General features: G+C 66.1%; 128 protein-coding genes and 3 pseudogenes (1 of these 131 cut by a window edge). 90 read left to right on the top strand and 41 right to left on the bottom strand.

Translation table 11 applies throughout. From position 1 onward, the window contains the following. From AB0H71_RS29185 to trmD, 9 genes are all read left to right on the top strand, one after another. On the top strand, positions 1–1488 hold the 3' portion of the coding sequence (locus tag AB0H71_RS29185) for a [protein-PII] uridylyltransferase (RefSeq protein WP_357027418.1). It extends 933 nt beyond the left edge of the window; 1488 of the gene's 2421 nt are visible here — the last part of the coding sequence; its start codon lies off the left edge, out of view; the stop codon is at positions 1486–1488. 114 nt (positions 1489–1602) lie between these two features. Next, a complete protein-coding gene (locus AB0H71_RS29180) occupies positions 1603–1875 on the top strand; it encodes a hypothetical protein (RefSeq protein WP_357027175.1) in 273 nt (90 codons plus the stop codon). Positions 1876–1974: 99 nt separating this feature from the next. Then, entirely contained in the window at positions 1975–3525 is a 1551-nt protein-coding gene (gene ffh / locus AB0H71_RS29175; RefSeq protein ID WP_357027173.1) for a signal recognition particle protein, read from the top strand. 137 nt (positions 3526–3662) lie between these two features. Further along, positions 3663–4757 carry an amidohydrolase family protein gene (locus tag AB0H71_RS29170; protein ID WP_357027171.1) on the top strand — a complete coding sequence of 365 codons (1095 nt, stop codon included), beginning with the start codon at positions 3663–3665 and terminating at the stop codon, positions 4755–4757. Between the two features lie 58 nt (positions 4758–4815). Further along, the gene (locus tag AB0H71_RS29165; RefSeq protein ID WP_357027169.1) at positions 4816–5373 is read left to right on the top strand and encodes a dihydrofolate reductase family protein; all 558 of its coding nucleotides are present in this window, start codon (positions 4816–4818) and stop codon (positions 5371–5373) included. A gap of 212 nt (positions 5374–5585) precedes the next feature. Next, a complete protein-coding gene (gene rpsP, locus AB0H71_RS29160; RefSeq protein WP_357027167.1) occupies positions 5586–6017 on the top strand; it encodes a 30S ribosomal protein S16 in 432 nt (143 codons plus the stop codon). After that, a complete protein-coding gene (locus AB0H71_RS29155) occupies positions 6017–6259 on the top strand; it encodes an RNA-binding protein (RefSeq protein WP_233019760.1) in 243 nt (80 codons plus the stop codon). The genes rpsP and AB0H71_RS29155 overlap by 1 nt, the downstream gene beginning before the upstream one ends. Beyond that, positions 6260–6784, top strand: coding sequence for a ribosome maturation factor RimM (rimM, locus tag AB0H71_RS29150; protein ID WP_357027165.1), 525 nt, complete (start codon positions 6260–6262; stop codon positions 6782–6784). A gap of 7 nt (positions 6785–6791) precedes the next feature. Then, on the top strand, positions 6792–7496 hold the full coding sequence (gene trmD, locus AB0H71_RS29145) for a tRNA (guanosine(37)-N1)-methyltransferase TrmD (protein ID WP_357027163.1): 705 nt from the start codon (positions 6792–6794) through the stop codon (positions 7494–7496). Positions 7497–7509: 13 nt separating this feature from the next. Here trmD and AB0H71_RS29140 read toward each other — a convergent pair whose 3' ends face one another. Together AB0H71_RS29140 and AB0H71_RS29135 are read right to left on the bottom strand one after the other, a co-directional pair. Further along, positions 7510–8670: a PQQ-binding-like beta-propeller repeat protein gene (locus AB0H71_RS29140; RefSeq protein ID WP_357027162.1), complete on the bottom strand. Its 1161-nt coding sequence runs from the start codon at positions 8668–8670 to the stop codon at positions 7510–7512. Between the two features lie 61 nt (positions 8671–8731). Continuing rightward, a complete protein-coding gene (locus tag AB0H71_RS29135; RefSeq protein WP_357027160.1) occupies positions 8732–9592 on the bottom strand; it encodes a LuxR C-terminal-related transcriptional regulator in 861 nt (286 codons plus the stop codon). Positions 9593–9690: 98 nt separating this feature from the next. On the opposite strand from AB0H71_RS29135, the gene AB0H71_RS29130 reads away from it, so the two are divergent. From AB0H71_RS29130 to AB0H71_RS29080, 11 genes and pseudogenes are all read left to right on the top strand, one after another. Continuing rightward, on the top strand, positions 9691–11328 hold the full coding sequence (locus AB0H71_RS29130) for an AMP-binding protein (protein WP_357027158.1): 1638 nt from the start codon (positions 9691–9693) through the stop codon (positions 11326–11328). Further along, the gene (locus tag AB0H71_RS29125) at positions 11325–12950 is read left to right on the top strand and encodes an AMP-binding protein (RefSeq protein ID WP_357027156.1); all 1626 of its coding nucleotides are present in this window, start codon (positions 11325–11327) and stop codon (positions 12948–12950) included. The genes AB0H71_RS29130 and AB0H71_RS29125 overlap by 4 nt, the downstream gene beginning before the upstream one ends. Positions 12951–12996: 46 nt before the next feature. Beyond that, complete coding sequence (locus AB0H71_RS29120; RefSeq protein WP_357027416.1) at positions 12997–15378, top strand: Tex family protein; 2382 nt, start codon at positions 12997–12999, stop codon at positions 15376–15378. 18 nt (positions 15379–15396) lie between these two features. Further along, positions 15397–16263: a hypothetical protein gene (locus AB0H71_RS29115; protein WP_357027154.1), complete on the top strand. Its 867-nt coding sequence runs from the start codon at positions 15397–15399 to the stop codon at positions 16261–16263. A gap of 159 nt (positions 16264–16422) precedes the next feature. Continuing rightward, entirely contained in the window at positions 16423–16764 is a 342-nt protein-coding gene (gene rplS, locus AB0H71_RS29110) for a 50S ribosomal protein L19 (protein ID WP_357027152.1), read from the top strand. 154 nt (positions 16765–16918) lie between these two features. Beyond that, positions 16919–17671: a signal peptidase I gene (gene lepB / locus AB0H71_RS29105; RefSeq protein WP_357027414.1), complete on the top strand. Its 753-nt coding sequence runs from the start codon at positions 16919–16921 to the stop codon at positions 17669–17671. 40 nt (positions 17672–17711) lie between these two features. Continuing rightward, positions 17712–18446, top strand: a complete 735-nt coding sequence (locus tag AB0H71_RS29100; protein ID WP_357027150.1) for a ribonuclease HII — start codon at positions 17712–17714, stop codon at positions 18444–18446. Between the two features lie 46 nt (positions 18447–18492). Continuing rightward, positions 18493–18798 (top strand): DUF2469 domain-containing protein, encoded by a 306-nt coding sequence (locus AB0H71_RS29095; protein WP_011210678.1) that lies wholly within the window; start codon positions 18493–18495, stop codon positions 18796–18798. Positions 18799–18964: 166 nt separating this feature from the next. Beyond that, the gene (locus AB0H71_RS29090; RefSeq protein WP_357027412.1) at positions 18965–19339 is read left to right on the top strand and encodes a YraN family protein; all 375 of its coding nucleotides are present in this window, start codon (positions 18965–18967) and stop codon (positions 19337–19339) included. After that, a pseudogene (locus AB0H71_RS29085) lies at positions 19339–20253 on the top strand (ATP-binding protein); the annotation flags it as partial. The gene AB0H71_RS29090 and the pseudogene AB0H71_RS29085, both read left to right, overlap by 1 nt. A gap of 355 nt (positions 20254–20608) precedes the next feature. Continuing rightward, positions 20609–20908 carry a hypothetical protein gene (locus AB0H71_RS29080; RefSeq protein WP_357027148.1) on the top strand — a complete coding sequence of 100 codons (300 nt, stop codon included), beginning with the start codon at positions 20609–20611 and terminating at the stop codon, positions 20906–20908. Positions 20909–21005: 97 nt separating this feature from the next. Here AB0H71_RS29080 and AB0H71_RS29075 read toward each other — a convergent pair whose 3' ends face one another. The 6 genes from AB0H71_RS29075 to AB0H71_RS29050 form a co-directional block, all read right to left on the bottom strand. Continuing rightward, positions 21006–21866 carry a TIGR02391 family protein gene (locus AB0H71_RS29075; RefSeq protein ID WP_357027146.1) on the bottom strand — a complete coding sequence of 287 codons (861 nt, stop codon included), beginning with the start codon at positions 21864–21866 and terminating at the stop codon, positions 21006–21008. A gap of 154 nt (positions 21867–22020) precedes the next feature. Continuing rightward, entirely contained in the window at positions 22021–22515 is a 495-nt protein-coding gene (locus AB0H71_RS29070; RefSeq protein WP_357027144.1) for a DUF3846 domain-containing protein, read from the bottom strand. Positions 22516–22711: 196 nt separating this feature from the next. Continuing rightward, positions 22712–22876, bottom strand: coding sequence for a hypothetical protein (locus AB0H71_RS29065; protein WP_357027142.1), 165 nt, complete (start codon positions 22874–22876; stop codon positions 22712–22714). After that, positions 22873–23253 carry a YopX family protein gene (locus tag AB0H71_RS29060; protein WP_357027140.1) on the bottom strand — a complete coding sequence of 127 codons (381 nt, stop codon included), beginning with the start codon at positions 23251–23253 and terminating at the stop codon, positions 22873–22875. Before AB0H71_RS29060 ends, AB0H71_RS29065 begins: the two co-directional genes overlap by 4 nt. Positions 23254–23491: 238 nt before the next feature. Beyond that, the gene (locus AB0H71_RS29055; protein ID WP_357027138.1) at positions 23492–23806 is read right to left on the bottom strand and encodes a hypothetical protein; all 315 of its coding nucleotides are present in this window, start codon (positions 23804–23806) and stop codon (positions 23492–23494) included. Then, the gene (locus AB0H71_RS29050) at positions 23803–24135 is read right to left on the bottom strand and encodes a hypothetical protein (protein WP_357027136.1); all 333 of its coding nucleotides are present in this window, start codon (positions 24133–24135) and stop codon (positions 23803–23805) included. Before AB0H71_RS29050 ends, AB0H71_RS29055 begins: the two co-directional genes overlap by 4 nt. A gap of 32 nt (positions 24136–24167) precedes the next feature. Between AB0H71_RS29050 and AB0H71_RS29045 the strand changes: the two genes are divergently transcribed. After that, positions 24168–24527, top strand: coding sequence for a hypothetical protein (locus AB0H71_RS29045; RefSeq protein ID WP_357027135.1), 360 nt, complete (start codon positions 24168–24170; stop codon positions 24525–24527). A gap of 5 nt (positions 24528–24532) precedes the next feature. Here AB0H71_RS29045 and AB0H71_RS29040 read toward each other — a convergent pair whose 3' ends face one another. From AB0H71_RS29040 to AB0H71_RS29015, 6 genes are all read right to left on the bottom strand, one after another. After that, on the bottom strand, positions 24533–24805 hold the full coding sequence (locus AB0H71_RS29040; RefSeq protein WP_357027133.1) for a hypothetical protein: 273 nt from the start codon (positions 24803–24805) through the stop codon (positions 24533–24535). Then, positions 24784–25113: a hypothetical protein gene (locus AB0H71_RS29035; protein ID WP_357027131.1), complete on the bottom strand. Its 330-nt coding sequence runs from the start codon at positions 25111–25113 to the stop codon at positions 24784–24786. Before AB0H71_RS29035 ends, AB0H71_RS29040 begins: the two co-directional genes overlap by 22 nt. 24 nt (positions 25114–25137) lie before the next feature. Continuing rightward, complete coding sequence (locus tag AB0H71_RS29030; RefSeq protein WP_357027129.1) at positions 25138–25404, bottom strand: hypothetical protein; 267 nt, start codon at positions 25402–25404, stop codon at positions 25138–25140. A 228-nt stretch (positions 25405–25632) separates the two neighbouring features. Next, positions 25633–25992: a hypothetical protein gene (locus AB0H71_RS29025; protein ID WP_357027127.1), complete on the bottom strand. Its 360-nt coding sequence runs from the start codon at positions 25990–25992 to the stop codon at positions 25633–25635. Between the two features lie 112 nt (positions 25993–26104). Beyond that, entirely contained in the window at positions 26105–26959 is an 855-nt protein-coding gene (locus AB0H71_RS29020) for an ERF family protein (RefSeq protein ID WP_357027125.1), read from the bottom strand. Then, a complete protein-coding gene (locus AB0H71_RS29015) occupies positions 26907–27338 on the bottom strand; it encodes a hypothetical protein (RefSeq protein WP_357027123.1) in 432 nt (143 codons plus the stop codon). Before AB0H71_RS29015 ends, AB0H71_RS29020 begins: the two co-directional genes overlap by 53 nt. A 290-nt stretch (positions 27339–27628) precedes the next feature. Here AB0H71_RS29015 and AB0H71_RS29010 point away from each other — a divergent pair, with 290 nt between their 5' ends. Beyond that, on the top strand, positions 27629–28354 hold the full coding sequence (locus tag AB0H71_RS29010) for a replication-relaxation family protein (RefSeq protein WP_357027121.1): 726 nt from the start codon (positions 27629–27631) through the stop codon (positions 28352–28354). Positions 28355–28653: 299 nt separating this feature from the next. Next, a complete protein-coding gene (locus AB0H71_RS29005) occupies positions 28654–29079 on the top strand; it encodes a YopX family protein (RefSeq protein WP_357027119.1) in 426 nt (141 codons plus the stop codon). Positions 29080–32019: 2940 nt separating this feature from the next. Here the strand turns inward: AB0H71_RS29005 and AB0H71_RS29000 are convergent. Continuing rightward, positions 32020–32205 (bottom strand): hypothetical protein, encoded by a 186-nt coding sequence (locus tag AB0H71_RS29000; RefSeq protein WP_357027117.1) that lies wholly within the window; start codon positions 32203–32205, stop codon positions 32020–32022. 468 nt (positions 32206–32673) lie between these two features. Between AB0H71_RS29000 and AB0H71_RS28995 the strand changes: the two genes are divergently transcribed. Together AB0H71_RS28995 and AB0H71_RS28990 are read left to right on the top strand one after the other, a co-directional pair. Then, complete coding sequence (locus AB0H71_RS28995; RefSeq protein WP_357027115.1) at positions 32674–33555, top strand: helix-turn-helix transcriptional regulator; 882 nt, start codon at positions 32674–32676, stop codon at positions 33553–33555. Then, positions 33552–33758, top strand: a complete 207-nt coding sequence (locus AB0H71_RS28990; protein ID WP_357027113.1) for a DUF397 domain-containing protein — start codon at positions 33552–33554, stop codon at positions 33756–33758. The genes AB0H71_RS28995 and AB0H71_RS28990 overlap by 4 nt, the downstream gene beginning before the upstream one ends. A 186-nt stretch (positions 33759–33944) precedes the next feature. On the opposite strand, the gene AB0H71_RS28985 is transcribed toward AB0H71_RS28990, so the two are convergent. Beyond that, positions 33945–34151 carry a hypothetical protein gene (locus AB0H71_RS28985; RefSeq protein ID WP_357027111.1) on the bottom strand — a complete coding sequence of 69 codons (207 nt, stop codon included), beginning with the start codon at positions 34149–34151 and terminating at the stop codon, positions 33945–33947. A 949-nt stretch (positions 34152–35100) separates the two neighbouring features. On the opposite strand from AB0H71_RS28985, the gene AB0H71_RS28980 reads away from it, so the two are divergent. The 34 genes from AB0H71_RS28980 (at position 35101) to AB0H71_RS28815 (ending at position 62258) form a co-directional block, all read left to right on the top strand. Then, the gene (locus tag AB0H71_RS28980; RefSeq protein WP_357027109.1) at positions 35101–35316 is read left to right on the top strand and encodes a hypothetical protein; all 216 of its coding nucleotides are present in this window, start codon (positions 35101–35103) and stop codon (positions 35314–35316) included. Continuing rightward, positions 35313–35708: a hypothetical protein gene (locus AB0H71_RS28975; RefSeq protein WP_357027107.1), complete on the top strand. Its 396-nt coding sequence runs from the start codon at positions 35313–35315 to the stop codon at positions 35706–35708. Before AB0H71_RS28980 ends, AB0H71_RS28975 begins: the two co-directional genes overlap by 4 nt. After that, entirely contained in the window at positions 35705–35890 is a 186-nt protein-coding gene (locus AB0H71_RS28970; RefSeq protein WP_357027105.1) for a hypothetical protein, read from the top strand. The genes AB0H71_RS28975 and AB0H71_RS28970 overlap by 4 nt, the downstream gene beginning before the upstream one ends. Then, on the top strand, positions 35887–36096 hold the full coding sequence (locus AB0H71_RS28965) for a hypothetical protein (protein ID WP_357027104.1): 210 nt from the start codon (positions 35887–35889) through the stop codon (positions 36094–36096). Before AB0H71_RS28970 ends, AB0H71_RS28965 begins: the two co-directional genes overlap by 4 nt. After that, complete coding sequence (locus AB0H71_RS28960) at positions 36093–36503, top strand: hypothetical protein (protein WP_357027102.1); 411 nt, start codon at positions 36093–36095, stop codon at positions 36501–36503. The genes AB0H71_RS28965 and AB0H71_RS28960 overlap by 4 nt, the downstream gene beginning before the upstream one ends. An 82-nt stretch (positions 36504–36585) precedes the next feature. Continuing rightward, on the top strand, positions 36586–36807 hold the full coding sequence (locus tag AB0H71_RS28955; protein ID WP_357027100.1) for a hypothetical protein: 222 nt from the start codon (positions 36586–36588) through the stop codon (positions 36805–36807). A 256-nt stretch (positions 36808–37063) separates the two neighbouring features. Continuing rightward, positions 37064–37249 carry a helix-turn-helix transcriptional regulator gene (locus AB0H71_RS28950; RefSeq protein ID WP_357027098.1) on the top strand — a complete coding sequence of 62 codons (186 nt, stop codon included), beginning with the start codon at positions 37064–37066 and terminating at the stop codon, positions 37247–37249. A gap of 842 nt (positions 37250–38091) precedes the next feature. Further along, entirely contained in the window at positions 38092–38940 is an 849-nt protein-coding gene (locus tag AB0H71_RS28945; RefSeq protein WP_357027096.1) for a hypothetical protein, read from the top strand. Between the two features lie 56 nt (positions 38941–38996). Further along, complete coding sequence (locus tag AB0H71_RS28940) at positions 38997–39638, top strand: hypothetical protein (RefSeq protein WP_357027095.1); 642 nt, start codon at positions 38997–38999, stop codon at positions 39636–39638. 843 nt (positions 39639–40481) lie between these two features. After that, positions 40482–41003, top strand: coding sequence for a terminase small subunit (locus AB0H71_RS28935; protein ID WP_357027093.1), 522 nt, complete (start codon positions 40482–40484; stop codon positions 41001–41003). Between the two features lie 92 nt (positions 41004–41095). Then, the gene (locus AB0H71_RS28930; protein ID WP_357027091.1) at positions 41096–42409 is read left to right on the top strand and encodes a PBSX family phage terminase large subunit; all 1314 of its coding nucleotides are present in this window, start codon (positions 41096–41098) and stop codon (positions 42407–42409) included. Between the two features lie 16 nt (positions 42410–42425). After that, on the top strand, positions 42426–43820 hold the full coding sequence (locus tag AB0H71_RS28925; RefSeq protein WP_357027089.1) for a DUF935 family protein: 1395 nt from the start codon (positions 42426–42428) through the stop codon (positions 43818–43820). Next, positions 43786–44574, top strand: coding sequence for a phage minor head protein (locus AB0H71_RS28920; protein ID WP_357027087.1), 789 nt, complete (start codon positions 43786–43788; stop codon positions 44572–44574). Before AB0H71_RS28925 ends, AB0H71_RS28920 begins: the two co-directional genes overlap by 35 nt. 34 nt (positions 44575–44608) lie before the next feature. Further along, positions 44609–45772: a phage protease gene (locus tag AB0H71_RS28915; protein ID WP_357027085.1), complete on the top strand. Its 1164-nt coding sequence runs from the start codon at positions 44609–44611 to the stop codon at positions 45770–45772. Positions 45773–45783: 11 nt separating this feature from the next. Continuing rightward, positions 45784–46173: a capsid cement protein gene (locus AB0H71_RS28910; RefSeq protein ID WP_357027083.1), complete on the top strand. Its 390-nt coding sequence runs from the start codon at positions 45784–45786 to the stop codon at positions 46171–46173. Between the two features lie 27 nt (positions 46174–46200). Further along, the gene (locus AB0H71_RS28905) at positions 46201–47097 is read left to right on the top strand and encodes a Mu-like prophage major head subunit gpT family protein (RefSeq protein WP_357027081.1); all 897 of its coding nucleotides are present in this window, start codon (positions 46201–46203) and stop codon (positions 47095–47097) included. Positions 47098–47108: 11 nt separating this feature from the next. Further along, positions 47109–47522, top strand: coding sequence for a hypothetical protein (locus AB0H71_RS28900; protein ID WP_357027079.1), 414 nt, complete (start codon positions 47109–47111; stop codon positions 47520–47522). 92 nt (positions 47523–47614) lie between these two features. Further along, complete coding sequence (locus AB0H71_RS28895; protein ID WP_357027077.1) at positions 47615–49738, top strand: glycosyl hydrolase family 28-related protein; 2124 nt, start codon at positions 47615–47617, stop codon at positions 49736–49738. Positions 49739–49881: 143 nt separating this feature from the next. Continuing rightward, positions 49882–50781, top strand: a complete 900-nt coding sequence (locus tag AB0H71_RS28890; protein ID WP_357027075.1) for a phage protein Gp36 family protein — start codon at positions 49882–49884, stop codon at positions 50779–50781. Then, positions 50781–51254: a hypothetical protein gene (locus AB0H71_RS28885; RefSeq protein ID WP_357027073.1), complete on the top strand. Its 474-nt coding sequence runs from the start codon at positions 50781–50783 to the stop codon at positions 51252–51254. Before AB0H71_RS28890 ends, AB0H71_RS28885 begins: the two co-directional genes overlap by 1 nt. Beyond that, positions 51251–51745 (top strand): hypothetical protein, encoded by a 495-nt coding sequence (locus tag AB0H71_RS28880; protein WP_357027071.1) that lies wholly within the window; start codon positions 51251–51253, stop codon positions 51743–51745. Before AB0H71_RS28885 ends, AB0H71_RS28880 begins: the two co-directional genes overlap by 4 nt. A gap of 32 nt (positions 51746–51777) precedes the next feature. Continuing rightward, positions 51778–51975, top strand: coding sequence for a hypothetical protein (locus AB0H71_RS28875; protein WP_357027069.1), 198 nt, complete (start codon positions 51778–51780; stop codon positions 51973–51975). After that, positions 51956–53131: a hypothetical protein gene (locus AB0H71_RS28870; RefSeq protein WP_357027067.1), complete on the top strand. Its 1176-nt coding sequence runs from the start codon at positions 51956–51958 to the stop codon at positions 53129–53131. The genes AB0H71_RS28875 and AB0H71_RS28870 overlap by 20 nt, the downstream gene beginning before the upstream one ends. A 7-nt stretch (positions 53132–53138) precedes the next feature. Continuing rightward, positions 53139–53480 carry a hypothetical protein gene (locus AB0H71_RS28865; protein WP_357027065.1) on the top strand — a complete coding sequence of 114 codons (342 nt, stop codon included), beginning with the start codon at positions 53139–53141 and terminating at the stop codon, positions 53478–53480. 195 nt (positions 53481–53675) lie between these two features. Beyond that, positions 53676–56021 carry a phage tail tape measure protein gene (locus AB0H71_RS28860; RefSeq protein ID WP_357027063.1) on the top strand — a complete coding sequence of 782 codons (2346 nt, stop codon included), beginning with the start codon at positions 53676–53678 and terminating at the stop codon, positions 56019–56021. Beyond that, positions 56018–56878, top strand: a complete 861-nt coding sequence (locus tag AB0H71_RS28855) for a hypothetical protein (protein ID WP_357027061.1) — start codon at positions 56018–56020, stop codon at positions 56876–56878. Before AB0H71_RS28860 ends, AB0H71_RS28855 begins: the two co-directional genes overlap by 4 nt. Positions 56879–56880: 2 nt before the next feature. Next, a complete protein-coding gene (locus AB0H71_RS28850; RefSeq protein ID WP_357027059.1) occupies positions 56881–57978 on the top strand; it encodes a hypothetical protein in 1098 nt (365 codons plus the stop codon). After that, positions 57975–58490 (top strand): hypothetical protein, encoded by a 516-nt coding sequence (locus tag AB0H71_RS28845; protein WP_357027057.1) that lies wholly within the window; start codon positions 57975–57977, stop codon positions 58488–58490. The genes AB0H71_RS28850 and AB0H71_RS28845 overlap by 4 nt, the downstream gene beginning before the upstream one ends. 7 nt (positions 58491–58497) lie before the next feature. Then, positions 58498–58710 (top strand): hypothetical protein, encoded by a 213-nt coding sequence (locus AB0H71_RS28840; protein WP_357027055.1) that lies wholly within the window; start codon positions 58498–58500, stop codon positions 58708–58710. Positions 58711–58712: 2 nt separating this feature from the next. Continuing rightward, a complete protein-coding gene (locus AB0H71_RS28835) occupies positions 58713–59906 on the top strand; it encodes a hypothetical protein (RefSeq protein WP_357027053.1) in 1194 nt (397 codons plus the stop codon). A 2-nt stretch (positions 59907–59908) separates the two neighbouring features. After that, positions 59909–60301 (top strand): hypothetical protein, encoded by a 393-nt coding sequence (locus tag AB0H71_RS28830; RefSeq protein ID WP_357027051.1) that lies wholly within the window; start codon positions 59909–59911, stop codon positions 60299–60301. Next, entirely contained in the window at positions 60298–60786 is a 489-nt protein-coding gene (locus AB0H71_RS28825) for a hypothetical protein (protein ID WP_357027050.1), read from the top strand. Before AB0H71_RS28830 ends, AB0H71_RS28825 begins: the two co-directional genes overlap by 4 nt. Beyond that, positions 60783–61571, top strand: coding sequence for a M15 family metallopeptidase (locus tag AB0H71_RS28820; protein ID WP_357027048.1), 789 nt, complete (start codon positions 60783–60785; stop codon positions 61569–61571). Before AB0H71_RS28825 ends, AB0H71_RS28820 begins: the two co-directional genes overlap by 4 nt. A 297-nt stretch (positions 61572–61868) precedes the next feature. Next, positions 61869–62258: an Lsr2 family protein gene (locus AB0H71_RS28815; protein ID WP_357027046.1), complete on the top strand. Its 390-nt coding sequence runs from the start codon at positions 61869–61871 to the stop codon at positions 62256–62258. A gap of 178 nt (positions 62259–62436) precedes the next feature. On the opposite strand, the gene AB0H71_RS28810 is transcribed toward AB0H71_RS28815, so the two are convergent. The 5 genes from AB0H71_RS28810 to AB0H71_RS28790 form a co-directional block, all read right to left on the bottom strand. Next, on the bottom strand, positions 62437–62736 hold the full coding sequence (locus AB0H71_RS28810) for a hypothetical protein (RefSeq protein WP_357027044.1): 300 nt from the start codon (positions 62734–62736) through the stop codon (positions 62437–62439). Positions 62737–62740: 4 nt separating this feature from the next. Then, on the bottom strand, positions 62741–64954 hold the full coding sequence (locus AB0H71_RS28805) for a TraM recognition domain-containing protein (protein ID WP_357027042.1): 2214 nt from the start codon (positions 64952–64954) through the stop codon (positions 62741–62743). 98 nt (positions 64955–65052) lie between these two features. Next, positions 65053–65235 (bottom strand): hypothetical protein, encoded by a 183-nt coding sequence (locus tag AB0H71_RS28800; RefSeq protein ID WP_357027040.1) that lies wholly within the window; start codon positions 65233–65235, stop codon positions 65053–65055. Beyond that, positions 65232–65453 (bottom strand): hypothetical protein, encoded by a 222-nt coding sequence (locus AB0H71_RS28795; RefSeq protein ID WP_357027038.1) that lies wholly within the window; start codon positions 65451–65453, stop codon positions 65232–65234. The genes AB0H71_RS28800 and AB0H71_RS28795 overlap by 4 nt, the downstream gene beginning before the upstream one ends. A 9-nt stretch (positions 65454–65462) precedes the next feature. After that, positions 65463–65795 (bottom strand): hypothetical protein, encoded by a 333-nt coding sequence (locus AB0H71_RS28790; RefSeq protein ID WP_357027036.1) that lies wholly within the window; start codon positions 65793–65795, stop codon positions 65463–65465. 125 nt (positions 65796–65920) lie between these two features. On the opposite strand from AB0H71_RS28790, the gene AB0H71_RS28785 reads away from it, so the two are divergent. After that, positions 65921–66802 carry a hypothetical protein gene (locus tag AB0H71_RS28785; RefSeq protein ID WP_357027034.1) on the top strand — a complete coding sequence of 294 codons (882 nt, stop codon included), beginning with the start codon at positions 65921–65923 and terminating at the stop codon, positions 66800–66802. Positions 66803–66883: 81 nt separating this feature from the next. Here AB0H71_RS28785 and AB0H71_RS28780 read toward each other — a convergent pair whose 3' ends face one another. Further along, positions 66884–68356: a recombinase family protein gene (locus tag AB0H71_RS28780; protein ID WP_357027032.1), complete on the bottom strand. Its 1473-nt coding sequence runs from the start codon at positions 68354–68356 to the stop codon at positions 66884–66886. Positions 68357–68402: 46 nt separating this feature from the next. On the opposite strand from AB0H71_RS28780, the pseudogene AB0H71_RS28775 reads away from it, so the two are divergent. The 5 genes and pseudogenes from AB0H71_RS28775 to AB0H71_RS28755 all read left to right on the top strand — a co-directional run. Further along, positions 68403–69002: pseudogene (locus tag AB0H71_RS28775) on the top strand (ATP-binding protein); the annotation flags it as partial. Then, positions 68999–69943: a DNA-processing protein DprA gene (gene dprA, locus AB0H71_RS28770; protein WP_357027031.1), complete on the top strand. Its 945-nt coding sequence runs from the start codon at positions 68999–69001 to the stop codon at positions 69941–69943. The pseudogene AB0H71_RS28775 and the gene dprA, both read left to right, overlap by 4 nt. 379 nt (positions 69944–70322) lie before the next feature. Continuing rightward, complete coding sequence (locus AB0H71_RS28765) at positions 70323–71246, top strand: tyrosine recombinase XerC (protein ID WP_357027029.1); 924 nt, start codon at positions 70323–70325, stop codon at positions 71244–71246. A 325-nt stretch (positions 71247–71571) separates the two neighbouring features. Continuing rightward, positions 71572–71922, top strand: coding sequence for a DUF202 domain-containing protein (locus tag AB0H71_RS28760; protein ID WP_357027027.1), 351 nt, complete (start codon positions 71572–71574; stop codon positions 71920–71922). Further along, complete coding sequence (locus AB0H71_RS28755) at positions 71919–72245, top strand: DUF202 domain-containing protein (protein WP_357027025.1); 327 nt, start codon at positions 71919–71921, stop codon at positions 72243–72245. Before AB0H71_RS28760 ends, AB0H71_RS28755 begins: the two co-directional genes overlap by 4 nt. Before the next feature lie 6 nt (positions 72246–72251). Here AB0H71_RS28755 and AB0H71_RS28750 read toward each other — a convergent pair whose 3' ends face one another. Together AB0H71_RS28750 and AB0H71_RS28745 are read right to left on the bottom strand one after the other, a co-directional pair. Next, entirely contained in the window at positions 72252–72770 is a 519-nt protein-coding gene (locus AB0H71_RS28750; protein ID WP_357027023.1) for a DUF1990 domain-containing protein, read from the bottom strand. Positions 72771–72809: 39 nt separating this feature from the next. Beyond that, positions 72810–73427 (bottom strand): M23 family metallopeptidase, encoded by a 618-nt coding sequence (locus AB0H71_RS28745; RefSeq protein ID WP_357027021.1) that lies wholly within the window; start codon positions 73425–73427, stop codon positions 72810–72812. A 361-nt stretch (positions 73428–73788) separates the two neighbouring features. Between AB0H71_RS28745 and rpsB the strand changes: the two genes are divergently transcribed. The 5 genes from rpsB (at position 73789) to AB0H71_RS28720 (ending at position 78128) form a co-directional block, all read left to right on the top strand. Next, positions 73789–74646 carry a 30S ribosomal protein S2 gene (gene rpsB, locus AB0H71_RS28740; protein WP_357027019.1) on the top strand — a complete coding sequence of 286 codons (858 nt, stop codon included), beginning with the start codon at positions 73789–73791 and terminating at the stop codon, positions 74644–74646. Between the two features lie 104 nt (positions 74647–74750). Continuing rightward, a complete protein-coding gene (gene tsf, locus AB0H71_RS28735) occupies positions 74751–75578 on the top strand; it encodes a translation elongation factor Ts (protein ID WP_357027017.1) in 828 nt (275 codons plus the stop codon). A 195-nt stretch (positions 75579–75773) separates the two neighbouring features. Continuing rightward, entirely contained in the window at positions 75774–76502 is a 729-nt protein-coding gene (gene pyrH / locus AB0H71_RS28730; RefSeq protein ID WP_357027015.1) for a UMP kinase, read from the top strand. Between the two features lie 64 nt (positions 76503–76566). After that, positions 76567–77124 (top strand): ribosome recycling factor, encoded by a 558-nt coding sequence (gene frr / locus AB0H71_RS28725; RefSeq protein WP_357027013.1) that lies wholly within the window; start codon positions 76567–76569, stop codon positions 77122–77124. Positions 77125–77165: 41 nt separating this feature from the next. Then, on the top strand, positions 77166–78128 hold the full coding sequence (locus AB0H71_RS28720) for a phosphatidate cytidylyltransferase (protein ID WP_357027011.1): 963 nt from the start codon (positions 77166–77168) through the stop codon (positions 78126–78128). 4 nt (positions 78129–78132) lie between these two features. On the opposite strand, the gene AB0H71_RS28715 is transcribed toward AB0H71_RS28720, so the two are convergent. Next, a complete protein-coding gene (locus tag AB0H71_RS28715; protein ID WP_357027009.1) occupies positions 78133–78498 on the bottom strand; it encodes a lipopolysaccharide assembly protein LapA domain-containing protein in 366 nt (121 codons plus the stop codon). A 57-nt stretch (positions 78499–78555) separates the two neighbouring features. Here AB0H71_RS28715 and rlmN point away from each other — a divergent pair, with 57 nt between their 5' ends. Beyond that, positions 78556–79665: a 23S rRNA (adenine(2503)-C(2))-methyltransferase RlmN gene (gene rlmN / locus AB0H71_RS28710; RefSeq protein WP_357027007.1), complete on the top strand. Its 1110-nt coding sequence runs from the start codon at positions 78556–78558 to the stop codon at positions 79663–79665. Here rlmN and AB0H71_RS28705 read toward each other — a convergent pair. Then, entirely contained in the window at positions 79662–80072 is a 411-nt protein-coding gene (locus tag AB0H71_RS28705; protein WP_357027005.1) for a DUF5997 family protein, read from the bottom strand. The two genes, rlmN and AB0H71_RS28705, sit on opposite strands and share 4 nt — an antisense overlap. A gap of 35 nt (positions 80073–80107) precedes the next feature. Between AB0H71_RS28705 and AB0H71_RS28700 the strand changes: the two genes are divergently transcribed. After that, entirely contained in the window at positions 80108–81028 is a 921-nt protein-coding gene (locus AB0H71_RS28700; RefSeq protein WP_357027003.1) for a LysR substrate-binding domain-containing protein, read from the top strand. Between the two features lie 112 nt (positions 81029–81140). Here AB0H71_RS28700 and AB0H71_RS28695 read toward each other — a convergent pair whose 3' ends face one another. After that, positions 81141–81410 carry a DUF2631 domain-containing protein gene (locus tag AB0H71_RS28695; RefSeq protein WP_357027001.1) on the bottom strand — a complete coding sequence of 90 codons (270 nt, stop codon included), beginning with the start codon at positions 81408–81410 and terminating at the stop codon, positions 81141–81143. A 90-nt stretch (positions 81411–81500) separates the two neighbouring features. Between AB0H71_RS28695 and dxr the strand changes: the two genes are divergently transcribed. From dxr to AB0H71_RS28670, 5 genes are all read left to right on the top strand, one after another. Then, positions 81501–82649 carry a 1-deoxy-D-xylulose-5-phosphate reductoisomerase gene (gene dxr / locus AB0H71_RS28690; RefSeq protein ID WP_357026999.1) on the top strand — a complete coding sequence of 383 codons (1149 nt, stop codon included), beginning with the start codon at positions 81501–81503 and terminating at the stop codon, positions 82647–82649. Positions 82650–82739: 90 nt separating this feature from the next. Next, positions 82740–83942: a site-2 protease family protein gene (locus tag AB0H71_RS28685; protein WP_357026997.1), complete on the top strand. Its 1203-nt coding sequence runs from the start codon at positions 82740–82742 to the stop codon at positions 83940–83942. A gap of 124 nt (positions 83943–84066) precedes the next feature. After that, positions 84067–85197 carry a flavodoxin-dependent (E)-4-hydroxy-3-methylbut-2-enyl-diphosphate synthase gene (gene ispG, locus AB0H71_RS28680; RefSeq protein WP_357026995.1) on the top strand — a complete coding sequence of 377 codons (1131 nt, stop codon included), beginning with the start codon at positions 84067–84069 and terminating at the stop codon, positions 85195–85197. 60 nt (positions 85198–85257) lie between these two features. Beyond that, the gene (locus AB0H71_RS28675) at positions 85258–86112 is read left to right on the top strand and encodes a GNAT family N-acetyltransferase (RefSeq protein WP_357026993.1); all 855 of its coding nucleotides are present in this window, start codon (positions 85258–85260) and stop codon (positions 86110–86112) included. A 73-nt stretch (positions 86113–86185) separates the two neighbouring features. Next, on the top strand, positions 86186–87967 hold the full coding sequence (locus AB0H71_RS28670) for a penicillin-binding transpeptidase domain-containing protein (protein WP_357027410.1): 1782 nt from the start codon (positions 86186–86188) through the stop codon (positions 87965–87967). On the opposite strand, the gene AB0H71_RS28665 is transcribed toward AB0H71_RS28670, so the two are convergent. Next, entirely contained in the window at positions 87961–88488 is a 528-nt protein-coding gene (locus AB0H71_RS28665) for a peroxynitrite isomerase (protein ID WP_357026991.1), read from the bottom strand. The two genes, AB0H71_RS28670 and AB0H71_RS28665, sit on opposite strands and share 7 nt — an antisense overlap. Beyond that, entirely contained in the window at positions 88485–88682 is a 198-nt protein-coding gene (locus AB0H71_RS28660) for a hypothetical protein (RefSeq protein ID WP_357026989.1), read from the bottom strand. Before AB0H71_RS28660 ends, AB0H71_RS28665 begins: the two co-directional genes overlap by 4 nt. Before the next feature lie 184 nt (positions 88683–88866). On the opposite strand from AB0H71_RS28660, the gene AB0H71_RS28655 reads away from it, so the two are divergent. Both AB0H71_RS28655 and AB0H71_RS28650 read left to right on the top strand, forming a co-directional pair. Further along, positions 88867–89733 (top strand): helix-turn-helix transcriptional regulator, encoded by an 867-nt coding sequence (locus AB0H71_RS28655; RefSeq protein WP_357026987.1) that lies wholly within the window; start codon positions 88867–88869, stop codon positions 89731–89733. After that, positions 89730–89903, top strand: a complete 174-nt coding sequence (locus AB0H71_RS28650; RefSeq protein WP_357026985.1) for a DUF397 domain-containing protein — start codon at positions 89730–89732, stop codon at positions 89901–89903. The genes AB0H71_RS28655 and AB0H71_RS28650 overlap by 4 nt, the downstream gene beginning before the upstream one ends. Here the strand turns inward: AB0H71_RS28650 and AB0H71_RS28645 are convergent. Next, positions 89896–91260, bottom strand: a complete 1365-nt coding sequence (locus tag AB0H71_RS28645) for an amino acid permease (protein WP_357026983.1) — start codon at positions 91258–91260, stop codon at positions 89896–89898. The genes AB0H71_RS28650 and AB0H71_RS28645 overlap by 8 nt on opposite strands. 57 nt (positions 91261–91317) lie before the next feature. Continuing rightward, positions 91318–92190: a helix-turn-helix transcriptional regulator gene (locus AB0H71_RS28640; RefSeq protein WP_357026981.1), complete on the bottom strand. Its 873-nt coding sequence runs from the start codon at positions 92188–92190 to the stop codon at positions 91318–91320. 172 nt (positions 92191–92362) lie between these two features. Here AB0H71_RS28640 and AB0H71_RS28635 point away from each other — a divergent pair, with 172 nt between their 5' ends. Further along, positions 92363–93244 (top strand): PLP-dependent aminotransferase family protein, encoded by an 882-nt coding sequence (locus AB0H71_RS28635; RefSeq protein ID WP_357026980.1) that lies wholly within the window; start codon positions 92363–92365, stop codon positions 93242–93244. A gap of 37 nt (positions 93245–93281) precedes the next feature. Here AB0H71_RS28635 and AB0H71_RS28630 read toward each other — a convergent pair whose 3' ends face one another. Further along, the gene (locus AB0H71_RS28630; protein WP_357026978.1) at positions 93282–94313 is read right to left on the bottom strand and encodes a hypothetical protein; all 1032 of its coding nucleotides are present in this window, start codon (positions 94311–94313) and stop codon (positions 93282–93284) included. Next, on the bottom strand, positions 94310–95329 hold the full coding sequence (locus AB0H71_RS28625) for a helix-turn-helix transcriptional regulator (RefSeq protein WP_357026976.1): 1020 nt from the start codon (positions 95327–95329) through the stop codon (positions 94310–94312). The genes AB0H71_RS28630 and AB0H71_RS28625 overlap by 4 nt, the downstream gene beginning before the upstream one ends. A gap of 483 nt (positions 95330–95812) precedes the next feature. Here AB0H71_RS28625 and AB0H71_RS28620 point away from each other — a divergent pair, with 483 nt between their 5' ends. Together AB0H71_RS28620 and AB0H71_RS28615 are read left to right on the top strand one after the other, a co-directional pair. Further along, positions 95813–96145 carry a hypothetical protein gene (locus AB0H71_RS28620; RefSeq protein WP_357026975.1) on the top strand — a complete coding sequence of 111 codons (333 nt, stop codon included), beginning with the start codon at positions 95813–95815 and terminating at the stop codon, positions 96143–96145. 16 nt (positions 96146–96161) lie between these two features. Continuing rightward, positions 96162–97085 carry an LLM class F420-dependent oxidoreductase gene (locus AB0H71_RS28615; RefSeq protein ID WP_357026973.1) on the top strand — a complete coding sequence of 308 codons (924 nt, stop codon included), beginning with the start codon at positions 96162–96164 and terminating at the stop codon, positions 97083–97085. On the opposite strand, the gene AB0H71_RS28610 is transcribed toward AB0H71_RS28615, so the two are convergent. Beyond that, a complete protein-coding gene (locus AB0H71_RS28610; protein ID WP_357026971.1) occupies positions 97070–97732 on the bottom strand; it encodes a hypothetical protein in 663 nt (220 codons plus the stop codon). The two genes, AB0H71_RS28615 and AB0H71_RS28610, sit on opposite strands and share 16 nt — an antisense overlap. A 101-nt stretch (positions 97733–97833) precedes the next feature. Between AB0H71_RS28610 and AB0H71_RS28605 the strand changes: the two genes are divergently transcribed. The 4 genes from AB0H71_RS28605 to AB0H71_RS28590 all read left to right on the top strand — a co-directional run bounded on the left by AB0H71_RS28605 (position 97834) and on the right by AB0H71_RS28590 (position 101026). After that, positions 97834–98427, top strand: coding sequence for a TetR family transcriptional regulator (locus tag AB0H71_RS28605; RefSeq protein ID WP_357026969.1), 594 nt, complete (start codon positions 97834–97836; stop codon positions 98425–98427). 97 nt (positions 98428–98524) lie between these two features. Further along, the gene (locus tag AB0H71_RS28600; protein WP_357026967.1) at positions 98525–99511 is read left to right on the top strand and encodes a TauD/TfdA family dioxygenase; all 987 of its coding nucleotides are present in this window, start codon (positions 98525–98527) and stop codon (positions 99509–99511) included. A 36-nt stretch (positions 99512–99547) separates the two neighbouring features. Further along, positions 99548–100531 (top strand): glycine betaine ABC transporter substrate-binding protein, encoded by a 984-nt coding sequence (locus tag AB0H71_RS28595; RefSeq protein ID WP_357026965.1) that lies wholly within the window; start codon positions 99548–99550, stop codon positions 100529–100531. Between the two features lie 45 nt (positions 100532–100576). Next, entirely contained in the window at positions 100577–101026 is a 450-nt protein-coding gene (locus AB0H71_RS28590; protein ID WP_357026963.1) for an SRPBCC family protein, read from the top strand. A gap of 39 nt (positions 101027–101065) precedes the next feature. Here AB0H71_RS28590 and AB0H71_RS28585 read toward each other — a convergent pair whose 3' ends face one another. Then, positions 101066–101965: a serine hydrolase gene (locus AB0H71_RS28585; RefSeq protein ID WP_357026961.1), complete on the bottom strand. Its 900-nt coding sequence runs from the start codon at positions 101963–101965 to the stop codon at positions 101066–101068. Further along, entirely contained in the window at positions 101962–102834 is an 873-nt protein-coding gene (locus tag AB0H71_RS28580; protein ID WP_357026959.1) for a LysR family transcriptional regulator, read from the bottom strand. Before AB0H71_RS28580 ends, AB0H71_RS28585 begins: the two co-directional genes overlap by 4 nt. A gap of 330 nt (positions 102835–103164) precedes the next feature. Between AB0H71_RS28580 and bla the strand changes: the two genes are divergently transcribed. From bla to AB0H71_RS28565, 3 genes are all read left to right on the top strand, one after another. Then, entirely contained in the window at positions 103165–104064 is a 900-nt protein-coding gene (gene bla, locus AB0H71_RS28575) for a class A beta-lactamase (RefSeq protein ID WP_357026957.1), read from the top strand. Between the two features lie 81 nt (positions 104065–104145). Then, the gene (locus AB0H71_RS28570) at positions 104146–105018 is read left to right on the top strand and encodes a TIGR03619 family F420-dependent LLM class oxidoreductase (RefSeq protein ID WP_357026955.1); all 873 of its coding nucleotides are present in this window, start codon (positions 104146–104148) and stop codon (positions 105016–105018) included. 441 nt (positions 105019–105459) lie between these two features. After that, positions 105460–105903 carry a DUF4254 domain-containing protein gene (locus AB0H71_RS28565; RefSeq protein WP_357026953.1) on the top strand — a complete coding sequence of 148 codons (444 nt, stop codon included), beginning with the start codon at positions 105460–105462 and terminating at the stop codon, positions 105901–105903. Positions 105904–106036: 133 nt separating this feature from the next. Here AB0H71_RS28565 and AB0H71_RS28560 read toward each other — a convergent pair whose 3' ends face one another. The 5 genes from AB0H71_RS28560 to AB0H71_RS28540 form a co-directional block, all read right to left on the bottom strand. After that, complete coding sequence (locus tag AB0H71_RS28560; RefSeq protein WP_357026951.1) at positions 106037–107128, bottom strand: FAD-dependent oxidoreductase; 1092 nt, start codon at positions 107126–107128, stop codon at positions 106037–106039. A 95-nt stretch (positions 107129–107223) separates the two neighbouring features. Continuing rightward, entirely contained in the window at positions 107224–107994 is a 771-nt protein-coding gene (locus tag AB0H71_RS28555; protein WP_357026949.1) for an SDR family oxidoreductase, read from the bottom strand. Between the two features lie 75 nt (positions 107995–108069). Further along, a complete protein-coding gene (locus AB0H71_RS28550) occupies positions 108070–108564 on the bottom strand; it encodes a DUF4254 domain-containing protein (RefSeq protein ID WP_357026947.1) in 495 nt (164 codons plus the stop codon). A gap of 94 nt (positions 108565–108658) precedes the next feature. After that, a complete protein-coding gene (locus AB0H71_RS28545) occupies positions 108659–109276 on the bottom strand; it encodes a hypothetical protein (protein ID WP_357026945.1) in 618 nt (205 codons plus the stop codon). Positions 109277–109394: 118 nt separating this feature from the next. Next, the gene (locus AB0H71_RS28540; RefSeq protein WP_357026943.1) at positions 109395–109631 is read right to left on the bottom strand and encodes a hypothetical protein; all 237 of its coding nucleotides are present in this window, start codon (positions 109629–109631) and stop codon (positions 109395–109397) included. A gap of 605 nt (positions 109632–110236) precedes the next feature. Between AB0H71_RS28540 and AB0H71_RS28535 the strand changes: the two are divergent. Then, positions 110237–110545 (top strand): annotated as a pseudogene (locus AB0H71_RS28535) (alkane 1-monooxygenase); the annotation flags it as partial.

Genomic DNA, 110545 nt, shown 5'->3' with positions numbered 1-110545 from the left:
CGGATGCCGGTGCGCCGCCCGATCGATGAGGGCGTGGTCGAGCACGCGGGCGAGGTGGTGCTCGCCCGCGACGCCAGGCCGCAGCGCGACCCCGGGCTGATCCTGCGGGTGGCCGCGGCCTCCGCCATCACCGGGCTGCCGATGTCGGCCACCACGCTGAACCGGCTCTCCGAGGACGCGCCGGAGCTGCGCGAGCCCTGGCCCAAGGACGCGCTGAACGACCTGCTCGTGCTGCTCGGCGCGGGCCGCAATGCCATCGGCGTGATCGAGGCACTCGACCGCACCGGGCTCTGGGGCAGGCTGCTGCCGGAGTGGGGCGCGGTGCGCGACCTGCCGCCGCGGGACGCCATCCACACCTGGACCGTGGACCGGCACCTCATGGAGACCGTCGCCTACGCCGGCGCGGGCAGCACCAGGGTGGCCAGGCCGGACCTGCTCGCGCTCGGCGCGCTGCTGCACGACATCGGCAAGGGCAGGGCGGGCGACCACAGCGTCGTCGGCGCCGAGCTGGCCACGCACATCGGGCGCAGGCTCGGGCTCTGGCCGTCGGATGTGCGGACGCTCAGCGCGATCGTCCGGTACCACCTGCTGCTGCCGGACACCGCGACCCGCCGCGACCTGGCCGACCCGGCCACCGTGGAGCACGTGGTGACGGCGCTGGACGGCGACGTCCAGCTGCTGGAGCTGCTGCACACCCTGGCCGAGGCGGATTCCCTGGCCACCGGCCCCGGCGTCTGGGGCGACTGGAAGGCCTCGCTCATCGGCGACCTGGTGCGGCGCTGCCGGACCGTCATGCGCGGCGACGACCTGCCCGCGCCGGAGCCCATCGCCCCCGAGCTGCTGGCCAAGGCCGCGGCCGGCGGGGTGCACGTGGAGCTCCAGCCCGGCGACGGCAAGCACACCTACACCGTCACCGTGATCGCCCCCGACGCGCCGGGGCTGCTCTCGGACGCCGCCGGGGTGCTCGCGCTGCACTCGCTGCGGGTGCTCTCCGCCGCGCTCGGGGTCGAGCAGGCATCCGCCGTCGACACCTTCGTGGTGACCCCGCGCTTCGGCACCCCGCCGGACGCCGGGCTGCTGCGCCAGGAGCTCATCCGCGCCATGGCGGGCGATCTCGACCCGGGCGCGGTGCTGGCCAAGCGCGAGCGCGATGCCGACGGCCCCGGCCGCGGCCCGTACGCGCAGGCCCAGCCCCGGGTGATCTGGTCGGAGGCGTCGGCGCCGGGCCGGGTGATCCTGGAGCTGCGCGCCGAGGACCGGCTGGGGCTGCTCACCCGGCTTGCGGCGGTCTTCGCCGACGCCGCGGCCTCGGTGCGCTGGGCCAAGGTGGTGACCATGGGGTCGGCGGTCGTCGACACCTTCTGCCTCGACCTCGGCGCCGGGGACTCCGCGGAGCGCAGGGCCGCGCTGGAGCGGAGCGTGCTGGCGGTGGTGCCGCAGCCGGCCCCGAAGAAGCCGGAGGAGGCGGGGGATTCGGCTGTCGGCTGATCGTCCGACGTGATTCGGCTACCGCATCGAATGTGACGCAGATTACTATCGGGTGACCGGAAACGTCGATGAGAGGTGGGTCCGTTGGCGCTGGAGGTGGTATCCGCGTCGCTGATGACCAGCGACGAGACCAGGCACATCGCTCGCTGCGTCGGCAATGGGAACTGGGTGGTGTCCTGGCTGCCGGGCCGCACCCTCAGCGCCCCGCAGGCCGTCACCGCCATGACCATCGCCTCGGCGGTGGCGACCGGCGGCGCCGGCGGCGCGGGCGAACTCGACGCGGCCGCCGCCGAACTCGGCCTCACCGGCCGCGAGGCGGTGTTCCTCGTCGCGGTGGAGAACCACGACTACGCCAGCCAGCGGCCGCGCCCGCGGCCGCGGCGCTGAGCCCGCGGCGGTCGACTTCCCGACCGCCGCGTGGCGCGCGGCGTCAGCCGATTACCCTGGACGGGAAATGTCGTCCCCCCGAGTCCAGGAGCGCGATCGGTGTTCGAATCACTGTCCGACCGGCTGACAGGTGCCCTCAAGGATCTGCGTGGCAAGGGGCGTCTGTCACCGGCCGACATCGACGCCACCGCGCGCGAGATCCGGCTGGCGCTGCTGGAGGCCGACGTCGCGCTGCCGGTGGTGCGCGGCTTCATCGCCCGGATCAAGGAGCGCGCCAACGGCGCCGAGGTCTCGGCGGCGCTGAACCCGGCGCAGCAGGTCGTCAAGATCGTCAACGAGGAACTCGTCGGCATCCTCGGCGGCGAGACCCGCAGGCTCACCTTCGCCAAGAACCCGCCCACCGTGATCATGCTGGCCGGCCTGCAGGGCGCCGGTAAGACCACGCTCGCGGGCAAGCTCGCGAAATGGCTGCGCGGCCAGGGCCACCAGCCGCTGCTCGTCGCCTGCGACCTGCAGCGCCCCGGCGCGGTCACCCAGCTCCAGGTGGTCGGCGAGCGCGCTGGCGTCCCGGTCTTCGCGCCGCACCCGGGCACCGGCCTCGGCGGGGAGAACCAGCTCGGCGTCTCGGCCGCCGACCCGGTGCGGGTCGCCGAGTCCGGCATCGCCGAGGCCAAGGCCAAGCAGTACGACGTGGTCATCGTCGACACCGCGGGCCGGCTCGGTATCGACGCCGAACTGATGCAGCAGGCCACCGGCATCCGCGATGCCGTGCAGCCGGACGAGGTGCTCTTCGTCCTCGACGCCATGATCGGCCAGGACGCGGTGAGCACCGCCGAGGCGTTCCGCGACGGCGTCGGCTTCACCGGCGTCGTGCTGACCAAGCTGGACGGTGACGCCCGCGGTGGCGCCGCGCTCTCGGTCCGGAATGTCACCGGCGCGCCGATCATGTTCGCCTCCACCGGCGAGAAGCTGGAGGACTTCGACGTCTTCCACCCCGACCGGATGGCCAGCCGCATCCTCGGCATGGGCGATGTGCTCACCCTCATCGAGCAGGCCGAGCAGGTCTACGACCAGCGGCAGGCCGAGGAGGCGGCCCGCAAGATCGGCAGCGGCGAACTCACGCTCGAGGACTTCCTGGAGCAGATGCTCGCCATCCGCAAGATGGGGCCGATCGGAAACCTGCTCGGCATGCTCCCCGGCGCCGGCCAGATGAAGGATGCGCTCGCCGCGGTCGACGACAAGCAGCTCGACCGGGTACAGGCCATCATCCGCGGCATGACCCCGGCCGAGCGGGCCGAACCGAAGATCATCAACGCCTCCCGCAGGCTGCGCATCGCCAACGGCTCCGGCGTCCAGGTCTCCGATGTGAACCAGCTGGTCGACCGGTTCTTCGAGGCCAGGAAGATGATGGCGGCCATGGGCAGGCAGATGGGCATGCCCGGCGCCAACCGGCGGAACAACCGCAAGGGGAAGAAGGGCAAGAAGGGCGGCCGCGGGCCGACCCCGCCCAAGGTGCGCGGCGGGTTCCCCGGCATGCCCGGGTTGCCTCCCGGCATGCCGGATATTTCCAACATGCCCGCCGGGCTCGACCAGTTGCCGCCCGGGCTGGAGGGTTTCGACATCTCGAAGCTGAAGTTCCCCAAGCAGTAACCGATTCCGGGCTGGGAGCCCGCACATATGGCTGCGCGCCACGGGTCCTGGGGCAGTCTCGGGGCGAGATGGCCTGTGGCGGCGCAGGCCGTGAGACAGTCCAAGGGCAGGACGGTCCGGGGCGAAGGAGGTCGGTGGTGCATCTGCGGGGCGTGGTTCTGCCCGAGGCCGAGGTGCGCGATATCTGGGTGCAGGAGGGGCGGGTCACCTATGACCCCGTGCCCGGCGCTGAGACGTTCGCGCGCGACGGCTGGATCGTGCCGGGGCTGGTGGACGCGCACTGCCACGTCGGCATCCGGTACGGCGGCGGCCACGAGGATCGGGACGGCGCCGTCGAGCAGGCCGTCACCGAGCGGGAGGCCGGCGCGCTGCTGCTGCGCGACGCCGGGTCGCCGATCGACACCCGGTTCGTGGACGACCACGCGGAGCTGCCGCGGATCATCAGGGCGGGCAGGCACATCGCCCGCCCCAAGCGCTACATCCGGGAGCTCGGCATCGAGCTGGACGACGAGCGCGACCTGCCGGAGATCGTGGCCGAGCAGGCTCGCCTCGGCGACGGCTGGGTGAAGATCGTCGGCGACTGGATCGATCGGGCCGTCGGCGATCTGCGCCCGCTCTGGAGCGACGCGGTGCTGAAGGAGGCGATCGACGCCGCGCACGCCAACGGCGCCAGGGTCACCGCGCACGTCTTCGGCGAGGACGCGCTGCCCGGGCTGATCAATGCCGGGATCGACTGCCTGGAGCACGGCACCGGCCTCACCGACGACACCATCGCGCTCATGGTCGAGCACGGCACCGCGCTGGTGCCGACGCTGGTCAATATCGACACCTTCCCCGGCATCGCCGACGGCGCCGGCAAGTTCCCGGTCTACGCCGCGCACATGCGCGACCTGCACCGCCGGGTGCGCGACACCGTCGGCCGCGCGCACGAGGCCGGGGTGCCGATCTACGCGGGCACCGACGCGGGCGGCTCCATCCGGCACGGCCGGATCGCCGACGAGATCGCCGCGCTCACCGGCGCCGGGCTCTCCGCGCACGACGCGCTCGGCGCCGCCTCCTGGGACGCCCGCCGCTGGCTCGGCCGCCCGGTCCTGGAGGAGGGCGCCCCCGCCGACTTCGTCCTCTACGACCGCGACCCGCGCACCGACCCGGCCGCGCTGACCTCGCCCTCCGCGGTGATCCTGCGCGGTATCGCGTACCCGCGGCGCGACCCGGTCACCGCGCACCGCTGAATTCCGGGTCGCCGCGTCGTCGCTATCGGTAGCAGCGCCATCGATCGGAAGGAAAGCCGTGCGCGAACTCGTCGTGACCCAGAACATCACCGTCGACGGAGTGATCGAAGCCGCCGACTGGTTCTCGGTAGCGGGCACCGACCCCGAAGCCACCGCCGACCTGGATGCCGCCCTGCGCGACCAGGCCGCCGCCTCGGACGCGGTGCTCTTCGGCCGGACCACCTTCGAGCAGATGCGCGGCTTCTGGCCCGCGCGGACCGACGACACCACCGGCGTCACCGAGCACCTGAACACCGTCACCAAGTACGTCGTCTCCCGGACCCTCACCGAGCCGGGCTGGGCCAACTCGGAGATCCTCTCCGGCCCGCTCACCGAGGAGATCGCGCGCATCAAGGCGCGGCCGGGCCGCGACATCGTGACCACCGGCAGCATCCGGCTCTGCCACGCGCTCATCGCCGCGGACCTGGTGGACGAGTACCGGCTCTTCGTCTACCCGGTGGTGGTGGGAACCGGCGCCCGGCTCTTCGCGGACGCCACCGGGGTGCCGCCGCTGTGGCTGGCCGAATCGCGAGCCTTCCGCTCCGGCGTGGTGCTGCTGCGCTACCGGCGGGGCTGACCGAGCCGATTTCGGCCGCGCCGCACCCGTCTGGCACAATGATCCACCGTCCTTCTGGACGCGTGTCAGCCCGTCTCCGGTTCCGTACCGCGCGGCGGTCACACACTTCGAGCGCGAAACCGGACCCGCAGACCGTGCGGGGTCGCTGAATCGCGCAGTGACCATTCGGCCGCCCCCGCGGCGGCCACCACCGAAAGGCAGAACTCACAGCCATGGCTGTTCGCATCAAGCTCACCCGCCTGGGCAAGATCCGCAACCCGCAGTACCGCGTGGTCGTCGCCGACGCCCGCACCCGCCGCGACGGCCGGGCCATCGAGTCGATCGGCAAGTACCACCCGAAGGAAGAGCCCTCGCTGATCGAGATCGACGCGGAGCGGGTGGCGTACTGGCTCGGCGTCGGCGCCCAGCCCACCGAGCCCGTGCAGCGGCTGCTGGAGATCACCGGCGACTGGCAGAAGTTCAAGGGCCTGCCCGGCACCGAGGGCACCCTGAAGGTCAAGGCCGCCAAGCCGAGCAAGCTCGACCTCTTCAACGCCGCGCTGGCCGCCGCCGACGGCGAGCCGTCCGGCGAGGCCACGACGCCGAAGAAGAAGGCGAAGAAGGCCGACGACGCTGCGGCCGAGTCGACCGAAGCCGCCGAGTAATGAGCGTGGTCGTCGCCGATGCCGTCGAGCACCTGGTGCGCGGCATCGTCGCCAACCCCGACGACGTCCGGGTCGAGCTGATCACCGGCAGGCGCGGCCGCACCGTCGAGGTGCACGTCCACCCGGACGACCTGGGCAAGGTCATCGGCCGCGGCGGCCGCACCGCCACCGCGCTGCGCACGCTGGTCGCCGGGATCGGCGGCCGCGGCATCCGGGTCGACGTGGTCGACACCGACGCCTAGATGGAACTCGTCGTCGGACGGGTCGCCAAGTCGCACGGTGTGCGCGGCGAACTCGTCGTCGAGATCCGCACCGACGATCCCGGCTCCCGGTTCGCCCCCGGCGCCGTCCTGCTCGGACGGCCGCCGCGGGCGCGCACCGGGGGCACGCGGTTCACCGTGGAGTCGGCCCGCGAGCACTCGGGCCGGCTTCTCGTGCGTCTGCGCGAGGTGGACGGCCGGGACGCGGCGGACGCGCTGCGCGGCACGCTGTTCCTGGTGGACAGCGCCGACCTGCCGCCGAGCGAGGACCCGGACGAGTTCTACGACCACGAACTCGAGGGGCTCGCGGTGCGGCTCACCGACGGCACCGCCGTCGGCACCGTCACCGAGGTGCTGCACTCGGCCGCGGGCGAGCTGCTCTCGGTGCGCGCCGAGGACGGCAGGGAGCTCCTGGTGCCGTTCGTCACCGCCATCGTGCCGACCGTCTCGGTGGCCGAGGGTGTCGTGGTGATCGACCCGCCCGAGGGGTTGCTCGACCCGGAATGAGGCCGTCGTGAAACTGGATGTGCTCACGATCTTCCCCGAGTACCTGGAGCCGCTGCGCGCCGCGCTGCTCGGCAAGGCCGTCGAGCGCGGGCTGATCTCGATCGGCGTGCACGATCTGCGGCACTGGACGCACGATGTGCACCGGTCGGTGGACGACTCGCCGTACGGCGGCGGTCCCGGCATGGTCATGAAGCCCTCCGTGTGGGGTGTCGCGCTGGACGAGGTCTGCCCGGACGACGCGCTGCTGGTGGTGCCCACCCCGGCCGGGGTGCCGTTCACCCAGGCCACCGCGGAGCGCTGGGCGGCCGAGCGACACCTGGTCTTCGCCTGCGGCCGGTACGAGGGCATCGATCAGCGGGTCTTCGATGATGCCGCGCGCCGGGTGCGGGTCGAGGAGGTGAGCATCGGTGACTACGTGCTCATCGGCGGCGAAGCCGCGGTCCTGGTGATGGTCGAGGCGGTGGTCCGGCTGCTGCCCGGCGTGCTCGGCAACCAGCAGTCGCACCGCGAGGATTCCTTCTCCGACGGCCTGCTCGAGGGCCCGAGCTACACCCGCCCCGTGGTCTGGCGCGACCTCGAGGTGCCGCCGATCCTGCTCTCCGGCGACCACGCCAAGATCGCGGCGTGGCGGCACGAGCAGGCGCTGGAGCGCACCCGCGCCCGCAGGCCGGACCTGCTGCCCGGCGACGACGGCGTCCCCGACCCGGCCTGACCGGCCCGACCGCTCAGCCGGAGGGAATCACCGCGGCGCGGCCGTCCGCACCGGGTACCAGCACGCCCCACGGCGCGGCGTGCAGCCGCGCGGTCTGCGCGACCGGCATGGTGAGCAGCGGTTCCTCCCCGCGCGCCGTCGGCTCCGGCCCCGCGACATGGGTGCGCTCGCCGGTGCGCACGTCGTAGGCGAGCAGTGACCCGTCGTCGCGCCCGCCGCTGCGCGGCCGCAGCGTCGCCAGCAGCACACCGTCCGGCGACCCGACGTTCAGCAGCACCTCCTCGTCGGCGGCGAGCGGCGCCGTCCAGCGCACCCCGCCGTCCGGCTCGACGAACCGCATCTCGGTGTTCTTCGCGAGGGTGGTGCTGTCCATGATCAGCGCGGTACCGCCGGGCCGGGCGAAGCGGTAGCGGGACTGCTCGCCGACCGGCTGACGGCCGAGCTCGTCGCCGCCGCGCAGGGCGAGGAACACCCGCTCGCCGCCGGACTTCACGGTCAGGGTGTCGGGCGAATCGACCACGAAGGTATCGGTGCCGCTGAGCGTCCGGTGCCACAGCTCGGCCCCGGTCAGGCGGTCGAACGCGGCGACGGCGAGGTCGAGCCCGGCGCCGTCCGCGGCGAGGCGGGTGGGGCAGCGCAGCAGCGCGACCTCCCGCGTCAGCAGGACGGAGACGGTGTCCTCGGTGAACGGCGCCGCGCAGCTCCACCGCGCCGGATCGGCGCTCCAGCGCAGCCGGTTCGTCGCGGGATCGCGGAGCACGACCCGGCCCTCCTCGACGCCGCTCTCCCCCCACGTGTCGGCGGCGGTGCTCCACAGCTCCGCCCCGGTGTCGGCGGCGTAGGCGACATAGCCGGGGGAGTCCTGCCAGTGCACCAGCAGCACGTCGTGGAACAGCACCGGCGTGGTGCGCTGCGGATCCGGCGTACTCCCGGCCCGCCGGATCGTCCACCGCTGCTCGCCCCCCGGACTCCACCCGAGGATCGCGTCCCCGCGCACGGTGTAGATGCCGGACTCCGTCACCCCCGCGTCGCCGAAGGCGCCGAGCTCGACGGTGCGTATCCCGGACAGCTCCAGCCCGCCCGGCGGCCGGGACGCCGCGGTGCCCCCGCAGCCTGCCAGCAGCAGTACCAGCCCGAACGCCGCCAGCGCCCGGAGCGCGCGATTCCACCCCATGCCGAACTCCTCCCCCGAAGTGTTGTCGGCGAGGATCATCGCACGGGGTACCGACAGGGTTCTACGGCAGCAGCCGGGCCCGTCTGGCCTTGGCAACCGCCTCCACCCTGGTGTGCGCGTCCAGCTTGCTCATGGCGCTGCGCAGGTAGCTCTTGACCGTCTCTGCGCCGAGCGAGAGCCGCGCCGCGACCTCCTGATTGGTGCAGCCGAGCGCGATCTGGGCGAGCACGTCGAGTTCGCGGCGGGAGAGCGGGGGCGCGTCCACCGCGGGCGCGCCCGCGAGCATGCGGGTGATCCGGCCGCCGACGGTGTCGAGCCGGGCGCGCAGCTCGGGGTCGGGGACGGCGCCCGCGATCTCCCTGAGCTCGGCGTGGATGTCGCGCAGCTCCGCGCCGTCCGCGCCGGCGGGCGCCGGTTCGGCGAGCCGGAGCAGCCGCACCCGCCGGTCCACCTCGTCGCGCACGGTGATCTCGCGGGCGAGCCGCCGCGCCGCGCCGATCATCAGCTCGGCGGTGCGGCCGCCGAGCGGGGAGCCGCCGCGGTTCGCGGCGTAGAGCACCGCGCGGGATTGCCGGTCCACCAGCACCGGCACCGCGAGCACCGAGCGGATGCCCTCGCCGAGTACGGGCCGGTCGTAGTCGTGCGTGATGGAAGAGGCGCTGCGGTAGTCGGCCACCGAGGCGGGGGCGCCGGTGTCCATCACCTGCCCGCCCAGGCCGGACATGCGCAGCACGGTGAGCCCGCGCAGCGCGTTCGTCGTGGTGCCGACGAACTCCGAGAGCAGCAGGGTGTCGCGCGCGATCTCGCCGCCGAATGCCACCGGCACCCCGGATTCCCCGGCCACCAGCCGCAGGGCCGCGCGCAGCGCGTCGCCGTCGCGCGGGCGGAGCAGGTGCTCGCCCGAGGCGCGCTCGCGGTTCATAGCGGGTCACCCCTTTTCGGGGGTAGTGCGGGACGTGACGTGTCCCACATTCTAGGCGGACTCCGGCGTGCGGCCGGAGCCGCACCAGGGAGGACCACATGACGACCGCGCTCGACAGCGACCCGGACCAGCGGGTGCGCACCCTGCTGGCGACCTACGACGGCCCGGCCGCCACCGCGGCGGTGCTGCTCTGCGACCGGCACCCGGCCGACCGGGTCGCGGTCACCGTCGTCGAGTCCGATCTGCGCCACACCGACCTCACCTACGGCGAGCTGCGCGAGCGCTCCGAGCGGTTCGCCGCCGCGCTGGCCGAGCTCGGCGTCGGCCCCGGCGACCGGGTCGCCACGCTGATGGCCAAGTCGGCCGACCTGGTGGTGGCGCTGCTCGGCATCTGGCGGCGCGGCGCGGTGCACGTGCCGCTCTTCACCGCCTTCGCCCCGCCCGCCATCGCCTTCCGGCTCACCGCGAGCGCGGCGCGCTGGGTGATCGCCGACGCCGACCAGGCCGCCAAGCTGCGCCCCGGCGACGACATCCCGGCCGACGCGCCGTGGGGCGTGATCGTCGCGGGCGGCGAGCAGCCCGGCGCGCTGCGCTTCGAGGAGCTGCTCGCGCGGCACGCCGCCGACGACCCGCGGGCCGCCGCGGTGACCGTCGGCGGCGACGGCGCGCTGGTGCAGCTCTTCACCAGCGGCACCACCGGGACCCCGAAGGGCGTGCCGATCCCGCTGCGCGCGCTCGCCTCGTTCCACGCGTACCAGGAGTTCGCGCTCGACGTCCGGCCGGACGACGTCTTCTGGAACGGCGCCGATCCGGGCTGGGCGTACGGGCTGTACTACGCGATCCTGGCGCCGCTGGCGTCCGGCATCCGCACCCTGCTGCTGCACGCGCCCTTCTCGCCCGCGCTCACCTGGCAGGTGCTGGAGCGCTTCGGCGTCACCAATTTCGCGGCCGCGCCCACCGTCTACCGGGCGCTGCGCACGGAGCCGGCGCCGGAGGGGATCACGCTGCGCCGCGCCTCCTCGGCGGGCGAGCCGCTCACCCCCGAGGTGGTGGCGTGGTCGGCCCGGACGCTCGGCGTCCCGGTCCGCGACCACTACGGCCAGACCGAGCACGGCATGGTCATCTGCAATGCCTGGCACGAGGCGCTGGACGCGACGGTCCCGCTCGGCTCGATGGGCAGGCAGCTGCCCGGCTGGCACTGCGCGGTCCTCGCCGACGACGCCGACACCGAGGCGCCCACCGGCGAGCTGGGCCGGGTCGCCATCGACACCGAGAACAGCCCGCTGCTCTGGTTCACCGGCTACCTGGACGCCCCCGAGCGCACCGCGCAGCGCTTCACCGCCGACGGCCGCTGGTACCTCACCGGCGACGCCGGGTCCAGGGACGCCGACGGCTTCTTCCGCTTCTCCGCCAGGGACGACGACGTGATCATCATGGCCGGGTACCGGATCGGCCCGTTCGAGGTGGAGAGCGTGCTGCTGCTGCACCCGGGGGTCGCCGAGGCCGCGGTGGTCGGCATGCCGGACGAGCTGCGCGGCGAGGTGCTGGAGGCCTTCGTCGTGCTCCGGCCGGGCGCCACCGGCGAGGCCGAGCTCGCCGCCGAGCTGCAGCAGCTGGTCAAGCAGAAGTTCGCCGCGCACGCCTACCCGCGCCGGGTGCACTTCGTGGACGCGCTGCCCAAGACCCCCAGCGGCAAGGTGCAGCGCTACCTGCTGCGCGGCGGCGGTACCCGATGACCGCCCCCGCCTACGACAGCGGCCTCGCCGACACCCCGCTGCTCGGCGACACCATCGGCGGCAACCTGGACCGCGTCGCCGCCGCGCACCCGGAGCGGGAGGCCCTGGTCGACCTCCCCTCCGGCCGCCGCTGGAGCTACCGCGACCTGGTCGCCGCGGTGGACGGCATCGCCACCGGGCTGCTCGAACACGGCGTCCGCACCGGCGACCGGGTCGGGATCTGGGCGCCGAACTGCGCGGAGTGGTTCCTGGTGCAGTACGCCACCGCGAAGATCGGCGCGATCCTGGTGAACATCAACCCGGCCTACCGCACGTCGGAGCTGGAGTTCGTGCTCCGCCAGGCCGGCGTCGGGGTGCTGGTGACGGCCGGGTCCTTCAAGACCTCGGACTACGTCGCCATGATCGGCGAGGTGCGCCCCGCGCTGCCGGAGCTGGCTTCGGTGCTGGTCATCGGCGCGCCGGAGTGGGAAGCGCTGGCGGCCACCGCACCGGACGCCGCCCGGCTGGCCGCGGTCGCCGCGGAGCTCTCCGCCGACGACCCGATCAATATCCAGTACACCTCCGGCACCACCGGGTTCCCCAAGGGCGCCACGCTCAGCCACCACAACATCCTGAACAACGGCTGGTTCGTCGGCGAGCTCTGCGGCTACACCGAGCGGGACCGGATCTGCGTGCCGGTGCCCTTCTACCACTGCTTCGGCATGGTGATGGGCAATCTGGCGAGCACCACGCACGGCGCCGCGGTCGTCATCCCGGCGCCGTCCTTCGACCCGGAGGCCAGCCTGGCCGCGGTCGCCGCCGAGCGCTGCACCGCGCTCTACGGCGTGCCGACCATGTTCATCGCCATGCTGGCGGCGCTCGACGCCGGCGCCGAGCACGACCTCTCCACGCTGCGCACCGGCATCATGGCGGGCTCGCCCTGCCCGGTCGAGGTGATGAAGCGGGTCATCGACCGGATGAACATGGCGGAGGTCTCGATCTGCTACGGCATGACCGAGACGTCGCCGGTCTCCACCCAGACCCGCCGGGACGACGGCCTGGACCGGCGCACCGCGACGGTCGGCCGGGTCGGGCCGCACCTGGAGGTCAAGATCGTCGACCCGGCCACCGGGCGGACGCTGCCGCGCGGCGAGCCCGGCGAGCTCTGCACCCGCGGCTACTCGGTGATGCTCGGCTACTGGGGCGAACCGGAGAAGACCGCCGAGGCCGTCGACGCGGCGCGCTGGATGCACACCGGCGATATCGCCGTCATGGACGACGCCGGGTACCTCGCGGTGACCGGCCGGATCAAGGACATGGTGATCCGCGGCGGCGAGAACATCTACCCGCGCGAGATCGAGGAGTTCCTCTACGCCCACCCGGACGTGCTCGACGCCCAGGTGATCGGGGTCCCGGACGCCACCTACGGCGAGGAGCTGATGGCCTGGATCCGGCTGCGCCCCGGCGCGGCCGCGCTCGACGCCGATACGTTGCGCGCGTTCTGCACCGGCAAGCTGGCGCACTACAAGATCCCGCGGTACGTGCACCTGGTCGAGGAGTTCCCGATGACCGTCACCGGCAAGGTGCGCAAGGCCGAAATGCGCGAGCTGGCACGGGAACTGCTCGCCCGCCCGGACGCCTGACCCGTCGCGTCGGTGGTCGCCGGTAGGGTGGCGCCTCGTGACGACAGTGCCCGAGAGTTCCGCTCCGCCCCGCACCGGTGTGCCCAGCGTCGACCACCGTCTCGCCGAGGAGCTCGGCGTCCGGGAGAGCCAGGTGCGCGCCGCCGTCGAGCTCCTGGACGGCGGCGCTACCGTGCCCTTCGTCGCCCGGTACCGCAAGGAGGTCACCGAGGGGCTGGACGACGCGCAGCTGCGCACGCTCGAAGAGCGGCTGCACTACCTGCGCGAGCTGGACGAGCGCCGCGCCGCCGTCGTGGAATCCATTCGCGGCCAGGGCAAACTCGACGACGAGCTGCACCGGCAGCTGCTGCTCGCCGACACCAAGGCCAGGGTGGAGGACATCTACCTCCCGTACAAGCCGAAGCGGCGCACCAAGGCGCAGATCGCGCGCGAGGCCGGGCACGAGCCGGTCGCCGACGCCCTGATCGGCGACCCGGCCACCGACCCGGCGGGCTACACCGCCGAGCAGCTCGACGGCGCCCGCGCCATCCTGGTCGAGCGCTTCGCCGAGGACGCCGACCTGGTCGGCGAGCTGCGCGAACTCATGTGGAAGCGCGGCCGGGTCAGCGCGACCGTGCGCCCCGGCAAGGAGGAGGCCGGCGCCAAGTTCGCCGACTACTTCGAGTTCGCCGAGGCCTTCGCCTCGCTGCCCTCGCACCGCATTCTCGCGCTGCTCCGCGGCGAGAAGGAAGAGATCCTCGCGCTCGAGCTGGAGCCGGATGCCGAGGAGCCGGAGCCGGGCGAGCGCACCGTCTTCGAGGGCCGCATCGCCACCCGCTTCGGCATCGCCGATCGCGGCAGGCCCGCCGACGGCTGGCTGCTCGACACCGTGCGCTGGGCCTGGCGCACCAAACTCAAGGTCAGCCTGGGCATCGACACCAGAATGCGGCTGCGGCAGGCCGCCGAGAAGGACGCGGTCGACATCTTCGCCGCCAACCTGCGCGATCTGCTGCTCGCCGCCCCCGCGGGCACCCGCACCACCATGGGGCTGGACCCCGGGTACCGCACCGGCGTCAAGGTGGCGGTGGTGGACGCGACCGGCAAGGCGGTCGCCACCGAGGTCATCTACCCGCACAAGCCGCAGGGGCAGACCGAGAAGTCGCTGGCCGTGCTGGCCGCGCTGGTCGCCCGGTTCGGGGTCGAGCTGATCGCGATCGGCAACGGCACCGCCTCCCGCGAGACCGACGCGCTGGCCACCGAGCTCATCGCCCGGATCCCGGAGAACAAGCCGACCAAGATCGTGGTCTCGGAGGCGGGCGCCTCGGTCTACTCCGCCTCGGCCTACGCCTCGCAGGAGCTGCCGGACATGGACGTCTCGCTGCGCGGGGCCGTCTCCATCGCGCGCAGGCTGCAGGATCCGCTGGCCGAGCTGGTGAAGATCGATCCCAAGTCGATCGGGGTCGGGCAGTACCAGCACGACGTCTCCGAGACGCTGCTGGCCCGCTCGCTCGGCGCGGTGGTCGAGGACGCGGTGAACGCGGTCGGCGTCGACGTGAACACCGCCTCGGTCCCGCTGCTCTCCCGGGTCTCCGGGATCAGCGGCGCGGTGGCCGAGAGCATCGTCGCGCACCGCGACCGGAACGGCCCGTTCCACAGCCGCACCGCGCTCAAGGAGGTGCCGCGGCTCGGCCCGAAGGCCTTCGAGCAGTGCGCGGGCTTCCTTCGCATCCGCGGCGGCGCGGACCCGCTCGACACCTCCGCCGTGCACCCCGAGGCATACCCGGTGGTCCGGCGCATCCTGGACTCCACCGGCAGCGGCATCGCCGAGGTCATCGGCAACCCGGCCGTGCTGCGCGCGCTGAATCCGGTCGACTTCACCGACGAGCGCTTCGGCGTCCCGACCGTCACCGACATCATCGCCGAGCTGGAGAAGCCGGGCCGCGACCCGCGCCCGGAGTTCAAGACCGCCGAGTTCGCCGCGGGCGTGGAGAAGGTCGCCGACCTGCAGCCGGGCATGGTGCTGGAGGGCGTGGTCACCAATGTCGCCGCCTTCGGCGCCTTCGTCGACGTCGGGGTGCACCAGGACGGGCTGGTCCACGTCTCGGCCATGTCCAAGAACTTCGTCGACGATCCGCGCAGCGTGGTCAAGTCCGGCGATGTGGTGAAGGTCAAGGTGCTCGAGGTCGACGTGGCCAGGCAGCGCATCGGCCTCTCGCTCCGGCTGGACGACGAACCGGGCAAACCGGCCGGGCGCGAGGAGCGCGGCGGCCGGGGTGATCGCCCCCGGGGTGGCGGCAAGCCCAGGCAGAATGGACAGGGCAGGCCGCAGGGCGACGGGCGCGGACAGGGCGGCAGGCAGAACCAGGGCCAGAACCAGCAGCAGCGCCGTCCCGCTCCGGCGAACGGCGCCATGGCCGACGCCCTGCGGCGGGCGGGGTTCGGCAAGTAGACCGGGAGGAGCGCGGTGTTGCGGCGGTGGCTCGAGCAGGACGTGATCGCCCAGGGCCGGTTGCCGCTGCTGTGTTTCCTGCTCGGCTTCATCGTCGGGTTCGTGCTCATCCGGTTCAGCGTGCGGATGATCCGGGCGAAGGTGCGCTGGTGGCCGGGGAATCTCAGGGCCGGTGACACGCACATCCACCACATGGTGTTCGGCGTGATCCTGGTGCTGGCCTCCGGTATCGGCATGATCGCCACCTCGGAGACGGCGAGCCGCTCCACCGCGGCGCTGCTCGCCGCCGCCTTCGGGGTGGGCGCGGCGCTGGTGCTGGACGAATTCGCGCTCATCTTCTACCTGCGCGACGTGTACTGGGAGAAGCAGGGCCGCACCTCGGTGGACGCGGTCTTCGTCGCGATCGCCGTCACCGGGCTGCTGCTGCTCGGCTTCCACCCGCTGTGGCTGCTGGAGATCAACGACTTCCGGGCCGACCCGGGCACCGCCGTCCGGGTGGTGGTCGCGGTCTTCGCGCTGGTCAACCTGGTGCTCGCGGCCATCGTGATCGCCAAGGGCAAGATCTGGACCGGGCTCTTCGGCATGTTCTTCCTGCCGCTGCTCGTGGTCGGCGCGCTGCGGCTGAGCAGGCCGGGGGCGCCCTGGGCGCGGTGGCGCTACGCGGACCGGCGGCGCAAGCTGATGATCCGCGCCATCGTCCGCGAGCGGCGCTACCGGCGTCCGGTGATCCGGGCCAAGATCTTCGTGCAGGATCTCGTCGCCGGGAAACCGGACGTCGACCACGTGCGGCACGCCGCCGAGGCCGAGCTGGCCCGCAAGGTGGTGCCCGCGCCCGCCGCGCCGCACCGGCACCTCCACCCCCGCGAGCCCGCTGAGACGAGCTGAACGCCCCCGATTTCAGCGCGGACCAGCTCGTCTGGCACACTGTTCGGGTTGCCCCGGGCCGTTCCCCGGCTCCGGCATCCCTTGTACCGAGCATGAACCGGCCGAGCACGCGAGTGCCGCCAGGGTCCTCTGTTCCACCATGAACCGTTAAGGACGAAAATGAACACCCTTGACTTCGTCGACGAGAAGTCGCTGCGCAGCGACATCCCGGCCTTCCGCCCGGGCGACACGCTGAACGTGCACGTGAAGGTCATCGAGGGCTCCAAGGAGCGCATCCAGGTCTTCAAGGGCGTCGTGATCCGCAGGCAGGGCGGCGGCATCCGCGAGACCTTCACCGTGCGCAAGGTGTCGTTCGGTGTCGGCGTGGAGCGCACCTTCCCGGTGCACAGCCCCAATATCGACCACATCGACGTGGTCACCCGCGGCGATGTCCGCCGGGCCAAGCTGTACTACCTGCGCGACCTGCGCGGCAAGGCCGCCAAGATCAAGGAGAAGCGCTGAGCTTCCCCGCCGGGGCGCCTTCCCGCGCCCCGCGCTGAAATCCCCTTCGGCCCGGTACCCGATGCTCATCCGGTACCGGGCCGAAGTGCGTGCGGGGTACTCGAGTTGGACGGCTAGTCTGTTCGGCGTGGCAGACGAGAGCGGTTCGGTGGGCGTGTCCGGAGCGGGCGAGGGCGGGTCGGGGGAGGGCGGCCGCGCGGCGCGGCGGAAGCGGCAGCAGCGCAAGCAGCGGCCGTTCTGGCAGGAGCTGCCGGTCCTGATCGTCATCGCGGCCGTGATCGCGGCGCTCATGGTCTCCTTCGTCGGGCGGCCGTACGTCATCCCGTCGCAGTCGATGGATCCCACGCTCGCCATCGGCGACCGCATCTACGTGCAGAAGATCAGCTACTACACCGCCGACCCGGAGCCCGGCGACGTCGTCGTCTTCGTCGGCCCGCCGAGCTGGAACACCAACTACCGGTCGATCCGCTCGGACAATGCGATGGTGCGCGGCGTGCAGAATTTCTTTTCCTGGTTCGGCCTGGTCCCGCCGGACGAGAACGACCTGGTGAAGCGGGTGATCGCGGTCGGCGGCCAGACCGTGCAGTGCTGTGACGCGCAGGGCAGGGTCACCGTGGACGGCAAGCCGCTGGACGAGCCGTACGTCAAGGACGACTTCCCGTGGCGCCAGGGCCAGGCCAATGCAGTCTACCCGGCGGGCCGGGTGTTCGGGCCGGTCACGGTGCCGGAGGGGCACCTGTGGGTGATGGGCGACAACCGCAACGAGTCGGCCGATTCGCGCGCGCACGTCGGCGACGAGCTGCAGGGCACGGTGCCGGTGGACAATGTGCGCGGCAAGACCGTCTTCAAGATCTGGCCGCCCGGCCGGATGGGCCCGGTCCGCGCGGAGGATCCGCAGGCCGAGTGAGCCGGCGGGCCGAAATGTCGGTGCCCGCAGCATAATCGACATGGTGCAGAGTTCAGTGATCCGATCCGGGAAGTGGCCGCCGCGCGTCGTCATGCGCCCGGCCGGCGGGCTGCGCACGCTGGAGGCCGCGCTGATCCGCAGCGGCCTGGGCCCGGTGGCCGGGGTCGACGAGGCGGGGCGCGGCCCCTGCGCGGGCCCGCTGGTGGTCGCCGCCTGCCTCCTGCCGCCGAAGGCGTACGACCGGCTGGCCGGGCTCGACGACTCCAAGAAGCTCACCGAGGCGGCCCGCGAGGAGCTGTACCCGGTGATCACCCGGCTCGCGCTGAGCTGGACGGTGGTCACCGTACCCGCCTGGGAGGTTGACGTCATCGGCATCCACGTCGCCAATATCGAGGGCATGCGCCGGGCCGTCGCCGGGCTGGCGCACACCCCCGGGTACGTGCTCACCGACGGCTTCCGGGTCCCCGGCATCCCGGTGCCGTCGCTGCCGGTGATCGGTGGCGACGCGGCCGCCGCCTGCATCGCCGCCGCCAGCATCCTGGCCAAGGTCACCCGCGACCGGATGATGACCGGGCTGGAGGACCGCTTCCCCGGCTATGGCTTCGCCGCGCACAAGGGCTACAACACCCCCGAGCACCTCGAGGCGCTGCGCCGCCTCGGGCCGTGCAGTGAACACCGGCAGAGCTGGAAAAACGTACGCGAGCTGGGCGGACAGCAGTCTTCGATGGCCTCGGAGGGCCTCCGGATGGCTGCCGCGCCCGCGCATGCGCGATGATTAGCGCCGACAACGCACTGCGGCGAGAAGGAGGACGTCCCACCCGATGAGTGCCGAGGACCTCGAGAAGTACGAAACCGAGATGGAGCTCTCGCTGTACCGCGAGTACAAGGACATCGTCGGTCAGTTCTCGTACGTGGTGGAGACGGAGCGGCGCTTCTACCTGGCCAATTCGGTCGAGCTACGGCCGCAGAACGCCGATGGCGAGGTGTACTTCGAGGTGCGGATGAGCGACGCCTGGGTCTGGGACATGTACCGTCCCGCGCGCTTCGTCAAACACGTCCGGGTGATCACGTTCAAGGACGTGAACATCGAGGAGCTGGAGAAACCCGACCTGCGGCTGCCCGAGTAGCGCGCGGTTCTCCACAGCCCCGCGCCGATCCACAGGGATTCTGTTTCCCCAGGTCGGCGCGGTAGGCAGCGCCGCGGGTCCCGTCAGGCTTGCCGACGTGACCAACGAAACCCTGGCAGCTGACAGCCCGCTCTCCCCGCACTCGCTGGCGGCCATCGCGGCCGAGGTGCCGCGCCCGGCCAACGGCGCCGATCGCCGCACCCTCGGCGCGTACGGCGAAGAACTCGCCGCCCGCTACCTGGAGACCGCGGGCATGGAGATCCTGGCCCGCAACTGGCGCTGCCGCTACGGCGAACTCGACCTGATCGCGCGCACGCCGGAGCTCACCGCCTTCGTCGAGGTGAAGACCCGCTCCGGCCTCGGCTTCGGCGTGCCCGCCGAGGCGGTCACCTTCGCCAAGCGGCAGCGCATCCGGCGCCTCGCCCTGCTCTGGCTGGCCGAGCAGGAGCGGCCGTGGCGGCGGCTCCGCTTCGACGTGGTGTCGGTGCTGCTGCAGCGCGGCCACCAGCCCGTCGTCGACCACCTGCAGTCGGTGTTCTGATGGCACTCGGACGCGCGCACTCCGTCGCCGTCGCCGGGGTGGACGGCCAGCTGGTCGAGGTGGAGGCCGATATCGGCCAGGGGCTGCCCTCGGTGCACCTGGTCGGCCTGCCCGACGCCGCGCTCCAGGAATCCCGCGACCGCATCCGCGCCGCCGTCACCAACTCCGGCGAGAAGTGGCCGGACGGCCGCGTCATCCTGGCGCTCTCCCCGGCCACCCTGCCCAAGCTCGGCAGCGTCTACGACCTGGCGCTCGCCATCGCCGTGCTGCACGCCGGCGGCAGCATCCCCGGCGACCGGCTGGCCAAGACCGTGCTGCTCGGCGAGCTCGCCCTCGACGGCCGGGTGCGCCCCGTGCGCGGCATCCTGCCCGCCGTCCTCGCCGCCCGGGTCGCCGGCGTGCCCACCGTGGTGGTGCCGGAGCCCGCCCTCGGCGAGGCCGGGCTGGTCGACGGCATCGAGATCCTCGGCGCCCGCGACCTGCGCGCCCTGCTCGCCTGGCTGCGCGGCGACGGCGTGCTCGCGGAACCCGACGGCACCCGCCCCGGCCAGGTGCTCCCCGGCGGCGACCTCGGCGAGGTGACCGGCCAGCAGGAGGCCAGGCACGCCCTGGAGGTGGCCGCCGCCGGCGGGCACCACCTGCTGCTCACCGGGCCGCCCGGCATCGGCAAGACCATGCTGGCCCAGCGCCTCCCCGGCCTGCTGCCCCCGCTCACCGACTCCGAGGCGCTGGAGGTCACCGCCATCCACTCGCTCGCGGGCGACCTCGCCGGTGACCGGCCCCTGCTCACCACCCCGCCCTTCGTCGCCCCGCACCACTCCACCTCGGTGACCGCCATGATCGGCGGCGGCTCCGGCATGGCCCGCCCCGGCGCCGTCTCGCGGGCCCATCGCGGGGTCTTGTTCCTCGATGAGTCTGTCAATGCCTAAGCACGCCACACGGACACAGACCAGGATACCGGGTCGAAAGGCGCTCAGCGGGCTGCTCAGGGGGTGTTTCGGGGCTGCTGAGGCTGAAGGAGGTGGGCGACACCGGCGAGTGCCGCAGGGTCGCGCACGCGGAGCGGTACGCCGCTGGCAGCGGTGGAACGGCGGACATATGCGCCAAGGTCGAACGCTGGCAGCGGGGACTTCAATCGGGATTTCTTACTTTTCATCTACCTCTATTGTAGCAAGGTTTGTATTTACTTCGAAGATCATCTGTGCCATTAATAGCTACTGGCGATGGCTGACGGGTCATCGCTTCGACCAATTCCTAGGAGTGGTTTTAATGGGTTATCAGGTTGTTCATCAGCGCACGAGTGATCTCACTGGGGAGATCATCCCGGACAACGAGGTCGTCACCGTCGCGTTGAGGAGCCAGGGGAAGGTGTTCGACGCAACCGCCGCCGAACTCTCGGGCCTGAAGCTCCTCAGCAACGTCGTCGAGCTGGAGTACCGCTACCCGGATAAGGAGCCGGAGTCGGTCTTCTGCACGGAGGCCGAACTGGCGAAGCTGATCCCGGCCGACAAGATGGAGAAGTTCGACGCGCTGAAGGGCCGCCGCACCGGCTACTCGCCTCGCGCGTAGCCACCCCTCACCCACCGTCCCTGTCCCTACTACCGCCCCGCTCCACCTTGAGGCTTCAGTCTCGGTGGAGCGGGGCTTCTTCATTTGGTAGATGAACTTAGGCGGACTGAGCTTGCCCCCCGGCCTCGTCTGCCTCTTCAAGCCCGCAAGTGTCGACCCAGCGGGTGAGCAGGCTCAGCGTGGCGAGACGTTCCAGCGCTTCCTGCTCGCTGTACTCGCTGTTGCCCTGGCCGTGCGTCGCATCGTTCCGAACTGTCATCTGTACACCTGCGGCGAACTTCAGCAGGCCGCTATTCATGTTCTTAACGGACTTGTGCGTCTCTGGATCTCCCGGCCACCGAAGGCGCGGCTTGTTCACCTGTGGAGGAGCAGGGGCGAACGCCTGCTCCCACATCCCTGTGCCGTCTACATCGAAACGGCTCGTCAGGTTGCGCCCGTGGTGCTCTACTGCATCGCATGCCGCCGCAACAGCCTTGCGGTACTCGCCAATGCTCCACAACTTCCCGGCTGCACCCCAGACCAGAGGATGCAGCTGAGTAGGACCGATGGCTGGTTGAATCCGGGCTTCAGCGCGTTCGATCATCGCCTGAAGCCGTCCGAGAACGTGCTCGACGCAATCAAGAACGTGGTGAGGGCGAACGATTGGCTTCGGGTCAGTCATGAAGCGCCAGTTGATGATTGGATCGAGCGGAAAGTTGACGCCCTGGACTGAGACACGCGCACTGGCAAGGTCGGTAGCCTCGCTAGCCTTACCCGCTGCTTCGCCTACCTTGCGACGCGCTTCTTCCAGGGCGGCCGGGTCTACGTCATCCTTGGGGAAGATGGCAGGCATCAGCCCCTGGGCGAAGAACGGGTCGGTCTCGGTATGCAACTCCAGGAACTCAAGCAGTCGTTCGCGGAACTCAATGACTGCCGTACGGACGCTCCGGAGGTACTCAGGGGTGTAGTTGTCAGCCACGGGAAGTTGGCCTTTCATGTCGTAGGTTCCGCGCAGGCCATGAAGAGCGTAGCGACAATCACTGACACCTTCCGAGGGGTTTTGGAGCGGTCCAACCTGCACCCGGACATGAAGATGCCCGGCGCTCCCGCGCCGGGACTTGTTCTCCGTTGACTCAGGCCGCGATCACGCGTATCGCCTCCACCAGCGCCCACCGACTCGCCAGGTTCAGCCCGTACTCGGCCGCTGACCAGTAGGTGGTGAACCGCATCAGGTTGCCGTGCCAGGTCTCCTCGTTGATCGCGCGCACCTCCACCTTGAAGTGGTTGGTTTTCGTGATCAGCTCGGCGAGCTCGGCCGGCACCGTGGTCGTGCGCCCGACATCATCCGGCTGCCCCGTGATTAACACGTTGCCGCGGATCGGGATGGTCCGGCAGTAGATGTCGAGGTTGGACCAGGAGAGAAGCGACGCGCGGCGGTTCGGTTCGAGGTCTTGGATCAACCCCTCCTCGTTGCACCACAGCGTCGCACCCACCTGCGGGAGGTCGAGCACCTGAACCCAGCCGTCGACAACCCGCTGAATGTAGGTGACATCTCCCTGGTCGAACTCCACCAGCTTGACCGGCTCGTCCTTCGCCGAAGGAACGATGATGCCGGAAATCTTGCTCACAACAGACCCCTAAGTCGTGGGATTTATCTGGCCTCGAGCGAGACCAGAACACGGCCCACGAGCCGGGGATCAGCGGCGCCTACGGCGTGCGATCAGGTTGAGCAGCAACGCCACTTGCAGCCGCCGGAGCTGAGGTGCCAGTCTTTCAAGCTGCCGCTGAGCCACACCAGCAAGGAACTCCGGTGGATCGGACCACTCAAAGCCGACTACTAGGCGATGTCCAGCTCGCATGGTGCTCTCCGGCGTGAATCAGCCCGTGAATGTTGACGATGATGAAGGTGCCCAGCACGGCGAAGAAGATGATGCCAAGCGCAACGCCGATGGCTTGGAGGATCGGAGCGAGGTAGTCCCAGTACTTCATGAGGCCGCCCCCAGAAGCTCGGGATTCTCGGAGGTGTCGCCGACGACTTCGATCGCCTTGATGTCCACGCCGTTGATACTTCGGAGCTGCTTATACCCGCACTCCCTTGCGTCCCAAGCGACCACGAATGCCTTAGAGGACAAGCCGCTCGGCCTCGCCCTGCGTATGCGTTCCCCCTCATAAATATCCACCCCGTTGATGTCTTTAAGTCCGATGTACTGCTCCCGCCGAGCGCCCTTGGCTGTGAAGAGGCCGTGGTTGTCGAGGTTCCACGGCCCGTTGTTGCCGCCCCTCCAGTGCCACCGGTTATCGAAGAATGCCTCGTAGCCGAGCAGCGTGCCGTCTGCGGCGCGGACTCTGAACTTGATGTCTCTCATGTAACGATCTCCTGTGGAAAACTCCACGATTATGCCGAACCATATTGCCGCTTGCGGGAAAATGGTTCCTGATGTTCTAGTAGCGAGTCACACCACGAACCGGGCTGTAGTGCAAGTGATTTCGGGTCTTGCGATCGTCGCGGATCGTGGTCTGGCTAGCTTTCAAGCTTCCGACCTCTGTCAGGTGCCGAAACAGAGCGTCGTAAAAGGTAGCTTGTGTGAAGTGCGGGAAGGCGCACTATGCGCTTAGCAGTAGTTCAGCTGCACCCTCGGGATCGCTGCTCCAACTCGATCTCTCGTCCTGATGCCGCATGAAGTACGCGTAGCAGGCGCCAAATCCTTCGTCTACCAGATTCTCGTACTGCTCGCGGTGGTCGCCGTTTAGTATGAAGTACTTGCCGTCTTTGCAGAGCGCAGTCTCCGCCCCACCGTTGTCGGCTGCGAAGGCTGGTATGAATGGTGCAATCTCGCCTGAGTTGTACGAGACGTAGAAGTCGTCAAGTTCAAGCTGCACGTTCCGGTGATATCTAATCCAAGCTTTGCGTGTGATCATGCCGCCTGTTCCTCGCTCTTGTTCAGGGCTGCTGCCAGGCTCTGGGCAAACGCAAACGGCATATCGGCTATCTCGGCATCGTGGCGCGCGTAGGCGCTGAGTTCTGACAGCTCCTTCTTAAGAATCGCTGTGAAGCAGCGAACGGAGCATACGTCGAAGGATTCGTAGGACTCACAACTATCGTTTCCCCATCCTTGGTGTGATCGGCTGAAGCGGTACCAGGTGTCTTTATATGTACTGTATTCGTGCTCCACCTTGTCGCAGAAGTCGCATTTGTAGGCCACAGTCTCATCTCTTAAGACTTGCTTCTTCTCTTTCAACTCACTCATCTGAACCTCTTTCTTATATACTGTTAACTTGTATGCCCCGCCCTCTTGGCTTCGATCGAGACGAACTCCGCGCCGCCTGGCAATCAGGTAACTTCCAGACCGCCGATGCCGTGATGGACTTCCTTGGGATTGACCAGCGCTACCGCCGATCGGTCCAGGACAACATCAGGCGGGAGTTCGGCCCACGCCCGCGGCGACCGGAGAAGCGCGGCGATTGGCTGCGTGAGGCGGTGCTCAACTGGATGCAGGCGAGCGGGTTAGACCTGCGCTACTGCTACCAGTGCAACCGGCGCTTTGGCCATGAGCCGTATCTCCGGACGCTGCGGCACGAGGGCCGGTTGGAGGATGTGGTGGTCGTCTGCAATAGGTGTAAGAGGGTGGGGGATAAATAGGTGCGTTACCAGCCGTTGCCGTCGCCGTCGCCGTCGCCGTCGCCGTAGCCGTCGCCGTTGCCGTTGCCGTCGCCGTAGCCGTTGCCGTCGCCGTCGCCGTTGCCGTCGCCGTAGCCGTTGCCGTCGCCGTCGCCGTTGCCGTCGCCGTCGCCGTAGCCGTTGCCGTCGCCGTCGCCGTAGCCGTAGCCGTTGCCGTTGCCGTCGCCGTAGCCGTTCCGGCCAGCGGTTGATTGGGAGTTCTCTCCGAGGGAGGGAACTAGACCAACTCTGATGTCCACAGCTCTTCCTTAGCGTTCAACGTGGCAACAATCGTCAAACGGTGGAACTCTACGCGCCCTACCTTATCGAGCTTGGTATTCGTCTTCTTTCCTTCAAGGGCTAGCTCGCCTAGTCCGTTGGTGGTTCCCCACCTGCGGATGACGTAGGCGTTATCGAGGGCGCAGCTGTCTCCGTCTTCGGAGTAGCGGCCGATGAACACCCAGCCCCTTTGCAGGATCACGATCTTTATGTTCGAGTTCTTTGGCTCCTCTGAGCCCTTGGGGACGTACTCGACGCCGTCCAGAGTGATTGATTTTGATTTGGCCATATGCCTCCTTTGATTGGTTAGTTGTTATGCAGCGGTCTTCTTGCGGCGGCTCGCTGCCTTGAACGCCCGGTACTCCTCCTTGATATCCACGATGTTCACCTGCACCTCCGAGCCGTCTGGCTTGTTGAAGTAGATGATCGGGAATGCCGAGGCAGCCTTGGGCTTGAGCCCGCGATCGAGCATGTACCACTGGACAGCCTTGAGATCCTGCGCCTTCAGGCTGCCGTCGGCGTTGCGCTTGATCTTCAGGCGTTCCGCCACCTCGTTGATATCGAAGAGGGTGCCTTCCATCTACGCAGCCTTCCTCCGTCGACTGACCGTCCCGCCCCTCATTCCGGCACACTGCGCCTTATGGTGCTTGCCGGGGATGACGGCGCACTCGCAGGGAGTCATCGCGGCGAAGCCGCCTGTTGTCCCGTTGCGTCCACCTTTCGCTCCGATCCGCGCGTAGAAGTCCTTGCCGTAGCGCTTCTTGTTCGTCTTGGCAGCGAGCTGCCCACCTCTACGGGTGCCGGCCATCTATTCGAACCTTTCACCTACCCGCGACGGCAGGCGACTCACTGTGCGCTTGGCGACGTAGCGCCCAAGAGGGCCGGAGGTTAGCGACTGGTAGAAGATGCGGAAGTCGCGGGCAACCCTCTCAAGCTGATGCTTCTCGAGAGTCAGCTTGTCGTTATCGCTCTCGTAATCGGCACACTTCTGTCTTAGGCGAGCGACGTCGGCCTCCAGCTTCTTGATCCGCGCATCGGCGGCAGAAAGGAGATCCTTCTCCAGCTGCTCCGCCGTAGCCTCATCGGTCGGGTTATCGGCAGCCGGTGCCTTGGCGCGGCGGTTGGCGCTGAGCGGCCTCTTAGGAGCTGGTAGGGGCGCCGGGTTCATCGCTCGATCCGCGGACGCCTGGCGGGTGCGCTTCGCGGAGGTAGTTGGTTTAGTCTTCTTAGTTGGCGTATTCGCCATGTTGGTCTCCGGTGCTGAGCACCGCGTTACTGTTTTATGCAGACGGTTCAGGAGCCGTGATACTGGGGTCGTACCAGTCTTCGGGTAGCCTCCTGCCGCCGTTCTCGATCTCGCTCACGACGACGGAAAGATCCCGGAGCTGATCCTCGTTGCAGATCTTCAGGCTTGCCCGGCCGGTCTGCGATTGAACGAGTTCCTTAATCCGCTCGTCCGGTAAGCCGAGGCCGCGTAGTCGCTCGCTGAGGTCGAGGATTGTCTGATCCTTCGCTGAGGCACCCGTTCCGGTTGCGGTCGGTGTCTCTGCCGGACTATCGGCGGTGAATACCTTCACGCTCTTCGCCTCACCGCGGACCTTGGCAGCTCGCTGCGACACAATCTCGTGGAGGTTGTTGATCGCTAGCGTTGCCTGATCTTCGGACTTCAGCGAGTTGATGCGGAGTTCCACGTCGGCAGGCGGAAACTTCAGATCGTGGCAGAGCTGCTTGATCTCGGCTAGCTGCTCCTCGGTCGGCTTCGTACGCCGGTTCGAGGCACGGTTGCCGTCGTCGTCATCTTCACCGACTAGCCCGAGGATGGACATGACGCCGTAACGCCGTGCGTAGGTGATCGCGGAGCCTTCCGCCTGTGAGTTGTTCTGCGCCACCCTGAGCTTCTGCTCGGCCTGGATGGACGCTCCTGACTCGTGGGTGAGGATGGTAATCAGGTAGGTGGCATCATCACGTGACACTGGCCATTGGGTGAAAGCCATACCCTGCGCCGTCACCAGCTCTAGTGCAGTGGGCATCACCTCTTCAAGAGGCACATACGTGTTGCTGAAGTGAGAGTTCTTCGCGCTCTTAACGAGCGGCTCTACCTTCTTCTGAATCTCTACCAGCGCCTTCGCGATCACCGGAGGGATCGGGGAGGGTTCGCCGACTCCCATCCGTACCGTGGCCGGCGGGGCTGGCTGCGACAAGACCGGGGCGTCGTCGGGCTTCTCTGGTGAAGCGGACGAAGTCTCGGATGTCTCGGTACTTGGTTCCTTTGCCATCTTTGAAATCTTTCTGAAGCTGCTTGTATCGCCTCCTTATGTTGACGTGTAGCTGGATATCCGGGTTCATCCAGGCGTTGTGGTTGAGTACCGCTATCGTGACGCGCTTTCTTGAGCGCGGGTCAACGGTCGTGAACTCTTCCAGTGCCAGAAGCAAGATGGGATCTATGCTGAGGCTCTTCTGGCTGTATCCAGCTCCGTAGCCTCTGTCGGGCATGATGTAGTTGTAGTCATTCATTCCATAATCTCGGTTAGTGCACTCCTTGTCTATTGGTTGGTATCCGCAGTGTGTACCGATGAGCTGTCCGACCTACATTTTGTGTCGCGCTGGGTACTGCCGTTAGTATGAGCTTTATTGCACAAAAATGCAATGACTTTTTATCACAATCCTGTGGAAAACTACTCGCGCTTAAACTGCTATGTGCGTCGCTATGTGCCTACCATGTGCCTGGCCCCACCAATCCACATGCCTTGACCAGGGGAAACAACCTGCTGGTCGCGCGGCCTGAACCGTCATATGATTGGTCCATGATTATTTCGCCCCGCGACGACCGAATCCTGCGGCAAGTCCTGCGCTTCGGCCAACTAGGCGCGGGGCATATTAGAGAACTCGAGTTTTATGGCCTGAAGAGCGACACATCCGCCGATAACGTACTGAAGCGCTTAGTGGGCAACGGTCTGCTGGCGCGGGTCGAGCGCCGATCCTTCGGTGGCTACCGTGGCGGATCGGGGCAGTACATCTACCAGCTCGGGGTGAAGGGCTATCGCTACCTCGACAGGATGGACGCCCGCCACAACTACCGCGTGCAGAAGCGCCACATGCTCGGCCTGGCCGATGTATACGTGAGCATGGTCAGGGCGTCGCGTACGGGCGAGCTGGAGATCAAGACGGCGCTGGTCGAAGAAGAGGCCACCATCGACGTAGACGGCGTGACGGTGATCCCCGACCTGTACGCCCGGCTATGGGTGGCGGCGAGGCAGCGTGCGATCCAGCTCTACATTGAGGTCGACATGGGCAGCTCCGCGGATCAATCGAGTGAAAGCCCGGATAAGATCCGAGATAAGTTGAAGCGCTACTACTACGCCTCTACGCACTGGGACGAGCCGACCTTCCCGCTGGTGCTGTTCTTGGCTATCGACGCCGAGCGGGCGTCTACGCTACGTCACATCATCAGTAAGGCGCCGGAGCATGTACGCCCGCTCTTCCGGGTCGAAACAATGGAGAGTTTTCCACAGTTACTGTGGTCGGAGTGAAAGAAAGTCATTGCATTTTCATGCAAGAAGCGCATAATAGAAGTAGGAGATAACTTTAACTGGGGGAATCTAAATGAAGTTTGTAGACACAACGTCGGGGCAGATCCTTGATCTACGGGTGTATCGCCCGCGACGAACCAAGACCAGGCGCAAAGCCTTGAGGACCAGCCCGGCGTTTGAAGCCGCATGGCTCGCGCTCGCGGCGCTGATACTGCTATCTGTAACAATTGCTAAGGGCTAAGCCCAGGAGATAACTAGATATGAGAGAGATTAAATATAGAGCGTGGGATGGCAAACAGATGGTTTACGACGGTGACCACTGGAACGGTCATACTCGACAGAGTAACGTCCCATCGCTCGTATACCCAGTGTCGGTTACAAATAAAGGCATCCACTGGTGCAAGAAGCTCGGTCCGGCCAAGGACGGTGACATCGTTCGCGACGAAGCCGGCAACGAGGGCTACACTAACTGGGAGATTGACCGTGTGGCGCGTGACGTTGAGCTGATGCAGTATGTCGGCCTGAAAGACAAGAACGGCCGCGAGATTTACGAGAGTGATATAATCCGGGTTCCTGATTATGCTAGGAACTTCACGACATCAGTCGAGTATTCTGAATTTTATGTTGGCTTCAAGCCCTTTGCGGAGATTAGTCGCACGATGTACGACAGCATCGAGGTCATCGGCAACATCTACGAGAACCCTGCGCTGCTGCAATCAAGCTAATAGCCTCGGTACACCACTACGCCCGCCACGACGATCTGTGGCGGGCGTAGTGCGTTCTGAGGGCGGGGCGCGGGGTTAGCGCCCGCCGGGTTGAGCGCCAGGAGCGTCAGTGATGGGGCTCTGCGGAGACTTGCGAGCCTGCTCCGCGATCTCGTTGAGCTTGCACTGCTTAGCGCTCTCACCTTCATACGTGAGGACGATAGCCGGATGCTTGGACTGTGTGTCGATCACGTCAGCCTGCTGTTGAGCGCAATCGGAGACAGACACAGTCTCTTGTTTCGGCTTTGCATCTTCTTTGTCCTTATTGGACGTCGCCCAGGCAAATGAGCCGGTAATAGCAGTAGATACTATGAGTGCTGTAGCGCCGATTCCGGCCACTAGCACCGTCCTGTCTCTAGCCGCCGGTTGTGGTGTCTGTGGGGTATGTGCAGCAATTGGCTGAGCAACTCTAGCCGCGACTGTTCTCCCGCTTGGGGTGCGAAGGATTTCTTCAACCCGACGGCGGACCTCGTCGCGCACCATGACTTCGAGGTAGTCTTCAGTCACGGTATCCCCTCTGATTACTAAGAGGGGATACTTCGGTCAGTGCAGATTGAGATTGCTCGCCCTCGGGTAAAGGAAGGGGACTATCTCTGTACTTTAGCCAAGCGGAGAATTGCCGCATGAAGGTTCGCTCCACCATGTACTGATAAATCGAATAGACGGAGAAGAGAAGTGCGGCCACTAGCTGAGCCGCTAGAGCCGAAAATAGGATTGGCGACGTACTGACTGTCGACCAGAGGTAGACTATAAGGCCCGCGATAATCCAGGCGGCGATAGTGCCGATGTTCGCGAAAAGATAGAAGAACCTCAGACGCCTCGTGTGTCGTAGGGTTTCCGCGCTCAGATCTCTAGCGGCTTGGATTCCCTCCTCCTGTGTCGAGGTAACCGCAATCACGGCGTTCGAGTTCGGGTTGATAGGGCTATGCCGATTGGGGAGATTGAAGTTGGGGTCGATGACGAGCCAACCCCGCTCGTCCTCACTACGCAGAAGGACGGCAACCGGCGCGCTATCGTCCCGTGCACGCCACCGGCGATGACGTAAGTGCCTTAGGTAGGTAGTCATGCCCGGCAGCATACCGGGAACTACACCGGGATTAGGTAATATGCGCCAACTGCAACGCCGCCCCAAGGTGGAGGCGGCGCTCAATCTGCGGATACAGACATGGAGTTGTTGTCGTGTGAGCTTGTCGACAGCTCGCTACCATTATGGCACGATGATCGTATTGTTGGAAGATGGATAGTGTGCTTTAATGAGAAATAGCCGAACAGCTAAGTCCGACAACTCGGCTCAGTAGGTTGTATTGAAAAGTTAAAGGCCGCCCCAAGGCGACCAGGTGTTTGTTTTAGCTTTGCTAAGTCCGACACCTTGATTATAACTAATCTAGCTTTCTAATACAATACCTCGTGGGGAGCTGAAGACCGTCCCGGCGCAGAAGCGAGTATAAAAAAGAGAAGCGATGAACGGCTCAACGTTTTAGGATATCGTAAATCCTGCTTTATACTGATGGTAAGGATAAAACCGCACGATCTTTCACAACTCGGTCTGATTCGTAGGCACTGAGACGGTGTTCACACGAAGCACCCAAGCGCCCCGATCCCGGTTCTCCGGCGGAGGCAAGCGTATGTAAAAAACGTGTGGAGATAGCGCGAGGCCGCTCGTCGCCGTCTCAGTGCCTACGAAGTTCATGCAGCGACACAGCCGCGCAGATAGCGAAAACCTAACCTTGTGAAAGGATTCGTTTTTATATACTGACTACTCTATCTGCGTAGCCGTGCCGCTGCCGAGAACCTGAATACGTAAGTAGAGATGAGGATGAAGTATCCCGGTTGATGGCCTCTCCTTGGTCGGAGACACTGCCCAATGATCATGGGTGAAACCTAGGCTATCCATCCTCTTCCCTGCTCGCGTAGCAGGACGATTACACAAGCGTCCAGGGGGAACATCACGATCCGGGAGTATCCCGGCGCCTCTGGCTTGTGTATTCGGGATTACCTAAGAGGGCAGCCAAAAGAGTGATCTGCGGCATAGTGAGGCTTTCGAGCCGATCCCGCGGCGAGGCCATGCTTATGTAATCACAGCTGGTAGAGCACATCCCGCTTAGGATGGACACAGCTTTGCGGGATGCTACCAGCCTGTGTCGCTGCATGAACATTGAAGGTAGACAGCTCGGTAGCGTCGCCGGGTTGGATAGAGGTTGCAAGAACGACCGCAACCACCGAGCCGCCTGCCTTCAACAGACATCATCACCCGAGACAACTCGTGCACAAACTGCACTAGTTGTGGATAAAGGGGAGTTGGTACTCAAGCTATGCCTGATACGCCAGCCGATCCGACCCACTCAGGTAATGCTTCAGTACTAAACTCCCCGCGTAGCCACGTAAGAAAAAGAGGGAGTACTTAGAATGTCTGGTCTTCTATCTCCACTCATGATATAACCAAGATGCGGGTGCCAAACCGCGCAAAGAGCCACCCTCTGCCCGAAGGTGGCTCTTGTCTTAATCAAGGTCTTATGCTTAACTAAATGCAACTACATACCACGTGATGCGTAAGTAGATGCACCTTATACCCCCTATTCTAACTTATGTTAGGTGAAGAGGCGTCCCGCCGACATGTATCTACCCTCCACTGTCGGCAAATACACGGGGCGTCTTTTTGCGTTGGGGGTCAGGTCAAGTCTTGCCAGCGCCGTACCGCACTGGCCAGCTGGTACCGCGAGGCGTCATGTTCCCGGACAACGGGAAGGATATCGGTGCGCTCAAGATCGACGTCACGTGACACGGTGTCGACGTGCCCCGCCGCATGCCGGCCAGGATGATGATCTCGCCACCCGACGTGATGGATGAGCCACCAGAGGGCGGCGCAGATCCCAAGCACCCCGATGCCTACCAGCCACCACATCACGGCTCCCACAGCGAAGCGCAGGGGATGAGGGGCAGCCCCGCGGTGACGCGGTCGTCGACGGTGATCACGGCATCGGGCACCCAGTCTTGGAGGATGCCTTCAATCTGTACCGCGGCTGTCTCGCTGATGCGGTAGTCAAAGACCGGCCCGCGGTCGTAACTGATACGGATGTGCCTATCCACGCCTTCATCACTCCCAGTCGCCCGAGGCGGGTTCGGAGAGGTGGGCCAGAGCGGCAACCTCAAGGACGCAGGTGTCGCCTGGCGGGTGCCTGTGCCAGCCGATGATTAGTTCGGCCTCGGCGCGCGTTAAAGACTCCGGATCATATTTGCAATCCAGCCATCGCTTATCTAAAGCGACCATGCCGCCCCTGCCCCTCTGCGTCGTTTGCGGGAGGTCAGCCGATCCCTGCGAAGGGGAAGCGGTATCCAAGGAATCGGCCGACCCAGGGGCTAGTAGACAGGTTGGACGTCCCGCGAGACACTACTAATGGACCATCCACGGATATTCGTCCATCGTTCCTGCAAACCATCCACGGTTAGGGTAAGAATGGCTGCCAGCGACAAAGGTGTCTAACCCTGTATTACCAGGTAGAGGCATCCGGAAAACCCCGAATATGCCATCCAGAAAACAGAGAGAATCCCACCCACATGCCGAGACCAAAGAAGCCGCCGACCACGATTCCGCGCCGCCAGCTCGGCCGCTATCTACGCGACCTTCGCCAGGAAGCGGGGCTATCCATCCAGAACGCCTCCCGGCTGATCGAGCGCGGTGCGGGCACGTTGCAGCGCCTGGAGAAGGGCGAGGCCGGGCGGATTCGTCAGCTGGACATCCAAGCGCTATGCCAGGTCTACGACGCGCAGGACAAGCTTCCGGGGCTTCTGGAGCTCGCGAAGGTGGCCGCGTCGGACGACGGCGACGGACTGTGGTGGTACGAGTACGGCGATACGATCCGAGCGGACTTCGAGTTGTACGTCAGCCTGGAGTCTTCGGCCGCCAAGCTGACGGTCTACCGACCGGACATCATCAGTGGACTGTTCCAAACCCCGGCGTACGCAAGGGCTTTGGACGCTACCTACTACCCGGACGATTCCGAGGATGAGCTGTCGCAGCGGGTAGGCATCCGGCTCAACCGGCAGCGGATCATCACCAGGAAGCGTGGACCGGTGCAAGTTGACCTGCTCCTGGAGGAGAACGTGCTCCGGCGGGTGGTGGGCAACCCGGCCGTCATGGCGGCGCAGCTCTACCACCTGGCCGACCTTCCGGTGAACGTCACGATCAGCCTGCTGCCCTTCACGGCGGGATACCCACTCGGTGTGGCGACCGGTCCGTTCACCGTGCTGGAGTTCGACCCATCGACGGGGGAGCGGTCGACGGTGTACGTCGAGGGGTACCGGGGAAACATGTACTACGACCTCCCCGACGCGATCACCCAGTACTCGGACTCCTTCAACCGGCTGAAGGCGGTAGCGTTGGGGACAGCAGACAGCAAGCAAGCGCTGCGGCGCATAGCAAGGGAGTACGAGCAATGATGGCAGACCTGTCCGGCGCCGAGTGGTTCAAGAGCAGCCACAGCGGCGGTGGCAACGACTGTGTTGAGGTCGCGCACCTGGACGGTGGCCTGGTCGGTGTACGCGACTCCAAGAACGCCGCCGGACCGGCCCTAATCTTCACGCCGGGCGAGTGGGATGCGTTCCTCGCTGGCGCGCAGGGAGGCGAGTTCGACCGGCCTTAGAATGGTCATACTTAGAAAGAGGGTCGCTCATTTTTGCTGAGCGACCCTCTTTCGGTATGCAGACTGCTTACAAGCTCTTGAACAGTACCTATTGCGCTTCCCGCCCTTATAGGGGAAATAGTTGACGCATGCGGCGCACAGTAGAAACAGCTGAGGAAGTGTCGATTTAGAAGAGAGTCCCACGGCCTACTTGGCTTCCCGAGATAACTGAGCGGCGCGATGGACAACCTTGAATTTCATATAGTTCTCATCAGTGGGAGATTCGCTACAAATCTGAGCTGCCCGCTCGGCCATTCTATCTAGTTCATCATATGAAATGTACTTGGCGAGCACCTTTGCCTCGTTTTCAAGTATCTTCGCCGCTTCGATCTCGTTCACTGCTTCGTATGCCATTTGAATGTTCCCCGTTTATCTTTATGTTGCTATTATGCGCTACATTAGTAACTAATACAATACTCTTTTTTGTAAAGCTGCTAAAATCTGTGGATAACTCATACCTTTGCCGCTTGGGTTAGTGGGAGGAGAGTTCGACCTGCCTTGATCTGACCTACCAACGAACCCCCGGCCAAGACTGGTCGGGGGTTCGCTTGAGGCCGGACTCTACACACGGCTGCGGCATGGGCAAAGTTCTCCACAAGCCGACCTCTGGCCAGAGATAAAAGCGTGAGCGATATGCCCAAAAAGGCATTGCATTTTGATTAGAAGCTTGCTAATAATAGGAGCATAACCAATAGGGTTAGATATTAACAATTCAGGTCATCGAACCGCTCATGATAGCAAGTGGCGGAATAGGTAGACGCTAGCTGAAGTTAACAGCGATGAGCGTGCGTTCCGAGAGGGCGCACGGGGCACTCTCCCACGGTCCTGAATGGCTCGCGGTTGCAGGGTCGACTATTCGAGTACCAAAGTGATAGCCACAACTAAACCGGGGACACTGGCTGGCGCCCCATCTCGACAAATCCCTGCCTTGCTATCAGCAGTGGTTCGATGACCCACAAGAGCCGTAGCGCTCGGGGGAATACCAACATGAGTAAACAGTCATCAACCACATCAGTCGCACGTAGGGCGAGCGTACAAGCCAAGGAAGCTGAAGCTAAGCGGGGTGTCCTTGCTCGGCTAAGGGGCTGGACTGGCCGGCACCGCTCCGTGATCCTCGGGCTCATGTTGGTACTGCTGTGCGGTTACGTCGGCGGCGTCGTCCACGGCTGGTTTATCCATGTGGACGCTATGGCTCAGGCGAAGGCCAACACGATAAGCGTCGAGGTAGTGAACAAATTTAACAAGTAAGTGCTGTCGGTCGCGGGGTGTGCGAGACTCCGCGACCGCTGCGAGGAGAGAGACAGTGAGTAAAGACTACGACCCAACTAAAGATTCATACGAGATCGCTCGACGCGCCAAGGTGATCGTGCGCGCGTTCAACCCGGAGGCCCCAACGGTGAGCCTGCAAACGGTAATAAGAGTCTCTGTGTCCGTCGGCGATGGTAGTCCTGATGCGCCACAGGGGCGCAAGGACTTCTATTACACCGAGGATGGTGAGCTGATCGGGGAGCGGTCATGATGGAAGATAAAGAACTATTCGATCTGTGTAAGCAGGTGTATGAGAAGACTGGGTGGGAAACCGAACGTTTTTACTGGAGCGATACGCGCAACCCAGAGAAGTATATACCAGCCCTTCGAGAGTTGAGAGTAATCGACTATAAACCGCTATGGCTGCATGGTAAGGATAACGATGACAACCACGTTGTGCCCCTCTACACATCAGACTACATTCAACCCAAACTGCCACCCTACTACTTCGTGGTTAAGGGCTTATCCGGGAATCGCTGGTATCCGGCCAAGATGGATCTTGAGGGCCCGCCGCTTCTCTACCCAGAGCTAGGTTCAGATACTCCACTGAAAGCATTCCTGAAGTTGACGCTGACGCTCCATGAGGAAGGAGAACTCGAATGAGCGTTCTCTTCAATGTCGATAAGGCCAACCACTGGCTCCTAACGCTCGTTGCCTCACCGCTCCTGGCGGTAGCGCTGGTGCTGCTGCTCGCCTTCGTGCTCGTCGGGTCGGTGGCGGTCATGATCGGTCGGCGACCGATCTTTGATGCGCTGTATTGGTCGGTGAAGAGGGTTAGCTTATGAGCGAACACCTCGACCAACCCGCGCTCATTACCCGCGCCGAGATCCTTGAGGTACAGGACACCGAGCAGCTGCTAGACCTGCGCCGCCACATGGCCGCGGTGGCGCTCAATGCTCTCGACACTTACTACGCAATCACAGACGTGCTTGTCGCTGAGGGGGTGGAGGGGAAGAGCCGACGGAAGCGGGTCACGGAGTTGGAGACGTGAGTGTGACGGATACATCTATGCAAACCGATCCTTGTGTCATGGGATCAGACGGCAACTGTCAGCACGTAAAGATGGCACGCGTGGCAACTGCCTTCTCTATTGACGGCAAGGAGCATGAATCATATCGAACTGTAGCGCAGGTGCCTAGCAATGGCGAACATTACGTAGCCGCCACGAAGGTATTGAATTCAATAGATACATCTATACAACAGGACAAAGAGCTATGCACCTGGTGTCGTCGAGTAATGGTTGACAATACCTACTGTGACCGATGCGGCAAAGCATGTCATGAGGGCTGCACCAACGGCTACCCATTCGAGACTATGGACGGCCTTGATTACGAAATCATCTGTAAACGTTGTGACTATGAATATGAGAAAAAGAAGTTGGAGGAGCTTCCATCATGACTCCCACCCGCACCTACAACGACACCCTAGGCGGTGACTGGCTGCCTGACACTAACGGTAATGACTTTTTGGAGGAGGGAGTATGACAGCTAAATTTAGAGAGCTAAGAATCCGTTTCAAAATGATTGTAAACATCATCCGCGGTAGACCTGTCGTGTACAGGGTGGCAATCAGCGCAGAGAGAGGTATTCATGGCATTGGTGGCAGGTCGCTCTGGAACGCCATTATTAACGAAGTAGAGATCGATTTGAAAGGCATGATGGTTGGTATTTCTATTGAGGAACGTCCGAAGGGGGATTTATGACAGCTATAGAGGAAGAGGAGCTACGGGAGAAGCTTCAAAAACTTAGTGGGTCAGGGGCACATGCTTGCTACTGTCCTCGCTCAACTGATGGCGGTTGTACCTGTGCCCTGAAAGATGAGTATATCGAGGAGGTTATTGCCGCCCTCACCCAACAGCACGAGCGGGCGATAGCAGAAGCCGAAAGCTTCAGCTATGAACTGGGCTATAGAGCGGCAGTCACTGAACTGAGTCAGCAACAATCTAATGGAGGGGAAGTATGAGCAAACTATCCGAGATACTTGGCCTCTATATGCGGGTGAATCAGGTCAGCTTCCGTGGTATGGCGAAAGAAATTGGTATACCTGTCACGACACTCAACCGAATCGTGACAGGTGTTTCTGAGCCCTCAGCGCACAACCTAGTGAAGATTCTTGATTGGTTGTTAAAGGAGGAGCCATCATGACCAACCTTACATCCCCCACCAACATGTTAAGTAAAAGGAGATTTAGAGATGAAATGGCTCAGACGCAGAATTGAAGCTTACGTGGTTATCACAGAGATAGACCAAGAATATAATATACAGGGAAAGGTTAGGGCGTGGAGTCGACTCGGCTATAGGTTGCATGGCGGCATGAATGTGGCGATAGCAACCGTTCGCCCGAAAGATCGTGAGCCATACGACGGCATCGTATATTCACAAGCAATGGTTCAGTACAGGTGGGTTTGGGATGAATAACACAGAGCCAGTACCAACCATCCGGAAAAACCGGACTGTTCAAGACAGTGTATCTGACGCTGAGCCAGTACCAATCCAGTTCATCAATCGGGCACCCGAAGACGAGGAGTGGACGGCATACATTGAAAACCTCAACAAATGGACACCGGCAGATAAGCAGCTACGCCACATCCTCCAGTACGCCCGCAGCGGTCGGCACTATCCGGCAGATATGCACATCGACCTTATCGAACAATACTGTCGGCGTATATGCGCTAGTGAGCGACTGGACGAGTTGCGTCGAGTGACGATTGATGGCCGTAATCCACCACTAAATAGCCAGTACCTAAGAACGCGGCTTCGCGAGCTACAAACCCAATTAGAAGGAGAAACCCATGAGCCTAGTGATCCAGGGTCGTAGGCCGAGTCCCCCTGAACCCATAGGAGATGAAGCAACAATCATCTGCTATAACTGCGGTCACCGCTGGAACGTGGAGATGGACTACAACCTCGCTTCCTACGGCACGGTCGACTGTCCGGAGTGCAAAGCAACTAATGAAATCGGAGATTAGGAACCCCAAAGGTAGGTGATGGAGAGACGTAAACGATCCGCAGAGCGTCGTGACGACGTCGTAGAGCAGATAGATTGGATTATGTGGGCCGAAGAGGCTCTGAAGATGCCGGGCGGCATGAACGGCACGTACAGCCGCTTCAGGACGCTCAGCTACATGAACCAGCTCCGCCTTGCCATGCAGGGCGTTTTCGAGCCGGTCAACACGTACAAGGGCTGGGCAGAGCTTGATACGCCGCGTCAGGTGATGAAGGGCGCCAAGGCGCGAGCCATCCTCCGGCCGATCATGGTGAAGAACCGCCTGGTCGAGCAGGAAGACGACGACGATCGCCTACTGCGCTTCAAGCTGGTTCGCTGCATGTTCCCCGTCTCCGAGACCGAGGGACCGGAGCTGCCACCGTGGACGCCGCCGGAGTGGAGTCCGGAGCAGGCGCTGGGAGCGCTCGGAGTGCGCGAGATTCCCTTTGAAGGCTTCAATGCGAACCGTCAGGGATACAGCGTCGGCAAGGAGCTGGCGATCAACCCGGTAGCCCGCTACCCGGCGAAGACCTTGATGCACGAACTCATGCACATCCAGCTTGGTCACACGGCCGACGACTTCGAGGACTACAGGGAGCACCGCGGCACGTGCGAGGGGCAGGCCGAGCTTGGCGCGTACCTGCTGATGAACGAGTTGAACGCCCTCGACAAGATGGACCCGGCCGAGAGCCGGGGGTACATCCAGACGTGGCTCGGCGACGGCGAGCTGAAGGACGACGCCATCCGGGACGTGTTCAAGGCGGTTGATTCGATCCTGAAGGCTGGGTGGGTCCGAGAGGATGAGCCCGCCGAGGTTGAAGCGCAGCGAAAGATACGTACCGGTAGTTAGGTTTACGAGGCTTTCAAATTGGGCGCGGGGATAGCTGCTCGATTACGATGCGCGCCATGATGGGATGGATCGATGCCCACCCGTGGGTGGTGGGCACGCTTACGTTGGTGGCCATTGCCATCGCTCTGGTCGGCTTACGCCAGGCTAAGAAGAATCAGAAGACGAAGACGCTCGACTACACTGTAGAAAGCGACGTCAACTTCGTCTCTAGTCACGCACCGGATCTTCAGGGCATCGAGATTCACTTCCAGCATCGTCAGCTCCAAAGGCCACGATTTGTCACTATCAAATTCGTTAATACGGGTAACACCGAGATTGAAGCATCCGACTTCGCAGACCCGATTCGGGTAAAGCATGGGGACGAGTACAAGGTGCTAGAATGCGAGGTTGTATCCGAACCTGCCCCAGGAACGCTCAAGCAAGTCGTGGATGTTGCTGCGGGATCGAAATATAGTCAGATAACCCCGAAGTTTCTCAATGCGGGCGAATCCTTCACCATCCGCCACCTTTACGATGGTCAAGAGAAACTTGAGGTTGAGTGCCGATTCAAAGGGCAGACGAGACCTGTGCGACGCCTGGCTAACAAGATAGATTTCGGTGGGCGTGATCCGCGATCGGCAGCAATCGGAGACGCTGCCCGCTTGCTTCTGAGCGTAGTATTGCTGCTGCTGCTCGCGCTTCAGTTGTTCGGCACATAAACGTCGTGGTAGCAACTTCTTCTGTCGGGCTGGCTCTTAACGTTTTGGCGATGTAGGGGGCGGGGGATAGTGGATTGGCTCAGTCAGAACACCTGGATTTTCGGGGTGATAGTTGGCCTAGCGTCACTGGTCGTTAGCACATCTATCGCGTTGTATACATTTCGAAAGAATCAGGTTACTAAAATCATCGATATCAGCTACCTGACGGACATTGACCTTTTGGCAACGGACACTTCGACGCTCAATGACTTGTCCGTACAGTTTCGTGGTGAAAAATTGGAACAGCCGCGACTGATCTCGGTCGGGTTCATCAACGCTGGAACTGAGGCTCTCGATTCGGATGACTTCAAATCGCCCATTTTCCTGCACTTCGAGATTGGGACTAATGCTAGAATCATTGACTCTAGTCTCGTTGGCGAGAAGTCGGGAATTGTTTCGCGTGTGGAGCGAGGCGGCAGTCCGCCGGGTCTCAGAATATGGATTCGCCTTATAAACCCAGGTGAGAAGTTTACTGTCCAGTTGTTGTGTGACGGAGTTGGAGAGCTATGGTATGGCTGCCGCTTCAAAGGACAGACTCGGCCCCCTCGGATAGTTCGCAGACAGGGGTGAGATCCGTATTCGCCCGTTTCGGAGCAAACACCTTGTGCTGCCGCGCGTACTCGCTCAACGTCAGCTCCCGAGCCGCGGGCGTCGTAGGACTCGGCGTCTGATCAATGTCGATCCGTCGGTCAAGTAGCGGTTCCTGCTGCGCGGTGATGCCCATATACCCGACATTATGCGCCAGGCGTCGCAGCTCTACAATACTCTTTTCTTTTTCGTAGAGGTGTGCATAAATAGTGGCATATGGCAGATGGCACTAACAAAGAAGAGAAGGATAAGGGCGGGCGGCCTCTGAAGTTCGAGTCTGTTGCCGATCTGAAGTCTCGGATCAATGCCTACTTCAACCGGTGCGATCCTCACACGGAGATGCGCCGCATCATCGACGGTCATGATCGCGAAGGCAACGCTCTGTACAAGGATGCTGAGGTGCTAACCGAAGCTGTCCCTTACACGATCACCGGCCTGGCTCGAGCACTCGGTACCAGTCGCGAAACCCTGCTCGACTACGAGAGCGGCAAGTACGACGAGAAGGCTAGTGACTTCGATGCGTCGGGAGAAAAGTTTTCTGACGCTATAAAGGATGCGAAGCTCCGCGTGCAGGAGAAGGTTGAGGAGATGTCTCTGCTTGGCGCTGGCTCAGGCACTATCTTCTGGCTCAAGAACAACGCTGGTTGGAAAGATAAGCAAGAGCTGGATCATACCTCCGGTGGGCAGCCTTTCGCTCCTGTCGTGAGGATCATCGATGAGCGGCAGAAGACCGAATGATTATCTCATCCATGAGATAACGTCTGCGGTTCTTGCGATCGGGGGATGTCAAAATCCCGGCCTGGTACAAATCGGTGCCGGAGCCCAACGTCATGGCTGATATAAAGCCCCCCGAGATCCTGATACCGAGTGAGTACGCTCGGCTGCTCGACCGGGATTGGCGCGAGGCAATCGTTGAGGGTGGTCGCTACTCGCTGAAGTCCCACACCATCGGCCGCATCTGCCTGATCCGAGCCCTCACCGAGAAGACCCGCATCCTCTGTGGGCGCGAGTTCCAAAACTCCATCTCCGAATCCGTCCACCAGCTGCTCGCCGACCTCATCGAGTACTACGGCCTGGACATGTTCGTGGTCACCAGGGACAGCATCTCCAACCCGCAGAACGGCTCGGACTTCATCTTCAAGGGCGTCCGGCACAACACGCAGTCGATCAAATCCATTGAGGGCGTTGACATCTTCTGGGGCGAGGAGAGCCAGACCTTCACCCGCGAGTCCATCGACATCATCACGCCGACCATCCGCAAGCCCGGCTCGCAGATCATCTGGACGATGAACCGGCTGCTGGAGCTGGACCCGATCTACGAGCGCCTGGTGGTCAACCAGATGCCAAACACCCTGCACATCAACGCGAACTACGACGTGGCCGAGAAATACGGCTGGCTGCCTGCGGAGATCAAGACGGAGATCGAGTTCGACCGGATCAACAACCCGGCCGTCTATACCCACAAGTGGCTCGGACAGCCGCTCTCGCAGCTCGACAACGCCATCCTGGGGCGCGAGGGCATCATGGCTGCCATGCAGCGCCAGGTGGACGACGAGGGCGCGGAGGAGATCGGAGCTGACATTGCTCGCTTCGGCGACGACCGGATCGTCTTTTACAAGCGCAAGGGGCTGCGCGTGCTTGAGAAGCGCGTCTACTCGAAGCTGCGCACCACGGAGGTCTGCGACCGCCTGGAGGAGTTCGCCGGCTACGACAAGAACGTCCTGATCAAGGTCGACGACACCGGCGTGGGCGGGGGAGTGACGGACGAGATGATCGCCCGCGGCTACCGGGTCATGCCGATCAACTTCGGCGCCAAGGCCAACGACCCAGACAAGTACCCGAACGTGATCAGCGAGGCTTGGTTCTACCTGGCGACGATACTGCCGCAGATCCAGCTCAGCCCGGAGAACCGGATTGATACCGACCTTCTGATGGAGCTCTCCGGCCGCCTCTGGAAGATGGATTCAAAGGGTCGCCGCGGCGTCGAGAGCAAGGACGACTACAAAAAGCGGGGCAACCGATCGCCCGACCTTGCCGATGCGCTGATCCTCTGCTTCTTCAACCTCGACCTTCAGTCGGTGGTGTACGAGACAGATGAGAGCGACGAAGATCTGAATGACGGATTGCTAGACGAAGTGTTTTAACTTATATTGAAGATAAATGGCTAAGAAGGTCGATCTCACTAAAAGGCGCGGCGCAACTGGAACCACCATCTCTAGTGGTGTGATTATCGGCGAAGATTACAACCCGAAATTGCGAGACAATCAGGCTATACGAGTGTGGGACGAGATGTCGAACGATGCCACCGTTAACGCCGCTCTCGACGTGATTAAAGAGCCCCTGAAAGGAGCCGATTACGAAATTGATCCCGCCTCGGAGGATAAGCGCGATGAGGAGATTGCGGAGTTCGCGCGGGAGTGCTTATTCGAGATCGTAGGCTGGGACCAATTTATGGACGAAGCGCTCACCTACCTTGAGTACGGGCATGACGTTCACGAGATGATCTTCGAGCCACGCGATGTGCTCGGCGTCCGTCGCGTCGCGCTGGTGGGCCTGGAGTATCGGAAGCAAACCACCATCACCCGATGGGCGATGAATGACATGGTGACTCCAGGCATCAGCCAGACCACCGGCGACGGCAAGTCATACGAGATACCGGCCGAGAAGCTGGTCCGCTTTACGTACCGGCAGCGCGGTGACAACTACGTCGGCAAGTCGCTGCTCCGTCCCGCGTATAAGCACTGGTTCATGAAGGATCTGCTCTACCGGTACGACATGCTAGCCAATCAGAAGCAGGCGGTCGGCGTCCTCGATGTGACTGTACCTAAGAACGCAACGGAGAAAGATCGAGCGGCTATCAGGAAGGCGGCTCGCAACGTGCGTGCCGATCCCGAGTCCTACATTGAGCACCCCGAAGAGTACGTCCTTCAATTCCTCGATATGAAGGCCAACACGCACCGCAGCGTTGAGCCGTCCATCAACCATCATGACCGTCAGATCATGAAGAACGTCCTAGCACAGTTCCTGGAAATCGGAGCCGCTGGCAGCTCCGGAACTCGCAATGTCGGCCAGGATCAGGGGCGCATCCTGGAGAAGAAGATCAAGAATATCGCAAAGTCGATCGTATACGTGATCCAGAACTCGGTCATCAAGACCCTTGTCGATCTGAACTTCACCAATGTGAAGAATTATCCAAAGCTCCGAGTGTCAAACATCAGCGACGAAGACATCACGATCCTCAGCGATGCGGTGTCCAAGTTTGTGACCGCAGGGGTTATCCACCCCCGCGGCGAGGATGAGAAGACCACTCGCAAGATGATCGGCTGGCCTGAGCTGTCGCAGGAGGAGCTTGACGAGATCGACTACACGAAAGGCATTGCGCCAGAGGATGACCCGTCCTCCGGCGACGGCGCGGCGAGCAGCAAGGCCGACCCAACGGCGGTCGCCGTAGCCGATGTGAAGGCAGGCGCCGCGCTGAAGGCCGCACGCGAGCTGAAGTCGGCACTCAACGAGAAACTGTATGGCACAACTGGACTCAAGGACCAAGCTGCGTAGTGCCCACAGGGCCCTCACCGAAGGCATCCGGGCGAGCGAGGACTGGCACGATGAGTACCGCCGGGATAAGGAGACCTTCAAGCGGCTGCTCCGGCTGGAGGCTCGGCTAGAGCTTGACGTCGCCGACTACCTGAGAGACTTCTCCCTCCGGGCGCCGGCCTACGTTGACTGGACCCACTACGGAGCGCTCGTCGCTGCCGGGAGCCCGCTGTTCAACAAGGACGCCGCGGCCTGGGCCGATGAGCGGCTCGACTTCGAGCGAGCCGTGATCGACGCCATCACCTCGCTGATCGCCCTCGGAGGCAACGCGGCCGAGCTCAAGTACGGCATCAATCTCGGGTTCACACCCCTGTCGCAATCGGTTCTGGAAGCCGCTCGGACGCAAGTCGCCCGGCTGGTAGCGGGCGTCACCGAAACGTCACGTGACATGATCCGCACCGCCATTGGGCAGTCGATCGACCTGGGGGAGTCGTCGGACCTGGCGATCACTCGGGTGCAGGCAGTGATCAACAATCCCGTACGAGCCGAGATGATCGCGCAGACCGAGAGCGTGAATGCGTACCAGCAGGGAATCTACAACTTCGCCACGGAGACTCAAGCGAAGACGAAGACCTGGGACACCATCTCTGGTGCCTGTGCCGTGTGCGCGCCGCTCCACGGCCAGACGGTGGATAGAGACGACACCTTCAGCAACGGAATCAAGTTTCCCTCAGCGCATCCGCGATGCAGGTGCAGCGTGATCTATAACTATTGACTTTTACCGAGGGCTGCAAGATATTGAAGATTAGATGAGTGAAGCGCTTGCCAATAAATCTATAGTCACCTATCAAAAGATAGCGATGAACGGCAATGAATTGCCGAAGACTATGGAGGTGGCTCGAGCGGGTAGCTGGAAGACTCCGAGGCATGGCGACTTCGATTTGACCTTGCAAGACTTGGATGAAGCCGTCGACAACTTCAACGCTGGTGTGCATCGAGTGCAGGGGATCGAGCCGTTAGCGGGGACGCTCGATCATCTCGGAGGGAACTCGCCTGCCGCCTACCGCATCACGGGTCTCAAGCGTGTTGAGGATTCCCTCATAGCGGATATCGCCTGGACGAAGTTGGGCGAAGAGAAGATTGAACGGGACGAGTACAGGTATGTGTCGTTCGAGTTCAACCCGCGAACTATGCCGTATATCAACCCCGAAGATCGTGACGACATTAGGACAAACGTCCTGACGGGCGGCACGCTCACGAACGATCCACTATTTAAGAAACTGAAGCCTGTGTTGGCGTCTGCCCGGACAGGTCGAGGTGATAACCATAAAGGAGAAGAGTCTATGGATTTGGCGGCAATACGCGCTAAGCAAGTGAAAGATCTGACCGAGGAAGAAAGGAAGTTTCTCAGTGATCATAAAGCGGATCTGACCGAGGAAGAGCGCAAAGCGTTTGGCCTTGAGGATGCCGAGACTGAAGAGCAGAAAAAATCTCGCGAGGAGGCCGAGGCGAAAGCTGCCGCTGACGAAGCTGCGAGGAAAGCGGCCGAGGAAGCAGAGGCCAAGAAGAATTTGGAAGCCTCCGCTGGCATCAAGGGGACAGTCACTATCACTCAAGAAGAGCTCGAACAACTGAAGGCTGGCGCTGCGGCTGGTGTTGCAGCCAAGACGGAACTACTCCGAACTCAACTGGCTGCATCGGTTAAGACTCACGTCGACCGCGGCGCTATCAAGTCGGACATGGCTGTCGAAGCGGTCGAGATCCTGATGGCTTCGAGCGAAGCGCAGCGTACTCGCATAGGGAAATTCCTGGAGTCGTTGAACGGCAATAGTTTGCTTGCCGGCGCTCGTGGAAGTGGAGCGGATGCTAAAGAAGACTTCTCGCTAACTGAAGCCGAGAAGCAATACGCCGAGGCGTTTGGCCTGAAGGCTGAAGATATTGAAGCGCATAAAAAGGCGAAGGCCGGAAACTAGGAAAGGATTTTATGGCAGATATAACCACCAAACGTGATGATGCTCGACAAGAGGGCATACTTATCGACGTGAAGCTTGCAGCGAGCGTTATTCTCTATGCGGGCACGCTTGTCAGCGCTAACAGCTCCGGTCTTGCTAAGAAGGGTAGCGATACCTCGGGTGAGATTCTCCTAGGCGTTGCGATGGAAACCGTCGACTCCACTAAGAAATCTTATATCCGCGTCTGGCGCGAGGGAGTATTTGACTTCGACTGTAGCGGCGCTGATCAGACATGGGTCGGTCAGAACGTCTACATCGTCGACAATCACACGGTCGCGCTAGCTGCGACTACTACTAACGATGTTCTCGTTGGTCGTGTTATTGGGTTCAACTCCGCAACCAGCGTAAGGATTAAAATTTAAGGTCGGTACAGGAAGGAAAACTGAATAATGACCGTTATATCAAACGATATTCTGCAAGGGCTCGACAACACTATCAACGTCGCCTGGCAGAATCGCTTCAAGGACACTCCAACCGCCGATCTCTGGAAGCAGATCGCGCAACCCGTCAACAGTCAGCATGCGAGTGAGAACTATGCCTGGTTAGGTGCCGTACCTGGCCTCCGTGAATTCAAGTCTGAGCGTGTCCCCGGCACACTTTCTGGCTACAGCTACTCGATCACCAACAAGAAGTACGAGTCAACGCTGGACGTCGATCGCGATATCATCGAGGACGACAACACTGGCCAGATCATGCAGGCAGTGAATACTCTGGCAACAAAAGCCGCGAAGGCGTACACCAAGGGCGTCACCGCTGCATTCCTCGCTGGATTTAGCACCGCCATTTTCGACGGCAGCAACTTCTTCGATGCCGGGCACAGCCTCGGTAGCAACTACGAGGGCACGAGCAAAGACATCACCGGCGCGAACGTCGACGCGATGGAGCTTAAGCTGGCTGGCCAGAAAGACGACCGCGGCGACTACCTCGGCTACAGCGGTACTCACCTCATCGTTGGTCCTGCGCTCAAGGCTGCCGCACTGAACTTCGTGAATGCCCGCACTATCGTGAGCGGGGGCGCAGCAGTGGATAACCCGTACTACAAGCGGTACGAAGTCGTTGTTCTGCCTGACCTCGGGATCACAGATAAGCACTGGGCGCTCGCCGATCTCAACGAAGGGCTGCTGCCTTTTGTTGTTCAGATCCGTACAGCTATCACCCTGGTGTCTAAGACCGACCTCAATAGTGACCGTGCGTTCGACAAGGATATCTTCACTTGGGGTACTCGCGCCCGGCATGCGTTCGGCTACGGCAATCACCAACTAATCGTCGGCGCTGTTGCGTCATAGGAGGGCCTAGTATGACGACTTATCGAGTGAACATAGTGAAAGCCTTCCCTGAAGGGATCAATGCCCGTTCCCGCTTCCGATCAGGCATCGAGGTGCTCGCTGACGGCGGGTATGAAGGAGAGCTGACTCCAGAGCAGCTGAAGGCGATCAAGGCGGACGAATACCTTGAAGTAGTCCCGGCGACCGAGGCCGCCGCCTCGGCTGGCGACGTCAAGACAGACGCGCTACTCGCTGAGGCTAAAGAAGAAGCGAAGGCTATCGTCGCCCAGGCCAAGCAGAAAGCCAGTGCTATTGTCCGTGACGCGGAAGCTGAAGCGAAGGACAAGGTCAAGGCTGCCGAGGTGGAAGCCAAAGAGATCACGAACGCGGCCAAGGAAGCTGCTAAGACTCCGCCCGTCCAGAACGGCAACCAGGCGAACAAGTAGCGCTCACATCCACCACAGCACGCAGGACACCCGAGCGGGTGTCCTTTCGTATATCTAGGCAGATTCATCGGGTTGTGCTTAATTAGAAGTAGATGGAATTTGATAACCACCGCAATCTCGCCGTAGCAACCGTTGCCTCCGCACCGGAGCCGGCCACGAGTGGTCAAACGCTCACCTTGCAGACAGATGAGGGCACGCTCTTCGACGAGCGGATGCCGGTGACGATCTGCCCGCCGAACGTGCTGCCTACCGACGCCAACGCCGAGATCGGCTACCTCACCGCGGTTGATGGCGACGAGCTGACCTTCGACCGGGCGCAGGAGGGATCGGAGGCGAAGGCAATCCGCGTGGGGTGGAAGGTGTATGGCTCGATCACTGCCAAGACTTTCGAGGATATCGAGCAGACTGTAATGAATGCGGTTGCAGCGCTTGCTACCAAAGAGCCAGCGATCCCTGCGGGCACTGCGGAGCAGTATTTTCGGGGCGACAAAACCCTCGGGTCATTCGGTAGGTCCAATGTCTACAGCCCTGCAACATTTGTCGTCGCTCCCGCGAACTCAGGCTTCAAGGCGGACTATTACACAGACGGAACCGCCGATGAGGTACAGATCAACCAGGCACTCGTAGCGGCGGCGGCGCAACCTACCGGTGGTGTCGTGCGGCTGAAGGCGGGCACCTACACGATTAGTGCCCCGGTGAAGCCGCTCAACAATACGAAGCTCCAGGGCGACGGCATGACGTCCACTATTATCAAGGGCGCTGGAAGCGACTTCACCGCTCTGGATAACCGAGATGGAACGACGCTCAACCCGACTCACGACGTCGAGATCTGCGACCTTAAGATTGATATGGACGCGGTCACGGTGGTGTCTGCGGACCCGATCGACGTCAAGTGCATCTTCATTACCTGCGTCCTGCGGTTCTTCGTACACGGGGTTTGGCTCTACGGCTCACCTGGGACAGGCTTGGGTACGGACTTCTTGGTCGACACGATTTTTGATCGCTGTCTTGTCGAGAAGTGCGGCAAGGCGGGCCTTGCGGGCACTAACCAACGCCTAATCGGCTGCAATGGATTTGGCATCGGCTCGGGGCGCTACGATAACGAGAGCTGGATAGTCTCCAACTGCATCGCTAAAAACATCGGCAATAATGGTTTCTTGCTGGAGAACTTGAACAGCAACAAGGATTCACTTAATAACCAGTTCGTCAACTGCATTGCGTACGAATGTGGTATCGCTGGATTCAATGTTACTGGGGTTAGTCAGGTCATCGCATCCAACTGCATCGCCTACAAGAACTACGAGCATGGCTTTTTCATCAACAGTGATGATGCAGGCTCCACCACCAACCCTAAGCGTGTCCTGCTCAACAACTGTATCAGCTCGCACAACGGTACCTCGGGTCAGAATAGTGGGGATGGCTTCTATATTGTCGACTTCTTTACCGCTGGCAATCGCCTCAAGAACATCACCCTTATGGGCTGCATCAGTTTCGCCAACTCAAACCACGGCATCAGGGTGCGTGATGCCAAGGGGATTATTATCAGCGGGTGCAGGTCGGAGGGGAACCGCAATCAGGGAATCATTCTCGACAGCACAAAGTCCACCAACCCTGTGACGGACATATCCATCACAGGCTGTCACGTGCTGAATAACAGCAACCCCGCTCTTGGCTCGACGACCGACCATGACGGCATCTTAATTCAGATCCCTACGAATGGTGGTGCTATCGCAAACGTAGTAATCGCAAATAATCGCTGCTACGACGACCAGGCAGTGAAGACGCAGAGGTTCGGGATCAACATCTCGGCATCGGCCTCTATTGCTGATATCACCGTGCTAGGAAACGATCTCACCGGCAATAAAGATACAAACCCGCTCTTCATTGGTTCATCGACGGGCAAAGTGATCGTCTCTAACAATCTAGGCGTTAGCGAAACGGTAGTCCGAACCGGGACTACAACTGTAGGCAGAACCGAGAGCGTAATCCTCTACAACAACACTAGCCCGGTCACTGCCACGCTACCGGATGCCACTAAGGTGCCTCCGCAGCGCCGCGTCACGATCAAGGACTATCGCGGCTCTGCGGCGACGAACAATATCACGGTCGCCACGATGAACTCCCAGACGATAGATGGAGTCGCCACAAAAACTATCAACGCCAACTATGGCAGCCTGTCGTTCATATCCGACGGCTCTAACTGGTTCGTTGTCTGATGCTTGGTGCGATGTCATTCGCAACGTCGGCATTTGGCTCTAACGCTAGCTTGCTGCTACTGCTCGGGCGAGCTGGGATGCGCGGCTCGATATTGACGACGAATTCAAAAACGTCGATACTTAGGAGCGTATAGAGGCAGATTATGAGCACGACACTGAATATCGAATCCTTCAGCCGGGTGAACCTCCACGAGCAGGGCTCGCTCAAGGCGGGTGCCAACGCCGGGGATGATCAGGTCGTCCTGGTGAGCACCGAAGGTTTCACCGCGGGCGACATCATCTACCTCGGCGTGTTGAGCCGTGACGGCTGCGAGAAGGCCGTGGTGCAGTCCGTAGACAGCGAGACGGGTATCAGCTTGGTTGAGCCGCTCGGCTTGTCTCACGGGCTCTCAGAGCCCGTGACGTCGGTACTTGGAGACCGCATCCGGATCTACCGGGCACCGAACGTTGATGGCAGCGTTCCGGCGGACATCGCTTTCACCGCCTTGAACACGCGCTCTATCGACCCAGATCAGCAGTCGACGTACTTCACCGACAGCTCGGGCGACGCAAACTACTGGTACAAGGCCACCTACTACAACGAGGCCACCACCGAGGAGACCGAGCTGGCCGCTGCTGTGCCGGTCCGCGGTGACGACTTCGGGCACTACGCCAGTCTCACCGAGATCCGCAGAGATGCCGGTCTGCTTAACGCGCACAACCTCAGCGACGTGACCGTAGACCAGAAGCGGCGCCAGGCCGAGGCGGCGATCAACACCGCCCTCGGCAGCCGGTACACCGTGCCGTTCAAACCGGTGCCTGACTTCATCCATGAGCTGACGGTTCAGTTGGCAGCTGGCCTCCTGATGGAGCACGAGTTCGGCGAGTACTCGAAGACTGCCGCCAAGAAGCTCAAAGATGCACGCGCACAGCTCGACTCGCTGCGTGACGGGGGTGAAACGCTGACCGATGGCGAAGGTAACTCGCTCACCGCCGGAAGTGGCGTCTCCTCGTATCCCGACTCCGATGCGCCGCGGGCATTCACGATGGGGCAGAGGTTCTGATGGCGAACAAGATGACGTTGGACCTGGAGGTAGATGGGGCGAAGCCGATCGTCCAGATGCTCGCGTTGATCGGCGGCGATCTTCATGACCTACGTGGCGCGATGCAGGACATCGGGAGGGCTGGCAAGCCGTTCTTCAGCGGCCAGGTGTTCGCCTCGCGCGGCGGCGTCGTCGGCGAACGCTGGGCAAGGCTCAGCCCGGCCTACGCGCGTTGGAAGGCTCGGGCTTACCCTGGCCGGCCACCGCTCGTCCGCAGCGGCGTCATGCAGCGGTCGTTCTTCTACAGGACGACCTCCATGAGCGTGACCTTCGGCAACCACGCCCCCTACTTCGGCTACCACCAGTCAAGCGCAGAGCGTCGCAAGATCCCGCGCCGCGTGATGCTCAAGTTGACGAACCAGTTCCACGACGACGTGGTGCGGATAATCGCTCAGGGGCTCGCTCGCCGGATCGCCGCTAGGAGCCGAGGATGAGCTTCAAGCAGCCCGCCACCGCGCTCTATGACTTCCTTCGCGAGTCCTACTCGAAGGGGCCGTTCGCCGCCTTCTACGAGGGCGATCCCGGCTTGATCGCCAACTCCAACCTGCCGTGCCTGGTGGTGGAGAAGCTGCGTGATCAATCCACCGCTGGCCCAACCGGGTTCCAGCGGGTCACCGAGACGCTGCGGGTCAAGGTGGTTATGAACAAGCAGGACGACTGGACCGGGCAACACGAGCTGGTCGACACCACCGAGAAGAAGATCCGCGACATCGTCGAGGACCGCGATCCCGAGACCGGGCGCTACCTGCCCAACACGCTCAAGCACGCCCTCATCCACCGCTTCGAGGTGAACGGCCAGGGCATCAACGACGACATGACCTTCGAGCTGGGCGTAGACCTTCGCCCGGAAGACACCATCACGGAAGAGGGGCATCTGACTATCTCGGTTACTCACTTAGTGGCGAACCCGCAAAGAAACACTTGACGCAATATCGCAAGTAGCAGATATTAGAAGTAATGAGCAAGTATCTATACGAGAACGGTACCGATAGCGATCTGATCGTAGTTGGAGTGGGCCTCGTCAAGGTAGGGGAGCAGATCAAATCTGATCACATCATCGAAGCTCCCGGACTTACTCCCGTGAAGAATAAGCGGTCAAAAGAGAGCGACAATCAACTAGAAGAGGAAGAGGGTGATGCAGCAAGGCGAGCTTAGCAGTAATAATGGCTACTTAGCGCTTAAGCCGGAGGTTAACGAAGGCGTGCCGGTTATCCCGGACACGTTCGTACCTCTCTACGGCGAAAACCTCACGTCAAATATGAACCCGTCCACCGATACGGCTATCTTCGGGAACAAGGCCGCTCGACTCACGGTCACTCCCGGCACTCGATCGCATCCGGGCGAACTCACCGTCATGGCCGAGCCCAACACGACTGAGCACTTCTTCAACATGCTGCTGACCGGTGGTAGCAAGACTGGCTCCGGTCCGTACACCCGCCCGTTCACGGCCAGCTTCGCCAAGCCGCGCAGCTATACCGTCGACATCTCCAGCGGCAACCAGGTGTTCCGGTACATGGGCGTCCAAGCCAGCGAGATCTCGCCTGATTGGTCGGACAAGCGGCTCCGCTGGAAGCTCAAGGTCGCGGCTCTCAAGTCCTTCCTTGGCGCTGAAATAGCCAGTATCAGCACCGCCACCGTCACGCTGAAGACCCCGCTTGGTTACCCGCGCCCTACTGAGGGCTTGGTTGTGGGAGACCTCGTGGCGATCGTTGCTGACGCCGCGGGCGCCCGTCAAAACCTGGTCATTCAATCTCTGACCGACACCACCGTCACCTTTACGACCACACCGACCGGCGTTCTAGCCAACGACATGCTGATCCTGCGACCGGTAACGAACCCAGTGCTCAACCTGCTCACTGAATTCATGTGGGGCCGAACCGAGTTCCGTATCGCTGCCGACGCTGCGACCGCACTCAACGCGACGCACACACCGATGGAAGAAGGCACCGAGTTCACGATCAGCCATCCGTTCGATGACGACAACGGCGCGCAGTCAAGCGGCTCGTTCGATCCGTCCAGGCTGGTCCGCGGCAAGACAGTGGACTACACCTTCAAGGCGAAGAAGTTCTTCTATAATCCGGATGAGGTACGCAACTTCAAGGCGATGACTAAGAAAGCTCTCGTCATTCGCCTATTCAGCGACTCCGGCTACGAATGCCGCATCACCTTCAACGAAATGATTCTCGTGGCTGGAGCGAAGCCGCTTATCAAAGATCAAGAGACCGAGTACTACGAGCTTGAGTATATCGGCAAGTACAGCCAGGCCGACGGCCAGATGCTCGATGTGAAGGTCATAAATAACGTAGCTTAGGGGGTGTATGCCGAAACTATCTGAACAAGAACTGAAAGAGTTTGAGCTACCAACTCATACGGCCGAAGAGCCATCCAAGGCTACTCTGAACCTGCGCGTTACCGGTGACAACGTCTTTGCCGCTAAAGAGATGTCAGAGGGTGGCGGCACCTTCTATCTTTTGGCGCACCACATGACCAGGTGGGACTACACAGACGCTAACGGCATGGCCGTTCCTATCACTCCTGAAAACGTCGCGAAGATGGACCTTCGTGACCTACAGTTCCTGTCTGCCATCTTGCGCGCACGGATTGAGCAGGCGCTCGAAAATGCGGCCCAGGCGGTGTCGCTCGATGAAAAAAAATCCTGATTAAGTACTACTCCGCTCTGCGAGCTGGAAAAGAGTACGAGGGCTCACTGCCGGATAGGTTCAGAGGGCACTTATGGCGTCGCCTGATGGGGCAGTCATATCAGAGTATGTTGGATACTCCTATTGACGTAATCTGCGCAGACCTTGAATATATAAACATAGAGCAGGCGATGATGCCTGTCGAGTAACAGATGTATGCCCCAAGTTAGTGCCAGCGATCTCACCCTAACCATCAAAGCCGTAGACCAGGCTTCTGCCATTCTGCGCAAAGTCAACGGCGCCATAGACACCACCACCGAGTCGGCTGGCAAGTTCGGAGACTCTCTTACCCGAATCAGGGATGTAGCCCTTGGTGTTTATCTGCCTCAGCTAGGTGCGAGGATTCTTAGCGCTGGCGCTCAGATCATCACCGCCGCCGGAGACTTCGAGCAGGGCATGAATGTCTTCCAAGGGATCTCTGGTGCCACTGCCACCGAGATGGAGCGCGTTGGGAAGAAGGCTCAGGAGCTAGGCAACGACATCACCCTTCCTGGTGTCAGCGCCAAGACAGCTGCCGATGCCATGACGGAGCTCGCCAAGGCGGGCTTATCGGTCAACGAGACGATGGCCGCCTCGAAGGGCGTCCTGGCGCTTGCGAAGGCCGGCCAGTTGCAGACGGCAGATGCGGCCACGATCACCGCGAATGCCTTGTTGGCCTTCAACTTGAGCGGAAGCGAAGCCTCGCGAGTGGCCGACCTTTTGGCCGCCGCCGCCAACGCATCGAGCGCTGACGTCTCGGACATGGGCATGGCGCTCCAACAGTCAGCGGCAGTCGCTGCGCAGACGAAGCGGCCCGTCGAAGACCTGACCGCCCAGATCGCGCTCATGGCCAACGCCGGAATCAAGGGCTCGGACGCCGGTACGAGCTTGAAGACGATGATGAGCGTTCTCTCCGCCCCTACCGATGTCGCTCGCGCCGCGTTGAACGAATTAGGAGTCTCCGTCTACGACACGGGCGGAAAAATGAAGACCACCCGCGATCTGATCCTCCAGTTCACCCAAGGACTCAAGAACAAGACGGACGCTCAGAAGAACGATCTCCTTCATACGGTATTCGGCTCCGATGCTATTCGTGCCGCGAGCATCGTTATTGGCGGCGGCGTCAAGAAGTACGATGAGATGACGACCGCAGTAACGAAAGCCGGTGCAGCTCAGAAGTTAGCGGCCTCCTATTCGCAGGGATGGAACGGCATCATCCAATCCGTCGGAAACACTCTTGAGACTGTCTCGTTGAGAATCGGGCTCAAGTTGCTGCCCACCCTTAACCGGGTTGGCAGCGTGTTCGCTAATGAGCTTGGGCCGACCCTGGACGGAGTTCTCAGCACGGCGGGACGCATCAGTCGAGAAGTCGGCAGCTACCTTGCGCCGGGCCTCGGCCGTCTCGCCGCAGCGGTCAAGCAGCAGGTGATCCCTACGCTGACCATACTCAATGAATCTGTCATCAAGCCGCTGGCGACGGTGATCGGCGGGACGCTCGTTATTGGCATTGGACTGCTCGTAGACGCCCTGACGTTCCTCTCCAGCACGGCCCGGCCGTTAACGGCCACGCTCCTCGGAGTCGGAGCCGCACTCGCCGCGCTCAAGTTCGGACAGCTCGTCATGGGCGTCTACGCTTTCGCTGTAGCGCTGGACGTGGCAGCTATCGCGAGCCGCGGCATGGCGGTCGCCCTCGCCCTGTTGAACATCAATCCAATTGTGCTCGCTGCGTCTGCTCTTATCGGTGCGTTCACGATGCTGGCAGCGTTGCAGGGACCGTTCGCTATGGCGAGCAACAATACTAAGGCGGCTATCGAACGCCACAAGTCCGCGCAGGATGCGCTGAACAACTCGATGCGGGAAGCGAAAGCAGCTCAGGACGCCTTGAAGGGAGCGCTCCTCGATCAGGAGGGCGCGAGCATCCGCGTGGAGCAAGCGCAGCGGAATCTTGAGCGAGCGGTTCGCGACTTCGGCCCAAAGTCACTAGAGGCACGCCAGGCGTCGTACGACCTCAAGCAGGCGCAGCAAGCCCTCGGTGATGCGACGCAGCGCGTGGCCGAAAAGACGGATGAGGTGAAGCGAAAGCAGGAAGAGGTAGTGGCCCGGAAGGATCAGGTTAAGAAGGCGGCAGCTGAGATGCGTGACGCCGCCAATGAATCCGCTGGTGGGTTCCGGAATCTCGCGAACACCATGCAGGATGTCGTCAACCGGCAGCAGACCATCAAAGCCGGTACAGCCAATGGCTCCAGCTCGCCGCTCACCCTAGACAAGATGGGTATCAAGCTCCCCGGCCATGCCCGTGGCACCAACTACGCACCGGGCGGCCTGACGATCGTCGGTGAGGAGGGGCCGGAGCTGGTCAACCTGCCCCGCGGTTCGCGGGTTACTCCGGCCGCCCAAACGCGGCAAGTGCTCGGCGCCAGCCAGCCTGCGCAGATCAACGTCACCCAGATCATCAACAGCAAGGTCGACTACATGCAGGGCATGGCCGAGCTGGGCTTCATGCTGCGCGGAGCTGCGCGGTGAAGGACTTCGCTATCGGCACGCTGCCCTTCATGAGCAACGGCGTCGCGTCCTCGGGCTACATCCTTCAGACTCCAGTCGAAGGGCTGGACGGCCCGGACATCAGGACGACGGCGTTCTCCCGGCCCGGCGCTGACGGCATGATCGTCTCGAATCAACTCTACGACGGCCGCACGCTGAAGCTGGTGGGCAAGGTGCTCGGCACCTCATTCGAGGAGTTCGAGGCCAACCGGCGCGCTCTCATTGCCGCTGTGGCCATCCAGCGCGACAGCAACGGCTACCCGGTACCGGTGCGGGTTTCGTTCACCACGATGGCCGGTGCCAGCTTCTACGTCGACGTCCACTTCGGAAAGCCAATCATGGACTGGCAGAACCCCGTTGACGGCGACTTCATGTTGGTAGGCACCGCCCCCAGCCCGTTCATCTTCGGCGCGACGCCTGTCGTCTCGGGCAACATCAGCCGGCCAACCGGCGGCGGCTACGCGGTGCCGATGGCAGTGCCCTACATCTCGATGGCATCCACCGGAGGGGTCGTCGACTTGAACAACGTCGGCAACGCCACGGCCATGCCAATCATCACGCTCACCGGCAACCTGACTCATCCGATCCTCACCAACCGCACAACAGGGGAGCGGTTGGAGCTCGACTACACCGTGCCGAGCGGCAGCGAGGTAGTCATCGACATGGCAGAGCCGAGCATCTTGCTGGACGACTCGCTCTCCCTTATCGCGGCCAAGACCAACAGCTCAGATTGGTGGGGTCTTGAACCCGGAATTAACAGCATCGCGCTCGACACGGCCAGCGCCTCGGACGGAGGCTATGCCTCGCTCAGCTTTAATCCGCCCTATACGGGGGTCTAGTCATGAAGAGGAAATACACCTTCGAGGTCTACGACAAGCACGGCACCCTCCTGGCGGACACCTCTGCCTTCACGGCCAATCGGAGCGTCGTGCTGAGCCGCAACCGACCCGATCGCATCACCTTTACTCTCGACCTCGACAAGTACGAGGAGTATTGCCGTACATCACGTATCGACTCCCGCTTGCTGCTCACGACCTTCAGCTCGGAGATCCGCGTACGGCGAAGAGAGAAGTACATCGCGGGTGGGCAGCTCAGCTACAAGAAGTCGATCCTCCGGTCGCAGAACTCCTCGATTGAATGCCGGGTAGACGGCTACCTTGCTCTGTTTGCCAAGCGGCACACCGGCGAGACTCCCTCCGGGACCGTGCTGGAGATTCACACCAGCGACTACGGCACCGCGAAGAGTCGGAAGGATCTCGCCTGGTACCTGATCGACGCCAGCCAGCAATTGACCAACGGAGACTTCGGCATCAGCCGCGGAACTGCGGGTGGCTCGACCACGCTCTACGACAAGACCTACAGCCGGTCGAACATCTTGGATGCGCTGATCAACATGACCGAGCTTCAAACCGAGCCGATCGACATCGAGGTAACCCCGGAGAAGGTCTTCAAAACCTACGAGCACATCGGCTCTAACCGGCCTGACATCGTCTTCGAGTACCCCGGCAATATCATCGGCTTCGAAGCGCCGGATGACGCAACCGACCTCACCAACGAGGTGATCGGCCAGGGCGCAGGTAGCAATGACGGTACCCAAATTCAGTACTTCGCCGACGATTTGGTCTCTCAGTCTGATCGGCAACTTCGGCAGGATGTCTTGCAGACCAACGCCACGGACAACAGCGACAACGGTCTCACTGACGCTGCGGAGGCTCGCCTCGCCGCCAAGAGCACCCCGATGGACATTCCGGCCTTCACGGTCAACGGCAACGTTGCACCGACAGTCACCGACTACGGCATCGGCGATCGGGTGACGGTCAAGGTGAACAAGTATCCCTCCCTGTCGCACATCAACGGCACCTACCGGATTGAGCGGATCACGATCGACCTGGACGAGGAGGACAACGAGACGGTCAGACTGGAGGTGAGCGAAGTATGAATCCGGTGAACAGGGCTGAGGAAGACATAGTCAGCGCATTGGTGCGCGAGCTCCACCAGCTGAAGCGGGACTTCAACGAGTTCCGGGCGCACCCCCAGAGCATCGGCAACGGCTCGATGAACTGGGCCATCTTCCCGGTGTTCACTCTTGGGCCATACGCCATCCCGGCGGGGACGACTCAGTACTTCTCAGCGCTCTACATGGACGACTCCCTGCCCTTCACCTACGACGGCAAGGACGCGATCAACCGGCGCACCGACCTCGACTTCCTGATGAGCGTGTTCGTTGATGCGCTGGATGCCGCCCACACGCACCCGCTCGGGGCGTCCCTGACCTCCGGGCAGCGCAGCATGGACCGCGAGTGGTGGTTCGACTCCGCGGGCTCGGAGCTGTCGGAGGAGAGCGGTCAGCGACTGGTGATCATGAAGATCAAGAACACCGACTCTGTCTCGCACAACTATTACATCCAAGGTCAGGCATTAATACCCCGCCCGGCCTTGAAACCGCTTTAGGAGGGATATGGAACGAAAGATAATCATCACTGAGCAAGGGCAGCAGATACCGGTGGAAGCGCCACACGGCGTCACCGTTAGCGTGCTGCCTACGAATGACGCTGTTGCTGATGAGGTTGTGCTCGATGTAACCGAGAAGCAGTTCGGCTATCTTCAGAAACAGGCGGTGACAAATGATATATCGGCTGTTATATTGAGGAGTAAGAAGGCAACTAACTAAATATGACGAGTTTTACCGGCGTACTGGATAACAGTGAGACAGATGTAGAAGGTCACTTCAAGCTGCTCGCTCAGTTATTCAACTCCGGCGTAGCTACTTCGGTAGATGCGAATGCGCTGAAGGTCTCGCAGAAAGGCGGCGGCGCGGACATGTCCGTGGACATCGCTGTCGGTAGCGCGATCCTTAACCGACCCAATAACTCGTACGGCTACCAGTCATGGACGGATGCGGTCACCAATGTGCCGCTCGATGCGGCCAATCCGACCAATCCTCGGATTGATACTATCATTGCTTACGTCGACCCTGAAACAACGACGTTATCAGCAGCCAACTCTCCGGGCTCGTTCAAATTCAAGAAGTACACGGGTACGCCGTCCGGCACGCCAGCAGCCGTATCCGACAGCTCGATTCAAAGCAACCTCGGCTCAAGCATTGCGTGGATCAAGTTAGCCACAGTGCAGGTCGCCGCAGGGGCGATCCAGATCTTAACCGGTAATATCACTGATACTCGAAGTCCGATTACCTCTCGCCTTCCAATCGGTGACGGTGCAATCTCGGTGGCTGCGATGTTTGCCGCAGCGCTCAACCCTGAGACCCGCACTAGCGAAGCGCTGGGCAGCTTCATTCCCAGCGGTCTTACTCTGTCCTTTACCGGTGGCACCTTGAACTGGTCTGTCGCTGCCGGTGTGGAATATGTGAACGGCAAGCGTATCTCTGTGAGTGCCGCTAACGGGTCGGTCACTGCCAACAGGGATACCTACTTCTACGTGGACAGCACCGGCACAGTTGGCAGCTCCTCGGTGAATAACGGGGTTTCCGCGCCATCTCTGCCAGCCAATTCGGTATGGATCGGCATGGCAGTGAGCGGGGCCAGCGCCATCTCCAGTGTCTTCGACCTCCGCCCTTCGGCTTCGATGTCGATCAACAACCGCAACGCCTTGACTACGCCGTTCAACCTGATCATCGGCGGTATTCAGATCTCCGGCGGCACCTTCGCTGCGACCAATGGCGGCACAAATGTGACGTTCCCTCGGCCGTTCGCCTCTCCACCAGTCGCAACCGTCTCGGTGCAAGACCCCGGTAACCAGTACGCCCAGCTCTACGAAGCGCCGTCCACAACCGGCCTGAAGGCCAAGCAGTCGTACACCGGCGGTCCCTTGACCGTGCACTGGATCGCTATAGGAAAGGCTCTCTAGCTATGGCCGGTGGTGTGGACCGGTCTGCTACCGATCAGATGCAGCGCGACGTCGCTGAGCTGAGAACCGATGTAGCGGTGGTCAAGCGAGATTCGCAGCAGACGAAAGACGACGTCCGAGAGATTAAGGAAAGCATCAAAGCAATCATGGACGGGTATGTTCCGACCACGCTCTACCTGAAGGACAAAGAGCTTTACGATCGCGAGCTTAGGGATATCAGGGAGCGTACGTCTGCTGCTCAGAAGTCAGCTGATGCAGCCAACGCCATGTTGGCACGATCGAAGCCGGGAATAGATTTAAGCAATGGCATTGTGAAGCAGCTCATGTATATGTTCGGGGGAGGGGTTATCGCCGTGGTACTGCTCTACATTGCCACGCAAGGAGCATCGAGATGAGAACCGAAAAACAACTCGCCGTCTACGGCACCCTTAAATTTGCCAACCAGATCCTATTCACTGTTCTTATTCTCGTGGGACTCGGCTTCGGCATTACCTATGTCCTCCGATCAAACGAGGACGTCGCTGACTATCAATCCCTGACGCTTCAGCAGACGAGGGTCCAAGCCGGTGGCCAGGTCGGCTACAAGTTCGTCTGGACCAAGCACGTTACGGCCAGCGGCAACCTCTACCGTAGTTGGCTGCGCATGAAAAACGTTGATGGCAAATGGGTTCGAGACAATCGCTACGTGCCGGTGCTCGTCTCCGGATCGTTCCGCGTTGGGCGCGAGCGCGGGCAGCACACCAACGAGCCGATGGTTGAGGCTCCCAAGGTGCCTGGCTTCTACGTCTTGCAGGTCCGCGGTGAGTACGAGCGCGTCTTTGGCGCTGAGCCGAGCGTGGACGTGAAGGAGAGTGACAACGTCCTGGAGGTGGAGCGATGAACTTCACCCAGAACGGCTGGAACACGATAGACGGCCGGGATCTCGACCGGTCGCCGATTCCTGGCACTGATGTCGTACCGATTCCCGGTCTCCGGCCGGGAGATGTCGCGACCGTGCTGCTGCGCGTCGGCCAGCTCTTCAATGAGCGGGTGGCCAAGGTCTACAATCCCGGCTGCTGGGGATGGAACGCTCCTACTCCCATACCCGGATCGAACGTCTACTCCAACCACGGCTCGGGTACGGCGATCGACTTTAACGCGCCGAGCTTTCCGTGGAAGGTGCGCAAGATGTCGGCTGCGCAGCGCGAGGCGTGTCGGCAGATCGTCCGGGAGCTAGATGGCGTGGTGGCGTGGGGTGGTGACTTCGCAACGTTCATTGATGAGATGCATTTTGAAATCGACGCCACTCCGGATGAAGTGGCGCAGGTAGCCAAGAAAATAAGAGGAGGTGACATGACAGATTTTGAAGACGCAAAGAAGCTGATCCAGATGATCAAGCATCGCGACCCGGTTGATGAGGCCGAGGTCAAGATGTACGTCGGGCTCAAGCCCAACGAGGCTGCCGGGCGCATGCTGGATCACGAGTGGAAGGGTCAGCACGATGTGCTGAAGGTGGAGTACCCGGCTCTGGGTGAAGCGCACAAGCTCGATAAGGCTGCGATTGCAGACAAGGAAGCTGCACGAGCCGAGGTGAGCGAGCTGAAGGCAGAGAACGCGCGGCTCAAAGCCGCCGCGGGCGAGAAGAAAGTAACCGAGCTCAAGCCAGGGCTCTACGAAGTTAAGTAGGAGGCATATGAAAGTAGATCAACCAACAGCACAACCAACAGCAAAGGTCGCCGCAGCGGGCATCGGCGGTTCCGTCTCCATCATCCTGATATGGCTCGTCGGCCTAGTAGGCATCGACCTACCGCCCGAAGTGGCCTCTGCCATCACGGCGGTCATATCTTTCCTGTCTGGCTACCTGGTTCGTGAGCGAGCCTGAGCCGCTCTAACGAAGCGACTTGCGCATATGGCATCGTTAGAGTCATGATGATCTAACACAGCCACACCGGCGCTCTCACGACGTTTGACGAAGGGTTCATCATGGCTAAGAAGGTCATCCTCGTTGATGACATCGACGGCAAGGAAATCGACAGCGGATTCGAGGCGCCGGTCGAGTTCAGCTTCGATGGCAAGTACTACAAGCTGGACCTGCGGCAGTCGAACTACGAGGCGTTCCAGGAAGATCTGAAGAAGTGGATCGACGCGGCCGAGGAAGTCTCGCCGTCCGGCGCAGCGCGTGGCCGTCGTGATCCTGCGCGTGGTCCGAAGCCCGGCTCTACCCGCGCCGATACCGGCTCGGGCCGGAGCAAGGAAGAGCTGGCGGCTATCCGCGAGTGGGCGCAGAAGAACGGCCACGAGGTCTCGCCGCGCGGCCGGATCGCTTCGCCGATTCTGGAGGCATACGACGAGGCGCACAAGGCGAAGTCCTAGCGCCTCAGCACCACTTCTCCGGCACCAGATATAGCGTCGGTATCACTCCCCCGGTCGGTTTCGACCGGGGGAGTAGTGTTTCTGGCTCTACCCCTGTTAACAGACTCCCCCGGCAGGGTAGGGCAGTAGATTCCACCCCTGAAGAGGGGTATACCGCCCCGCAGGGCAGGGGAGTGCCCTAATGGTGATAGAAGTCGAGCGCCCTGCGTAGGTCGTCTGCGCGGTTGGTGGCGTCGATAATCGCGCGGGTGATCTCGTCCACGCCGCGCTGCGTCACGTCGATCAGTTGGTGCCCGCGGACTACTTGCTGCTCGTGACTGGAGTCCACCGGGACGGTCGAGTCGGTGAGCATCCCGGCTCGAGATTCGACGCTATCCATCGTCGCGGTGAAGCGGTTGAGGTCGGCGCTCAAGCCGTCGACGAGTGCTTGTGCTGAGCGGACGGCTTCACGCCAGGCGTCTTCTGCTGCTTGGTTCATGCGGTCACTCCCAACCGATATTTGGCATGTCGCGCTCCGGCTGGTCGCCCACGGTCCGGCGGCTCTCATCGTCGCGGATGATGCTTCCGATATCCCGCCCGTACAGCCGTGCCGACTGCTCCTGCGCCTGGCGCCCAAGGTTTGGTCCGGTTGGTGCGAGCGTCGTGTGGAGCGTCAGCGGATCGGACACTCCGGCGGCCGTGTTGATGCGCGCCACCGCGTCGTAAGCCTTCAGGTTCAAGATGGTGTCCGCGGTGACATGGCGGCTGCCGAAGTCGCTCGCGTGGACGCGGGCGGCCTTGACGCTGCTGTTGAAGATGACCTTCGTCCGGGCGTTGGCCATGACGGCATCCTGGGTCGACGGCTTCAGCCGGTCGATGTACTGCGTCGCCACGACGAGGCCCAAGTTGCGCTTCCGGGCCGTGGCAAACATGTCCTCGAAGTCGCCGCTCAAATGCCCGAACTGCTGGAACTCATCCAAGTACATGAAGTTCGGGATGTCCGGTCGCACCTTCACCGCCTCGCGCCAGTGCGCGGTGACGAGCATGGTGCCGATGAGGCTGGCGACCTGCTCGCTTACTCCGGCCAGGTTGATGAAGAGCAGCTTGTTGCCGGTGATCACATCAGCCGGCTCGAAGCTGGAGGTCTCCTGGTTCAGCAGGTAGCGCGACGGCTCCGGCGTCAGGATCTCCAAAAGCCGGTTCTTCAACGGCTGCGAGTTCTTCGCGATGGCGTCGGGACGCTGGCGGTGCCACTCCTCCCAGAACTGTCGGATCACCTTGTCTGGCACGGCGGCGATGGCCTTCCGCATCCACGCCTTCTCGGCGGGGGTGCGTGGATCGGCGAGCGCGGTCAGGTCGGCTATGGTGGCGCGCTCCAGGTTGGCAAGAACCGGGATGCCGTGAATGACAAGCTGATTCGCGTAGATACTGCGGTTATCTGGATACAGAGCGTCTAACAGTGCGGCGAGCTGCCCGGCCACGATGTCCGGCCGCGCCAGGCGCAGTAGGTTGAGCCCCACCGGCCGATCCGGACGGCTGAAGTCGATGGTGATGACGTCCTTCAGCCGGTGCGGCGGTACCTGGTCGAGCGCCTTCTGGAAGAGATTGCCGTCCCGCTCAATCAGGATGATCCCGCAGCCTTGAGCGATGTCCTGAGCGACCATGCCCTCCATGAGGTTGGTCTTGCCGACGCCGTTGCCGCCCGCGATGAGCGTGTGCATGGTGCCCGCCTCGTAGCTCATGGCGACCGGCCGCTCAAGTCCGGGCATCGTGCTTTTCCCGAGAACGCGGCCGAGGCGGGGCACAGACTCCGACGGGGGCATGTGCCGGGTAGATCCGCGCTTCATTCCCGGCACGTAGAAGTCGCCCATCGGCCAGGAGATGAGCGCGGCCAACTCCGTGACGCTGAGCTGCGCGGTCATGTAGAAAGGCGTGCGAGCAAGTTGAATGTCCCGCGATACCTCTTCCGGTTTGGATCGTCGGGCATAGATGTTGGCGTGGCCGCCTTCGCTCGCCATCGACCGGACGACGTTGGTCACCAGCTGACGGGCGCGGTTTTCGCTCTTCCCCCGCGCCGCGACTCTCGCAACTGCCATGTAGTTCTGATCCACCTGCTTATTGCGGCGAGTCTCCAGCTCATCCCTCCCGGCTGCGGTATTGCCGAGGAGCCGTTGGAAGGTTGAGGCCCGCGAACTCACGAGCGGGCGATCCCGTGTTGGCTGCTTCTGGTTGTCCGAGTGCGAGATGATCCACTGCACGACAACGGCATCCTGCTCGTTGACCGCGTCCTGCATACTGCCGAGGAGCCCGGCAGAGAAATCGATCGCATTGGCGATCGATAGTTCTTCAGCAGGGTGGTCCATGTGGATGGTCGCTCCATCCTGGAACTGGATGTCCGGGATGTCCTCGATGCGCGCGACCTCGATACCGGGGATGTGGACTGGCAGCTGGCCGGCCAGGTATGCCGCGGCCGACTCAGGTACCCGCAGGCGGTGGGTGATGCCGCCGTCAGCTTGAGACCAGGTTTCAAAGACGACGGTCGGGACGCCCTTGATACTGCGCCCGTGGCGGAGGTTCTTGCCGATCGAGCGCAGGAAGGCATGGATTTGCTTGTCCGTGATATCTGCGGGGAAGGTCAGCTCGTAGTAGGCGCGGTCGCTATCCAGCGCGCCCTGATTGGACCACTTCATTACCGCTCCAATGAGAAGAAGCGCCATAGCGGCGAGGGCAACAAAGAAGAGGCAGGCAGAAAGAGCGGCAAGCATCCTGCCTCAACTTTGACACACTCGAACTCGTGCGTCACCAGCGGTTTTGATCAGCGGATCATGCGGTTGCCGCCGGTGAAGAGGCGAACCAGGTAGACCACTCCGATGATCGGGAGGACGACGAAGACGACGATCAGGAGCACCTTGAGCGCTTCCATCAGGAGCGGCGCGGCGAGCGAGAAGGCGATGATCAGCGCCACGGCCGCCCACATGAACCTGATCAGTTTGTTCATCGGTATCGCCTGTCGGCTACCCGCCGAATCTCTGCTTCGGCAGCATCCGCCCGGAGGTCCGCCGCGCGCCGTCGATCTACCGACGCAACGAACAGGTCGTAGGAGGTTTCTTGCCGAGGCTGCACGTGATGCGTCCACAGCATCCAGGCGACCGCGCCGAGCACGATCAGGAGGGCGATCCCACCGATGATCAGAAGTGCCACTACACCCGCGCTCATGACGAGCCCCTACCGCAGGTACGGGTTGTGGTCGGCGCGGTAGATCGAGTCTTCTACGCGCGCCCAATTCTGAACGATGTGCCTCATCTCGGCGAGCATGCTTGGGTCGTCGCCGCACTCCTGCTTTGCCCGGTTCATCAACCGGGTGGCGTTGGTGATGAACTGCTCCGTTTCCAGCTCCCGGAGCTCGGCCTTGAACATGTTCAGGCGCGAACGGTTCTGCTCCTGAACAGCGGTAAGCCGGGTGTCACGCTCGATCCGCGCGACGGCTCGGTTGTCCGATGACCACCGCGGTCGGCTGCTTGAGGTACTGGGATCATCCCAGCGCATGAGGTTCGACATTGGAGACCTGCCTAGAGGTCGCGCTGTCCCACTGATAGGATCAGCTTGGGTGAGGCAAGGACAACATGTTGCAGTGGCATCAGTCAAGTGCTCATCGTTGAGCAGAGGAAGAAAGCAGGTTCAAAATGCCACCTGACCAGGACTTTGATGTTGCCGTTCAAGTGATCCGACAGATGTGTCAAGGTGACCTATTGTCGCTTGACAAGGTCGAATCAGGCGACTGGGAGTACGCCTACCCCGCGTTTGGGGTGAACAGCGCCGTCGAGCTGTATGACCTGATCAAGATCACTGCGGGCTCGCTCATGGATGACCCCGACGCTGACGCGATCCGCAACGCGCTTGGGCTACGCGACTCGTATGGGCCAAAGGGCAACCTGACAGACCGACGTATGCGCTACTTGGAAGAAATCGACATCACCCTAAGGTCATTGCAAGTCCGCGAGCAAAAAGGCGCGGAAATGCTTGTACGCCAGATGATTGTGATGGGCCGTGCTAACCCTGATATAAGGGAACGTGCCGAGATGAAAGAGAGGATTGCGAAGTTAGAGGCACGACTTGATAGGGCGGAGCATCGGGTGTACCACCTCGATCGTCTGAGAGAGCGCACGATGGCGATGATGGCCGATCTGTCGATACTCGTGAGACTAATCCGGGATGAAAAATTCGATGCCTCGGGCGACTATATAGGATCAGCGGATGATCCATTCTTCTTGACGACTTACCACCTCATGTCTAAACTGGCTGACCTTATCGGCCAAGCTGCGATAACGGACGACTCAAATCGGGAGGAGTACAATAATTGGCGACGGTATTTTGGTGCCCTGACGGGCACTTCCAATTTGGACGTAGAAGTCCTGAAGGCATTTCTGCTTGACCGAACGAAGGCGCTATTTGGTCCAAGTATTAGCAGTGACAATGTGCTGGCGGAGTTCTATCCGCCTTATCAGCAACGCTATCGACAAGCTCGCTCCGGCCCCCCGGACGCTCCGCCCTTCGAGCTGGTCTGACCCTCCAATGCTGCCGCCAGAGTGTCACAACCCGCGTGACAGACATGAGAAAGCCCCGGCCTATCGGCCGGGGCTCGGTTCTCAGACTGTCCATTCCATCCGTATTAGGTTGGGGTCGAACTTAGATCCTTTATACTCCGGGCAGGTGTAGCCCTTCTCCTTCGGGCGCGGATCAACATAGACAGTGAGCCCCAGAGCGCTGAGCACATCCCGCTGTTTAGCGATATTGGCATTAGCCAGCGCCTGCTTAATGTCACCGGAAAGGTCGAGGTCAACTGAGAGCCGCTGCGAGTACTCGCTTGCTATCTCACGACTAACCCCCTCGGCTGCTGCGTCAAGCTGTATCTTGATCCGTTGAAACTCGTCGCGGGAGAGCAGATTGTTCGTGTAGTAGTCCTCCGTCGCCTCAGCGATCCGCGCTTCTATCTGAGCCGATCGGGTTCGCAAATCTTCGATACTCCTCGCGTTCGATTCCTGCATCTTGAGTGCCATACCAAACTCGGGGGAGGCCAGGCGATAGGCGACCGATTCAAATACAAGATCCTCAATTGGGGCCACCATGCGCGAAACTTTGCCGCATCCAGTGAAGAGGCCGGTAGTCGGATCACTCTTCCCGCAAGCAACTTGAGGCTTGTATGTGCCGTCGCGCTGCTGCTTGCGCTTGTGGAACATCTTCTTGCCGCAGTTGCCACAGAAGATACGTCCATTCAAAGGATACTTACGGCAGCGGCCCGGATGAGGCGACTTACGGCGGTTGCGCTCGATAGCGACTTGGAGTGCCTGCCACTCTCCAGGACTCACTATCGCGGGAGACTTGGCCGGGCGGAGTACCCCCTTGTGCTCGTCCAATCCCGCATTGATCGGTCGTTCCAGCAGGTTCTTGATCTTGATTGCATTCCAAGTCTTGCCGTGCTGGGTGAGCACACCTCGCCGGTTGTACTCGTACGCAACGGCGTTGTATGAGCTGCCGTTGATCACCGCCCGTGTCATCGCAAGGACAATCTGAGCCTCCTCATCGCGGAGAGCTACCCGCCTCGGCTCGAATCCAAAGGGCCTCTGACCGCCGCGAAACTCGCCCTCTTTCGCCTTCTGCAACTTCGCGGCTTGAAGGCGCTCCTTCATGTGCTCAACCTCGTAGCGGGCAAACGCCGCCATGTTCCGCGCCATCAGTCGGCCTGCCGGAGTCGACAAGTCCAGCAGTCCGCTCTTAACGGTCTGCGTGTTGACGCTGCCCTCGTCCGAGACGACGAGGTACTCCTCAAGCTCTAGCGGATTGCGGTGAATGCGGTCTGTGTGCCAGGAGATCACCGTCGCAATCCCGCCGCTTCTCATCAGCTCAAGCAGCCGTTTATAGCCGGGGCGGGGCTTGCCGCTGTATGCCTCCATGTCGTTATCGACCAGTACGGCCACGATGGAGACTCCGAGCCGTTGAGCGAGGTCGCGGCAGTCTGCCTCCTGGCGCTCGACGCTGAGCCGCGCCCCCGTCTTGTCACGCGAAACTCGGCAGTAGATTGCTGCGTTGAGAGTCGGAACCGGGGGAATTGACGCCACCATAGGGTACCCTTATTTTCGCAGGTTGTGGCGTGTTTTGCAATGTTTCGATGAGTGCGCCGAGATCAGCGGGCGGGTCCTGGAGTCGCTCCGCCTCCCGCTGGAGGAGGGCGAGATCAGGGTCGCCCGCCGCGACGGCGTCGCCCGCTACCCGGCCCGATTCCAGCTCGTCCTCGCCGCCAACCCGTGCCCGTGCGCCCCGGCGCGCGACGTCGACTGCCGCTGCGCCCCGGCCGTGCGCCGCCGCTACCTCGGCAAGCTCTCCGGCCCGCTGATCGACCGCATCGACCTGTGGGTCCGCATGCACGGCGACCAGGGCGCGGCCTTGAGCGCCGAGCCCGCGGAGTCCAGCGCGGTGGTCAGGGCCAGGGTCATCGAGGCGCGGGAACGCGCCGCCACCCGTTGGCGCACCGACGGCTGGTCGACCAATGCCGAGGTCCCCGGCCACGTGCTGCGCCGCCGCTCGGCGTTGCCCGGCGCGGCGCTGGCGCCGGTGGAGCGGGCCATGCGGTTCGGCCGGGTCTCGGCGCGCGGCGCCGACCGCGCGCTCCGGGTCGCCTGGACCCTCTGCGACCTGCGCCGCGGCGAGCGGCCCACCGAGCACGATGTCCTCGCCGCGCTGCGCTTCCGGCAGCGGGGTACGCAGTGAGCACCCCCGAGGAGCGGATCCTCGCCTGGGTCTACCTCTCCCGGGTCGTCCTGGGCCCGTGCGCCCCGCTCGCCGCCCTCATCGCCGCCGTCGGCGTCATCGAGGCGGCACGGGCCGTCCGAGAACGTGACCTGCCCGAGGCCCTGCGCGGCCCCACCGAAGCCCGCCGCCACACCGACCGGGTCGCCGACGACCTCGCGGCCATCGTCCGGCTCGGCGGCCGCGTCATCACCCCCGACGACCCCGAATGGCCCGCCTGGCGCATGCTCGGCCTCAGCCGGCTCATCGACGCTCCCGACGGTTCGGCGCCGCTCGTCCTCTGGGTCCGCGGCGCGGCCTCCCTGACCGCCTGCACCGAACGAGCCGTCGCCGTGGTCGGCACCCGCTGTGCCAGCGGCTACGGGGCGCACGCCACCGGCGAACTCGCCGGTGATCTCGCGGCCAGGGGCTGGACGGTCGTCTCCGGCGCCGCCTACGGCATCGACGCCATCGCACACCGCGCGGCGCTCGCCGCCGGCGGCACCACGGTCGCCGTCCTCGGCTGCGGACTCGACCGCCCCTACCCGCTGCAGCACGAACGCCTGCTTGCCGAGATCGCGGAGACCGGCCTTGTCGTCAGCGAGTACCCGCCCGGAATCACCGCCCACCGCCACCACTTCCTCGCCCGCAACCGGCTCATCGCCGGTCTCGCCGACGCCGTCCTCGTCACCGAGGCGGGAGTCCGCAGCGGTGCCCGCAACACGGTGAAGTGGGGCCGCCGCCTCGGCCGTCCCACCCTCGCCGTCCCAGGCCCGATCACCTCGGCCCTCTCGGTCGGGTGTCATCGCATGATCCGCGAAGGGGAAGCGGTCCTCGTCACCGATGTGGAGGAGGTGATAAGTGAAGCCGGGCCCCTGCGCCTCGACGCCGTCGAGGTGCAGGACCGGCGACAGAGCAGGTGAGTCGCCCGCGGTCTCGTTGGGGGGTCCGCGGGCACCTCGCCGGAGTGGCCGGTACCCCGAGCTTCGCGTTCCGTTCCCGTCGGGGGTCGGGAACGTTCGTTTGCCGCGAGGTTCGGGGCACGCGGTCCCTGTTGCGGTTCGCGCTGCGTGCGGACGCCGGAGGACGCGTGAAGGCGCGGGCTCTCCGGCGGCCGCATCCGGCTCAACCGGTCTTCGATCGCATGGGCTGGTGTCACTCGGCCGGTGAGCTCGGGCGGGTACAGCTGTCGGCGCACGGGGGGGCACGCTGGAGCCTGACCCCGCGCTCGAACACCCGCGCGATGGTCGCGCATCGGCGCGGGTTCTTGCGCACGCGGGGCCGGGACGCCACGGTGGAGAGATGGAGGCTCTGCCCGACGACCTGTGCGCGCTGCTCGACGAGTACGAGCGGCACCTGCGGCTGGGGCGCAATCGTTCGGCGCACACCGTGCGGGCTTACGTGGGGGACGCACGGTCGCTGCTGGCGCACCTGGTGGCGCGGTCCGCCGATTCGGCCGTGCGAGAGCTGGACCTGGCTCTGCTCCGCTCCTGGCTCGCCGAGCAGTCGTCGGCAGGCGTGGCGCGGACGACCATGGCCCGCCGCGCGTCCTCGGCGCGAACGTTCACCGCCTGGCTCACGGCGACCGGACGGCTCGCCGCCGACCCGGGCCTGCGCCTCGCGTCCCCGAAACGGCCGCGCACCCTGCCCGCCGTGCTCAACACCGAGCACGCCGCCGCCGCGATGGACGCCGCCGTGTCGGGCGCGGCCCAGCGCGATCCGATGGCGCTGCGCGATCGGCTGATCGTCGAGCTGCTCTACGCCACCGGCATCCGGGTCGGCGAACTGTGCGGGCTCGATATCGACGACCTCGATCGGGAGCGCCGCGTACTCCGCGTACTCGGCAAGGGGAACAAGGAACGGTCCGCCCCCTTCGGCAAACCCGCCGACACCGCCCTGGACGACTGGCTACGCCATGGCCGCCCCGCTCTCGCCGTCCCCGCCTCCGGCCGAGCGCTGCTGCTGGGCCGACGCGGAAAGCGCCTGGACCAGCGCCAAGCCCGGACCGTGGTGCACGAGGTGGTCTCCGCCATACCCGGCGCACCGGACCTCGCGCCCCACGGCCTGCGGCACTCCGCCGCCACCCACCTCCTGGAAGGCGGCGCGGACCTGCGGGTCGTCCAGGAACTACTCGGCCACGCCAGCATGGCGACAACGCAGCTCTACACCCACGTGTCGATCGAGCGGCTGCGCAAGGTGCACGACCAGGCGCATCCCCGAGCCTGAGTGCCTCCGCGCGGTTGCCGCCGCGTGCGCGATGGAGTCAGGACCTGGGCCGATCCGAGCCACCCCGGGTGGAGCGGAGCCGAAGAAACCGAGCCTGGCGGCGTGGCGAATCCCGGACCGAGACGCGTGCTGTCAGCCCGGATCGACAGGCCGCGGCGGACGCCTGAGCAATGACACGAACAGGCGTATCCGCTCCCGGGCGACGATGCCGTGTCAGGCTCGAAGCGACCGTGCGACGCGTGCGACCACACGTGATGAGGATGGTCCGGTGTGAAATGCACCTGCGTCGACGTGGACTCGGGCCGGGGTGCGAGAAGGGAGCTCTGTGGACGAGGCGGAGAACGAGTCGGGGCCGGAGGTCGACTACCGGTTCACGCTCGCCAACGAGCGCACTTTTCTGGCCTGGATCCGCACCTCACTCGGGCTGCTGGCCGGCGGCGTCGCTGTGCACACCCTGGTGCAGCCGTTCCTGATCACCGGGTTCCGGCGAGCGATCGCGGTGAGCTGCGTGGCGCTCGCGGTGGTGCTGGCGGTGGGGGCATTGCTGCGGTGGCGGCGGGTGACGCGGGCGATGCATGCCGGACGGGCACTGCCGGAGACGGCGATGGTGCCGATTCTGGCGTGCGGCCTTGCCTTCATCTCGCTCATCGCCGGTATCGCGGTGCTGGTCGAGTGAACGACCCCGCGGGGGAGGGCGATACCGGGCTGGCGATCGAGCGCACGGTGCTGGCGTGGCGGCGGACGGCGATCGCGGCGACCGCGGTCGCGCTGCTGCTCGGGAATGCGGCGCTGCACCGGGGGTGGGCGCCGGGTGCGGTGGTGCCGTGTGCGGCGGCGGTCGTGATGGGTGTGCTGGCGATGGCCGGATTCCGGCGGGGGCGCGATCTTCGGCTCGGGCGGTTCGGCGGGGCCGATCGCGTCATCGCGCTCGCGGCCGGGGCGGTTGCTGTGGTCGGGTGCTTGGCGGTGGTGATCGCGTTGATCGCTCCGGCGCGGTAGCGGGAGCTATGTCCAGCCGGGCGGGGTGCGGCGGAGGGTCGCCAGGTAGGCCGCGGCTGCGGTGCGCTGGGCGAAGCGGCCAGCCGGGCCCGCCAGGCGGGTGTACCAGGAGGCGGGGCGGGAGAAGGCGGTGACGAGGCCGTAGACGGTGTCGGTGGCGCGGTCGTATTCGACGGCGAACAACTCCTCGCCGGATTCGGGGTGGCCGGGGAGGGTGCCGTAGGCGAAGCCGCAGCGGTCGCCCTCATCGAGGACGTAGACGACGCGGCAGGGGGCGGGGATACCGAGGGGGCCTACACCCAGCCGCACCGTGACGTGGCTGCCTGGCTGGGCCACGGGGGTGTCGGCGCTGCGGAAGATGCCGAGGCCGCGCTGCATGCGGTAGGCGAGGACGGCGTCGCCGAGGCGGCGGAACTCGCTCTCACCCTTGGCGATGGCGCGGCGCACCTCCAGGTGGTCGTAGCCGGTGGGGAGCGGGCCCCGGGTGGCGCCGACGTCGGGGTAGGTAAAGGGGGCGTCTGGCATAGGGCGATTCTGCCCGGCTGCCGGGAGTGCGGAAAGGGTTCATGGTTCTACCAGGGGTTTCAGGCGGAGGGGAGCGAGGCGGAGCAGGCCGAGTGGGTCGACGTACTGCGGGCGGTTGCGGATCGTCGGGTCGCGGCGGGCGCCCCAGTGCAGGCAGGCGAGGGCGGGGCAGCCCTCGTGGCCGGTGGCCAGCGTGCCGATCGGGGAGCCGCGGGTGACCCTGGTACCGGCGGTGACGCCGGGCTCGACCGGTTCGTAGGTGGTGCGAAGGCCGCCGTCGTGCCGTAGCGAGACCACGGGCTTGCCGGCGACGGTGCCGGCGAAGACCACGATGCCGTCGCCCGCGGCGAGCACCGGGCTGCCGGGCGTCGCGCCCAGATCGACCCCGCGGTGGCCGGGTAGCCAGTCGTGCTCGGGGTTGTCGAAGCGGCGCAGGACCACGGGGCGTGGTCGCAGCGGCCAGTCGAACGGCGGGCCGGTGAGCGGCGTGAGCGGCTCCGTGAAGGGCGGTGCGGTGCCGGGATGAACGACGCCGGGCGCGCCGGGCGGCGCCGAGCCGGGCCGGGCGATACCGGGCGGCTCGGCACCGGCGACCGGCGCGACGGCGAGCGCTACGACCACGGAGAACAGCAGGGTGTGAACGGTGAGGGAAGGCACCCCACCGACCCTGCCGAAACCACCCCGACCCCCGCGATACCCCACCGCGCAACTGTGGACAACCCGGAACCTGGGGATAAACCACCGGGGGCGATTTCTTCCCGGACGTCTCGCGACGTAGACTGGCCGAGCGGTCCGTGCATCGCACCGACCGACTTCGCGCGCCATCGTGCCCGTCGCCTCGGCGCTGTTCGAACAGAGCTCCTCTTCGCAGGATAATCGCTCGCCTCGATCGGTGCCCGTCGACGGGGAATCGTCGGCTGGTCCCGCCCTCACCGGCGGGCCGGCGATTCGATGACGCTAGGGCTGCGGGTCACCGACCCGCCGCGACAACCGGCAACGAAAGTGAGATACGGGAGCTATGGCTGTCGTAACCATGAAGCAGCTGCTCGACAGCGGCGCGCACTTCGGACACCAGACCCGGCGCTGGAACCCGAAGATGAAGCGGTTCATCTTCACCGACCGCAACGGCATCTACATCATCGACCTGCAGCAGACGCTGACCTACATCGACAAGGCGTACGAGTTCGTCAAGGAGACGGTCGCCCACGGCGGCACCGTGCTCTTCGTCGGTACCAAGAAGCAGGCGCAGGAGTCGATCGCGGCCGAGGCCACCCGCGTGGGCATGCCCTACGTGAACCAGCGCTGGCTCGGCGGCATGCTGACCAACTTCTCCACCGTGCACAAGCGTCTGCAGCGCCTCAAGGAGCTCGAGGCGATGGAGCAGACCGGTGGCTTCGAGGGTCGCACCAAGAAGGAAATCCTCATGCTCACGCGTGAGATGAACAAGCTGGAGCGGACCCTCGGCGGTATCCGTGACATGGCGAAGGTGCCGTCGGCGATCTGGGTCGTCGACACCAACAAGGAGCACATCGCCGTCGGCGAGGCGCGCAAGCTGAACATCCCGGTCATCGCGATCCTGGATACCAACTGCGACCCCGACCTGGTCGATTACCCGATCCCGGGCAACGACGACGCGATCCGCTCCGCCGCGCTGCTGACCAAGGTCGTCGCCTCCGCGGTGGCCGAGGGTGTGCAGGCGCGGGCCGGTGGCTCCGCGAGTGACGACAAGCCCGAGGCGGGCGCGGGCGAGCCGCTGGCCGAGTGGGAGCAGGAGCTGCTTGCGCAGGCCGCCCCCGCCGCCGAGGCCGCCCCGGCTGCCGAGGCTCCGGCCGAGGCCGCTGCCGACGCCCCGGCCGAGGCTCCCGCCGAGGCCTGATCGACGTCCTCGTTACCTGCTGTTCCAGCGGTGGTCACGGCGCACTGCCACCGTGACCACCGCTGACCGGTATTCCCACCTTTTTCGAAGGAGGCTCGCCACCCATGGCGAACTACACCGCTGCCGATGTGAAGCGGCTCCGCGAGCTCACCGGCTCCGGAATGATGGACTGCAAGAACGCCCTGGTCGAGACCGACGGTGATTTCGACAAGGCCGTCGAGCTGCTCCGCATCAAGGGCGCCAAGGACGTGGGCAAGCGTGCCGAGCGCACCACCGCCGAGGGCCTGGTCGCCGCCAAGGGCGGCGTCCTGATCGAGATCAACTCGGAGACCGACTTCGTCGCCAAGAACGGCGAGTTCCAGGCGCTGGCCGACAAGATCGTCACCGCGGCCGCCGCGGCCAAGCCGGCCGACCTGGACGCGCTCAAGGCGCTCGACCTGGGCGACGGCGAGACCGCCGACGGTGCGCTGCAGGCGCTGGCCGCCAAGATCGGCGAGAAGCTGGAGCTGCGCCGGGTCATCGCGCTGGACGGCCCGGTCGCCACCTACCTGCACAAGCGGGCCTCGGATCTGCCGCCCGCCGTCGGCGTGCTGATCGAGTACCAGGGCGAGGGCGACGCCGCGGCCGAGGCCGCGCGGGCCGCCGCCATGCAGGTGGCCGCGCTCAAGGCCAAGTACGTGACCCGCGACGAGGTCCCGGCCGATCTGGTGGAGAACGAGCGCCGCATCGCCGAGCAGACCGCGCGCGAGGAGGGCAAGCCGGAGGCGGCGCTGCCCAAGATCACCGAGGGCCGCGTGAACGGCTTCTTCAAGGACGTCGTGCTGCTCGAGCAGGCCTCGGTCACCGATTCCAAGAAGACCGTCAAGGCGCTGCTGGACGACGCGGGCGTCACCGTGACCCGGTTCGCCCGGTTCGAGGTCGGCGCGAGCTGATCCCGCCGCACCAGGCATCCGAAGGCCCCCCGGTGTTCACCGGGGGGCCTTCCGCGTCCCGTGCGGGGCATGAGGCAGGATAGGGGCATCCGTGTGTCGCCCTCCCCGCTCGAGCGGGTACGTCGGCGCGCCCGGAGTGCCCGCAGTCAGTACGTTCCGGTCCGCCGGAACCAGCTCCCGAGGAGATCAGCACCGATGACGGACCCGGGGATCGAACGCCCAGGCTACGACCGGGTGCTGCTCAAGTTGGGCGGCGAGATGTTCGGCGGCGGCCGGGTCGGGCTCGACCCCGACGTGGTGCAGACGGTGGCGGAGCAGATCGCGGAGGTCGTCGCCACCGGCGTGCAGGTCGCCGTGGTGATCGGCGGCGGCAACTTCTTCCGCGGCGCCGAGCTCGAGGAGCGCGGCATGGAGCGCGCCCGCTCGGACTACATGGGGATGCTCGGCACCGTGATGAACAGCCTTGCGCTGCAGGACTTCCTGCAGAAGCAGGGCGTCGACACCCGGGTGCAGACCGCGATCACCATGGGCCAGGTCGCCGAGCCCTACCTGCCGCTGCGCGCCCGCAGGCACCTGGAGAAGGGCCGGGTGGTGATCTTCGGCGCCGGGATGGGCATGCCGTACTTCTCCACCGACACGACGGCGGCGCAGCGCGCGCTGGAGATCGGCGCCGACGTGGTGCTCATGGCCAAGGCGGTGGACGGGGTGTTCAGCGCCGATCCGCGGGTGGATGCCGACGCCATGCTGTACGCCGAGATCACGCACCGGGAGGTCATCGAACGCGGCCTCAAGGTCGCCGACGCGACGGCCTTCAGCCTGTGTATGGACAACCAGATGCCGATGCTGGTGTTCAATCTTCTGATCGAGGGCAATATCGCCCGGGCCGTTGCCGGTGAGAAGATCGGCACATTGGTCAGGTCCTGAGACCGCGACCCCGCGCGGTACCCGCCCGCGGAACCGGAATGACGACGCTGTGGAGGAAACGGTCGTGATTGATGAAGCGCTCTTCGACGCCGAGGAGAAGATGGAGAAGGCCGTCTCGGTGGCGAAGGACGATCTCGGCTCCATCCGCACCGGGCGCGCCAACCCCGGCATGTTCAACCGGATCGTGGTCGAGTACTACGGCAGCCTGACGCCGATCACCCAGATGTCCAGCATCACGGTGCCGGAGCCGCGCATGGTCGTGATCAAGCCCTACGAGAAGAGCCAGATGGGGCCGATCGAGACGGCGATCCGCAACTCCGATCTCGGCGTCAACCCCACCAACAACGGCGACATCATCCGCATCTCCATCCCGCAGCTGACCGAGGAGCGCCGCCGCGACCTGGCGAAGCAGGCCAGGGGCAAGGGGGAGGACGCCAAGGTCGCCATCCGCAATGTCCGCCGCAAGGCGATGGACGAACTCGGGCGCATCCAGAAGGATGGCGAGGCGGGCGAGGACGAGGTCGGCCGGGCCGAGAAGGAACTGGACAAGACCACCGCCAGGTACGTCGGCCAGATCGATGAGCTGGTCAAGCACAAGGAAGCCGAACTGCTCGAGGTCTGAGACCCGATCGCGGGTTCGGGGAACGAACGGGAACTTTTGAGTTGAGCGACGGGACGATCGTGGTCGACAAAGCCGCTGCGGCCGAGGAGCCGACGCCGCCGGGCACAGAACCTCCGCCTGCCGGGGCGGCCTTCGCGCCTGCCCCGGCCGCCGCGCCGCCGGAGCCCGCTCCGGCGGCCGCGGGCGGCTCGCGGGCGGGCCGGAACCTACCGGCGGCGCTCGGCGTCGGGTTCGGGCTCGGGCTCTCGCTGATCGCCATCCTGCTCTTCGTCCCCAAGGTCTTCATCCTGGTCGCTGGCACCGCGATCGGCATCGCGACCTGGGAGGTGGCCAAGCGGCTGCGCGAGGCCGACGTCCTGGTCCCGCGCATCCCGCTGATCGCGGGCGGGCAGGCGGTCTTCTGGCTGGGCTGGCCATTCGGCGCGAACGGCGTCGCGGGGGCCTTCGCGGCCACCGTGCTGGTCTGCATGGTGTGGCGGCTCTTCGACCACGGCCTGACCGTGGCCCCGCGGAACTTCCTGCGGGACACCGCGATCACCGTCTTCACGCTCGCCTGGATCCCGCTGCTCGCCTCGTTCTCGGTGCTGCTGCTGCTCGAACCCGACGGCAACCTGCGGGTGCTCACCTTCATGATCCTGGTGGTGTGCTCCGACGTCGGCGGCTACGTCGCGGGCGTGCTCTTCGGGCGGCATCCGATGGTGCCGTCGATCAGCCCGAAGAAGTCCTGGGAGGGGTTCGGCGGCTCGCTGGTCTTCTCGGTGATCGGCGGGCTGCTCACGGTGACGCTGCTGCTGGAGGCGAACTCCATGATCGGCGTCGTGCTCGGCGTCGGGCTGGTCGCCGTCGCCACCGTCGGCGACCTGATCGAGTCGCAGATCAAGCGGGAACTCGGGATCAAGGACATGGGGACGCTGCTGCCCGGCCACGGCGGCATCATGGACCGGCTGGACTCCATGCTGCCGTCGGCGTTCGTCTCCTGGCTGGTGCTCTCCGCGCTGCTGTAGCGCGTCAGCGCGGGTGCTTGGCGAGGCGGCGCAGCTGCAGGATGCGCAGCCCGCCGACCAGGGCCATGAGCAGCGCGCCGATGATCACGCTGAGCAGCACGGTGACGCCGAGCGGCAGGGTGAAGTCCCAGAAGAAGAGGCTCACCGGCACCTGGTCCAGGTTCTGCAGGATGAAGATCAGCAGCACCACCAGGATGACGGCGCCCGCGACCAGCCCGCTCCACGCGTAGCCGGTCTTCGAGGAGACCGAGACCTTCTTGCGCTGCACCGGCGCGGAGACCTCCCCCGGCGCGGTGCCGGGAGCGTCGCCGAGCGGATCGGCGGTCGCCTTGGACAGCGGATTCGGCTCGGGTGCTGGCGTGGTGGTCATGCTGCACGGATACCCGCTACCAGCGTGATTACGCGCGGATGGGACACTGGTAGCACTATGGTCGCCTCCCTTCCGCTCGTTTTCGATGCCCCGCGCCGCGGGATGCCGCGCACGCATCTCGCCGACCTCGACGCGGAGGGCAGGCGCGCGGCCGTCGCCGAACTCGGGCTGCCCAGGTTCCGGGCCGACCAGATCGCCAGGCAGTACTACGCCCGGCTGCAGGCCGACCCCGCCCAGATGACCGACCTGCCCGCTCCGATGCGCGAGCAGATCGCCGACGCGCTCTTCCCGCCGCTGCTGACCGTGGTCAAACACGTCGCCTGCGACGACGGCAGCACCCGCAAGACGCTCTACCGCGCGGGCGACGGCACGCTGCTGGAGAGCGTGCTCATGCGCTACCCGGACCGCAACACCCTCTGCATCTCCAGCCAGGCCGGCTGCGGCATGGCCTGCCCCTTCTGCGCCACCGGCCAGGGCGGGCTGGACCGCAACCTCTCCACCGCCGAGATCGTCGACCAGGTGCGCGCCGCCGCGGCCGCGCTGCGCGACGACGAGGTGGCGGGTGGCCCGGGGCGGCTCTCGAACATCGTCTTCATGGGGATGGGCGAGCCGCTCGCCAACTACAAGCGGGTGGTCGCGGCGGTGCGCCGGATCACCGCGCCCGCGCCGGACGGGTTCGGCATCTCGCAGCGCAATGTGGTGGTCTCCACGGTCGGGCTGGCGCCCGCCATCCGCAAGCTGGCCGACGAGGGGCTCTCGGTGACGCTCGCCGTCTCGCTGCACACCCCCGACGACGAGCTGCGCGACACCCTGGTGCCGGTGAACAACCGCTGGCCGGTCGCCGAGGTGCTGGAGGCGGCGCGCTACTACGCCGACACCACCGGCCGCCGGATCTCGATCGAGTACGCGCTCATCCGGGACGTGAACGACCAGCCGTGGCGCGCGGACATGCTCGGCAAGAAGCTGCACAGGGCGCTCGGCTCGCGGGTGCACGTGAACCTGATCCCGCTCAACCCCACGCCGGGCAGCGAGTGGGACGCCAGCCCGAAGCCGGTGGAGCGGGAGTTCGTGCGCCGGGTGAACGAGCAGGGCGTGCCGTGCACGGTGCGCGACACCCGCGGGCAGGAGATCGCGGCCGCCTGCGGGCAGCTGGCGGCGGAGAACTAGTAGTTCTTCTGCGGGCGGTTGCTCGCCGCCCGCTTGCGCTCGCGCTCCTCCTCGACCCGGGTGGCCTCGGCCTGCACGGCGCGCAGGTTCTCCCGTTCGCGCAGCAGCCACTCCGGCGGCTCGGCGAGCAGGGCGTCGATCTCGGCGGCGGTGAGGTGGTCGGAGACCTCGGCGCGGGCCAGCCCGCTATTGCTGACGCCGAGCTTGCGGGCGACGACGTCGCGCGGGAAGGGGCCGGTGCGGCGCAGCTCGCGCAGCCACTCCGGCGGGTCGTCGCGCAGCGCGGCCAGTTCCTCGCGGGTAATCGGGTGCGTGCGGAACTCCTCCGGCGCGGCGGGCAGGTAGATGCCCAGCTTGGCGGCGGCCGTGAGCGGTTTCATGGTCTGCGGGTTCGGCACGCCGAGCATCCTATCCGCCGGGGCGGTGCACTACTCTCACCCGGGTGAGCAGCCCGGATTCGATCGACCCCGAGCGGCTGCGGCAGTTCGTCGCGGTCGCCGACGAACTGCACTTCGCGCGCGCCGCGCGGGGGCTCGGCATCGCCAGGCAGCGGCTCAGCCGCACGGTGATCGAGCTGGAGCAGGAGCTGGGGGAGCGGCTCTTCGTGCCGGGCGCGCAGCCGACCGAGCTGACCGCGGCGGGGGCGGCGTTCCGTGACCGGGCGCGGGCGGTGCTCGCGCGGCCGGTGCCGGCGGCGCCCGTGCCGGAGGTTGTGTCGCTGCGGGTCGGGTTCGCGCCCGGGGTGACGGTGTCGAAGTGGGAGCGGATCTGGGGCGAGCGGTTCCCGGAGGTGCCGCTGCACACGGTGCCGCTGACGCAGGCCGAGCAGGAGCGGGCGCTGCGCGCGGGCGAGGTCGACATGTGCTTCGTCCGGCTGCCGGTCGAGCGGGACGGGCTGAGCGTGATCCCGCTGTACACGGAGCTGCCGGTGGCGGTGGTGCCGAAGGAGCACCCGGTGGCGGCGTACGCGGAGATCGCCGAGGCGGATCTGGCCGGGGAGCAGCGGCACGACGGGGCCGATATCGACGGTGCGGCGGGGATCCTGGAGCTGGTGGCCGCGGGGGTCGGGGTCGCGGTGCTGCCGCACTCCATCGCGCGGCTGCACGCCCGGCGCGACCTGGTCTACCGGACCGTCACCGACCTGCCCGGCACCGAGGTGGCGCTGGCCTGGCCGAGCGCGGCGACCACCGAGCCGATCGAGGAGTTCGTCGGCGTGGTGCGCGGCCGGACCGCCCGCAGCACCCGCTCGCCCTCGGCCCGCGCCGAACCGGCGAAGGCCGCGCGGGCACAGCCGAAGAAGGCCCCGGTCAAGAAGGGTGCCGTGCGTGCCGCCCCGAAGCAGGGGCGCCGTCGCGGCCGCTGAACGCCGGCTCCGCCACGGAAGCGGTTATGGCAACCGGGTGCACCGCGCACGAACACGGCCATGAGCAACGGCCGGTGCGAAGGCGCCGACCGGCCGGTGACCGGGCCGGGAACTACCGGGGACGCCGCCGGTAGATGATGTCGTAGATGAAGAGCCCCGCGATGGAGAGGGCGAAGGCGACCAGGAAGATGTCCTCGACCTTGCCGTTGTGGTTGCCGATGAGCATGGCGAGCAGGGCGAGCGCCACGAACCAGCCGGCGATGCGGAAGGTCTTCGGCGATTCACCGCTCCAGCCCCAGGCGGCCGACGGCACATCGGCGGTGTCGACGTGGGGCACGACCGCGCGCTCGTTGTCGGCGGGTTCGAGTTCCGTGGCGGCCACGATCGCTCCTTCTGGCGGGAAGACGGCTACTGCCCGATATCGTGGCATACGACCGCATGTCGTAGCCAGCAGGGCTGCCACAATGGGGCGGTGTCCGACATCGTGAGAGTCCTGCTGCTCGGCAGCACCGGATCCATCGGAACCCAGGCGCTGGAGGTGATCGCCGCCAACCCCGACCGGTTCGAGGTGGTCGGGCTCGCCGCCCGCGGCGGGAACCCCGAGCTGCTGGCCACGCAGATGGCGGCCACCGGGACCCGCAATGTCGCGGTCGCCGACCCGCGCGCCGCGCAGGCGCTCGATCTCGAACTGGCCGGAGCCGACGCGGTGACCGAGCTGGTGCGCCGCACCGAGGCCGACGTGGTGCTGAACGCGCTGGTCGGCTCGCTCGGGCTGGAGCCGACGCTGGCCACCCTGGAATCCGGCACCCGGCTCGCGCTCGCGAACAAGGAGTCACTGGTCGCCGGCGGTTCGCTGGTGACCCGCGCGGCCGCACCCGGGCAGATCGTGCCGGTCGACTCCGAGCACTCGGCGCTCGCCCAGTGCCTGCGCGGCGGCCGCGCCGAGGAGGTGGACCGGCTGGTGCTGACCGCCTCCGGCGGGCCCTTCCGCGGCTGGACTGCCGCGATGCTGGAGAACGTCAACCCGGCCGAGGCCAAGGCGCACCCGACCTGGGCCATGGGGCTGATGAACACGCTGAACTCGGCCTCGCTGGTCAACAAGGGGCTGGAGCTGATCGAGACGCACCTGCTCTTCGGCATCCCGTACGACCGCATCGACGTCACCGTGCACCCGCAGTCCATCGTGCACTCCATGGTCACCTTCACCGACGGCTCGACGCTGGCCCAGGCCAGCCCGCCGGATATGAAGCTGCCGATCGCGCTGGCGCTCGGCTGGCCGGACCGGATCGCGGGCGCCGCCGCTCCCTGCGACTTCGGCACCGCCGCCACCTGGACCTTCGAGCCGGTCGACAGCGAGGTCTTCCCCGCGGTCGAGCTGGCCCGCCGCGCCGGCACGCTCGGCGGCAGCGTGACGGCGGTCTACAACGCCGCCAACGAGGTCGCGGTGCAGGCGTTCCTGGACGGCGCCATCCGCTTCCCGGAGATCGTGCGGATCGTCGCCGAGGCGGTCGAGGGCGCCGAGCAGTGGCGGGCCGAGCCGGGGTCGCTGGCCGAGGTGCTCGCCGCCGACGACTGGGCGCGCTCCTTCGCCGCCGCCGCGGTGCGCGGGCGCTCGGCCTGATCGGCGGGGCTGGTACGGTCCCGCACCGCTACTGTTGACCACAGGCGTCCGGCGCCGAGGGCCGGGATTCGCAGGAGGACTGGAGTTCAGATGGTGTTCGCGTTGGGCTTCGCCCTGTTCGCCCTCGGCATCACGATCTCGGTCGCGCTGCACGAGTGCGGCCACATGTGGGCGGCCAAGGCGACCGGCATGAAGGTGCGGCGCTACTACATCGGCTTCGGCCCGAAGGTCTTCTCCTTCCAGCGCGGCGAGACCGAGTACGGCCTCAAGGCGCTGCCGCTCGGCGGCTTCTGCGACATCGTCGGGATGACCGCGCTGGACGAGGTGCCGCCGGAGGACCTGGACCGAGCCATGTACCGGCAGGCCACCTGGAAGCGCATGGTGGTGATGTTCGGCGGCATCGCGATGAACTTCCTGCTGGGCTTCCTGCTCGTGGTCGTGCTCGCCATCGGCTGGGGGCTGCCGCAGCTGGACCCGGTGGAGACCAAGCTCGGCAACATGAACTGCGTCGCCACCGCCAACCCGGACGGCACCCTGCAGGAGTGCACCGGCACCGGCCCCGCTCAGCGCGCGGGGTTGCGACGTGGCGACGTGGTGACCGCCGTGAACGGCGTCGCGGTGCGCACCTGGAAGGACTTCCAGCGCGAGACCCAGAAGCAGACCGGCACCTTCGACTACACCATCGAGCGCGACGGCGCCGAGCTCACCGTCGCGGTGACGCCGGAGCGCACCGTGCGCTACGACGACAAGGGGCAGAACCCGCGCGAGGTGAGCGCGGTCGGCGTCGGCTCCTACGGCGCGGAGCCGCCGCAGAAGTACGGCGTGCTCGCCGCCGTGCCCGCCTCGCTCGCCTTCACCGGCGACATGTTCGTGCGCACCCTGGAATCGCTGGCCCAGATGCCGGCCAAGGTGGCGGCGCTGTGGACCGCGGTGACCGGCGGCGAGCGCGACCCGGAGACCCCGGTCAGCGTGTACGGGGCAAGCCGGATCGGCGGCGAGACCGCCGAGCGCGGGCTCTGGGGCATCTTCATCCTGGTGCTGGCCAGCCTGAACTTCTTCCTCGGCGCCTTCAACCTGCTGCCGCTGCTGCCGCTGGACGGCGGGCACATGGCGGTCGTGCTCTACGAGAAGGCGCGCAACTCGCTGCGGGCCTGGCGCGGGCTGGCCCCCGGCGGCCCGGTCGACTACCTGAAACTGCTGCCGCTCACCTACGCGGCGGTGGTCATCGGCGGTGCGTACATGGTGCTCACGCTCACCGCCGACATCGTGAACCCGGTCAAGCTGTTCCCCTGATCACCGCTGTCACCGGCCTCACACCGAGCGCACTTCCGGAGCGCGACTAAGCTCGATGGCGCAACGGCTCGACCACGCACGTGAGGAAGAAGGCAGCCGAGAAGTGACAACCATCGGATTGGGGATGCCCGCCGCGCCCGCGGCCGTCCTCGCACCCCGTCGCAAGACCCGCCAGCTCATGGTCGGCGGTGTCGGCGTCGGCAGCGATCATCCGATCTCGGTGCAGTCCATGACGACCACCAAGACGCACGACATCAACGCCACGCTGCAGCAGATCGCGGAGCTCACCGCCTCCGGCTGCGACATCGTCCGGGTGGCGTGCCCGCGCCAGGAGGACGCCGACGCGCTCGCGACCATCGCGAAGAAGTCGCAGATCCCGGTGATCGCCGATATCCACTTCCAGCCGCGCTACATCTTCGCCGCGATCGACGCCGGGTGCGCCGCGGTGCGGGTGAACCCCGGCAACATCAAGGAGTTCGACGGCCGGGTCAAGGAGGTCGCCAAGGCGGCCGGGGCGGCCGGGATCCCCATCCGGATCGGCGTCAACGCGGGCTCGCTCGACCAGCGGATGCTGGCGAAGTACGGCAAGGCCACGCCGGAGGCGCTGGTGGAGTCGGCGCTCTGGGAGGCCGGGCTCTTCGAGGAGCACGGCTTCGGCGACATCAAGATCTCGGTCAAGCACAACGACCCGGTGGTCATGGTGGAGGCGTACCGGCAGCTGGCCGCGCGGAGCGATTACCCGCTGCACCTCGGGGTGACCGAGGCCGGGCCCGCGTTCCAGGGCACCATCAAGTCGGCGGTGGCGTTCGGCGCGCTGCTCGGCGAGGGGATCGGCGACACCATCCGGGTCTCGCTCTCCGCGCCGCCCGCCGAGGAGATCAAGGTCGGCGGGCAGATCCTGCAGTCGCTGAACCTGCGGCCGCGCAAGCTGGAGATCGTCTCCTGTCCGTCCTGCGGGCGGGCCCAGGTCGACGTCTACACGCTGGCCAACGAGGTTTCCGCCGGGCTGGAGGGCATGGAGGTGCCGCTGCGCGTCGCCGTCATGGGCTGCGTCGTGAACGGGCCCGGCGAGGCGCGCGAGGCCGATCTCGGTGTCGCCTCGGGCAACGGGCGCGGGCAGATCTTCGTCAAGGGCGAGGTCATCAAGACCGTTCCCGAGGCGCAGATCGTCGAGACGCTCATCGAAGAGGCGATGCGCATCGCCGAGGAAATGGGCGACACGTCATCCGGCGAACCCGTTGTGACCGTCGGGTAGAAGGTCAAGGTTCGGTACTAGCTGTACCGCTTCGGCCCGGTTCGTGGCAGGCTGGCACTCGTGCGGAGTCTGCTGGAGCGGGCGCGGCTCCCGGCCGCGCGACAGCTCGCGAACCGGGATCTCGCGCAGGTGCTGCGCGTCCTGGATACCGATCCGGTCGCGTCGTGCATGGTCGCGGCCCGATTGCAGGAGTACGGCCTGGATGCCAGGTACGGCTACGGCGAGCTGTGGAGCCGGGGCGACCCGGGCGATTCGCTCTGCTTCTCCGGCGCGAACCTGGTACCGCTCCGCGGCGATGCCGCCTCGGTGAAGGCCTTCGCCGAGCGGGCGCTGCGATTTCCGCGCATGTGTTCCTCGGTGGTCGGCCGCCGCGAGCTGGCGCTCCCGCTGTGGGAGGCGCTGGCCGGGCACTGGGGGCCGGAGCGCGAGGTGCGCGGCGTGCAGCCGCTGCTCGCGCTGGCCGGGCCAGCGACCATCGCCGCCGATCCGGAGGTGCGCAAGGTGCGCCCGGATGAGCTGGACCGCTACCTCGAGGCCGCCATCGCCATGTTCATCGAGGAGGTCGGCGTCGACCCGAGGGCGGGCGACGGCGGCCGCGGCTACCGCAGGCGGATCGCCGGGCTCATCGAATCCGGCCGCGCCTGGGCCCGGTTCGCCGACGGCGAGGTGGTCTTCAAGGCCGAGGTCGGCGCGCTCTCCCGGCGCACCGGGCAGATCCAGGGCGTGTGGGTGCACCCCGAGCACCGCGGGAAGGGGCACGGCGCCACCGGCACCGCCGCGGTCGCCAATGCGGTGGTCGCCACCGGCCGCACCGCCAGCCTCTACGTGAACGACTACAACGACGCCGCGCGCCGCGCGTACCGGAAGGTCGGCTTCCAGCAGATCGCCACCTTCGCCACCGTTCTGCTGGACTGACCGGCCGAATTCCCGGTGCGCCACCGGGGTTTGCCGGTCGATCGCCGGTTACCATCGGGCCGTGTCGATCCGGATGGTCACCACGCTCGCGGCGACGGTCTGCACGGTGCTGGCGGCCGTGGGCTGCTCGGCGGGCCCGCAGGGCCCGATCCCCGTCGCCGACGCCTTCGTCGAAGCCTTCGCCGAACGCCGCACCGGCGACGCCGCCGAACTCACCGGCCTCCCCGAGAAGGCAGGCCCCGCACTGGAATCCGCGTGGAAGAACCTCCAGGCCGAGAGCCTCGAGGCGACCACGGGACAGGCCAGGGTCAGCGGCGACACCGCGACGGTCGAGTACACCTACGAGTGGAAGCTGCCGAAGAACCGGGTCTGGAGCTACTCCGGCCAGCTGCAGATGGGCAAGATCGACGGTCGCTGGGCGGTGCGCTGGACCTCCGCCGACATCCACCCGCGGCTCGGCGACACCCAGACCATGGTGCTGCGCGCCGACCCCGCGCCCAAGGCCAGGGTGAACGAATCCTCGGGCAGCGACGTGCTGGTGCCGGGGCGGGTCTCCCGGGTCACCTTCGACACCGGCGCCGCCGCCGACCCGGGCGGCACCGCCACCGTGCTCGCCCGCGCGCTGCACCGCTTCGACACCGAGCTGACCCCGCCGAAGATCCTCGCCGCGGCCCGCGCCGCGCACGGCCCGCACACCGTGATCGCGCTCAACGAGGTGGAGGCGGACCAGGTCACGAACGAGCTCATCGGGCTGCCCGGCGTCACCCTGGTCCCGGAGTGGGACATGGTGCCGACCGACCGGAAATTCGCCCCCGACCTCATGACCCAGGTGCGGCAGACGGTGATCACCGAGGTCGACGGCAGGGCGGGCTGGAGCGTCGTCACCGTGAACGCCAATGGCGCCGACACCGACGTGCTCACCGAGGTGGCCGCGCAGCCGGCGCCCTCCTTCGCGCTGAGCGTGGACCGGTTCGTGCAGAACGCGGCGCAGCGCGCGGTGGACGTGCGCCGCGACGAGCAGACCATGATGGTGGTGATCCGCCCCTCCACCGGGGCGATCCTCGCGGTGGCGCAGAACGAGGCCACCGACCGGGACGGCCCGATGGCGACCATCGGCCAGTACCCGCCCGGCTCGATCTTCAAGACCGTCACCGCGACCGCCGCCATGACCGCCGGGCTCGCCACCCCGGACACCGTGCTGCCCTGCCCGAGCCGGATCACCATCGGCGAGCGCACGATCCCCAACTACGACCTCTTCAGCGTCGGCAGCGTGCCCATGGCGACCGCGTACGAGCGCTCCTGCAACACCTCGTTCGCCAAGCTCGCCAGCGAGTTGCCCGGCGACGCGCTGCACGGCGCCGCCGCCTCGCTCGGGGTCGGCGCCACCTACACCGTGCCCGGGCTGCCGACCTTCTCCGGCTCGGTGCCGCCCGCCGAGGAGCTGGTGCAGCGCACCGAGGACGGCATCGGCCAGGGCCGGGTGGTGGTGAGCCCGTTCGGCATGGCGCTGATGGCGGCCACCGTCGCCACCGGCCGGGCCCCGGTGCCGTGGCTCATCGGCGGCCGCACCACCGAGATCGAGGGCGAGCGCCCCGACCCCGCGCCGGAGGCGATCGACGGGCTGCGCACCATGATGCGCAAGGTGGTGACCGGCGGTACCGCCGAGCGCATCATCGACCAGGGCGAGGTCTACGGCAAGACCGGGGAGGCGGAGGTGGACGGCGGCTCGCACTCCTGGTTCGTCGGGTACCGCGGTGACCTCGCCTTCGCCACCCTGCTGGTCAAGGGGGGTAGCTCGGACAATGCCGTCGCGGTCACCAGGGACATGTTCACCGCCCTGCCGCCGGACTACTGATCGGTGCGGTGCAGGGTGGCGGCGAGGTGGTGCGTCAGCGGCTCGCCGACGGCGGCCATGCGCACGGTGTAGCCGAGCGTGTCGTCCCGGATGGTGAACGAGCGGCCCATCGCCGTCACCCGCTTCGCGGTGCTGCTGAGCCCGACCCCGGTGGTCTGCAGTTCCAGCCGGATCGCGCCGTCGGCGATGTCGAGCGTGCTCTCGTAGATCTCGGTGATGCCGGTCGGGTGCGCCAGGATCAGCTCGACCCGGTCCGGCGCGGGGCAGCGCAGGTAGCCGGTCTCGGCGTGCAGCGGGCGGCCGTCGTCGGCGGCCCGCGTGCGCTGCCGGTAGGTGAGGAACGGGCGGCCGAGATGCCCGAACTCCACCTCCTCGAGGTAGTCGAAGGGGTCGATGGTCGGGTATTCGCCGTGGCCCTTGCCGCGCCAGACACCGAGCAGCGGGGTCAGCGCGGTGAGGGCGGGGTGCGGGGCTGGGGTGGGGGCTGCCACGGGTCGAGGGTAGCCGGTCCCCGGGCTCATCGGATCGGGCTCACCGTGTCGTCCGGGTCGATGGCGGCGATCGCGTTCTCCATGTCGGTCAACGTGCCCTCGTCCAGTACCTCGCCGCGCAGATTGACCAGTTCGTAGCCCCACCCCGGCGACCGCCGCGGACGGACCTCCAGTGCGCGTGCCGACGCGCGGGCTCGCGCCGCTTCCCAGCGGGCTTCGTCCATGTGCTTACTCATCGGTTACTCCACCTGTCGACGGATTCGGTTGTAATTTCTCCGGTGCCAGCACACCATCGGAAGCCGAAATCGGTAGGGGCGACTGGCAATTCCAGCTTGCGATGCTCTGAACTCGCTGGGCGAATTCCAGTCGGCTCGAGCAGAAATTCCAGTACGGCATGGAGGGGACGTAATGGCGGACAGTGGGTCGACGTTGGCGGGGCGGCAGTTGGCCGGTTATCTCAGGGAGGCGCGGCAGGGGCTGAAGTTGACGCTCGCGGTGACCGCGGCGGCGGCTGATCTCAGCACGTCGGTGCTGCATCGATTGGAGAAGGGGACGCCGACCCGGTTGAAGGTCCGGGATCTGGAAGCGCTGTGCGGCGTTCTGGAGATGTCGAAAGACGAGACCGCTGCGATGGTCGGTCTGCTGCTGAAGGCGGGGGAAAAGTCGTGGTGGCACGCCTACGGTGATGTGATTCCGGCGAATTTTGACGTGTTCGTCGGGCTGGAGTCGGACGCGCGGCGGATCGTTGTTTACCAGCCTTCAATCGTGCCCGGTCTGCTGCAAACTCCGGAGTACACGCGCGTCCTGCTGGAGAACACGTATCCGGAGTGGTCCGACGAGGAGCGTCAGCGGCTTCATGCGTTCCGGATGGAGCGGCAGCGGCAGATCACCCGGCGGCACAAGCCGCTTGATCTGCTGGTGATCCTGAACGAAGCGGCCCTGCGGTGCCGGGTCGGGGGTGACGCCGTGATGGCCGCGCAGCTCCGCCACCTCGCGGAGGTCGGGAAGCGACCGAACGTCTCGATTTGCGTCCTGCCGTTCGCTGTCGGCGTTCCGTTGGGTAGCCCGATCACCCACTACGCCATGCTGGAGTTCGAGACCCCGGCGTCGCCGCCGGTGGTTCATCTGGAGACGTTCACCGGCAGCATGTACCTGGAGAAATCCGGTGAGGTGTCGCAGTACATCGACGTCACCCGCCGGTTGCAGCGGCATACACTGGGCGAAGATGTGAGCAGGAGCCTGCTTCGGAAGATGGTCAAGGAGTTCGAGCAGTGAGTGAACCCCGTTGGTTCAAGTCCAGCTACAGCGGCGATGGTGGGAACTGCGTGGAGGTCGCGTACCTGCCGAGCGGAGAGACCGGCGTCCGGGACTCCAAGAATCCCGGTGCCGGTCACCTGTCCTTCCCCGCGACCGCCTGGTCTGCCTTCGTAGCCGGTCTCAAGTAGCTACCGGCTTCTCCTGCCGGCGCAGCGCGAGCTCGTTCACCGCCCACAGCAGTGCGCCGACGGCGAGCAGGATGCCCGCGATCAGGTACTGCTGCGGGTTCCGGTCGGTGAACGGGGTCACCAGGAAGCCGCAGGTCAAAGCGCCGATGACGGGTAAAAACGTCGGCGTGCGGAAGTGCTTGTGCTCGACCGGGTCGCGGCGCAGCACGAGCACCGCGATGTTCACGATGGTGAAGACCGCGAGCAGCAGCAGCGCGGTGGTGCCGCCGAGTTCGGGCACCTGACCGACGAACAGGATCAGCGCCAGCGCGAGCACCGTGGTGAAGACGATCGAGATGTGCGGGGTGTGCCTGCGCGGGTGCACCGCGCCGAAGGCGCGCGGCAGCACGTGCTGGCGCGCCATGCCGTAGAGCAGCCTGCTGGCCATGAGCATGTTGATCAAAGCCGAGTTGGCGACGGCGAACATGGTGATGAACGCGAAGATGTGGGTCGGGAAGCCGGGGGCGCCGATCTCGACTACTTTGAGCAGCGGGGTGTCGCCCGCGCCCAGCTCGCTCGGCTCCACCAGCGCCACCGCGGTGATCGAGACCAGCACGTAGATGAGCCCGGTCAGCAGCAACCCGCCGAGCAGCACCTTGGGGAAGATCTTGCTCGGCTGCTTGCACTCCTCGGCCATGTTCACCGAGTCCTCGAAGCCGACCATGGCGTAGAAGGCGAGCGTCGTGGCGGCGATGACGCCGCCGAGCGCGGAGCGGTCACCGGTCTCGAACTCGGTGATCCGGCCGAAATCGCCGTTGCCGTAGCCGAGCGCCCAGAGCCCGATGGCGATCACGATGAGCAGCCCGGTCAGCTCGATGCAGGTGAGGACCACGTTCAGTTTGACGCCCTCGCTCACCCCGCGCAGGTTGATGGCGGCGATCACCAGGATGAAGGAGAGCGCCACCAGCGTGATGCCGATGCCGTCGCCGATGCCGAGCTCGAACGCCTCGGCGAAGTTGGCGGCGAAGGCTCGGGCCGCCGTCGACGCCGAGGTGATGCCGGAGCTCATCACCGCGAAGGCCACCATGAAGGTCACGAAGTGGATGCCGAACGCCTTGTGCGTGTACAGCGCGGCGCCCGCGGCGTGCGGGTACTTGGTGACGAGCTCCAGGTAGCTGAACCCGGTGATCAGCGCGACCAGGAAGGCGACGAGGAACGGCACCCAGACGGCGCCGCCCACCTCGTTGGCGACCTTCCCGGTGAGCGCGTAGATCCCCGTTCCCAGGATGTCGCCCACCACGAACAAGAGCAGCAGCCCCGGACCCATGACGCGTTTCAGCTCGGGTTCGGTGGCGCTGTCGGCGGTCACCTCGGCCATGGCGCACCTCCTTCAGCACTCGTTGGTGCAGAAGGGATTACCCATTCCGCGGCGGGTTCAGTCGCCGAGTTCGGCGAGGTCCGCCGCCGCGGCCGCGATCATGGCCGCGGAGTCGCGCGGGCTCAGCGCCATGGCGCGGAGCTGGTCGAAGATGACGCCGAAGCGGCGGATCTCGGCGTGCCCCTCGATCAGCTCGTCGCCGGCCAGCCCTTCCAGGTAGACCAGCTCGGGGTCGGCCGGGTTCGGGAAGTCGAGCAACGTGAAGGCGCCCGCCATGCCGGGGTGCGCGCCCGCGTCGAAGGGCAGGATCTGCAGGATCACGTTCTTGCGCTTGATCTCCTGCAGCAGCCGCTCCAGCTGCCCGCGCATGGTGACCGGGCCGCCGACCACCCGGCGGATGGCCGCCTCGTCCATCACCACCCAGAGCTCCAGCGGCTCCTCCTTGGTGAGGTTGACCGCCCGGTCCATCCTGGCCTTGGCCCTGCTCTCCATCATGGCGGCCTCGAGCTTGGGCATGGAGGTGTCGATGACGGCATTGGCGTACTCGTAGGTCTGCAGCAGCCCGGGGACCGTCGAGGTCTGGTAGTGCCGCGCCGAGAGCGCCTCGGACTCGAAGTTGATGTAGGCCGCGTAGACCTCGGAGACGCTGCCCTCGTAGGCCCGCGCCATCCCCGGTTTGAGCGCGGTGCTGAGCAGCTCGATCGCTTCCTCGCGCTGCTTGTCGTCGACGTCGTAGAGGTCGAGCATGGCCATCAGCGTGCGCCGCTGCGGCCGCGCCTGCGCTGTCTCGATCCGGTACAGCGTGGTGATGTTGATGCCGGTGCGGGTGCTGACCTCTTCCTTGCCGAGCTGCGCGTCCTCCCGCATCTCGTGCAGCATCGCCGCCAGCCGGCGCAGCCCGACGGTGAGCACCGTGCGCTTGCCTGCCATGCCACCCCTTCCGTGCGAGCCCGCGCACGGCACCGATGCGGCGCGAGCGGAGCCTCAACGGTACCGCTCGGGACGTGCCCCCGTTCACGGGTCGGGCGACGTGTCGGCGACTTGGCATCCGGCCGATCGAAACCGGGGGCCCGCGGCCCCGCCCGCTCTAGCGTTGAGGGCCGTGACCAGCAGCGCGATCCTCTCCCGTTCCGCAAAAAGCGAACCGGCCGGTGGGTTCGGTCCCGTCGCCACCCTGCCGCCCGGCGCCGTCCGACTGGTCGGCGGCGCCCCCGCCGCCGAGGCGCTGCTGACCGGGGAACTGGCCGCTGCCTTCACCACCGCGCTGGCCGGCGCGACGGCGCTGCAGTACTCGGTGGCGCCCGGTATCGAGCCCCTGCGCGGCTGGATCGCCGAGCACGAGCTCTCCGGCGCCGACCGGGCCCGCGCGGTGGCGCTCGCCGGGCGGTACGGCTTCCTGGTGATCTCCGACAATCCGTACCGCTCGCTGCGGTTCGCCGGCGCCGAGGTACCCGACCTGCCGCTCGACAGCGAGGCCGTGGTCCGGGTGAACACCTTCTCCCAGACACTCGGCCCCGGGCTGCGCTCGGGGTGGATCGCCGCTCCGGAGTGGCTGCTCCCGGTGCTCACCCGGCTGCGCGCCAATGTCGACCAGCACAGCTCGCTGCTCACCCAGACGGCGCTGGCCGGGGTCCTCACCGTGCCCGGCTTCTTCGACGGCGTGCTGCGCACCGCGCGGGAGCTGTACCGGGAGCGGTCGGGGGTGCTCACCGCGGCGCTGCGCTCCCGGCTGGGGGAGCGGGTGGCCTTCGACGTGCCCGAGGGCGGGATCTTCCTGTGGATGCGGGCCACCGAGCCGGCGCTGGACCTGGTCGCGCTGCGCGAGCGGGCGCGTGCCCTCGGGGTCGAGTTCGCGCTGGGACGCTACTTCGACCCCGAGGGGGCCGGTGGGCACACCGATCGGATCCGGCTCGGGTTCAGCAATGCGAGCGGCGCCGATATCGAGCTCGGGGTCGAGCGCATCGCCGCGGCCTGGGTTGCCTGAGCATCGCGGGGGAGTCGGGCGTGCGCGGCCGGATGTCTCACTCCGGGTTCGCCATCGGAAGGGCACCGCCCGCCGCGAGGCGCAGGATGGTGGCGGCGGTGGCGGCGGCATAGGCGTGGCTGGCCTCGGCCGGGCGCGCCGCCGGATAGTTACTGCGATGGGTGACGATGACGCCGTTCGGCAGGGTGTGGGTGGTGTCGCGCCGGGTGGCGCTGCAGTTGCCGCCTGCTTTGGCGGCCAGGTCCACCACCACGGTGCCGGGGGCGAGGAGGGTCAGGGCGGCGTCGTCCACCAGGCGCGGCGCGGGTTCGCCGCGGTGCAGGGCGGCGCAGAGCACGATGTCCGGGCCGAGTTCGCGGAGCAGAGCGGGCACCGCGCCGGGGGCGTTCGAGGTGAGGTAGCGGCGAACGCCCGCCGCACCGGCCGCGGCGGCGGTGACGGCACTGGCCCCCACCACGACCGGCGGAGCGTCCCCCGCGGCAACGGCCGCCGCGAACGCGGCGCGCCCCGCGGCGCCGAAGCCGAGGATCACCGCGCGCAGCGGGTGTCGCCGGGGCCCGGGCGGCAGGAGAGCGCGGGCCTCCTCGTAGGCGATCGCGCCCGCCAGCCTGCTCATCGGGGTGAGCGCGTCGAACTCCGCGGATTCTGCCGCGCGCGAGGCGAATTCGAAGACGACCGAGCGGATGCCGTGCCGGGCCAGCTCGGCGATCTCGGCGGGGCGGTGGTGCGGGTCCTGGAAGCCGACCAGGGTGGTTCCGGGGCGCAGCCGGAGCGCGCCGAGGTCGAAGGCGGGGGTCTTGACCCAGGCCACGATGTCGGCGCGGCCCGCATCGGCGGCCGCCGCGCCGATCCGGGCGCCCGCGCCGGCGTAGTCGGCGTCCGGGAATCCGGCGGCCACACCGGCATTCGTCTCGACGGTCACGCTCAGGTCGTGGTGCACGAGCCGGCGCACCGCGTCCGGGGTGAGCGCGACGCGCCGCTCACCCGGTGCGGTCTCGCGCAGCACGCCGACCGTGCGAATCGGCCGTACCTGCCCCCGCCCGTTCGCCAGGAGTGCGGGTGCGGTCACTCCGCTGCCCCGTCGAGATCCCCCTCGAGCCGGGCCCAGCGTTCGGCGAGCGCCCCCCGGAACTGCATGCGGCAGTCGCCGTCGGTGAGCCGTCGGTATCCGGCCAGCGCCGGGTCGGCCATCACCTCGTTGACCGAGACCGCGGTGCCGGTGTCGCGGAGCGCGTACAGCTTCTCGAAGCGCTTGATCGCGAAGGCGATATCGTGTTTGAGCACGGAGAACCGGGTGGCGACGCGGGCCTGCTGCGAGTAGTCGTACTCGCCGACGGCGACGTAGCGGTCATCCACCACCAGCATGCCCTGCGCGTTGCGCGCGTGCTCGCGCTTGACCAGCACGCTCTGCACCCCGGCCCTGGTCTGCCGCCAGAGCTTGTCGTCGTAGGACCAGACGTCGCTGATGTCGTCCAGCACGTACATCCGGCGCACCTCCACCTTCGGCGGGTGCGCTTCGTCGGCCAGCCGCAGGATCGCGGCGTGGTAGTCGTCGCCGGCGTCACCACCGATGGTGCCGAGGTCGACGGTGTGGATGGCGCGCACCGAGACCGTGGCCTGGTCCAGCAGCGTGAGCAGGTCGCTCACGGTGTTCCACTCCCAGACCGTCGCGCTGCGCGAGGGGATCTGGGTCAGGATCTCCTCCGCCCGCTCCAGCTGACGGTCGGCGAGCTGGCGCAGCGGCTCGATCTCTTCCCGGACATGTGCGGCGTCCAGCAGGCTCTGCGCGATCCCCAGCGCCCGCGCGACCACCGCCGGATCCTTCCCGAGCAGCACGTTGAAGCGCATGCGCAGCTCGTGCAGCGCGGCGTCGCCCGCCTCGGCGGGGGCACCGGGCAGCTCCTCGCCGAGCGCGAGGCTGAGCCGCTCGCGCAGCGCGAGCGGGGGCACGCGCGAGCCGTTCTCGATCTGCTGCACCAGGCTGCGCGAGCAACCGGCCCGCTGCGCCAGCTCCGCCTGGGTCAGGTTGCGCTCGATCCGGAGGCGGCGCACGAGCGCGCCGATCGGTTCGCCCGGGTCAGTCACGGATGCCTCCCCGCGGGGCGGCACAGCGAAGCACACGAAGTGTCACGGGGCGTGAGCATAGGACACCGGAGCCGGAAATGGCGCCGTGACTCTCCAGCGTGGAAATAGCTGGATGAACGCGAAATCTCGGGGACGCCGTCTCGGACGGAAGACAGCGCTTCGGAATGCGCATGAAACCCCCTATCGGACGCACAATCGCCACCCTCAGTATGCGCAGAAGCACACAATGTGTCATCCAAAAGCTATGACGCTCAATTGACGTCATAGCTCGGCGCTCGGTAGCATGGGTAACCACATTGCTCCCGGAAGCGAGGAGGTACCGACCACGGACACCTCGCTGCGGCAGGAGGCAGCCTCCCGGCTCTCCCGGTGACGCTCCGCTCGATACCCCTGCTGCCCGTCCTCGGACACGCGAACCACCGGCCCGCCCCAGACATCGGCGCGGCCGCGATCGAGCATCCGCAGCGCGAACGGAGGGGACCCATGGCACTGCACATCACCGCGTCCACCATCTTCAGCACCGTCAGCCCGGAACAGGCCCGGCTCGACGGGTCGGGAACCTGGCGCCTGGACTGGCTGCCCGACCTCCCGCTCACCCGCGATCAAGCGGTCAGCGGCATGGTGCTCGACGAAGTGCTCAGCGACCCGGCCACGGTGCACGACGGCATGGCGGTCGAGCTGGCCCAGCTCCGCGCCGCCGACCTCGGCCTCGACCTCGCCCAGGTGCTGCTCCGGCTCTTCCTCCGGATCCAGGAGCGGGATGCGGCGCGCCTATGCTTGCCCGCGGAACCGGCGCGGGCGAGCACGCCCGCCTGAGCGGAGGAGACGGATCGTGCGGATCGGCATCTTGCTCGGCGAGACCTCGGGCCCGGACGCCCTCACCCGGCTGACCGACGAGCTGGCGGCGGCCGCGGCGGCGGGGTTCGGCTCGGCCTGGCTCTCGCACATCTTCGGCGTGGACGCGCTCACCGCGATCGCCGTCGCGGGGAGCCGGGTGCCCGGCATCGAACTCGGGACGGCGGTGGTGCCGAGCTATCCGCGGCACCCCGCCGCGCTCGCGCAGCAGGCCCGCACCACCGCGCTCGCGCTCGGCGGCAACCGGCTCACGCTCGGCGTCGGGCTCTCGCACCGCCCGGTGATCGAGAACATGTACGGCTACGACTTCAGCAGGCCCGCGCACCACATGACCGAGTACCTCGAGGTGCTGCTTCCGCTGCTCGACAACCGGCCGGCCTCGTTCAAGGGCGACACGGTGAGCGCCGAGCTCGCGCTCACCGTGCCGAACGAGGGCCGGGTGCCGGTGCTGCTCGCCGCGCTCGGCCCGCGCATGCTGCGGCTCGCGGGCCGCGAGACCGACGGCACCACGCTGTGGATGACCGGCCCCGCCACCATCCGCTCGCACATCGCCCCGGTGATCGCCGCGGCCGCGGACGAGGCGGGCAGGCCGGCGCCGCGCATCGTCTGCGCGCTGCCGGTCTGCGTCACCGACGATGTCGAGGACGCGCGGGCGCGCGCGGGCAAGGCCTTCGGCTTCTACGGCGACCTGCCCTCCTACCGCGCCATGATGGACCGCGAGGGCGCCGCGGGCCCGGTGGATCTGGCGCTGATCGGCAGCGAGGAGCAGGTGGCGGCGCGGATCGCCGAGGTCGCCGCCGCGGGCGCCACCGACTTCGTCGGCGCGCTCTTCACCCGCGGCGAGAGCGCCGAGCGCACCCGCGCCCTGCTGAGCGAGCTCGCCGGTCAGGCCAGCACGTAGCGGCTGGTCGGCACCACGTCCAGATCGCGGTCGGCGCCGAAGGCGGCGACGCTGCGCAGCATCCTGGCGGTCCGGCGGTGCAGCTCGGCGTCGTCGCCGCCGCTGCCGTAGAAGGCGTGCGGGTCGGTGAGCGCCGCGATCGGGAAGAGCTCCTCCACGATGGCCGCGATCTCCGGCGCGCCGTCGGTGGCCGGGCCGAGCACCCGGTTCTGCACGTAGCCGAAGGTCGCCTGGGTCTCGATGGCGACCGCGGTGTGCTGCTCCAGCCACGCGGAGCGCCAGGCGTCGTAGGGGAGCTCGGCCGGGCGGCGGAGGAAGGCGATATTGGCCAGCCCGGGGGAGCGCTCGCCGGGCGGCACCTCCGGTGGCGGCAGCGGCAGGTGCTCCTCCACCCACCAGCCCGCCACCCGCTCGGCGAAACCGGTGAGCACGGCGGTGACCCGCGCTCCGGCGGCCTCGTCCGGGACCCTCGTCGCCACCACCGCGGCGACCGGCGCGTCGAAGGTGGTGAGCCGCAGCAGCGCTCCGGCCACCGCGGCGTCGGCGAGGTTCACCTGAATCGCCGTCGCCCCGGCCGAGCGCAGCCCGGTGCGGGCCGCGTCGCCGAGCAGTTCACCGGGGCCCCAGAGCGCGTGCACCAGCTTCATTCGTCTCCACTTCCTGAAACCTGTTCCAGTTTCGTGGCAGCGTAGCCCGGAGACGGCGATTGGTAACACGGTTACCAGGTAACGAAGTTACCGTAAGGGGTGTGGCGAGAGGGCAGGACACCGAGGCGCACCGGCAGATCGTGTCGGTGGTGCTGGAGCTGCTGCAGACAGAGGGGTACGACGCGGTCCAGCTGCGGGTGGTGGCCAAGCGCGCGCACGTCTCGCTGACCACCGTCTACAAGCTCTTCGCCACCAGGGACGAGCTGATCGTGCGCGCCATCCAGGACTGGATGGCGGACGAGGCCTACGCCGAGCTGGAGCCCGCCCCGCCCGGGGAGACCACCCGCGACTCGCTGATGCGGGTGCTGCGCGTCGTCTTCGAGCCGTGGGAGCGGCAGCCCCGGATGCTGGAGGCCTACCACTACGCGCGGCAGGGGCCGTGCGGGCAGCAGCTGGACGAGCAGGGGCTGACCGTGCTGCTCCCGGTGGTCGCCGACGCCATCCAGAACCTGGACCCCGGCTACCTCGAGGACGTCACGCTGATCCTCGGCAATGTGGTGCTCTCGCTGATCGGGCGGTTCGCCACCGGCGCGGTGGAGATCTCCACCATCCTGCCGACGCTGGAGCGCGCGGTGTACCGGCTCACCGCCGACAATGCCGCGGAGGCGGCGGGCAGCCCGGCGCCCGCCGGGTAGCGGGATTCGCGCACGCTGATCGCAACCGTTCCGCCGGCTCGGCATCGGCCCCTAGATTCCGGGGGATCCCCAGATGCCGAGTTCGAGGAGGAACCTGATGACGGCCGTGGCGCCCCTTCCCCGCGCAGCGCTGACCCGGGACGACCTGCCGGTACTCGATATCCGCAAGGTCGGCGGCGCGCTCGGCGCCGAGGTGCGCGGGCTCACGCTCGGTGCGGAGCTCGACGATGCCACCGCCACCGCCGTGCAGGTGGCGCTCGCCGAGCACCAGGTGCTCTTCTTCCGCGACCAGCACCACCTGGACCGGGAGTCGCAGTGGGAGGCGGCCGCGCGGCTCGGCACCCCGACCGAGCCGCACCCGACCGTGAAGTCGCGCGGCGCGCTGCTGCTGGAGCTGGAGGGCGCCGCCAATGCCTGGCACTCCGACGTCACCTTCGTGGACCGGGTGCCGAAGGCCTCGCTGCTGCGCGCCGTCACCCTCCCCCCGTACGGCGGCACCACGGTCTGGGCCTCCACCACCGCCGCCTACGACGCGCTGCCCGCCCCGCTGCAGGTGCTGGCCGAGGAGCTGTGGGCGCTGCACACCAACCGCTACGACTACGCCGAGCACGGACGGGAGAGCGGCTACGGCGAGAACGCCTACTACCAGGAGTTCACCAGCGAGCGGTTCGAGACCAGGCACCCGGTGGTCCGGATCCACCCGGAGACCGGCCGCAAGTCGCTGGTGCTCGGGCAGTTCGTGAAGCACCTGCTCGACGTCTCGCCGCGCGATTCGCGGGCCCTGCTCGACCTGCTGCAGCATCGGATCATCCGGCTGGAGAACACGGTCCGCTGGGACTGGCGCAACGGCGACGTCGCGCTCTGGGACAACCGCGCCACCCAGCACTACGGCGTCGCCGACTTCGGCGAGCACCGCAGGCAGCTGCACCGGGTCACGCTCGCCGGCGACATCCCGGTCGACGTCCGCGGCAGGCGGAGCACGACCGTCGCGGGCGATCCGGAGAACTACTCACCCGTGGTCGCGGCGCCGCTGCTGCCCGGCGTCGGTGCGCCGTCCCTGCCGGAACCGGCCGGTCTCCGCTAGGCTCGGACGCCACTGGCGGATCGGAGGGCAGTCACCATGCGCCGACGCAGGATCCTCGCGCCGTTCGTCGGCGCGCTCGCCGCGGTGGTCGCCGTCGCTACCGGCTGCGGTCTGCAGGCCGGTTCCACCCTGCCCTTCGACGTCGGCCCGGCCGGTATCGCCACCGACGAGGGGCTGGACGGCGTGCAGCTCACGGTGGGCTCCAAGGAGTTCACCGAGCAGGTCATCCTCGGCTACATCCTGGCCTTCTCGCTGCAGGCGGCCGGTGCCGACGTGCGCGACCTGACCGCCATCGTCGGCTCGCGCAGCACCAGGGACGCGCAGATCACCGGCCAGGTCGACCTCACCTACGAGTACACCGGCAACGGCTGGATCAACTACCTCGGCCACGAGAACCCGCTCAAGGATCCGCAGGAGCAGTTCGTCGCCGTGCGCGACGAGGACATCGCGGAGAACGGGATGGACTGGGTCGCGCTCGCGCCCATGGACAACACCTACGCGCTCGCCGCCTCGCGGGCGGTGGTCGAGCGCACCGGCGTGACCACGCTCTCGCAGTACGCCGAGCTGGCCAAGCGCGATCCGGCGGCCGCGCGGACCTGCGTGGACACCGAGTTCAACGTGCGCAGGGACGGCTACCCCGGCATGGCCGCGGCCTACGGCTTCGACCCGAACCCGGTGCCGCGCTCGGTGCTGCAGACCGGCATCATCTACAACTCCACGGCGGCGGGCACCGACTGCCCGTTCGGCGAGGTGTACACCACCGACGGCCGGGTCAAGGGGCTGGACCTGGTGGTCCTCACCGACGACCTCGGCTTCTTCCCGCACTACAACCCGGCGGTCACGCTGCCGGTGGAGCTGGCCGCGCAGTACCCGCAGATCGAGCGGATCATGGCGCCGGTCTCCGCGGCGCTGACCAACGACGAGATCACCGAGCTGAACCGCCGGGTCGACGTGGCGGGCGAGGACCCGGCCGACGTCGCCCGGGACTGGCTGCGGGACCGGGGATTCGTCGCCGCGTGAGCCGAAGGGTTGCCGGCCGCCGCGCCCGGTGATTGCATCGGGGCCGTGACCGAGACCCGTATCGTCCGAGCCTCCCGCGAGATCGCCGCGCCCGCGGCGGAGGTGTTCGAACTCATCGCCGATCCGGCCGCCCAGCCCAGCTGGGACGGCAACGACAATCTCGCCGAATCCGCGCCGGGGCACCGGGTGCGCGCGGCGGGCGAGGTGTTCAGCACCACCCTCACCGTCGGCGCGGTGCGGGAGAACCACGTGGTGGAGTTCGAGGAGGGCAGGCTCATCGCCTGGCAGCCCGCCGAGCCGGGCAAGGACCCGATCGGCCACCTGTGGCGCTGGGAGGTGGCCCCCGCCGGCGCTGACCGCAGCACCGTGACGCACACCTACGACTGGACCGACCTGCACGACGAGAAGCGCGAGGTGCGCGCCCGCGCCACCACCGCCGAGAAGCTCACCGCCTCCCTCGACCGGCTCGCCACGCTCGCCGAGAAGCGGGCGTAACCGCAGCGGCGCAGCGGCTGGTGCTCCGCGCGCCCCGGGTTACTCGGGCAGTGGCCTGCGGAGCGCGGTGACCGCGATGCGGGCCGCCTCCGCGATGGCGGCGTCGACGGCCGGGAGCACCGGCTCGGCCCGCGCGGCGCGGGTGAAGACCGCGACCGCCACCGGGTGCTCGCCGGGGAACTCGACCACCGCCGCCTCGTTGCGAATGGTGCCGATGGTCCCGGTCTTCCCCGCCACCGCGACCCCGCGGTGCGGGAAGGCGGCGGCGATCCGGTGCGGCCACACCTGCCTGCGCATGACCGACTGCACGAACGCCGTCTGCCCGGGGGAGAGCACCGCGCCAGCCCAGACCGCGCGCAGCAGCCGGGTCGTCTCCTCCGGGGTGGTGGCGCTGGTGAAGGCCGGGTCGTAGGCCGAGACCGACCACGCCTCGTCCAGGTCGGCGAGCGCGGCGAAGGCCTCGGCGGTGCTGTGCGTGTCGGTGTCGCGGACCAGGGCGCGGTGCAGGTCGGCGGTGCCGCCCACGATCCGGGTCGCGGTCAGCCCGAGCTCGTCCAGCAGGGCGTGCAGTGCGCCGATGCCGAGCTCGCCGAGCAGCACGTCGGCGGCGGCGTTGTCGGAGACCGTCATCATGGAGGTGGCGAGGTCGCGGCGGCTCAGCGTCACCGGGTCGTGCAGGGCGGCGAGGCCGGTCGGGCCGGTGGTGCACTCGGCAGGGTCGACGGTGAGCCGCGCGGCCGGGTCGATCCGGCCCTCGTCCACCGCGCGGCAGAAGGCGAGGACCAGCGGCAGTTTGTAGACCGACGCGGTGACCACCCGTTCGGTGCCGTGCACCGTCACCTCGGCGGCCGAGCCGTCGCAGCGCCTGGCGTGCAGCCACCCGGTGCACCCCGCGTCCGCGAAGACCGCGCGAATGCGCCGCGGTACCTCGTCGCTCATCGCAGCCGCTCGCGGAAGAGCACCGCGTCCACCGCGGCGGCGGCCGCCTCGGCGCCGGGGCGGTGGATCACCCGGACCCGCAGCGCGGTCGCCTCGGGCGCCAGCCGCAGCCAGGCCACGCCCGGCGTCTCGACCGGCGGCAGCGCGCTGAAGCCGAAGCCGGCGCCCGCGGCGACGGCGGCGAGCAGGGCGCGGTCGTCCGCGGCGGTGCGCAGCGGGACGTCGAGCCCGCGTTCCCGGAGCAGGTCGCGGGCGGCGTCGTGGGCGGGCGGGTTCCCGGCCCGCGCGGTGGTGAGGAACGGCAGCCCGGCCAGCATGGCGAAGCCGGGGCGCTCGGCGGCCGCGCTGCGGTGGTCGCGCGGGACCGCGACGGCGCGCGGCAGCTTGACCACCGGGCCCGCGAGCACGCCGTCCACCAGCGCCGGGTGTTCGAGCACCGCGGCATCGCAGGCGCCGGAGCGGACCTGCGCCACCAGGTCGACGGTGCTGCCGGTCACGGTCACCACCGAGGGTGCCTCCGGTGCCGCGCGCAGCGCCGTCACGCAGGCGGTGACCAGGGCGGGCGGCAGGGCCGGGATGGCGCCCCAGCGCACGCTGCCCCTGGTGCGCGCGATGCGCGCGGCCTCGGCGCGCAGCAGGTCGGCGTCGTCCACCAGCAGCCGGGCGCGCGGGAGCAGGCCGGTGCCCGCCGCCGTGAGCACCGCGCCCTGCGGGGTGCGGCGGATCAGCTCGACCCCGAGGTGCCGTTCCAGTCTGCGCAGCCCCTGGGAGAGCGGGGGCTGCGTCATGTCCAGTGCGGCGGCGGCGCGGCCGAAGTGACCCTCGTCCGCGACCGCGACGAAGAACCGGAGGTGGCGGAGCAGGTCCATGCCCTGCATTGAAGCAGTGGTCTTCCGGGCGGCCCGGCCGCCCGGACCCGCGCGGCCGCGCGCAATGCCCGAACCGGCAGCGCTGACCTGCGGCGATATCCGGCGCGACCAGCCCGCGCCGGGCCCGCGTATTGGCCCACCGCTGCCGTGCGATGCTTCGCTGATCCCGTGACCGACCCCCACCACGCTCCGCCCCGCACCGCTGGGCCGACCTCCGCACTGTCCGAACCCCTCGGTGCGCCCGCGCCCGGCACCGGTTCCGCCCATCCCGTTGCCTGCACGCCCGCGCCCCGCACCCGGAATCCGAGTTCTGACCCGGCCGCCACCGGAGTGCTCCGCCGGCCTACCCGCCGCGGCTTCCTCGCGACCGTCCTCGCGGCCGGTGCGCTCGCCGCCTGCGGCACCGAACCCCGGGTCCCCACCCCGGCCCCGGACACCTCCGCGCTGGACAGCGCACTCGCCGCGATCCAGGAGCGCCACTCCGTGCGGGTCGCGATGCACGCCCGCTACCGCGACCGCACCGTCACGCACCGCGCGGGCGAACCGATCGCGCTGTGCTCCACCTTCAAGGTCTACGCGGCCGCCGCGATCCTGCGCCTGGAGTCCGAGGGCGCACTGCGCCTGGACGAGACCGTCCCGGTGCGCCCTGCGGACATCGTGGTGAACTCCCCGATCACCGCGGCCGCCCAGGGCACCGACCTCAGCTACGCGCAACTCTGCGCGGCCGCGCTCACCCGCAGCGACAACACCGCGGGCAACCTGCTGCTGCGCCGGATCGGCGGCCCCGCCGCGCTCACCGCCTTCGCCGGAACGCTCGGCGACCGCGCCACCGACCTGACCCGCTGGGAACCCGACCTCAACCTCGCCGAACGCGATTCCCGCACCGACATCACCACCGCCGACGGCCTCGCCACCGGCTACGCCGCCCTGCTCCTCGGCACCGCCCTGCCCCCGGCCCAGCGCCGCACCCTGACCGACTGGATGGCCGCGAGCACCACCTCCGCCCGCCGCATCCGCGCCGCCCTTCCGCCGGGCTGGACCGCCGCGGACAAGACCGGCGGCGGCAACTACGGCACCGTCAACGACGCGGGCGTGCTGTGGTCCCCGGACGGCACCCCGCTGCTGCTGGTCCTGCTCACCGACAGCACCACCGGCGACCCGGACGCCACCCCCGCCGACGCCGCGGTGGCCGAGGCGACCACCGCCGTCCTCGCCGCGCTCACCGCCTGAGTTCTTCGCGCGAATCGGGGACGCCCCGCCGCCCGCGATGATCGAATGACTCCCGACGCCGAGCGAACACGGAGGCCGACGATGCGGTTCACCTACGCGGAGACGATGACCGACCCGTCCTACTACGTCCCGCTGGCGCGGGCCGCCGAGGCCGCCGGGTACACCTCCATGGCGATCGCCGACAGCATCGCCTACCCCCGCGATTCCGACGCCACCTACCCGTACACCCCGGACGGCAGCAGGGACTTCCTGGAGGACAAGCCGTTCATCGAGACCTTCGTGCTGGCCGGCGCGCTGGCCGCGGCGACGACCACGCTGCGCTTCACCCCGTTCGTGCTCAAGCTGCCGATCCGCCCGCCGGTGCTGGTGGCCAAGCAGGCGGCGTCGGTGGCGGCGCTGAGCGGCAACCGGCTCGGCCTCGGCGTGGGAATCAGCCCGTGGCCGGACGACTTCGAGATCTTCGACGTCCCCTTCGCGAAGCGCGGCGCCCGGATGGACGAGTGCCTCGACATCCTGCGCGGCCTCACCGCGGGCGGGTACTTCGAATTCCACGGCGAGTGCTACGAACTGCCGCCGATCAAGATCTCCCCGGTGCCGACCGAGCCGATCCCGCTGCTGATCGGCGGGCACAGCCGCCCGGCGCTGCGCCGCGCCGCCCAGCGCGGCGACGGCTGGATGCACGCCGGCGGCGACCCGGCCGAGCTGGACCGGCTGCTGCTCGAATTGGACGCGCTGCGAACCGAATACGGCACGAGCGAGGAGTTCGAGATCCACGTCATCTCGCTCGACGGCTTCACCGTGGACGGCGTGCGCCGGTTGGCGGACAAGGGCGTCACCGACGTCATCGTGGGGTTCCGCAATCCCTACACCCAGGAGCCGGACACCGAGAGCCTGGATACCAAGATCGCCAACCTGTCCCGGTTCGCCGAGCGGGTCATCGCGCACACCGCCTGAACCGCGCGCCGCGATTCGCCTGCCGGACAGAGCGATCGGGCAGATTCCAATTCTCCGCGCGCGACCCGCGAACCGCTGGTCCGCGCTGCCGCCGCATTGATCGATCCGGCCCCGCGCGAGTCGATTTCGCACCGGATGGCTCGTGCCGCGGCCGGGTACCGCGAGGTCCGGGGAGGTGCGGAGCTATTACCAGTACGGAATACTCGTGCACGTGGGATCGCTCCGCGGAGGGTATGTTGCACGCACCCCGGCTGCCGCGCCGGGGCTGAGGACACGCCCGGATGTGCTGCACATGTGTGCATTTGCAATGTTGCGTTCTTGCATCGGTGAGAGCATGATCCGTGTCACCCGACGGGTGACCGTGGCGACCGGGACGAGGGAACGAGAGCCGATCATGGGCCAGCGCGCAGCAGTGGTGACGGGTGAGCGCGGGGTGCGCCGGTGAGCGCCCCCACGGTCGGCGGGCTGCCGACCGCGCCGCAGTTGTTGTCCGCCTTCCAGGGCCGCCGGATGTGCGAGCACGAGCCCTTCCGCTCCGCGCACGCCCTGGCCGACCTGCACGAACGCCGCCTCGGGCTGGGTGACCCCGGCGCGGTGGCCGAGCTGGACGCGCGCCGCGGCGCCCTGGTCGAGCTGATCGACGAGTGGATCGCGCGGGAGGCGCCGGAGCACCGCGACGGGGCCGCGCTGCACACCGAGACGCTCGGCGCGGTGGTGGATCGCATGGCGCGCAGCTGGGTCGCCGCGAACCGGGCGATCGACGCCGAGGGCGCGCGCAGCGACAAGACCCATAAACACTGGTACCACCTGGCCGAGCTGGTCGACGGGTACACCGACCTGGTCACCGATGTGGCGGGCGGGCGTCGGCGGTTGCCGGGGCAGTAGAGCACCCGCCGCGACGGCCCGCGAGCCTCGCGCTCGGACCGGTCCCGGTCGAGTGCTCGGTGGGCGGCGCTACCGCGTGCCCGGCGCCGCTCGCGCGGCCGAGGTCGGCGCGCGTAAGCCGGAGCTGGCGGCGCTAGAGCCCGAGATCGTCGGCGGCGGCCTCCGCGGCTGCGGGCGCCAGCAGTGTGGCGTCCGGTCCGGCGCTGCCCAGTACCAGGATTCGGCCGCTCGGGGCACGCCACGGCTCGCTCTCCACGGCGGTGGCGACCTCCGCCCAGCGGCCGCGCACGGTGAGTTCGGTGTCGAGCAGCTCGCCGGCGACGGCGAGCAGGTGCTCGGCCGCGGGCTCGGCGAGCTCCGCCGGGAAGGGCGCGGGTTCGCCGGTGGCGCCGAGCGTCAGCCCGCCGTCCAGCCGCGGCACCGCGAGCACGTGCATGCCGAACTCGGCGGCGGCCGCGGTCTGCGCCTGCTCCGCGGTCAGCCGCGCGACCGGCTCGCGCGGGTAGCCGGGGCGGTGCCGGAACTGGTCGCCGTCGGCGAGGATCGCGTCCGGTCGGCGTTCCAGCGGTCCGGTGCGCAGCCGCTGCGCGCGCACCCGCGGGACCGGCCCGGCGCCGGTGAGCTCCCTGGCCAGGGCGTCGCGGCCGGGGCTCGGGCAGAGCAGCGCGATATCGGCGGCGAGCGCGGAGCCGTCGTCGGCCCGGATCAGCACCCCGTCCGGAGTCTCGGTGAGTGCGCGGGCCAGGGCGCCGCGCGCGGTGTAGCGGCCGGTCCCGGACAGGTGCGCGCGGAGCGCGGGGACCGCCTGCTGCGGGGTGAGCACGGCGTCGGCGCCGCAGTGCAGCCCGGCCAGCAGCGGCCCGCGCAGCGCCGGTTCCAGGGCGCGCGCCCGCTCCGGTTCCAGCAGCGTGAACTCGCGCTCCGCCGCGTCGGCGGCGCCCGCCGCGGCCTCGGCGACGGCCAGCTCGGCCGGGGTCCGCGCCACCGTGATCGACCCGCTCAGCCGGAACCCGACCCCGGGCACCCGGCCGCCGAGCTCCCGCCACAGCCAGAGCGCGTGCGCCGCGCGCGCCAGGTCGGCGGCGGCCACCGAACCGGCGCGCAGCGCGCCGGAGCCCGCGATCGGCGCCCCGTCGTCCAGCTGCGTCACGGTGTGCCCGCGCCGCACCGCGGTCCAGGCGTGCACCGCCGCTGGCACCCCGCCGCCGATGATCACCACTCGCACGAGCAGCCATTCTGCGCGGTCCCGGTACCTCCGGGTGGCGCGGGTGTGAACGGCGGGCGGCGGTGGTCAGAGCCCCGGGTTCGGCGACCGGCGGCTCAGCGCGGGACGGTGCCGCCGTCCACCAGCAGGCTCTGGCCGGTGATGAAGCTGCCCGCGTCCGAGCAGAGCAGCAGCGCGGCGCCGACCAGCTCGTCCGGGCGCGCGATCCGGCGGAGCAGCGGCACCTTCGCCATGGCATCGATGAACTCCGGCGGGTTCTTGCGCACCATGTCGGTGTCGACCGCGCCGGGCACGATGGCGTTCACCCGGATGCCGTCGGCGGCGTACTCGGCCGCCATCGAGCGGGTGAAGGAGAGCAGCGCGGCCTTGGCCGCCGCGTACATCGAGAGCCCGGGCGCGAACTGCAGCGCGGCCACCGAGCCCAGGTTCAGCACCGCCGCGTGCGCGCTGGCGCGCAGCTGCGGCAGCGCCGCCTGGACCAGGAAGAGCGGGCCGTACACATTCACCCCGAACGACTTCTCCACCGCCTCCGGGCGCATCGACTCCAGCGGCTGGGCCAGCGCGTTGGCCGCGTTGTTCACCACGATGTCGATGCCGCCGAAGCTCTGGACCGCGGTATCGACCAGGGTGTGCAGCACGTCGAGCTCGCCGAGGTGGGTGGGCACGCCGATGGCGTCGGCGCCGAGTTCGCGCAGCCGGGCGGCGGCCTGCTCGCACGCCTCCGGCTTGCGGCTCGCCACCACCACGCGGGCGCCGGCCAGCGCGAACCCCTCGGCGAGCGCGAGCCCGATGCCCCTGGTCCCCCCGGTGACGACGGCGGTCCGCCCGCTCAGATCGAACAATTGCCGGAAGGACGCCTCGTCCACGGAATCACCTCTCGCCACGCGGGCACCGCTGCCCGTCTCAGCCAGTTGTATCACCCGGGCCGCGCGGGGAGTGGATCAGCGATCGGCCTCCGGGGCGGGCAGCCTGCGCTGGCCGCGCATGACCTCGACGATCAGGTCCTGGTAGGCGACGAAGAGCTCGGCGACCTGGGTCCAGGCGGCGTGCACCTTGGGGTCGGCGGCGTCGTACCTGGCCATGGCGCGCTGGAAGCGCGCGTAGGCGCGGGCGATGCGGTCGACCACCGAGCCCACGGTCTCGGTGTGCAGCCGGGCGCCGTTGCGGTGCTGCGGCACGTGCCCGACGGTCCAGACGTCGATGGCGTGCATGAGGTCGGTGCGGCGCGCGGCCAGCCCGTCCCCCCAGACGTCGTCCTGCTGGTGCAACTCGAGCAGGTCGACGCACCAGCAGGCGATGGGGTGCTCGGCCCTGCGGCTGCCGCTGAGGGCGGAGAGCAGCTCGGTCATCGGGAAGAGCGGCTCGATGTCCTCGAACCGCCCGAACCGCTCGTCCTGGCCGGTGCCTGGAACCTGGATCACGCGTGGCACTGCCATGACAACTCCGGTGTGACTCTGCCCCCTGGCGGGTTACAAACAGTAGTCTAACATCGCGGAAATGGCATTCTCAGAATTGTGAAATCACATTTCGTCAACGGTCGATCGGGGTCGCCGCCGGCCACGGCCCCGCCGGCCCGAGGTCGGTGGGGATCGGCGCGTGCACGGTGGCGCCGCTGCGGAAGTCCTCCACCGGCCCGGCGAGTACGGCGAGCCCGGCGGCCTTCATGGCCCTGGTCTTGAAGGCCCGCGCGGCCATGCTGAGCCGGTACTCGACCGGGCTGAGCAGCTCCGCGCTCCCCGGCGGCGTGTACTCGCCCCAGACCACCACCTCGAGCCCGCGGTCGAGCAGCGCGAGGTGCAGCCCCTCGCTCGCCATCGGCTCGCGCAGGCAGATCCCCGCGGCCATGGCGATGGCGTGCGGGGTGCGGCCGCGGCCGCCGGTGGCGAGCGCGTCGTCCAGGCTGGCGAGTTCGGCACCGAGAATGCGCAGCGGGGTGTCGTCGGCGGCGCCGGGGATCAGGACGGTGACCTCCCAGCCCGCCGTGGCGCGGTCGAACAGCCAGCCGCCCGCGTGCTTCACCGCGTCGGCCACGCTCAGCGCGACCACGTCGAGCCGGTACTTCACCAGGCCCCAGTCCCACAGCGTCCGGGTGGCGAGGGGTGTGCGGCGCACGTGCTGCATGCTGCCACCGTGGGACGGACTGCCCATCGCATCTCCCTCGTCGGCACTCCGCTCTCCGGCGCCGCCGGGCTGATCGGCGGCGGAAAGCTTCCTCACCATACGGTCAGCGGGGGTATGTGACAAGGGTCACAAGGGGGTTTGCCGCTTATGCCGGACGCTGCGTCGGCTCCGGCTCGACGCGCTCCGAGGCCCACCAGGTGTCGGAGCCCTCGCTCCGGAATTCGGGGGTGCGGGCCCACGCCGCCACGGCATCCGCCGCGCGAAGCACCACGTCCGAGGTGGCGGCGGGTGCCGGCACCCGGTGCGCGCTCGGGGTCCGCCGGGGCAGCGGCGGGCGCTGCTCGCCGAACTCGTCGCGGTCGAAAAGCGGATTGCGATGCACGATGCTCCCGGTGGGGTCGGTGAGTCGGCGGCGACTCGGTGCGGAAACGTCCGGCTCCGGCGGGGCGACCTCGTGGGGTACGCGCGTAACTTCCGGAACGTCTTCCACGATAGAACACGATGTGGCCGCACTGTGCCGCCGAGTTGCTCTGCTGTGCAGGCGAATTGCCCGGCGGAGAGATTCGAGTCATTCCCGGACCGGTGTCGCTATGGGTGTGTGGGGCGCTCGGTGGTGACGGATGGGTACGACGCCTCTTCCCAGCCGTGAACGGTCCCAATGCGCGGCCGGGAGCCGGGGCGGTCCGAATGGGTCAATCGGGCCGGGGTGTCGGGGGTGAAATCGGCTCCGGCGGTACGTATTGATGTGTTCCGCCAGATCGGCCGGAATCTGTAACGCCGGTAATCGGGCCGCGAGCTGCCGTGACCGCCCCGGTTTCGCGGGCGCGGGGGCGCGGCGGGGCGGTTACGGCGGCTCGCGGAAACCTTAGGGTTCGTCGCGGTCGGTCCGGATGCGCACAAAGACGTGGGCTCGTCGTTCGGGCCGGCCGTCCCTGCTGTCGTTCGAGTGGACGGTGCCGTCGCTCCCGGATCTTGCGAGGTGCCGCCGTGCCCGATGGGGTTGTCGATCCGAAACGACACCTGTGGGTTCTGGGGTTGATCGCGCCCGCCTCCGCGCTGCTGCCCTCCCAATTGGTGTACCAGACGGGGTGGGCGGTGTTCTGGTGGATCGGGCCGTTCATCGTGCTGGTCGCGATCCCGGTCCTGGATTGGCTGGTCGGGGAAGACGGGTCCAATCCCAAGGATGAGGACTACGAGCGGCTGTCGGCCGACCGGTACTACCGGTGGTGCACGTATCTGTTCCTGCCGATTCAGCTGATCGGGTTGTTGATCGCCTGCTGGATGTGGGCGGGGACC

Origin of the sequence: Nocardia sp. NPDC050697 (assembly GCF_040654395.1) — a bacterium.
Lineage (GTDB): Bacteria > Actinomycetota > Actinomycetes > Mycobacteriales > Mycobacteriaceae > Nocardia.
This window is presented reverse-complemented; position numbering and strand designations above follow the sequence as displayed.

Bases quoted from the DNA above. Each gene is read 5' to 3' on its own strand.
- AB0H71_RS29015 (WP_357027123.1), bottom strand. From the start codon at position 27,338: ATGAATGACTACAACTACATCATGCCCGACAGAGGCTACGGAGCTGGA.
- AB0H71_RS28935 (WP_357027093.1), top strand. From the start codon at position 40,482: ATGGCAGATGGCACTAACAAAGAAGAGAAGGATAAGGGCGGGCGGCCT.
- AB0H71_RS29035 (WP_357027131.1), bottom strand. From the start codon at position 25,113: ATGGCCAAATCAAAATCAATCACTCTGGACGGCGTCGAGTACGTCCCC.
- AB0H71_RS28890 (WP_357027075.1), top strand. From the start codon at position 49,882: ATGAGCACGACACTGAATATCGAATCCTTCAGCCGGGTGAACCTCCAC.
- AB0H71_RS29095 (WP_011210678.1), top strand. From the start codon at position 18,493: ATGAGTGCCGAGGACCTCGAGAAGTACGAAACCGAGATGGAGCTCTCG.
- AB0H71_RS28550 (WP_357026947.1), bottom strand. From the start codon at position 108,564: ATGGCAGTGCCACGCGTGATCCAGGTTCCAGGCACCGGCCAGGACGAG.
- AB0H71_RS29030 (WP_357027129.1), bottom strand. From the start codon at position 25,404: ATGGAAGGCACCCTCTTCGATATCAACGAGGTGGCGGAACGCCTGAAG.
- AB0H71_RS28805 (WP_357027042.1), bottom strand. From the start codon at position 64,954: ATGGCGCTTCTTCTCATTGGAGCGGTAATGAAGTGGTCCAATCAGGGC.
- AB0H71_RS28640 (WP_357026981.1), bottom strand. From the start codon at position 92,190: ATGGCAGGCAAGCGCACGGTGCTCACCGTCGGGCTGCGCCGGCTGGCG.
- AB0H71_RS28905 (WP_357027081.1), top strand. From the start codon at position 46,201: ATGACCGTTATATCAAACGATATTCTGCAAGGGCTCGACAACACTATC.
- AB0H71_RS28900 (WP_357027079.1), top strand. From the start codon at position 47,109: ATGACGACTTATCGAGTGAACATAGTGAAAGCCTTCCCTGAAGGGATC.
- AB0H71_RS28860 (WP_357027063.1), top strand. From the start codon at position 53,676: ATGCCCCAAGTTAGTGCCAGCGATCTCACCCTAACCATCAAAGCCGTA.
- AB0H71_RS28830 (WP_357027051.1), top strand. From the start codon at position 59,909: ATGGCCGGTGGTGTGGACCGGTCTGCTACCGATCAGATGCAGCGCGAC.
- AB0H71_RS28790 (WP_357027036.1), bottom strand. From the start codon at position 65,795: ATGTCGAACCTCATGCGCTGGGATGATCCCAGTACCTCAAGCAGCCGA.
- AB0H71_RS29155 (WP_233019760.1), top strand. From the start codon at position 6,017: ATGAGCGTGGTCGTCGCCGATGCCGTCGAGCACCTGGTGCGCGGCATC.
- AB0H71_RS28610 (WP_357026971.1), bottom strand. From the start codon at position 97,732: ATGAAGCTGGTGCACGCGCTCTGGGGCCCCGGTGAACTGCTCGGCGAC.
- AB0H71_RS29010 (WP_357027121.1), top strand. From the start codon at position 27,629: ATGATTATTTCGCCCCGCGACGACCGAATCCTGCGGCAAGTCCTGCGC.
- AB0H71_RS28840 (WP_357027055.1), top strand. From the start codon at position 58,498: ATGGAACGAAAGATAATCATCACTGAGCAAGGGCAGCAGATACCGGTG.
- AB0H71_RS28965 (WP_357027104.1), top strand. From the start codon at position 35,887: ATGAGCGAACACCTCGACCAACCCGCGCTCATTACCCGCGCCGAGATC.
- AB0H71_RS28815 (WP_357027046.1), top strand. From the start codon at position 61,869: ATGGCTAAGAAGGTCATCCTCGTTGATGACATCGACGGCAAGGAAATC.
- AB0H71_RS29025 (WP_357027127.1), bottom strand. From the start codon at position 25,992: ATGAACCCGGCGCCCCTACCAGCTCCTAAGAGGCCGCTCAGCGCCAAC.
- rpsB (WP_357027019.1), top strand. From the start codon at position 73,789: ATGGCTGTCGTAACCATGAAGCAGCTGCTCGACAGCGGCGCGCACTTC.
- AB0H71_RS29065 (WP_357027142.1), bottom strand. From the start codon at position 22,876: ATGAAGTACTGGGACTACCTCGCTCCGATCCTCCAAGCCATCGGCGTT.
- AB0H71_RS28670 (WP_357027410.1), top strand. From the start codon at position 86,186: ATGGTCACCACGCTCGCGGCGACGGTCTGCACGGTGCTGGCGGCCGTG.
- AB0H71_RS29005 (WP_357027119.1), top strand. From the start codon at position 28,654: ATGGTTTACGACGGTGACCACTGGAACGGTCATACTCGACAGAGTAAC.
- AB0H71_RS28765 (WP_357027029.1), top strand. From the start codon at position 70,323: ATGGAGGCTCTGCCCGACGACCTGTGCGCGCTGCTCGACGAGTACGAG.
- AB0H71_RS28660 (WP_357026989.1), bottom strand. From the start codon at position 88,682: ATGGACGAAGCCCGCTGGGAAGCGGCGCGAGCCCGCGCGTCGGCACGC.
- AB0H71_RS29130 (WP_357027158.1), top strand. From the start codon at position 9,691: ATGACGACCGCGCTCGACAGCGACCCGGACCAGCGGGTGCGCACCCTG.
- AB0H71_RS28920 (WP_357027087.1), top strand. From the start codon at position 43,786: ATGGCACAACTGGACTCAAGGACCAAGCTGCGTAGTGCCCACAGGGCC.
- AB0H71_RS28795 (WP_357027038.1), bottom strand. From the start codon at position 65,453: ATGAGCGCGGGTGTAGTGGCACTTCTGATCATCGGTGGGATCGCCCTC.
- AB0H71_RS28780 (WP_357027032.1), bottom strand. From the start codon at position 68,356: ATGGTGGCGTCAATTCCCCCGGTTCCGACTCTCAACGCAGCAATCTAC.
- rpsP (WP_357027167.1), top strand. From the start codon at position 5,586: ATGGCTGTTCGCATCAAGCTCACCCGCCTGGGCAAGATCCGCAACCCG.
- rplS (WP_357027152.1), top strand. From the start codon at position 16,423: ATGAACACCCTTGACTTCGTCGACGAGAAGTCGCTGCGCAGCGACATC.
- AB0H71_RS29045 (WP_357027135.1), top strand. From the start codon at position 24,168: ATGCCCCGCCCTCTTGGCTTCGATCGAGACGAACTCCGCGCCGCCTGG.
- AB0H71_RS29180 (WP_357027175.1), top strand. From the start codon at position 1,603: ATGACCAGCGACGAGACCAGGCACATCGCTCGCTGCGTCGGCAATGGG.
- AB0H71_RS28785 (WP_357027034.1), top strand. From the start codon at position 65,921: ATGCCACCTGACCAGGACTTTGATGTTGCCGTTCAAGTGATCCGACAG.
- AB0H71_RS28850 (WP_357027059.1), top strand. From the start codon at position 56,881: ATGAAGAGGAAATACACCTTCGAGGTCTACGACAAGCACGGCACCCTC.
- AB0H71_RS28955 (WP_357027100.1), top strand. From the start codon at position 36,586: ATGACAGCTAAATTTAGAGAGCTAAGAATCCGTTTCAAAATGATTGTA.
- AB0H71_RS28810 (WP_357027044.1), bottom strand. From the start codon at position 62,736: ATGAACCAAGCAGCAGAAGACGCCTGGCGTGAAGCCGTCCGCTCAGCA.
- AB0H71_RS29055 (WP_357027138.1), bottom strand. From the start codon at position 23,806: ATGATCACACGCAAAGCTTGGATTAGATATCACCGGAACGTGCAGCTT.
- AB0H71_RS28580 (WP_357026959.1), bottom strand. From the start codon at position 102,834: ATGGACCTGCTCCGCCACCTCCGGTTCTTCGTCGCGGTCGCGGACGAG.
- AB0H71_RS28895 (WP_357027077.1), top strand. From the start codon at position 47,615: ATGGAATTTGATAACCACCGCAATCTCGCCGTAGCAACCGTTGCCTCC.
- AB0H71_RS28645 (WP_357026983.1), bottom strand. From the start codon at position 91,260: ATGGCCGAGGTGACCGCCGACAGCGCCACCGAACCCGAGCTGAAACGC.
- AB0H71_RS28865 (WP_357027065.1), top strand. From the start codon at position 53,139: ATGCCGAAACTATCTGAACAAGAACTGAAAGAGTTTGAGCTACCAACT.
- AB0H71_RS28970 (WP_357027105.1), top strand. From the start codon at position 35,705: ATGAGCGTTCTCTTCAATGTCGATAAGGCCAACCACTGGCTCCTAACG.
- AB0H71_RS28595 (WP_357026965.1), top strand. From the start codon at position 99,548: ATGCGCCGACGCAGGATCCTCGCGCCGTTCGTCGGCGCGCTCGCCGCG.
- AB0H71_RS29060 (WP_357027140.1), bottom strand. From the start codon at position 23,253: ATGAGAGACATCAAGTTCAGAGTCCGCGCCGCAGACGGCACGCTGCTC.
- AB0H71_RS28665 (WP_357026991.1), bottom strand. From the start codon at position 88,488: ATGAGCCCGGGGACCGGCTACCCTCGACCCGTGGCAGCCCCCACCCCA.
- AB0H71_RS29125 (WP_357027156.1), top strand. From the start codon at position 11,325: ATGACCGCCCCCGCCTACGACAGCGGCCTCGCCGACACCCCGCTGCTC.
- AB0H71_RS28620 (WP_357026975.1), top strand. From the start codon at position 95,813: ATGGCACTGCACATCACCGCGTCCACCATCTTCAGCACCGTCAGCCCG.
- AB0H71_RS29050 (WP_357027136.1), bottom strand. From the start codon at position 24,135: ATGAGTGAGTTGAAAGAGAAGAAGCAAGTCTTAAGAGATGAGACTGTG.
- AB0H71_RS28585 (WP_357026961.1), bottom strand. From the start codon at position 101,965: ATGAGCGACGAGGTACCGCGGCGCATTCGCGCGGTCTTCGCGGACGCG.
- rlmN (WP_357027007.1), top strand. From the start codon at position 78,556: ATGGTCGCCTCCCTTCCGCTCGTTTTCGATGCCCCGCGCCGCGGGATG.
- AB0H71_RS28820 (WP_357027048.1), top strand. From the start codon at position 60,783: ATGAACTTCACCCAGAACGGCTGGAACACGATAGACGGCCGGGATCTC.
- AB0H71_RS28545 (WP_357026945.1), bottom strand. From the start codon at position 109,276: ATGGGCAGTCCGTCCCACGGTGGCAGCATGCAGCACGTGCGCCGCACA.
- ispG (WP_357026995.1), top strand. From the start codon at position 84,067: ATGCCCGCCGCGCCCGCGGCCGTCCTCGCACCCCGTCGCAAGACCCGC.
- AB0H71_RS28870 (WP_357027067.1), top strand. From the start codon at position 51,956: ATGCAGCAAGGCGAGCTTAGCAGTAATAATGGCTACTTAGCGCTTAAG.
- AB0H71_RS28715 (WP_357027009.1), bottom strand. From the start codon at position 78,498: ATGACCACCACGCCAGCACCCGAGCCGAATCCGCTGTCCAAGGCGACC.
- AB0H71_RS28915 (WP_357027085.1), top strand. From the start codon at position 44,609: ATGAGTGAAGCGCTTGCCAATAAATCTATAGTCACCTATCAAAAGATA.
- AB0H71_RS28930 (WP_357027091.1), top strand. From the start codon at position 41,096: ATGGCTGATATAAAGCCCCCCGAGATCCTGATACCGAGTGAGTACGCT.
- AB0H71_RS28750 (WP_357027023.1), bottom strand. From the start codon at position 72,770: ATGCCAGACGCCCCCTTTACCTACCCCGACGTCGGCGCCACCCGGGGC.
- AB0H71_RS29135 (WP_357027160.1), bottom strand. From the start codon at position 9,592: ATGAACCGCGAGCGCGCCTCGGGCGAGCACCTGCTCCGCCCGCGCGAC.
- AB0H71_RS28655 (WP_357026987.1), top strand. From the start codon at position 88,867: ATGGCGGACAGTGGGTCGACGTTGGCGGGGCGGCAGTTGGCCGGTTAT.
- AB0H71_RS28800 (WP_357027040.1), bottom strand. From the start codon at position 65,235: ATGAACAAACTGATCAGGTTCATGTGGGCGGCCGTGGCGCTGATCATC.
- AB0H71_RS28940 (WP_357027095.1), top strand. From the start codon at position 38,997: ATGATGGGATGGATCGATGCCCACCCGTGGGTGGTGGGCACGCTTACG.
- AB0H71_RS28880 (WP_357027071.1), top strand. From the start codon at position 51,251: ATGAGCTTCAAGCAGCCCGCCACCGCGCTCTATGACTTCCTTCGCGAG.
- AB0H71_RS28875 (WP_357027069.1), top strand. From the start codon at position 51,778: ATGAGCAAGTATCTATACGAGAACGGTACCGATAGCGATCTGATCGTA.
- AB0H71_RS28995 (WP_357027115.1), top strand. From the start codon at position 32,674: ATGCCGAGACCAAAGAAGCCGCCGACCACGATTCCGCGCCGCCAGCTC.
- AB0H71_RS28990 (WP_357027113.1), top strand. From the start codon at position 33,552: ATGATGGCAGACCTGTCCGGCGCCGAGTGGTTCAAGAGCAGCCACAGC.
- AB0H71_RS28950 (WP_357027098.1), top strand. From the start codon at position 37,064: ATGAGCAAACTATCCGAGATACTTGGCCTCTATATGCGGGTGAATCAG.
- AB0H71_RS28910 (WP_357027083.1), top strand. From the start codon at position 45,784: ATGGCAGATATAACCACCAAACGTGATGATGCTCGACAAGAGGGCATA.
- tsf (WP_357027017.1), top strand. From the start codon at position 74,751: ATGGCGAACTACACCGCTGCCGATGTGAAGCGGCTCCGCGAGCTCACC.
- AB0H71_RS28925 (WP_357027089.1), top strand. From the start codon at position 42,426: ATGGCTAAGAAGGTCGATCTCACTAAAAGGCGCGGCGCAACTGGAACC.
- AB0H71_RS28985 (WP_357027111.1), bottom strand. From the start codon at position 34,151: ATGGCATACGAAGCAGTGAACGAGATCGAAGCGGCGAAGATACTTGAA.
- pyrH (WP_357027015.1), top strand. From the start codon at position 75,774: ATGACGGACCCGGGGATCGAACGCCCAGGCTACGACCGGGTGCTGCTC.
- AB0H71_RS28835 (WP_357027053.1), top strand. From the start codon at position 58,713: ATGACGAGTTTTACCGGCGTACTGGATAACAGTGAGACAGATGTAGAA.
- AB0H71_RS29140 (WP_357027162.1), bottom strand. From the start codon at position 8,670: ATGGGGTGGAATCGCGCGCTCCGGGCGCTGGCGGCGTTCGGGCTGGTA.
- AB0H71_RS28600 (WP_357026967.1), top strand. From the start codon at position 98,525: ATGACGGCCGTGGCGCCCCTTCCCCGCGCAGCGCTGACCCGGGACGAC.
- rimM (WP_357027165.1), top strand. From the start codon at position 6,260: ATGGAACTCGTCGTCGGACGGGTCGCCAAGTCGCACGGTGTGCGCGGC.
- AB0H71_RS29100 (WP_357027150.1), top strand. From the start codon at position 17,712: ATGGTGCAGAGTTCAGTGATCCGATCCGGGAAGTGGCCGCCGCGCGTC.
- AB0H71_RS28825 (WP_357027050.1), top strand. From the start codon at position 60,298: ATGAGAACCGAAAAACAACTCGCCGTCTACGGCACCCTTAAATTTGCC.
- AB0H71_RS28845 (WP_357027057.1), top strand. From the start codon at position 57,975: ATGAATCCGGTGAACAGGGCTGAGGAAGACATAGTCAGCGCATTGGTG.
- AB0H71_RS28945 (WP_357027096.1), top strand. From the start codon at position 38,092: ATGGAGAGACGTAAACGATCCGCAGAGCGTCGTGACGACGTCGTAGAG.
- AB0H71_RS28885 (WP_357027073.1), top strand. From the start codon at position 50,781: ATGGCGAACAAGATGACGTTGGACCTGGAGGTAGATGGGGCGAAGCCG.
- AB0H71_RS28685 (WP_357026997.1), top strand. From the start codon at position 82,740: ATGGTGTTCGCGTTGGGCTTCGCCCTGTTCGCCCTCGGCATCACGATC.
- AB0H71_RS28975 (WP_357027107.1), top strand. From the start codon at position 35,313: ATGATGGAAGATAAAGAACTATTCGATCTGTGTAAGCAGGTGTATGAG.
- AB0H71_RS28570 (WP_357026955.1), top strand. From the start codon at position 104,146: ATGCGGTTCACCTACGCGGAGACGATGACCGACCCGTCCTACTACGTC.
- AB0H71_RS29080 (WP_357027148.1), top strand. From the start codon at position 20,609: ATGGGTTATCAGGTTGTTCATCAGCGCACGAGTGATCTCACTGGGGAG.
- AB0H71_RS28705 (WP_357027005.1), bottom strand. From the start codon at position 80,072: ATGCTCGGCGTGCCGAACCCGCAGACCATGAAACCGCTCACGGCCGCC.